At 69.8% G+C, this 115,343-nt stretch carries 97 protein-coding genes and 1 riboswitch (1 of these 98 cut by a window edge); of the genes, 30 read left to right on the plus strand and 67 right to left on the minus strand.

The window, feature by feature from the left end; translation table 11 throughout:
- Positions 1-166 precede the first annotated feature (166 nt).
- The 8 genes from cimA to ACFYPC_RS32050 all read right to left on the minus strand — a co-directional run bounded on the left by cimA (position 167) and on the right by ACFYPC_RS32050 (position 10,164).
- The gene (gene cimA / locus ACFYPC_RS32015; protein ID WP_391889775.1) at positions 167-1,771 is read right to left on the minus strand and encodes a citramalate synthase; all 1,605 of its coding nucleotides are present in this window, start codon (positions 1,769-1,771) and stop codon (positions 167-169) included.
- Positions 1,772-2,079: 308 nt separating this feature from the next.
- Positions 2,080-3,288 (minus strand): TolB family protein, encoded by a 1,209-nt coding sequence (locus tag ACFYPC_RS32020; protein ID WP_391889778.1) that lies wholly within the window; start codon positions 3,286-3,288, stop codon positions 2,080-2,082.
- A gap of 173 nt (positions 3,289-3,461) precedes the next feature.
- A complete protein-coding gene (locus ACFYPC_RS32025; RefSeq protein ID WP_391889781.1) occupies positions 3,462-4,061 on the minus strand; it encodes a TetR/AcrR family transcriptional regulator in 600 nt (199 codons plus the stop codon).
- Positions 4,062-4,072: 11 nt separating this feature from the next.
- Positions 4,073-5,113: an agmatine/peptidylarginine deiminase gene (locus tag ACFYPC_RS32030; protein WP_391889784.1), complete on the minus strand. Its 1,041-nt coding sequence runs from the start codon at positions 5,111-5,113 to the stop codon at positions 4,073-4,075.
- An 8-nt stretch (positions 5,114-5,121) separates the two neighbouring features.
- A complete protein-coding gene (locus ACFYPC_RS32035) occupies positions 5,122-6,792 on the minus strand; it encodes an urease subunit alpha (RefSeq protein ID WP_391890077.1) in 1,671 nt (556 codons plus the stop codon).
- Positions 6,789-7,481: an urease subunit gamma gene (ureA, locus tag ACFYPC_RS32040; RefSeq protein ID WP_391889787.1), complete on the minus strand. Its 693-nt coding sequence runs from the start codon at positions 7,479-7,481 to the stop codon at positions 6,789-6,791. The genes ACFYPC_RS32035 and ureA overlap by 4 nt, the downstream gene beginning before the upstream one ends.
- Positions 7,482-7,763: 282 nt before the next feature.
- On the minus strand, positions 7,764-8,852 hold the full coding sequence (locus ACFYPC_RS32045) for a branched-chain amino acid aminotransferase (RefSeq protein ID WP_391889797.1): 1,089 nt from the start codon (positions 8,850-8,852) through the stop codon (positions 7,764-7,766).
- Positions 8,853-9,120: 268 nt separating this feature from the next.
- Complete coding sequence (locus ACFYPC_RS32050) at positions 9,121-10,164, minus strand: 3-isopropylmalate dehydrogenase (protein ID WP_391889800.1); 1,044 nt, start codon at positions 10,162-10,164, stop codon at positions 9,121-9,123.
- Positions 10,165-10,307: 143 nt separating this feature from the next.
- On the opposite strand from ACFYPC_RS32050, the gene ACFYPC_RS32055 reads away from it, so the two are divergent.
- A complete protein-coding gene (locus ACFYPC_RS32055; protein ID WP_391889803.1) occupies positions 10,308-11,891 on the plus strand; it encodes a purple acid phosphatase family protein in 1,584 nt (527 codons plus the stop codon).
- Between the two features lie 147 nt (positions 11,892-12,038).
- Here the strand turns inward: ACFYPC_RS32055 and ACFYPC_RS32060 are convergent, their stop codons facing one another.
- The 4 genes from ACFYPC_RS32060 to ACFYPC_RS32075 all read right to left on the minus strand — a co-directional run bounded on the left by ACFYPC_RS32060 (position 12,039) and on the right by ACFYPC_RS32075 (position 15,698).
- Entirely contained in the window at positions 12,039-12,182 is a 144-nt protein-coding gene (locus tag ACFYPC_RS32060) for a hypothetical protein (protein WP_391889806.1), read from the minus strand.
- 272 nt (positions 12,183-12,454) lie between these two features.
- On the minus strand, positions 12,455-12,991 hold the full coding sequence (locus tag ACFYPC_RS32065) for a GNAT family N-acetyltransferase (RefSeq protein ID WP_391889808.1): 537 nt from the start codon (positions 12,989-12,991) through the stop codon (positions 12,455-12,457).
- 100 nt (positions 12,992-13,091) lie between these two features.
- Positions 13,092-14,723 (minus strand): L-glutamate gamma-semialdehyde dehydrogenase, encoded by a 1,632-nt coding sequence (pruA, locus tag ACFYPC_RS32070; RefSeq protein WP_391889810.1) that lies wholly within the window; start codon positions 14,721-14,723, stop codon positions 13,092-13,094.
- Positions 14,724-14,771: 48 nt separating this feature from the next.
- Positions 14,772-15,698: a proline dehydrogenase family protein gene (locus ACFYPC_RS32075; protein WP_391889813.1), complete on the minus strand. Its 927-nt coding sequence runs from the start codon at positions 15,696-15,698 to the stop codon at positions 14,772-14,774.
- A 163-nt stretch (positions 15,699-15,861) separates the two neighbouring features.
- On the opposite strand from ACFYPC_RS32075, the gene ACFYPC_RS32080 reads away from it, so the two are divergent.
- Positions 15,862-17,049: a PucR family transcriptional regulator gene (locus ACFYPC_RS32080; protein WP_391889816.1), complete on the plus strand. Its 1,188-nt coding sequence runs from the start codon at positions 15,862-15,864 to the stop codon at positions 17,047-17,049.
- A 39-nt stretch (positions 17,050-17,088) separates the two neighbouring features.
- On the opposite strand, the gene ACFYPC_RS32085 is transcribed toward ACFYPC_RS32080, so the two are convergent.
- The 7 genes from ACFYPC_RS32085 to ACFYPC_RS32115 all read right to left on the minus strand — a co-directional run bounded on the left by ACFYPC_RS32085 (position 17,089) and on the right by ACFYPC_RS32115 (position 26,924).
- The gene (locus tag ACFYPC_RS32085; protein ID WP_391889818.1) at positions 17,089-18,000 is read right to left on the minus strand and encodes an alpha/beta hydrolase fold domain-containing protein; all 912 of its coding nucleotides are present in this window, start codon (positions 17,998-18,000) and stop codon (positions 17,089-17,091) included.
- A 67-nt stretch (positions 18,001-18,067) separates the two neighbouring features.
- A complete protein-coding gene (locus ACFYPC_RS32090) occupies positions 18,068-18,910 on the minus strand; it encodes a carbohydrate ABC transporter permease (RefSeq protein WP_391890081.1) in 843 nt (280 codons plus the stop codon).
- A 113-nt stretch (positions 18,911-19,023) separates the two neighbouring features.
- The gene (locus tag ACFYPC_RS32095) at positions 19,024-19,956 is read right to left on the minus strand and encodes a carbohydrate ABC transporter permease (RefSeq protein ID WP_391889821.1); all 933 of its coding nucleotides are present in this window, start codon (positions 19,954-19,956) and stop codon (positions 19,024-19,026) included.
- A complete protein-coding gene (locus ACFYPC_RS32100) occupies positions 19,953-21,380 on the minus strand; it encodes an extracellular solute-binding protein (protein WP_391889824.1) in 1,428 nt (475 codons plus the stop codon). Before ACFYPC_RS32100 ends, ACFYPC_RS32095 begins: the two co-directional genes overlap by 4 nt.
- 102 nt (positions 21,381-21,482) lie before the next feature.
- On the minus strand, positions 21,483-22,580 hold the full coding sequence (locus ACFYPC_RS32105; protein ID WP_391889827.1) for an enolase C-terminal domain-like protein: 1,098 nt from the start codon (positions 22,578-22,580) through the stop codon (positions 21,483-21,485).
- Positions 22,581-22,635: 55 nt separating this feature from the next.
- On the minus strand, positions 22,636-25,980 hold the full coding sequence (locus ACFYPC_RS32110) for a discoidin domain-containing protein (protein WP_391889829.1): 3,345 nt from the start codon (positions 25,978-25,980) through the stop codon (positions 22,636-22,638).
- Positions 25,981-26,075: 95 nt separating this feature from the next.
- Complete coding sequence (locus tag ACFYPC_RS32115) at positions 26,076-26,924, minus strand: FadR/GntR family transcriptional regulator (protein WP_391889832.1); 849 nt, start codon at positions 26,922-26,924, stop codon at positions 26,076-26,078.
- Positions 26,925-27,200: 276 nt separating this feature from the next.
- Between ACFYPC_RS32115 and ACFYPC_RS32120 the strand changes: the two genes are divergently transcribed.
- The 4 genes from ACFYPC_RS32120 (at position 27,201) to ACFYPC_RS32135 (ending at position 30,234) form a co-directional block, all read left to right on the plus strand.
- Entirely contained in the window at positions 27,201-27,965 is a 765-nt protein-coding gene (locus ACFYPC_RS32120; RefSeq protein ID WP_391889835.1) for an SDR family NAD(P)-dependent oxidoreductase, read from the plus strand.
- Positions 27,965-28,294, plus strand: coding sequence for an L-rhamnose mutarotase (locus ACFYPC_RS32125; RefSeq protein ID WP_391890083.1), 330 nt, complete (start codon positions 27,965-27,967; stop codon positions 28,292-28,294). Before ACFYPC_RS32120 ends, ACFYPC_RS32125 begins: the two co-directional genes overlap by 1 nt.
- Before the next feature lie 111 nt (positions 28,295-28,405).
- A complete protein-coding gene (locus ACFYPC_RS32130) occupies positions 28,406-29,272 on the plus strand; it encodes an amidohydrolase family protein (protein ID WP_391889838.1) in 867 nt (288 codons plus the stop codon).
- Positions 29,269-30,234 carry an aldo/keto reductase gene (locus ACFYPC_RS32135; protein ID WP_391889841.1) on the plus strand — a complete coding sequence of 322 codons (966 nt, stop codon included), beginning with the start codon at positions 29,269-29,271 and terminating at the stop codon, positions 30,232-30,234. Before ACFYPC_RS32130 ends, ACFYPC_RS32135 begins: the two co-directional genes overlap by 4 nt.
- 42 nt (positions 30,235-30,276) lie before the next feature.
- On the opposite strand, the gene ACFYPC_RS32140 is transcribed toward ACFYPC_RS32135, so the two are convergent.
- Complete coding sequence (locus tag ACFYPC_RS32140; RefSeq protein WP_391889844.1) at positions 30,277-30,870, minus strand: TetR/AcrR family transcriptional regulator; 594 nt, start codon at positions 30,868-30,870, stop codon at positions 30,277-30,279.
- A 96-nt stretch (positions 30,871-30,966) separates the two neighbouring features.
- Here ACFYPC_RS32140 and ACFYPC_RS32145 point away from each other — a divergent pair, with 96 nt between their 5' ends.
- Both ACFYPC_RS32145 and ACFYPC_RS32150 read left to right on the plus strand, forming a co-directional pair.
- Positions 30,967-32,514: an MFS transporter gene (locus ACFYPC_RS32145; RefSeq protein WP_391889847.1), complete on the plus strand. Its 1,548-nt coding sequence runs from the start codon at positions 30,967-30,969 to the stop codon at positions 32,512-32,514.
- 222 nt (positions 32,515-32,736) lie between these two features.
- On the plus strand, positions 32,737-35,712 hold the full coding sequence (locus ACFYPC_RS32150) for an AAA family ATPase (protein WP_391889850.1): 2,976 nt from the start codon (positions 32,737-32,739) through the stop codon (positions 35,710-35,712).
- Between the two features lie 206 nt (positions 35,713-35,918).
- Here ACFYPC_RS32150 and serA read toward each other — a convergent pair whose 3' ends face one another.
- The 6 genes from serA to ACFYPC_RS32180 all read right to left on the minus strand — a co-directional run bounded on the left by serA (position 35,919) and on the right by ACFYPC_RS32180 (position 45,947).
- Positions 35,919-37,517 carry a phosphoglycerate dehydrogenase gene (gene serA, locus ACFYPC_RS32155; RefSeq protein WP_391889853.1) on the minus strand — a complete coding sequence of 533 codons (1,599 nt, stop codon included), beginning with the start codon at positions 37,515-37,517 and terminating at the stop codon, positions 35,919-35,921.
- 306 nt (positions 37,518-37,823) lie between these two features.
- Positions 37,824-38,825, minus strand: a complete 1,002-nt coding sequence (gene ilvC, locus ACFYPC_RS32160; RefSeq protein WP_391889856.1) for a ketol-acid reductoisomerase — start codon at positions 38,823-38,825, stop codon at positions 37,824-37,826.
- Between the two features lie 115 nt (positions 38,826-38,940).
- Entirely contained in the window at positions 38,941-39,468 is a 528-nt protein-coding gene (gene ilvN, locus ACFYPC_RS32165; RefSeq protein ID WP_266832976.1) for an acetolactate synthase small subunit, read from the minus strand.
- Between the two features lie 20 nt (positions 39,469-39,488).
- The gene (locus tag ACFYPC_RS32170) at positions 39,489-41,345 is read right to left on the minus strand and encodes an acetolactate synthase large subunit (RefSeq protein ID WP_391889877.1); all 1,857 of its coding nucleotides are present in this window, start codon (positions 41,343-41,345) and stop codon (positions 39,489-39,491) included.
- A 228-nt stretch (positions 41,346-41,573) separates the two neighbouring features.
- On the minus strand, positions 41,574-44,561 hold the full coding sequence (locus ACFYPC_RS32175) for a putative bifunctional diguanylate cyclase/phosphodiesterase (protein WP_391889880.1): 2,988 nt from the start codon (positions 44,559-44,561) through the stop codon (positions 41,574-41,576).
- 435 nt (positions 44,562-44,996) lie between these two features.
- Positions 44,997-45,947, minus strand: coding sequence for a 2-hydroxyacid dehydrogenase (locus tag ACFYPC_RS32180; RefSeq protein ID WP_391889883.1), 951 nt, complete (start codon positions 45,945-45,947; stop codon positions 44,997-44,999).
- A gap of 76 nt (positions 45,948-46,023) precedes the next feature.
- On the opposite strand from ACFYPC_RS32180, the gene ACFYPC_RS32185 reads away from it, so the two are divergent.
- Together ACFYPC_RS32185 and ACFYPC_RS32190 are read left to right on the plus strand one after the other, a co-directional pair.
- On the plus strand, positions 46,024-47,031 hold the full coding sequence (locus ACFYPC_RS32185) for an aldo/keto reductase (RefSeq protein WP_391889886.1): 1,008 nt from the start codon (positions 46,024-46,026) through the stop codon (positions 47,029-47,031).
- Positions 47,032-47,189: 158 nt separating this feature from the next.
- On the plus strand, positions 47,190-48,377 hold the full coding sequence (locus tag ACFYPC_RS32190) for a PQQ-dependent sugar dehydrogenase (protein ID WP_391889889.1): 1,188 nt from the start codon (positions 47,190-47,192) through the stop codon (positions 48,375-48,377).
- 43 nt (positions 48,378-48,420) lie between these two features.
- Here the strand turns inward: ACFYPC_RS32190 and ACFYPC_RS32195 are convergent, their stop codons facing one another.
- The 15 genes from ACFYPC_RS32195 to ACFYPC_RS32265 form a co-directional block, all read right to left on the minus strand.
- Positions 48,421-48,825 (minus strand): DUF6191 domain-containing protein, encoded by a 405-nt coding sequence (locus ACFYPC_RS32195; RefSeq protein WP_391890086.1) that lies wholly within the window; start codon positions 48,823-48,825, stop codon positions 48,421-48,423.
- Between the two features lie 47 nt (positions 48,826-48,872).
- Positions 48,873-51,956: an AAA family ATPase gene (locus ACFYPC_RS32200; RefSeq protein WP_391889892.1), complete on the minus strand. Its 3,084-nt coding sequence runs from the start codon at positions 51,954-51,956 to the stop codon at positions 48,873-48,875.
- Between the two features lie 215 nt (positions 51,957-52,171).
- The gene (locus tag ACFYPC_RS32205; RefSeq protein WP_391889895.1) at positions 52,172-52,366 is read right to left on the minus strand and encodes a hypothetical protein; all 195 of its coding nucleotides are present in this window, start codon (positions 52,364-52,366) and stop codon (positions 52,172-52,174) included.
- A 194-nt stretch (positions 52,367-52,560) separates the two neighbouring features.
- Positions 52,561-53,178, minus strand: a complete 618-nt coding sequence (locus tag ACFYPC_RS32210; RefSeq protein WP_391889898.1) for a hypothetical protein — start codon at positions 53,176-53,178, stop codon at positions 52,561-52,563.
- Between the two features lie 64 nt (positions 53,179-53,242).
- On the minus strand, positions 53,243-53,809 hold the full coding sequence (locus ACFYPC_RS32215) for a GNAT family N-acetyltransferase (protein ID WP_391889900.1): 567 nt from the start codon (positions 53,807-53,809) through the stop codon (positions 53,243-53,245).
- Positions 53,787-56,066, minus strand: a complete 2,280-nt coding sequence (locus ACFYPC_RS32220; protein WP_391889903.1) for an MMPL family transporter — start codon at positions 56,064-56,066, stop codon at positions 53,787-53,789. Before ACFYPC_RS32220 ends, ACFYPC_RS32215 begins: the two co-directional genes overlap by 23 nt.
- Before the next feature lie 316 nt (positions 56,067-56,382).
- The gene (gene gatB, locus ACFYPC_RS32225) at positions 56,383-57,900 is read right to left on the minus strand and encodes an Asp-tRNA(Asn)/Glu-tRNA(Gln) amidotransferase subunit GatB (RefSeq protein WP_391889905.1); all 1,518 of its coding nucleotides are present in this window, start codon (positions 57,898-57,900) and stop codon (positions 56,383-56,385) included.
- Positions 57,901-57,916: 16 nt separating this feature from the next.
- Positions 57,917-58,150, minus strand: coding sequence for a hypothetical protein (locus ACFYPC_RS32230; RefSeq protein WP_185146129.1), 234 nt, complete (start codon positions 58,148-58,150; stop codon positions 57,917-57,919).
- 5 nt (positions 58,151-58,155) lie between these two features.
- Positions 58,156-59,661, minus strand: a complete 1,506-nt coding sequence (gene gatA / locus ACFYPC_RS32235) for an Asp-tRNA(Asn)/Glu-tRNA(Gln) amidotransferase subunit GatA (protein WP_391889908.1) — start codon at positions 59,659-59,661, stop codon at positions 58,156-58,158.
- A gap of 5 nt (positions 59,662-59,666) precedes the next feature.
- Positions 59,667-59,963 carry an Asp-tRNA(Asn)/Glu-tRNA(Gln) amidotransferase subunit GatC gene (gatC, locus tag ACFYPC_RS32240; RefSeq protein WP_015036350.1) on the minus strand — a complete coding sequence of 99 codons (297 nt, stop codon included), beginning with the start codon at positions 59,961-59,963 and terminating at the stop codon, positions 59,667-59,669.
- A gap of 249 nt (positions 59,964-60,212) precedes the next feature.
- Positions 60,213-62,429: a putative bifunctional diguanylate cyclase/phosphodiesterase gene (locus ACFYPC_RS32245; protein ID WP_391889911.1), complete on the minus strand. Its 2,217-nt coding sequence runs from the start codon at positions 62,427-62,429 to the stop codon at positions 60,213-60,215.
- Positions 62,430-62,690: 261 nt separating this feature from the next.
- Positions 62,691-64,883 carry an NAD-dependent DNA ligase LigA gene (gene ligA / locus ACFYPC_RS32250; RefSeq protein ID WP_391889914.1) on the minus strand — a complete coding sequence of 731 codons (2,193 nt, stop codon included), beginning with the start codon at positions 64,881-64,883 and terminating at the stop codon, positions 62,691-62,693.
- Positions 64,884-64,898: 15 nt separating this feature from the next.
- Positions 64,899-65,906 (minus strand): methionine synthase, encoded by a 1,008-nt coding sequence (locus ACFYPC_RS32255; protein WP_391889917.1) that lies wholly within the window; start codon positions 65,904-65,906, stop codon positions 64,899-64,901.
- A 68-nt stretch (positions 65,907-65,974) separates the two neighbouring features.
- Positions 65,975-66,673 (minus strand): SDR family oxidoreductase, encoded by a 699-nt coding sequence (locus ACFYPC_RS32260; protein ID WP_391889920.1) that lies wholly within the window; start codon positions 66,671-66,673, stop codon positions 65,975-65,977.
- Positions 66,674-66,680: 7 nt separating this feature from the next.
- Complete coding sequence (locus tag ACFYPC_RS32265; protein ID WP_391889923.1) at positions 66,681-67,220, minus strand: TIGR00730 family Rossman fold protein; 540 nt, start codon at positions 67,218-67,220, stop codon at positions 66,681-66,683.
- A 50-nt stretch (positions 67,221-67,270) separates the two neighbouring features.
- On the opposite strand from ACFYPC_RS32265, the gene ACFYPC_RS32270 reads away from it, so the two are divergent.
- Positions 67,271-67,594, plus strand: a complete 324-nt coding sequence (locus ACFYPC_RS32270; RefSeq protein WP_391889926.1) for a DUF427 domain-containing protein — start codon at positions 67,271-67,273, stop codon at positions 67,592-67,594.
- A 113-nt stretch (positions 67,595-67,707) separates the two neighbouring features.
- Here ACFYPC_RS32270 and mnmA read toward each other — a convergent pair whose 3' ends face one another.
- Positions 67,708-68,835, minus strand: coding sequence for a tRNA 2-thiouridine(34) synthase MnmA (mnmA, locus tag ACFYPC_RS32275; RefSeq protein WP_391889929.1), 1,128 nt, complete (start codon positions 68,833-68,835; stop codon positions 67,708-67,710).
- A gap of 60 nt (positions 68,836-68,895) precedes the next feature.
- Here mnmA and ACFYPC_RS32280 point away from each other — a divergent pair, with 60 nt between their 5' ends.
- Positions 68,896-69,627, plus strand: coding sequence for an N-acetylmuramoyl-L-alanine amidase (locus ACFYPC_RS32280; protein ID WP_391889931.1), 732 nt, complete (start codon positions 68,896-68,898; stop codon positions 69,625-69,627).
- Here the strand turns inward: ACFYPC_RS32280 and ACFYPC_RS32285 are convergent.
- The 3 genes from ACFYPC_RS32285 to ACFYPC_RS32295 form a co-directional block, all read right to left on the minus strand.
- The gene (locus ACFYPC_RS32285; protein ID WP_391889934.1) at positions 69,620-70,789 is read right to left on the minus strand and encodes a cysteine desulfurase family protein; all 1,170 of its coding nucleotides are present in this window, start codon (positions 70,787-70,789) and stop codon (positions 69,620-69,622) included. The two genes, ACFYPC_RS32280 and ACFYPC_RS32285, sit on opposite strands and share 8 nt — an antisense overlap.
- Positions 70,790-70,908: 119 nt before the next feature.
- Positions 70,909-71,121 (minus strand): DUF4190 domain-containing protein, encoded by a 213-nt coding sequence (locus tag ACFYPC_RS32290; protein WP_391890089.1) that lies wholly within the window; start codon positions 71,119-71,121, stop codon positions 70,909-70,911.
- A 175-nt stretch (positions 71,122-71,296) separates the two neighbouring features.
- Entirely contained in the window at positions 71,297-71,488 is a 192-nt protein-coding gene (locus tag ACFYPC_RS32295; RefSeq protein ID WP_391889936.1) for a hypothetical protein, read from the minus strand.
- A 124-nt stretch (positions 71,489-71,612) separates the two neighbouring features.
- Here ACFYPC_RS32295 and ACFYPC_RS32300 point away from each other — a divergent pair, with 124 nt between their 5' ends.
- A complete protein-coding gene (locus tag ACFYPC_RS32300; RefSeq protein ID WP_391889939.1) occupies positions 71,613-72,239 on the plus strand; it encodes a TetR family transcriptional regulator in 627 nt (208 codons plus the stop codon).
- 172 nt (positions 72,240-72,411) lie between these two features.
- Here ACFYPC_RS32300 and ACFYPC_RS32305 read toward each other — a convergent pair whose 3' ends face one another.
- From ACFYPC_RS32305 to ACFYPC_RS32355, 11 genes are all read right to left on the minus strand, one after another.
- Positions 72,412-72,738: a hypothetical protein gene (locus ACFYPC_RS32305; RefSeq protein WP_391889942.1), complete on the minus strand. Its 327-nt coding sequence runs from the start codon at positions 72,736-72,738 to the stop codon at positions 72,412-72,414.
- A 325-nt stretch (positions 72,739-73,063) separates the two neighbouring features.
- A complete protein-coding gene (locus ACFYPC_RS32310) occupies positions 73,064-73,924 on the minus strand; it encodes a thioesterase family protein (RefSeq protein WP_391889945.1) in 861 nt (286 codons plus the stop codon).
- 88 nt (positions 73,925-74,012) lie between these two features.
- Positions 74,013-74,678, minus strand: coding sequence for a trimeric intracellular cation channel family protein (locus ACFYPC_RS32315; RefSeq protein WP_385731547.1), 666 nt, complete (start codon positions 74,676-74,678; stop codon positions 74,013-74,015).
- 98 nt (positions 74,679-74,776) lie between these two features.
- Positions 74,777-76,099, minus strand: coding sequence for a dipeptide ABC transporter ATP-binding protein (locus tag ACFYPC_RS32320; RefSeq protein WP_391889949.1), 1,323 nt, complete (start codon positions 76,097-76,099; stop codon positions 74,777-74,779).
- Positions 76,096-77,193: an ABC transporter ATP-binding protein gene (locus ACFYPC_RS32325; RefSeq protein ID WP_391890091.1), complete on the minus strand. Its 1,098-nt coding sequence runs from the start codon at positions 77,191-77,193 to the stop codon at positions 76,096-76,098. The genes ACFYPC_RS32320 and ACFYPC_RS32325 overlap by 4 nt, the downstream gene beginning before the upstream one ends.
- 5 nt (positions 77,194-77,198) lie before the next feature.
- Positions 77,199-78,206 (minus strand): ABC transporter permease, encoded by a 1,008-nt coding sequence (locus tag ACFYPC_RS32330; RefSeq protein WP_391889952.1) that lies wholly within the window; start codon positions 78,204-78,206, stop codon positions 77,199-77,201.
- Between the two features lie 69 nt (positions 78,207-78,275).
- Positions 78,276-80,024 (minus strand): ABC transporter substrate-binding protein, encoded by a 1,749-nt coding sequence (locus tag ACFYPC_RS32335; RefSeq protein ID WP_391889955.1) that lies wholly within the window; start codon positions 80,022-80,024, stop codon positions 78,276-78,278.
- Between the two features lie 58 nt (positions 80,025-80,082).
- Positions 80,083-81,081 (minus strand): ABC transporter permease, encoded by a 999-nt coding sequence (locus ACFYPC_RS32340; RefSeq protein WP_391889958.1) that lies wholly within the window; start codon positions 81,079-81,081, stop codon positions 80,083-80,085.
- Between the two features lie 448 nt (positions 81,082-81,529).
- Positions 81,530-82,324 carry an enhanced serine sensitivity protein SseB C-terminal domain-containing protein gene (locus ACFYPC_RS32345; RefSeq protein ID WP_391889961.1) on the minus strand — a complete coding sequence of 265 codons (795 nt, stop codon included), beginning with the start codon at positions 82,322-82,324 and terminating at the stop codon, positions 81,530-81,532.
- A gap of 168 nt (positions 82,325-82,492) precedes the next feature.
- Positions 82,493-83,296 carry an enhanced serine sensitivity protein SseB gene (locus tag ACFYPC_RS32350; RefSeq protein WP_391889964.1) on the minus strand — a complete coding sequence of 268 codons (804 nt, stop codon included), beginning with the start codon at positions 83,294-83,296 and terminating at the stop codon, positions 82,493-82,495.
- A gap of 135 nt (positions 83,297-83,431) precedes the next feature.
- Complete coding sequence (locus ACFYPC_RS32355) at positions 83,432-84,106, minus strand: AAA family ATPase (protein ID WP_391890093.1); 675 nt, start codon at positions 84,104-84,106, stop codon at positions 83,432-83,434.
- A gap of 220 nt (positions 84,107-84,326) precedes the next feature.
- A riboswitch (glycine riboswitch) is annotated at positions 84,327-84,423 on the plus strand.
- A 147-nt stretch (positions 84,424-84,570) separates the two neighbouring features.
- Between ACFYPC_RS32355 and gcvT the strand changes: the two genes are divergently transcribed.
- From gcvT to ACFYPC_RS32430, 15 genes are all read left to right on the plus strand, one after another.
- Positions 84,571-85,689: a glycine cleavage system aminomethyltransferase GcvT gene (gcvT, locus tag ACFYPC_RS32360; protein ID WP_391889967.1), complete on the plus strand. Its 1,119-nt coding sequence runs from the start codon at positions 84,571-84,573 to the stop codon at positions 85,687-85,689.
- Positions 85,690-85,812: 123 nt separating this feature from the next.
- Entirely contained in the window at positions 85,813-86,190 is a 378-nt protein-coding gene (gene gcvH / locus ACFYPC_RS32365) for a glycine cleavage system protein GcvH (protein WP_391889970.1), read from the plus strand.
- Between the two features lie 14 nt (positions 86,191-86,204).
- On the plus strand, positions 86,205-87,464 hold the full coding sequence (gene glyA, locus ACFYPC_RS32370) for a serine hydroxymethyltransferase (RefSeq protein WP_391889973.1): 1,260 nt from the start codon (positions 86,205-86,207) through the stop codon (positions 87,462-87,464).
- Between the two features lie 152 nt (positions 87,465-87,616).
- On the plus strand, positions 87,617-88,984 hold the full coding sequence (locus ACFYPC_RS32375; RefSeq protein ID WP_391889976.1) for an L-serine ammonia-lyase: 1,368 nt from the start codon (positions 87,617-87,619) through the stop codon (positions 88,982-88,984).
- Between the two features lie 936 nt (positions 88,985-89,920).
- Positions 89,921-90,490, plus strand: coding sequence for a hypothetical protein (locus tag ACFYPC_RS32380; RefSeq protein WP_391889978.1), 570 nt, complete (start codon positions 89,921-89,923; stop codon positions 90,488-90,490).
- Positions 90,487-91,446 carry an ABC transporter substrate-binding protein gene (locus tag ACFYPC_RS32385; protein ID WP_391889981.1) on the plus strand — a complete coding sequence of 320 codons (960 nt, stop codon included), beginning with the start codon at positions 90,487-90,489 and terminating at the stop codon, positions 91,444-91,446. The genes ACFYPC_RS32380 and ACFYPC_RS32385 overlap by 4 nt, the downstream gene beginning before the upstream one ends.
- Positions 91,443-92,525 carry an ABC transporter substrate-binding protein gene (locus ACFYPC_RS32390; RefSeq protein WP_391889984.1) on the plus strand — a complete coding sequence of 361 codons (1,083 nt, stop codon included), beginning with the start codon at positions 91,443-91,445 and terminating at the stop codon, positions 92,523-92,525. Before ACFYPC_RS32385 ends, ACFYPC_RS32390 begins: the two co-directional genes overlap by 4 nt.
- The gene (locus ACFYPC_RS32395) at positions 92,522-93,409 is read left to right on the plus strand and encodes an ABC transporter permease (RefSeq protein WP_391889986.1); all 888 of its coding nucleotides are present in this window, start codon (positions 92,522-92,524) and stop codon (positions 93,407-93,409) included. Before ACFYPC_RS32390 ends, ACFYPC_RS32395 begins: the two co-directional genes overlap by 4 nt.
- Positions 93,410-93,413: 4 nt before the next feature.
- Positions 93,414-94,217, plus strand: coding sequence for an ABC transporter ATP-binding protein (locus ACFYPC_RS32400; RefSeq protein WP_391889989.1), 804 nt, complete (start codon positions 93,414-93,416; stop codon positions 94,215-94,217).
- The gene (locus tag ACFYPC_RS32405; RefSeq protein ID WP_391889992.1) at positions 94,214-95,119 is read left to right on the plus strand and encodes a carbon-nitrogen hydrolase family protein; all 906 of its coding nucleotides are present in this window, start codon (positions 94,214-94,216) and stop codon (positions 95,117-95,119) included. The genes ACFYPC_RS32400 and ACFYPC_RS32405 overlap by 4 nt, the downstream gene beginning before the upstream one ends.
- Entirely contained in the window at positions 95,116-96,660 is a 1,545-nt protein-coding gene (locus ACFYPC_RS32410) for an amidohydrolase family protein (protein WP_391889995.1), read from the plus strand. Before ACFYPC_RS32405 ends, ACFYPC_RS32410 begins: the two co-directional genes overlap by 4 nt.
- Positions 96,657-98,042 (plus strand): dihydropyrimidinase, encoded by a 1,386-nt coding sequence (hydA, locus tag ACFYPC_RS32415; RefSeq protein ID WP_391889998.1) that lies wholly within the window; start codon positions 96,657-96,659, stop codon positions 98,040-98,042. Before ACFYPC_RS32410 ends, hydA begins: the two co-directional genes overlap by 4 nt.
- Positions 98,043-98,083: 41 nt before the next feature.
- Positions 98,084-98,806: a GntR family transcriptional regulator gene (locus ACFYPC_RS32420; protein WP_391890001.1), complete on the plus strand. Its 723-nt coding sequence runs from the start codon at positions 98,084-98,086 to the stop codon at positions 98,804-98,806.
- 179 nt (positions 98,807-98,985) lie between these two features.
- Positions 98,986-99,402 carry a gamma-glutamylcyclotransferase gene (locus ACFYPC_RS32425; RefSeq protein ID WP_391890004.1) on the plus strand — a complete coding sequence of 139 codons (417 nt, stop codon included), beginning with the start codon at positions 98,986-98,988 and terminating at the stop codon, positions 99,400-99,402.
- A 10-nt stretch (positions 99,403-99,412) separates the two neighbouring features.
- Positions 99,413-100,669 carry a Zn-dependent hydrolase gene (locus ACFYPC_RS32430; protein WP_391890007.1) on the plus strand — a complete coding sequence of 419 codons (1,257 nt, stop codon included), beginning with the start codon at positions 99,413-99,415 and terminating at the stop codon, positions 100,667-100,669.
- Positions 100,670-100,911: 242 nt separating this feature from the next.
- On the opposite strand, the gene ACFYPC_RS32435 is transcribed toward ACFYPC_RS32430, so the two are convergent.
- From ACFYPC_RS32435 to ACFYPC_RS32455, 5 genes are all read right to left on the minus strand, one after another.
- Complete coding sequence (locus ACFYPC_RS32435) at positions 100,912-101,721, minus strand: creatininase (protein ID WP_391890010.1); 810 nt, start codon at positions 101,719-101,721, stop codon at positions 100,912-100,914.
- A gap of 88 nt (positions 101,722-101,809) precedes the next feature.
- Positions 101,810-103,369: an amidohydrolase family protein gene (locus ACFYPC_RS32440; protein ID WP_391890013.1), complete on the minus strand. Its 1,560-nt coding sequence runs from the start codon at positions 103,367-103,369 to the stop codon at positions 101,810-101,812.
- Between the two features lie 627 nt (positions 103,370-103,996).
- Positions 103,997-104,659 carry an NADPH-dependent F420 reductase gene (locus ACFYPC_RS32445; RefSeq protein ID WP_391890016.1) on the minus strand — a complete coding sequence of 221 codons (663 nt, stop codon included), beginning with the start codon at positions 104,657-104,659 and terminating at the stop codon, positions 103,997-103,999.
- Positions 104,660-104,828: 169 nt separating this feature from the next.
- Positions 104,829-105,041 (minus strand): EF-hand domain-containing protein, encoded by a 213-nt coding sequence (locus ACFYPC_RS32450; RefSeq protein WP_391890096.1) that lies wholly within the window; start codon positions 105,039-105,041, stop codon positions 104,829-104,831.
- Positions 105,042-105,090: 49 nt separating this feature from the next.
- On the minus strand, positions 105,091-106,005 hold the full coding sequence (locus ACFYPC_RS32455) for a MerR family transcriptional regulator (RefSeq protein WP_391890019.1): 915 nt from the start codon (positions 106,003-106,005) through the stop codon (positions 105,091-105,093).
- 57 nt (positions 106,006-106,062) lie between these two features.
- Between ACFYPC_RS32455 and ACFYPC_RS32460 the strand changes: the two genes are divergently transcribed.
- Complete coding sequence (locus tag ACFYPC_RS32460; RefSeq protein WP_391890022.1) at positions 106,063-106,701, plus strand: GNAT family N-acetyltransferase; 639 nt, start codon at positions 106,063-106,065, stop codon at positions 106,699-106,701.
- Positions 106,702-106,723: 22 nt separating this feature from the next.
- Here the strand turns inward: ACFYPC_RS32460 and ACFYPC_RS32465 are convergent, their stop codons facing one another.
- The 6 genes from ACFYPC_RS32465 to ACFYPC_RS32490 form a co-directional block, all read right to left on the minus strand.
- Positions 106,724-107,908 (minus strand): hypothetical protein, encoded by a 1,185-nt coding sequence (locus ACFYPC_RS32465; protein WP_391890025.1) that lies wholly within the window; start codon positions 107,906-107,908, stop codon positions 106,724-106,726.
- Positions 107,908-108,849: a polysaccharide deacetylase family protein gene (locus ACFYPC_RS32470; protein WP_391890027.1), complete on the minus strand. Its 942-nt coding sequence runs from the start codon at positions 108,847-108,849 to the stop codon at positions 107,908-107,910. Before ACFYPC_RS32470 ends, ACFYPC_RS32465 begins: the two co-directional genes overlap by 1 nt.
- Positions 108,850-109,031: 182 nt before the next feature.
- Positions 109,032-109,640 (minus strand): ATP-binding protein, encoded by a 609-nt coding sequence (locus tag ACFYPC_RS32475; protein WP_391890098.1) that lies wholly within the window; start codon positions 109,638-109,640, stop codon positions 109,032-109,034.
- 273 nt (positions 109,641-109,913) lie between these two features.
- Positions 109,914-110,681 (minus strand): enoyl-CoA hydratase/isomerase family protein, encoded by a 768-nt coding sequence (locus tag ACFYPC_RS32480; protein ID WP_391890030.1) that lies wholly within the window; start codon positions 110,679-110,681, stop codon positions 109,914-109,916.
- Between the two features lie 79 nt (positions 110,682-110,760).
- A complete protein-coding gene (locus tag ACFYPC_RS32485) occupies positions 110,761-112,011 on the minus strand; it encodes an Ig-like domain-containing protein (RefSeq protein ID WP_391890033.1) in 1,251 nt (416 codons plus the stop codon).
- Between the two features lie 178 nt (positions 112,012-112,189).
- On the minus strand, positions 112,190-113,422 hold the full coding sequence (locus tag ACFYPC_RS32490) for an Ig-like domain-containing protein (RefSeq protein WP_391890035.1): 1,233 nt from the start codon (positions 113,420-113,422) through the stop codon (positions 112,190-112,192).
- A gap of 153 nt (positions 113,423-113,575) precedes the next feature.
- Between ACFYPC_RS32490 and glgX the strand changes: the two genes are divergently transcribed.
- Positions 113,576-115,343 carry the 5' portion of a glycogen debranching protein GlgX gene (glgX, locus tag ACFYPC_RS32495; RefSeq protein ID WP_391890038.1) on the plus strand. The gene runs 488 nt beyond the window's last position, so only the first 1,768 of its 2,256 coding nucleotides appear in the window; the start codon lies at positions 113,576-113,578; the stop codon falls past the right edge of the window.

A 115,343-nucleotide genomic window follows, 5' to 3' on the forward strand; every position in this document is an offset into this window, starting at 1 on the left:
CCCCGCCCGGGGGGCCCCCCCCCCCCCGGGCCCGGGGCGGGGGGGGGGGGGGGGGCCGGGCGGGGGGGGGGGGGGGATTCTTTCGCCCCCTCCGCCCCTGCCCGCCCTTGTTCCTGGGGCTCCGCCCCAGACCCCGCTCCTCAAACGCCGGAGGGGCTGAAACTACTCACTCGGCCGGTTCCACACCGGCCCGCAGCAGGCCATACGTGTACGCGTCCTCCAGGGCCTGCCAGGACGCCGCGATCACGTTCTCCGCGACGCCGACCGTCGACCACTCCCCCGCGCCGTCCGAGGTGGAGATGAGGACGCGGGTCGTGGACTGGGTGCCGTGTTTGCCCTCCAGGATGCGGACCTTGTAGTCGACGAGCTCCAGCTTGGCGAGCTGGGGGTAGAGCTTTTCGAGGGCTACGCGCAGGGCGCGGTCGAGGGCGTTGACCGGGCCGTTGCCCTCGGCGGTGGCGACGATGCGCTCGCCCTTGGCGAAGAGCTTGACCGTGGCCTCGTTGGCGTGGCTGCCGTCGGGGCGGTCCTCGACGATCGCGCGCCAGGACTCGACGCGGAAGTACTTGCGGGCGCGGCCCTCGGCCTCCTCACGGAGCAGCAGCTCGAAGGAGGCGTCGGCGGCCTCGTAGGTGTACCCCTGGAGCTCGCGCTCCTTGACTCGGGCGACGACCCGGCCGACCAGTTCGCGGTCGCCGCTGATGTCGACGCCGAGCTCCTTGCCCTTGAGCTCGACGGAGGCGCGGCCCGCCATGTCGGAGACGAGCATCCGCATGGTGTTGCCGACCAGTTCGGGGTCGATGTGCTGGTACAGGTCCGGGTCGACCTTGATCGCGGAGGCGTGCAGGCCGGCCTTGTGCGCGAAGGCGGAGACACCGACGTACGGCTGATGCGTGGACGGGGTCAGGTTCACCACCTCGGCGATGGCGTGCGAGATGCGCGTCATCTCGCGCAGGGCGCCTTCGGGGAGCACCTTCTTGCCGTACTTCAGCTCCAGGGCCGCCACCACCGGGAACAGGTTGGAGTTGCCGACCCGCTCGCCGTAGCCGTTCGCCGTGCACTGGACGTGCGTGGCGCCCGCGTCGACGGCGGCCAGCGTGTTGGCGACCGCGCAGCCGGTGTCGTCCTGGGCGTGCATACCGAGCCGGGCACCGGTGTCGGCGAGGACGGTGGCGACGACCGCCTGGACCTGGGCCGGGAGCATGCCGCCGTTGGTGTCGCAGAGGACGACCACGTCGGCGCCCGCCTCGGAGGCGGCGCGGACGACGGCCTTGGCGTACTCGGGGTTCGCGCGGTAGCCGTCGAAGAAGTGCTCGCAGTCGACGAAGACCCGGCGGCCCTGGGAGCACAGGTGGGAGACGGTGTCGCGGACCATCTCCAGGTTCTCGTCCAGAGTGGTACGGAGGGCGAGCTCGACATGGCGGTCGTGGGACTTCGCGACCAGGGTGATCACCTGGGCACCGGAGTCGAGGAGCGCCTTGACCTGCGGGTCCTCGGAAGCCTTGGCTCCAGGGCGGCGTGTCGCGCCGAAAGCGACCAGCTGGGCGTGCTGAAAGTCGATCTCCTGCTGGGCGCGGGCGAAGAACTCGGTGTCGCGCGGGTTGGCGCCGGGCCAGCCGCCCTCGATGAAGCCCACCCCGAAGTCGTCCAGGTGCCGAGTGATGACCAGCTTGTCCGCCACGGTGAGGTTGATGCCCTCACGCTGCGCGCCGTCGCGCAGGGTCGTATCGAAGACGTGGAACGAATCGTCGAGTTCGCCGGTGTCCGTCATGGTGTCTGGCTCCTGAGGTTTGGATCTCGGTCTGTACCGGAATGACCGGCTCCACCGTCCTCCAATGATCCCTCGCGCTCCTTTCCCGGCTTGGGGTGGGCCAGGAAAACGAAAAACCCCTCGCGGGTGCGAGAGGTCTGCGCGCGGGTCGAAGACGACGGTGCCCGCCCGTACGTGGTGGTACGTGGCGGTCACTGCGGACCGGCGCGCCTGCTGCCAATAATCGTGGCGAACGAGAGCACGGAGGCAGTCTGGCACAAACCGCCCCCGTGCTCACCGTCCGTCTCAGGATGCGAACACGCTGCTGGTCATCCCAGGTGGCGTACGAAGGCGTCGAGGCCCTCGTTGCTGTCGCCGGCCGGGATCAGCGTCGGGTCGTACGACAGGAAGAGGATGTTGCGGGCGCCGTCGGCGATCCCGCCCGGCAGGACGTTGGCCGTCGTGGTGCCGCCGGTCGTGTCGGGCGTGACCAGGGTGGTGGTGCCCTTCCTGAGGTCCCGAAGGTAGACGGGGTGTTCGTCGCCCCACTGACTGCCGGGTTCGGTCACCTTGGACATGAAGGTGAGGTACCGGCCGTCGGCGCTGATCGCGGCTGCGCGGGTGTAGGCCTCGCCGGGACCGCCCTGGGCGCCATGGATGCGCTGATTGGTGCCGGAGGCGATGTCGTGCACGAACACGTTCCAGCTGACGTCGTCGTCATCGGGGACGAGGTGGGTGTCGCGGGACTCGAAGACGACCGTACGTCCGTTGCCGCTGATGGACGGGTCCAGGGACTCCTTCTCGGTACTCGAACCGTCGTAGGAGCGGTCGATCTGGGTGCGCTCGCCCGTGGTGCGGTCGTACATCCACACGTCGCCCCAGTCGTCGCCGCGCGGGCCGTTGGCGTAGTTGTACTGGTAGACCACGCGGCTCCCGTCGTCGCTGACCGTCGGCCGGTAGGCGTCGCGCGGCTCCCAGGTCGGTTTGGGATGGCTGATCCGCTCGGTGGTGCGGGCGACTCGGTCGCGCAGGAAGACGACGCTGCCCTCGCCGGTCCCCCGGAGCGTGTAGACGGCGTAACGGCCGTTGGGGCTCACGGAGACCGCGGCCGGCGGACCGGTGAAGCCCTCGGGGATCTCGATGCCGAACCCCACCCGCTTCCCCGTGTCGATGTTGTGGATCCACACGTCTGAGGACGCGGTGGGCTCGGTGTAGGCATGGCGGCCGTCGTTCAGGACCGCCGCCAGGTCCCCGAACCCCGCGAAGCGGAGCTTGCCGGTGTCCGGGTCGCGCAGATACATGCCGCCGTGCGGCACGTTCGGGTCCAGGTCCCCGGCGTCCGAAGTGAGGCCGACGTGGCGGCCGTTGCGGCTGATGACGGCGGCCTGTGTGCCACCGTTGCCGGCCTTCCCCTCCGGCGTGACGCTGATCGGTTCGGTGTGCGGACCCTGGGGCGCGGCGCCCGCCGAGGTGCCCGTCAACGCCACGGTGGCGGCGACGAGGGCAGCGGCAAGCGCGACGCGTGTGCTGGCGTACAAGATGTGTTCCCCCTGAGATGGCGATCGGTCAGTGCGCGTGCTCTGTGATTTCCCCCTGAAATCCTGTCGGCCCCGGCCCCGGCCCCGGCCCCGAGCCAAGGGCACTCCTGGATGCAAACGCATCACCCACTACATGGTCAATCCCCCGTATTACGTACAACCCGGACGGTTGATCAGTCGTCCGGGAGGAGTCCCTCGTCCAGGAACTCCCGTACGTGGCCGAGGATCTGCCCCCGGTCGGTACCGCGGAGCCCGATCGCCACATGAATGGAGAAGCCGTCGAGGAGGGCGCGCAGTCGGGCGGCGAAGCGGTCCGGGTCGACGGGGCGGAACTCGCCGTGCGAGACGCCTTCGGCGAGCAGGGCCACCAGGTCCCGGTGCCAGGCGCCCTCGATGGCGACCTGCCGCTCGCGGGCGTCGTCGTCGGCGTTCTGCGAGCGGTTCCAGACCTCCAGCCAGAGGGTCCAGTGCGGGTCGCGGTGGCCGCCGGGGACGTACAGGTCGACGTACGTGTCGAGGCGTTCGCGGGCAGTGGCCGGCTGGGTCAGCAGTCGGCTCCGCTCGGACCCGAGGCGTCCTTCGCTCCATTCGAGGGTCCGCAGCAGCAGTTCGTCCTTGGAGCGGAAGTAGTAGAGCAGGTGGCCGCTGCTCATCCCGACCTCACGGCCGAGCGCCGCCATGGTGAGCTTCTCCAGACCGCGCTCGGCGATCATGTCCATGGCCGCGGCGAGCACGTCCTCACGCGGGGGCGCGTTCCTGCGCGTACCGGCCATCTCCCGACCCCCTAGATTTTCGGCTGCTGCTGAGTGATGCAGTGGATGCCTCCGCCTCCGGCGAAGATCGTACGTGCGTCCACCAGCGTGACCCTCCGCTCGGGGAACAGCCGGCGGAAGATGCCGGCCGCGATCTCGTCACGCGGGTCGCCGAAGCCGCAGAGAACCACACCGCCGTTGCAGAGGTAGTGGTTGATGTAGGAGTAGTCGGCCCAGTGGCCGTCGGCCTCCAGGACCGTCGGGGCGGGGACCTCGACGACCTCCAACCTGCCGCCCCGCGCGTCGGTCTGCGCCCGGAGCAGGCCGACGATCTCCTCGCCGACCTCGTGGTCGGGGTGCGCCGGGTCCGGCTGGGAGTGCGCGACGACGACTCCCGGGCGCGCGAACGCGGCGACGATGTCGACATGGCCGAGCGTGCCGAAACCGTGCGGGGGATAGTCGCCGGTCAGCCCGCGCGGCAGCCAGATCGCCTTGCGGGTGCCGAGATGGGCGTGGATCTCCGCCTCGACCTGCTCGCGGGTCCAGTCCGGGTTCCGCTCGGGGCCGAGCTGCACGGTCTCGGTGAGCAGCACGGTCCCCTCGCCGTCGACATGGATCGCGCCGCCCTCGTTGACCAGCTTCGAGGCGTACGTCCGTGCCCCCGCGAGGTCCGAGACATGGCCCCCGATCTTCGCGTCGTGCTCCCAGCGGGCCCAGTGCTGGGCACCCCAGCCGTTGAACGTCCAGTCCACAGCGGCGAGTTCGCCCTTGCCGTCGGTCAGGAAGGTGGGACCGATGTCACGCATCCAGGCGTCGTCGAGGTCGCGTTCGACGGTGTCGATGTCCGTGCCGAGGAGCTCCTGGGCCGCCGCCGACTGCCCGGGGCCGCACACCACGGTCACCGGCTCGAAGCGGCGGACCGCACGGGCCACCGCTGCCCACGCCGCACGCGACTCGGCGAGGTCGTCCGGGTCCTCGAAGGTGGGGTTGGGGCCCGGCCACGCCATCCAGGTGCGCTCGTGCGGAGCCCACTCGGCGGGCATCCAAAAGCCGTCGGCGGCAGGGGTGTTCATGGTGGGCCTCACAGGAAGTACAGGCGGTTGAGGGAGACCGAGTCGGCCGGCTCGGAGCGGATCGGCTCGCCGTCGAGGGTGACGAGTCCGGTGCGCTGGTCGACGTCGACAGCGCCGGTACGGGAGTTGAGGCGCAGGTCGGCCGGGCCGATGCCGCGTGTGCCGCGGACGGCGACGCGACGGCGCCGGGTGGGCATCAGGTCGTTGCCCTGATCGAGGGCCGCCTGCGCGACGAAGGCCACCGAGATGTCGGCGGGCGTCGATCCGTGCGCTCCGAACTGCGGTCCCAGGACGAGGGGCTCGCAGGTGTCCGTCGCCGCGTTCGGGTCGCCGACCACGCCGTACGCCGGGAAGCCCGACTTCAGGACGAGCTGCGGCTTGGCGCCGAAGTACTCGGGCCGCCAGAGCACGATGTCGGCGAGCTTGCCGACCTCCAGGGAGCCGACCTCGTGCGAAAGACCGTGGGCGATCGCCGGGTTGATCGTCAGCTTGGCCATGTAGCGCAGGACGCGTTCGTTGTCGTGGTCCTCGGGGGCGCCGAACTCGGCCTTCATCTTCCCGGCCATCGCGAACGTCCGGCGTACCGTCTCGCCCGCACGGCCCATGCCCTGCGCGTCCGAGGAGGTGATGCCGATCGCGCCCAGGTCGTGCAGCACGTCCTCCGCGCCCATCGTGCCGGCCCGGATCCGGTCGCGGGCCATGGCCGCGTCGCCGGGCAGGTCGGTCTTCAGGTCGTGGACGGAAACGATCATTCCGTAGTGCTCGGCGACCGCGTCCCGGCCGAAGGGCAGGGTGGGGTTGGTGGAGGAGCCGATGACGTTCGCGACTCCCGCCATTTTCAGCACGTTCGGCACGTGCCCGCCGCCGCACCCTTCGATGTGGAAGGCGTGGATGGTGCGCCCTTCGAGGACCCGGAGGGTGTCCTCGACCGACAGGCATTCGTTCAGTCCGTCGCTGTGCAGGGCGACTTGGACGTCGTACTCCTCGGCGACCCGCAGCGCGGTGTCCAGCGCGCGGGTGTGGGCACCCATGTCCTCGTGCACCTTGAAGCCGGACGCGCCGCCTTCGGCCAGTGCCTCGATCAGCGGGGCGTCCGAGGACGAGGAACCCCGGCCCAGGAAGCCGATGTTGACCGGCCAGGCGTCGAAGGCGTTGAAGGCGTGGCGCAGCGCCCAGGGCGAGTTGACGCCGACGCCCCACACGGGGCCGAACTCCTGGCCGATGACCGTGGTCACCCCGGAGGCGAGCGAGGCCTCCATGATGCGCGGCGACAGCAGGTGGACGTGGGTGTCGACGGCGCCGGCGGTGGCGATGAGCCCTTCGCCGGACACGATGGAGGTCCCCGTGCCGACCACGACGTCGACGCCGTCGAGGGTGTCGGGGTTCCCGGCCCGTCCGATGGAGTGGATCCGCCCCTCGCGGATGCCGATGGAGACCTTCCGGATCCCCTGCGCCGCGTCGATCACCACCACGTTGCTGACGACGATGTCGCAGGTCTCGCGGACGGCGGCGGCCTTGAGGTGCAGCCCGTCGCGGGCGGTCTTGCCGAAGCCGGCGAGGAACTCGTCACCGTACTGCTGGGCGTCGGACTCGACGCGGATCGTGAGCCCCGAGTCGCCCAGGCGGACGCGGTCGCCGGCTCGCGGGCCGTGGGTGGCGGCGTACTCGTACGGATTCATCGTTGCCAAGCCCCGTCGGTTCCGAGATACCCGCAGGCGGCGGCCCTGCGCAGCGCCTCTTCCTGCGCTCCCGGCGCATCCAGCGGCCCGTCGACCAGACCGGCGAACCCGATCGCGATCCGCTCGCCGCCGATGGGCAGCAGCCCGACCTCGACGCTCTCGCCGGGGCCGAAACGCACGGACGATCCGGCCGGGACGGACAGCCGCATCCCGTAGGCCGCCGCACGCGGGAAGTCGAGCCGCGGGTTGGCCTCGAAGAAGTGGAAGTGGGAGGTGACGGAGACGGGCACGGTCGCGGTGTTCGTGACGAGCAGCCGCAGCACGGCGGCCGGTTCGGCGTGCGTCGGCCCCGGCAGCAGCGCGCCCGGTGCCTGATCCCCGAGTCCGCCGCCGATGGGGGCGCTGACGACCGCCAGCCGCGAACCGTCGTCGAAGACCGCCTCGACGTGCACCTCGGTGACGACGTCGGCGACGCCCGGCAGCACGTCGCCCGGACCGAGCACCGACCGGGCCGCCTCGATGGCCTCCGCGAGCCGCCGGCCGTCGCGGGCCGCCTCGCACACGGTGTCCGCGATGAGCGCGGTGGCCTCCGGCACGTTCAGCCGCAGGCCCCTGGACCGGCGGGCGCGGGCCAGCTCGGCGGCCCCGAAGAGCAGCAGCCGGTCACGTTCGGTGGGGGTCAGCCTCACGGCTCGCCATCTCCTCGCCAGGAACACTTAGATCAGCACTCTAAAGCACTGTAACCGCGGGATCCCTGAAACTGAAGCTTTGAGAGGTGAGCTGGGGCACGCAGATTGAACATCACTCAAAGCGGGCGTCGAGTGCTTCGCCGGGGGGCCAGTGCATTGTCTGCGGGTCCGTCGTGGCTGGTCGCGCCCACGCCGCGGAGCCGCGTCTGTCACGGCCCCGCGGGCCATGGGTGCGCTTCCCGGCTCCCCTTCTTCGAGGGGACCGGGGTCAGGACAACACCGTCAGCCCAGCCGGTGCATCCAGCCGTGCGCGTCCTCGCTGACACCGCGCTGGATGTCCAGGAGCGCCTCGCGCAGCTTCAGGGTGACCGGGCCGGGCTCGCCGCCCGACTGCTGCCACTCGGCGCCGGTGCGCTTGACCGTGCCGACGGGGGTGATGACGGCGGCGGTGCCGCAGGCGAACACCTCCGTGAGGGTGCCGTTCTCGGAGTCGCGCTGCCACTGCTCGATGGAGATACGGCCTTCCTCGGACGCGTAGCCGAGGTCGCGGGCGACGGTGAGTAGCGAGTCGCGGGTGACACCGGCGAGGAGCGAGCCGGTCAGCTCGGGGGTGACGATCCGGTCGCCGTACACGAAGTACAGGTTCATGCCGCCGAGTTCCTCGACCCACTTGTGCTCGACGGCGTCGAGGTAGGCGACCTGGGCGCAGCCCTTGGCGGCGGCCTCGGCCTGGGCGAGCAGGGAGGCCGCGTAGTTACCGCCGGTCTTGGCGTCACCCATGCCACCCGGGACGGCGCGGACGCGGTCCTCGGAGAGCCAGATGGACACGGGCCGCACCCCGCCCGGGAAGTAGGCGCCCGCGGGGGACGCGATGACGAGGAACAGGTACTCGTTGGCGGGCTTCACGCCCAGGCCGACCTCGGTCGCGATCATGAACGGGCGGAGGTAGAGGGACTCCTCCCCGCCGTGCGCCGGGACCCAGCCCCTGTCCTGCTGGACGAGCACGTCGCACGCCTCGATGAACGTCTCGACCGGCAGCTCCGGCATGCCCAGGCGGCGGGCCGAGGACTGGAAGCGCTTGGCGTTCATGTCGGGGCGGAAGGTGGCGACGGAGCCGTCCGGCTGCCGGTACGCCTTGAGACCCTCGAAGATCTCCTGCGCGTAGTGCAGGGTCATGTTCGCCGGGTCGAGGGAGAGCGGGCCGTACGGGACGAGCTGGCCGTCGTGCCAGCCGCGGCCCTCGGTCCACTTGATCGTCACCATGTGGTCGGTGAAGTAGCGGCCGAACCCGGGGCTGGCGAGGATCGCCGCGCGCTCCGCGGCGGAGCGGGGCTGCGAAGAGGGCTTGAGTTCGATCGTGGGCGTCGTCATGAGTGGGTGTCCTTCACCGGATGATGTGTGTGACGGGCCGCGCTCACGCCAGTACTGCCAGTGGCCAGTGCTAGGACGTCCGAGCATTCCCTCATTCCGCGGCTCCTTGTTCGAGTATCGCAAGAGCGGAACCGTGGACGAAAACGGTGTGAATGCGGCCCATGGGATTGCCCAGGGGTAGATGGTGGCACCCGGCGAGGGCATAGCGAAAGCCGCCGGGTGCGGATGCGACCCGGCGGCTACTACGAAACGTAAGTGAGCGGCGGGGTCAGCCGGCTACTCGTACGGAGAGCGCGTCGCCGATTTCCTCGGTGGAGCGGGCGGGCTTGCCCACGCGCTCGGCGAGGTCGGTGGCGACGGCGTCCTCGATGCGGGCGGCCTCGGTCTCGTAGCCGAGGTGACGCAGCAGGAGGGCGACGGAGAGGACCGTGGCGCTGGGGTCGGCCTTGCCCTGGCCCGCGATGTCGGGCGCCGAGCCGTGCACGGGCTCGAACATCGAGGGGAACTCGCCGCTCGGGTTGATGTTGCCGGAGGCGGCGACGCCGATGCCGCCGGAGACGGCCGCGGCGAGGTCGGTGATGATGTCGCCGAAGAGGTTGTCGGTGACGATCACGTCGAAGCGGGCGGGGTCGGTGACGAGGTAGATCGTCGCGGCGTCCACGTGGATGTAGTCCGTGGTCACCTCGGGGAACTCCTCGGCCACCTTGTTGAAGACGTTCGTCCAGAGGTGGCCCGCGAAGGTCAGCACGTTGTTCTTGTGGACCAGCGTCAGCTTCTTGCGCGGGCGGGCCTGGGCGCGGGCGAAGGCGTCGCGGACGACGCGCTCGACGCCGAAGGCCGTGTTCACGGAGACCTCGGTGGCGACCTCGTGCGGGGTGCCCTTGCGGATGGTGCCGCCGTTGCCGGTGTAGGGGCCCTCGGTGCCCTCACGGACCACGACGAAGTCGATCTCCGGCTGTCCGGCGAGCGGGGTGGCCACACCCGGGAGGAGCTTCGACGGACGCAGGTTGACGTGGTGGTCGAAGAGGAAGCGGAGCTTCAGCAGGAAGCCCCGCTCCAGGACGCCGGAGGGGACCGACGGGTCTCCGATCGCGCCGAGCAGAATCGCGTCGTGCTGCTTGAGGGCCTCGGCATCGGCGTCGGTGAGGGTCTCACCGGTCGCGTGATAACGCTTGGCGCCGAAGTCGAACTCCTTCGTCTCCAGCTTCACATCCTGCGGAAGGACGGCGGAGAGGACCTTGAGCCCCTGGGCCACGACCTCCTGGCCGATGCCGTCACCGGGAATCACTGCGAGATTGATGCTGCGAGACATGACGGCACCGTACTCCCTTGTCCCATGGGATGACACGCGACGTCCGCGATACGGACATCCGGCCCCGCGACCGCACCGACCCTTCGACCGCCGTTCACCCCTGCGTATGGCCCCCGTTGGGGCTCGCTGGGAAGTTCAGCAGCATGGACCCCCGCGCGGACACCGGCTCGCACCTTCCCGACTTCGGCATCCCGCCGCGGCTCGCCCGCCGTATGACCATGGCGGAGCAGCACGAGTACCTGCGGACGAAGCTCACACGGCGCCGCGCGCTGGTGACCGCGGGCGCGCTGGCGGGCGGCGGGCTGCTGGCCGGCTGCGCGTCCGGTACCCCGTCGGAGTCGAAGAACCCCCTGGCCACCGCCACCGGCCTGGTGCACGGTTCCGCCGTCACGCCCTTCGGCCGCCATCTCGCCTTCGGCGCGGACCCGAAGACCCAGATGCGGATCTCCTGGCAGGTGCCGCTCGCGGTCAGGAAGCCGTACATCCGCGTGGGCCTGGCACCCTGGGACCTCAGCAGGAAGGTCGACGCCGAGCTCCGCGACCTGCACACACCGGGGCTGACCGGTGTGCGGCTCGCGCTGGACCAGTACTACCTGCACGCGGCGCTCGACGGTCTGCGCCCCGGCACGACGTACTACTACGGCGTCGGCCACGAGGGATTCGACCCCGCGGCCAAGGAGCGCCGTGGCGCGGTCGGGTCCTTCCGCACGGCGCCTGCCACCAGCCCCGGGAAGTTCGTCTTCACCGCCTTCGGCGACCAGGGCGTCACCCCCGACGCGCTCGCCAACGACAAGCTGATCCTCGGCCGCCGCCCGGCCTTCCATCTGCACGCGGGCGACATCTGCTACGCGGACGTCACCGGCCACGGCGGGAAGTCGGACTCCTACGACCCCGGCGCCTGGGACCTGTTCCTCAAGCAGACCGAGTCGGTGGCGAAGTCGGTGCCGTGGATGGTGACGACCGGCAACCACGACATGGAGGCCTGGTACTCGCCGAACGGATACGGCGGACAGTCGGCACGCTGGACCCTCCCCGGCAACGGCTTCGACGCACGGAACGCGCCGGGCGTCTACTCCTTCACCTACGGCAACGTCGGGATCGTCGCGCTGGACGCGAACGACGTCTCCTACGAGATTCCCGCCAACAAGGGCTACAGCGGCGGCAGGCAGACGGCCTGGCTGGACAAGCGGCTCGGTGAACTGCGCGGGAGCGTCGACTTCATCGTGGTCTTCTTCCACCACTGCACCTACTCCACGTCGTCCCACGCCTCCGACGGGGGTGTACGGGACGCCTGGCTGCCGCTGTTCACCAAGCACCAGGTGGACCTGGTGATCAACGGGCACAACCACGTGTACGAGCGGACCGACGCCATCAAGGGCGGGAAGGTGGGCAGGCGGGTGCCGGTCGGCGGGTCCACGGATCCGACGCGCGACGGGATCGTGTACGTCACGGCGGGCGGGGCGGGCAAGAGCCTCTACAGCTTCCCCGTCGGCGTGCGGGACAGCTACGAGGGGAAGGTCGCCGACCGCGAGTCCGTGGACACCTTCCACTGGACGAAGTCGCAGGACCAGCGGGCCGAGACCGTGGAGTGGTCGCGCGTGCGGTACACCGGCTACTCCTTCCTCTCGGTGGAGGCGGAGTCGGGCGCGGCGCCCCGGCTCAAGGTGTCGGCGCTGGCGCAGAGCGGCAGACGCATCGACTACTTCGAGGTGCGGCGCGGGGCGTGAGCACTCCGAGGTGCGGGGCGTGAGTAACCCGGGATGCGGCGCGGGAACACTCCGGGACGCAACACGTGAGTACTCCGGGATGCGGCGCGGGGCACAGGCCCCGCACCGCATCCCGTGCGGGCGCGGCTCCCGGTATGAGTGCGGGCCTCAGTGGCCCGTCGCGCCGCCGTTGTCCCTGCGGTCGAGGGCACGCTGGAGGGCGGCGGCGGCGTTCTTGCGGTCGGACTCGCTCGTACGGGATGCGCTCGTACGAGAAACGCGACGGACTCGGCGGGCGGTCGTCTCGGCCATGATGCATCGACTCCTTGCCTCCGGACGCGAGCGGCCGGAAGTGCGGTGTGGGGTTTCGAGACGCCGGGTGGGGCGGGGAGCGGTGCCGCAGGGGTTGCCTGCCAAAGGCTCCGGCTCACGACCGCCATTCGCTTGGTCGAGCGAGACGTTCGGCTCCTACAAAGCTAGGCGAGGAGCACGCGACTGTCTCTACAATTACTCGGACTTCCTACTATCTGAGACGGCGGATCGAGTCACACCGCTCTGACCTGGGGCGACAGTCCGGGCGCCGTTCAGAGCACATCTCCGTCCCGCCAGTCGAAGACCAGCTCGTGCGCGGGATCGAGGCCGGTGGCGACAGGTCGTAGGTAGGTCGAACCCTCCTCTTCCGGCAGCCGCACGACACCGTCCGGCCCGAGGGCGCAGATGCGGCCGGGCCAGCGCTGCCAGCCGCGGGCGACGTAGAGCGCCACCCCCTCGTCGCTCGCGGACAGTGCCCCCAGCCCGTATGCCCTGTCCACCACGCGCTCCAGTTCCGCCATCACCAGGCCGCCCAGTCCGGTACGCCGGACATCGGAGCGCACCCCCACGGCCTCCACATACCCGACCCGCAGCGAGCGCCCCCGGTGCAGCACCCGGCGCTGGATCACCGAGCCGTGCGCGGCGAGTCCCCGCTCGTCCCGCACGAGCGCGTGGACGCCGCCGAGGCCGTGATCCCAGTCCTCGTCGCTGAAGTTCCCTTCGAAGGCGTCGTCCAGGAGCGCGCGAACGGCATCGAGTTCGGCGGGGGTGAGGTCCGCGGTATGGGCGGTGCGCAGTCTGGGGGTCATGGGCTCAGTATTCCCAGCGTTCACGCACGCGGGCCGGGCAACCGCCGTCGTCGTCGGCTGCCCGGCCCGAAACCTCAAGGACCCAGAAGGACCCAGAAGGTCAGCCCATGTGCGGGTACGTGTAGTCGGTCGGCGCGACCAGCGTCTCCTTGATGGCGCGGGTCAGGGTCCAGCGCTGGAGGTTCTGCGGGGCACCGGCCTTGTCGTTGGTACCGGAGGCGCGGCCGCCGCCGAAGGGCTGCTGGCCGACGACGGCGCCGGTCGACTTGTCGTTGATGTAGAAGTTGCCGGCCGCGTAGCGGAGCTTGTCCATCGTGTACGCGGCGGCCTCGCGGTCGTTGGAGACGACCGCGCCGGTGAGCGCGTAGTCGGAGGCCGACTCCATCTGCGTGAGCATCTCCTCGTAACTGTCGTCCTCGTAGACGTACACGCCCAGGAACGGGCCGAAGTACTCCGTCTTGAAGACCTCGTTCTCCGGGTCCGAGCACTCGACGACGGTCGGGCGCACGAAGTAGCCGACCGAGTCGTCGTAGGAGCCGCCCGCGACGATCGTGCAGGACGGGTCCGACTTGGCGCGGTCGATGGCGGCCTTGTTCTTGGCGAAGGCGCGCTCGTCGATGACCGCGCCGACGAAGTTCGCCAGGTCCGTGACGTCACCCATGGTCAGGTAGTCGACCTCGGCCGCGAACTCCTCCTTGAAGCCGGAGTTCCAGATGGAGGCCGGGATGTAGGCGCGGGAGGTCGCGGAGCACTTCTGGCCCTGGTACTCGAAGGCGCCGCGGGTCAGCGCGGTCTTGAGCACCGCGCGGTCCGCCGAGGGGTGGGCGACCAGGAAGTCCTTGCCGCCCGTCTCGCCGACCAGCCGCGGGTACGTGCGGTACTTCGCGATGTTCTGGCCGACCGTCTTCCACAGGTGCTGGAAGGTCTTCGTGGAGCCGGTGAAGTGGATGCCGGCGAGGTCGCGGTGGTTGAGGGCGACCTCGGAGACCGCGATGCCGTCACCGGTGACGAGGTTGATGACGCCCTTGGGGAGGCCGGCCTCCTCGAGGAGCTGCATCAGCAGCACGGCGGCGTGCGTCTGGGTCGGCGACGGCTTCCAGACGACGACATTGCCCATGAGCGCGGGCGCGGTGGGCAGGTTGCCCGCGATCGCCGAGAAGTTGAACGGCGTGATCGCGTAGACGAAGCCTTCGAGCGGGCGGTGGTCCAGGCGGTTCCAGACGCCCGGGGAGTTCGCCGGGGGCTGCTCGGCGAGCAGGTCACGGGCGTACTTGACGTTGAAGCGCCAGAAGTCGACCAGCTCGCAGGGACAGTCGATCTCGGCCTGCTGGGCGGTCTTGGACTGACCGAGCATGGTGGAGGCGGCGAGGGTCTCGCGCCAGGGGCCCGACAGCAGCTCGGCCGCGCGCAGGATGATCGCGGCGCGGTCGTCGAAGGACATCGCGCGCCAGGCCGGGGCGGCGGCGAGGGCGGCGTCGATCGCGTCCTGGGCGTCGGCCTGCGTGGCACCCCGGCCGGTGCCGAGCACGGCCTTGTGGTTGTGCGGCTGGACGACCTGGAAGGCCTCGCCGCCGCCGAGGCGCTTCTCGCCGCCGATGGTCATCGGGAGGTCGATGGGGTTCTCGGCAAGCTCCTTGAGCTTGGCCTCCAGGCGGGCGCGCTCGGGCGAACCGGGGGCGTAGCCGTGCACCGGCTCGTTGACGGGGGTGGGGACCTGGGTTACAGCGTCCATGGTTTCCGTGACTCCTTAACTGAGCGGTGGGTCAGCCCTGGTGGTGGTTCAGCCCTTGGTGAGGACGGAGCGTGCGAAGAACAGCAGGTTGGCCGGCTTCTCCGCGAGGCGGCGCATGAAGTAGCCGTACCAGTCGGTGCCGTACGCGGTGTACACGCGCATCCGGTGGCCCTCGGCGGCGAGCCGCAGGTGCTCCTCGCCGCGGATGCCGTACAGCATCTGGAACTCGTACTCGTCGAGCTTGCGGCCGGCCCTGCGGGCCAGCTCCTGGGCGATGGAGATGAGGCGCGGGTCGTGGGACCCGATCATCGGGTACCCGTCGCCCTCCATCAGGATGCGCAGGACGCGGACGTACGCCTTGTCGACCTCGGCCTTCTGCTGGTAGGCGACCTCTGCGGGCTCCTTGTAGGCGCCCTTCACGAGCCGTACCCGGCTGCCGCTCCCGGCGAGGCGGCGGGCGTCGGCCTCGGTGCGGAACAGGTAGGCCTGGATGACGCAGCCGGTCTCCGGGAAGTCCTTCCGCAGCTCCTCGTGGATGGCGAACATCGAGTCGAGGGTGGTGTGGTCCTCGGCGTCCAGCGTGACGGTGGTGCCGATCGCGGCGGCGGCCTCGACGACCGGGCGGACGTTGGCGAGGGCCAGCTCGTGCCCGTCCTGAAGCGCCTGCCCGAACATCGACAGCTTGACGGACATCTCGGCCCGGGCGCCGAGGTCCAGCGCCTTCAGGTGCTCGACGAGTTCCAGATACGCGTCCCGGGCGGCGCAGGCCTGCTCGCGGGTGGTGATGTCCTCGCCGACCACGTCGAGAGTGACCGCCAGACCCTTCGCGACGGTGTCCTGGACGACCGGAATCACCTGGTCGACCGACTCGCCGGCGATGAAGCGGGCGACCACCTGTTTGGTGCCGGGGGCCGCCGACACGAAGCGGCGCGTCCTGTCGCTGCGCGACGCGGCGAGAATCACGGGACCCAGCACGGGGCACCTCCACAACAAAGCCAGCAGGAGGCCGAATCCCGACGATTCGGGTACGGCACGGGCAACCACCGTGAAACCTAAGGATCCCCCCGATCGTCTGCCATCGACAGCTGTCACGCATCCGTGCCCCGGATCTCAGACAGATGTATGAAGGCTCGGGGAAATGCGGGAGAATGCCCGAGTGACGGCTGAATACCGGGGTGACTACCAGGAGCTGGTCGACGAGATCTCGGCGCTCCTCGGCATGCCGGCGACCCTGGAGAACCGGGACTTCGAGCTGATCGCCTTCGCCGCCTACGACAGCGAGGGCGAGCTCGACCCCTCCGCCCTCGACCCCGTGCGCACCCGCTCGATCCTCACGCGCCGCTCCACCGCTGCCGTCCGCACCTGGTTCGAGGGCTTCGGCATCACCCGGGCCACCGCCCCGGTCCGCATTCCGCCCACCCCGGAGGCGGGGGTGTACCGGGGCCGGATCTGTCTCCCGGTACGTCATCGGGGCGTCGTCCGGGGCTACGTCTGGCTGCTCGACGACGACCCGGGGCCGACGCCGGACCAGCTGACCGCCGCCATGGAGGTCGCCTCCCGCATCGGCGCCGTACTCGCCGACGAGGCCCAGGCCGGCGCCGACCTCACCCGCGAACTCCGCGCCGTCCTCACCGCCGAGCGCGGCTGGCAGCGTGACATGGCCGTCGCCGAACTGCGGACGGCCCTCGGCGCCCGCGGCGACGGCCTGCACACGGTGGTGTGCGTGGCCCCCTGGCCCTCCGCGGACCCGGACGAGGCCCCTTCGGTCCGTACGGTGCCGGGGGCGACCGCGCTGTGCACGGTGCCGTGGGGTGCGACGGGGCAGAGTCTGGCGCTGCTCGTACGCCTGCGGTCGCCCGAGGTGATGACCCCGGCGCTGACCGCTGCCTCGCGGTTCGTGCGGGAGGCCGCGGCGGACGCGGCGGCCGGTGTCGCCGGCGCCCGGACCGGTCTCGCCGAGCTGGGGGCCGCCTGGCAGGAGGCGTCGGCCGCCGCGCGCGCCGTACTGGCCGAGCCGCGTCTGGGCCCGGTCGCCGAGTGGGCGTCGATCGGGCCCTTCCGGCTCCTGACGTCCCTTCCCCCGGACGCGGCCCACGATCCCGTCGTACGCACCCTGTTGGAGCCCGCCCACCGCGAACTCGCCCGCACCGCGGAGGTGTTCCTCGACTGCGCGGGCCAGGCCGGGCGCACCGCAGCCGAGTTGGGCATCCACCGGCAGACGCTGTACTACCGCCTGTCCCGCGTCGAACAGCTCACCGGCCTCGACCTGGACGACGGAGAGGACCGGCTGTTGCTGCACATGGCGTTGAAGAGCGCGCGGCTCTGACGGCGCCCGGAGCGACAGGGCTGATCGGAACACGGCGGTTCACGGACGCAGGTGGTGCTCCAGGAAGGCGACGCTGCGGGCGACCAGCGGGCCGACGTCGGCGTTGAGGAAGATGTGCTCGGCGCCCGGTACGGCGACGAGTTCCGCGTGGTTTCCGGCGGCCCGCAGGAGCTCCGCCAGGCGCTCGCTGTGCTCGATGGGGACGAGGGTGTCGTGGGTGCCGTGCATCAGGAGGAAGGGCGGTGCCGGTGCGCCGCCGTGGTTGAGCGGGCTGGCGGCCGCGGCGAGGCTCGTGCGGTCCGCCGGTTCGCCGCCCAGGAGGGTCACGAAGGGGTCGTCGGGACCGGGCCTGTCCGGCAGCAGCGCCCCCACATCGGTGATCCCGTACCAGTCCACGACCGCGGCAACCGTGGTGTCGCCCTCCGCGATCCCCTCGGCGCCTTCGAGCGAGGGGTGAGCCGCGCCGGTCAGCCCCGCCAGCGCGGCGAGGTGGCCGCCGGCCGACTCGCCCCACACGCCGATCCGGGTGCCGTCGATTGCGAGCTGCCCGGCGTAGTGGCGCAGGTAGCGGATGGCCGCCTTGACGTCGTGCAGTTGGGCGGGGAACGGAGCCTCGCGGGCGTGGCGGTAGTCGATGGTGGCGACCGCCAGGCCGGCCCGCAGCAGGGAGCCGAAGAGGAGGTCCGCGCTCACGGTCGGCGGTGGGTGACGCCGGTCCCCCTCCATCCAGGCGCCGCCGTGAATCCACACCACCACGCCGGGCGGTTCGGCCGCCGGGGGCACGGAGAGGTCCAGCAGCCGCGCGCGGTAACCGGAGTTGGTGGCGTAGCTCAGTCCGTCGTACCGGCGGACGTCGTCGCTCCCGGTGACGGGTTCGGTCGGCGGCAGCTGTACCGGTGGCACGGCGAGCTCGGGCGGCGGCCAGGTGATGTGGCCGGGTCCGGGTGTCAACGCTGCTCCAGGTGTCGTCGGGCTCACGTCTCGGTTCTGCAGGGGAACGGGTTCCGGCACGCCTCGTTCATTCCTTGGTCGCGCCCGCGAGCATCCCGGAGACCAGCGTGCGCTGGGAGAAGAGGAAGAGCACCAGAACGGGCAGGATCGCGACCACGATCGCCAGGGCCAGTTCCGGGATGGTGATGTTCAGGCCCGCACCGGCCACCGGGTTGAACGACGGGGTGGAGGTGAGCAGTTGGTTCAGGCCCACCTGGATCGGGAACTGCTCGCTCTTCGGCAGCACGAGGTAGGGCAGGAAGAAGTTGTTCCAGTTGCCCACGAAGCTGAAGAAGGCGACCAGACCGACCACCGGTTTGGCCAGCGGCAGCGCGATGCGGGTGAAGAGCTGCCATTCGTTGCAGCCGTCGATCCGCGCGGCCGACAGCAGGTCCCTGGGCAGGCTGCTGCCGAAGTAGATGTAGACCAGGTACACACCGAACGGATAGAAGGAGAAGGGCAGGATCACCGACCAGACGGTGCCGATCAGATGGAACTTGTTGAGCTCCAGGAAGACCGGCAGGACCAGGGTGGCCTGCGGCATGATCATCGTGACCAGGGTGATGGTCAGCAGTGTCTTGCGTCCCCGGAAGTTGGTCAGGGCCAGCGCGTAGCCGGCCGGGATGCTGACGGCCAGCGTCAGGATCAGCGAACCCCCGGAGTAGACCGCCGAGTTGCGCAGCCAGGTGACCATCGCGCCGTCCTGGAAGCTGAACAGGTGCTGCCAGGCGTCGCCGATCTGCTGGAACGACCCGAAGGAGAGCGGGTTGTCCTGCACCACCTGGCCCGCGGTCTTCGACGGAGCGAGCAGCAGCCAGACCACCGGCAGCACGAAGAACACCAGCAGCAGGGCCAGCAGCAGGCCGACGATCAGGAAGGAGACGACCCGGGAGGGCTGAAAACGCCGGCCCGCCGCCGAGGTCACCGTCTGCGTCGTCGTATCCGTCGGCGTCGGCCTCGGCGTCGAGGAGAGAGTGGATTGCGTCATTTCTCATCCAACTTGAACAGGTTCGAGCGGGCGACCAGCAATCCCGCGGCCAGAAGTCCCAGCACCAGCAGGAAGACGGAGATGGCGGCGGCACCGTTGAAGTCGCCCTGCTGGAAGGCGTAGACGTAGGCCAGCTGGTTGGGCGACCAGGTGGGGCTCACCCGGCCGAGGCTGGCGACCTGGAGCAGCTGGGGCTCGACGAAGAGCTGGGTGCCGGTCGCGAACGCCATGATGGTCATGTAGACGATCCACTGCCGGATCATCGGGATCTGGATGTGCCAGGCGGTGCGCCAGGGACCCGCGCCGTCCATCCGGGCGGCTTCCAGCACCTCGTCGGGGATGTTGTTGAGCGCCCCGTACATCACGACCATCCAGCCGCCGGCGCCGGTCCAGAAGGCGATCAGCATGAGGATCAGCGGCAGGTTGCCGGGGGTGAGCACGGCCGCGAAGCTGTGCATGCCCATGCTGTTGAGCAGCCAGGACACCGGGCTGACGTCCGGGTCCAGCATGAACAGCCAGACCAGGACGCTGGCGACCCCGGCGAGGGCGCCGGGGATGTAGTAGAGGAAGCGGAAGAGCGCCGACGTACCCGGCCGCACCCGGCTGCGCAGTACCACCGCGACCAGTACGACCAGGACGACGAGGACCACCAGCCACATGACCAGGTAGATCAGCATGTGGGTGAAGGCCGGGACGAAGCGGTAGTCCTGGGCGACCTTGACGAACTGGTTGAGCCCGGTGAACTGGCCCTGGTCGTTGGTGAGCGCCAGGTAGAACGAATAACCGGTGGGGAAGACGCCGAAGGCGAGCAGCAGCACCGCGTACCCGGCGACGAAGAAGTAGCCCGTGAGGCCGGGGCCCCTCCGCCGCGGCTTGGCGCCGCGGCGGAGGGGGGAGACGGCTACACGCTCGGTCTCCAGCAAGGTCATTGGTTGGTCACCTTGTATCCCTCGGCCTTCGCCTCGTTACTGATCTCCGTCTGCCAGGCGTCCAGGGTCTCGGTGAGGCTCTTGCCGGCGGTCAGGGCGGGCAGGACGATGCTGGACCAGGCGGTGGCGTCCGAGAACTTGGTGTTCGACCAGCCGGTCCACACCTCGTTCGCGGCCTCCTTGAAGGGCCCGCTCACGTCGTTGGCGAAGTAGTCGCTGTTGGTCGGGTTGGCCAGCCACGCCTCGGCGGCCTTGGTGTAGGCCGGGTAGGTGGGCGCGGTCGCCTGGTTCTCGTCGGAGGTGGTCAGCCAGGTGACCAGATCCGTGGACGCCTTGAGGTTGGCACTGTGCGAGGACACCATCCACACACCGCCGCCGACGTTGCCGGTCGCGGTGGTGGTCTCTCCGTCCCACTTCAGCGGGGGCGCCGCGGCTATCTGCTTGGCCGGGGTCTCGAAGGCGGTCTTGAACAGGTACTGGCCGTACCAGGACGGGCCGTACGCCATCAGGACCTTGCTGCCGCTGTCCTTGGCGAAGCCCTGGCTGAAGAAGCCCTTGGTGGTGACGGCCTTGGCGTCGATCAGCCCGTCCAGCAGGCTCGCCATCTTGGTGCAGTTCGGGTCCTGGAGATCGGTGCGCAGGGTGTCGGGCTTCGTCAGCTCGAACGCCGGGCACTGGCCGGACCAGAAGTACGACTCATGGGAGTTGGTGTCGCCGACCGAGCCGACGAGGTAGCCGGGGTGGTCCTTGGCGACCTGCTTGCCGAGGGCCTCGTACTGCTCCCAGGTGGTGGGGACGTCGTAACCCCACTTGTCCATGAGGTCCTTGTTGTACCAGAGGACGACCTGGGCGATGTCGTTGCGCAGGCAGTAGGTGTGGTCGTTGAACTGGCAGGGGCTGAGTGAGCCCTTGGCGAAGCCGTCCAGCGTGCTCTGCGGGACGAGGTCGCTGTCCAGGGGCGCGGCGAACGGCTGCGCGTCGGCCGTCGTGGGCTCGGACGCCCACGTCACGTCGGTGGGTGAGCCGAACACCACGTCCGGCCAGCCGCTGCCGGTCCGGTCGAAGAGCTGCACCTTCGACTGGAGATACGTGGAACCGTCGGCGCCGCCGTCGTACGTGACGATGTCCATCTTCACGTCCGGGTGCGCCTTCTGGTACGCCTCCACCGACGGCAGCCGGGTCGAGTCGGCCCACACCGTGATCTGCGAACCCTCCTTCTGGGTGGCCGGCTTGAAAGCCGCCGCCGAGGGAGAGGAACCGGTGGACGTGTCGGCGCTCGCGCAGCCGGTCAGGACGGCCGCGGTGGCCAGGGAGAGCACGGCGGCAGCGGTGCGCAGCACCGTGCGGCGACGGCCGGCTGTGGAACCGACTACCGAAGCGGCGGCTGTCGAAGAGCCGACTCTCGGAGATCCGGAAGACCTCATTGTCTTGCCTTTCTGGTTTCTTGCATGGGACGGGTAACGCGCCTGATGGGGGGCGCCGGCTGCGGTGACGGCTCCCATGGAGGGGGAACCGTCACCGCCCGGTCAGCGCGGCTGCTCGACGAACGGCAGCAGTTCGCTGCCGTAGCCGAAGTCGAGCGGAAGGGCTATGCCAGGCCCCGTGGGGGCGTGCACCAGGCCCTGTTCATCCACATGGCGCTCGCGGACGACGGTCGTCGCGGTCACCAGGGACTCGTAGTAGGTGGTGTTGGAGATGGCCATGCACAGGTGGTGGTTCGGGATGTCCGAACCGTGCACCTCGGCCCGCAGCCGGTAGGCGTCGGCGAGGTGCGCGGTGCGCATGGCTCCGGTGATACCGCCCCGGAGGGTGGTACCGGCCCGTACGCCGAAGGTGGCGGCACCGGCCTTGATGAAGTCCGCGGAGTTCATATGGGCTCCGTCGGAGGTCTCGGCCACCAGCAGCGGTACGTCCACGGCCGCCGCCAGCGCCTGGTACGCGGAGATGCTGAACTCGCGCATCGGCTCCTCGTACCAGAGGTAGTCGGCTTCCGAGAGCGCCCGCCCCAGGCGGATCGCGTCGGGCAGGTCGAATCCGGCCGACCCGTCGTACATGAGGGGGATCGAAGGCCCGACGTGGTCGCGCAGTGCCAGGCACAGCTCGGCGTCACGGCGGGCGTCGCCCCAGGCGTGCAGTTTGATGCCGACGTAACCCAGCTCCAGGCACTGGTCCGCCACGTCGAGGAACTCCGCGATGCTGGAGAACGTCGAGGTGGAGGCGTACGCCGGGATCGACTCCCGGAAGCCGCCGAGCAGTTGCCAGACCGGCTGGCCGTAGTACCGGCCGGCCAGGTCCCACAGAGCGGTGTCGATGAGGCCCAGGGTGGGGAGCGGGAGCTCGTGGATACGGTCCAGCTCCCACACCCGGTGCCACAGCCACTCCCGCTGGAACGGGTCGGCTCCGACCAGTTCGTCACGGAAGACCACGTCGACCAGGTTCCGCAGGGTGTCGAAGGCGCCTGGCCGTTGGAACACGGCCACTCCCTCGGCTCCCTCGTCGGTGCCGATGTGCAGGACCGCGCCGTCGCCGACCGGAGCGCTTCCGCTCAGTCCGTCCCGCCACTTGAAGGGAGGGCTGGCCGCCGGAACGTCGATCCGGTGTACTTCGACATGGGTGATCTTCATCGTGGCTTTCGTTTTCTGTGGGAACGCGGAGTCCCGGGGAGGGGGGCTCGTACGGTCAGAACTCGCCGTACGCCTGGATCTCGTAGATGGAGCCGCCGTTGCCGCTGGATCCGGTGACGGTCAGCCGCAGGTAGCGGGCGGTGACGGGCTGGTCGGGGAGTGAGTAGTTGGTCGCCGAGACGGTGTTCTCGGAGGTGTGGTCGTCGAGCGTCGACCACGTGGTGCCGTCGGTCGAGTACTCCAGGCGGTACTTGTAGCCGCGGGGCAGCTCGAAGGTGGTCACCACTCCGGAGACGCTGGTGTCCTTGCCCAGGTCCACCTGGATCCAGGACGGGTCGGGCAGGCCGAGACCCTGCGCCCAGCGGGTGGTCAGGTCACCGTCCACCGCCTTCTGCGGGAAGTTCTGCTCCGAGTCCGACGACGCGGTGACCGCCTTGTTCAGCGCCAGGTCGTTGTCGGCCGGAGTGGTGAAGACGGCCGCCTCACTCGGCTGCGAGGTGTTGAGTACGGCGTCACGGGCCACGACGGTGAAGGAGTACTCCTTCTCCGAAGTCAGGCCGGAGACCCGCAGCGTGGTGTCGCCGGTGACGGCGATCCGCTCACCGTCCTGGTAGACGACATAGCTGGTCACACCGGTGTCATCGGTCGCGGCCGGCCAGTTGAGGTCCACCACGGTGGGCAGCACCGGCGTGACGTCGGGCTGTCCGGGGGCGGCGGGCGCCGTGTGGTCGGAGCCGGCGGCGGGCGTGCCGTAGACCTGGAAGTCGTAGACGCTGCCGCCGTTACCGCTGGTTCCGGTGACCGTCAGTCGCACGAAGCGGCCGGTGACCGGCTCGTCGGTGTGGGAGTAGTTGGTCGACGCCGTGGTGTTCGCGGAGGTGTGGTCCTCCAGCGTCTTCCAGTTGACCTCGTCCGAGGAGACCTCGACGCGGTACTTGTAGCCGCTCGCCTTCTCGAAGGTGGTGATCGCGCCGCTCACGTCGTACTGGGCGCCGAGGTCCACCTGGATCCAGGACGGGTCGGGCAGGCCGAGACCCTGGGCCCAGCGGGTGGACAGGTCGCCGTCCACCGCCTTCTCGGGGAAGTTCTGCTCCGAGTCCGAGGACGCGGTGACCGGCTTCTTCAGTGCCAGGTCGCTGCCGGAGGGCATGGTGACCTGCCGTTCGGCACTCGGCGCGGACTGGTTGCCTGCCGCGTCACGGGCGGTGATCTTGAAGGTGTAGGTCTGTCCCGCGGTCAGGCCGGAGAGCCGCACCGAGGTCCTGCCGGTGGCGCTGACGAGCTTGCCGTCGCGGTAGACGGAGTAGCCGGTGACGGCCGTGTTGTCGGTGGACGCCGTCCAGTTGAGGTCCGCCACCGTCGGGAAGTCGGTGGTCGCGGCCGGGGTGCCGGGAGCGGTGGGCGCCTGGGTGTCGGTGACGGCCGGGCCCGGGTCGAGGTGCTCGTAGGCCGGCTGGAGACCGGCGTTGTTCACGATCGAGGCCGGCAGCTGGGCGCAGGAGTCGACGGTGACGTTGCCGCTGATGTTGCTGTTCGTGCTGTTGAACTGGGTGGTGTAGGCGGGCTGGGTGGTGAAGTTACCGGTGGCGTTGATGTCCATGCCGTGGTTCAACAGCAGCCACTGGTACGCCACATCACAGAAGGCGTTGCCCGTGTTCTGCCAGTAGCGGCTGCCCTCGTCGTGGTAGACGGCACCGTAGGCGTGCGTCGGAACGCCGCGGATGTAGTTGCCGGACACCGTGCCGCCGGGGTTCGAGCTGAGGGTGTAGATGGCACCGCCGTCGGCCTGCGACTTCATGATGTCGTAGATCTCGTTGTCGGTGACGATGTTGTCCCGGCTGGTCGTCGGGGTGTCCCAGACCGGTACGCCCAGGTTGTCGTCCGGGTAGTTGGTGTCGCCGCCCGCGTCGGTCAGACCCCAGCCCCAGCCCACGGAGATACCGCTGTAGGGCAGGTCGTAGACCTTGTTGTGGGTGATCACCGTGTGGTCGGTGTAGCCGGCCAGGATGCCCAGCGAGCCGTTGTACTGGTCGGCGACCTTGGTGACGACGTTGTTGTCCACCAGGGTGTCCTTGGTGATGTCCCGCGTGTCGTCGGGGTGGGCGTCGATCACCTCGACGCCGCCGATCTGGATGCCGGTGGCGGCGATCTGGCGGAAGACGTTGCCCGTGATGTCGGTGCCCTGGGTACCGGTGTTCAGGTTCAGGCCGACCGCGCCGAGGTGGGTGAAGGTGTTGCCCTCGAAGCTGATGTCGTGGCCGTAGCTCACGTTGACGGCGCCGGGCGTCTTCTGCCACTCCAGCCGGGTGGAGTTGAAGTCGGGGTTGTCCTCGCCGACCATCCGGAAGCCCGCCTGGCCCTCGATCAGGCCGTCGGGCGAACTCGGGGCGAGCCAGGTCGAGTAGGAGAAGGTGATGCCCTCGAAGGACACGCCGGTGACGGGCGCGGCCCTGGTGCCGTTCAGGTCGACCAGGTCCTGTACGACCGGGACCGTGACGGTCGCCGTGGACAGGTTCTGGCCGTCCTTGGGCATGTAGTAGATCTCGTCCTGGCTCTGGTCCAGGTACCACTCACCCGGGGTGTCGAGCAGCTCGCGGGCGTTCTCCAGCCAGGTGGGGTTCTGGATCTCCTGGCCCTGCTGCAGGTTGGCGTTGTGCCAGCAGGGCTGTTCCATCGTCATCGTGTTGCCGGAGATCGACTCCACACCGCAGCGCTGCAGCTTCCAGCCCCAACTGCTGACGACCTCCAGGTCCTTGGGCTGCTTGTAGGCGCTGATGGCACTGTCGGTGAACGTGTAGCCGGTGGACGTCTTGCTGAAGCCCGAGGGGTCCTTCGTGCTGCGCGCCCGGGTCTCCAGCTCCCCGTTCACATACAGCTGGCGGGTGTCGAGGTCGCCCACCTTGGCCTTGTAGACCTTGCCGGTGGAGTCGGCCGGGGTCCAGCCGGTGATCTGCTTGCCGCCGCTGATCACGGGCGTGGCGCCGGGGGCGGCCTCGTAGATGATCCGCGAGCCGTCCTTGCCCGAGTCCTGGGCGGTGAGGCTGAAGGTGCGGCTCAGCTGGTACGTGCCGGACTTCAGCAGCACATGGACATCGCCGCTGACCTTCTTCTTGGCCTCACGCACATAGTCCCGTGCGTGTTCCAGCGTCTTGAACGGGTGCGCGGAGGTGCCGGTGCCGGAGTCCTTGCCGGTCGGCGAGACATAGACGTTCAGGCCCTGCGAAGGGGCTGCCTGGGCCGACGTGGCGGCCAGCGGCGCCGTGATCGTGGCCAGTGACAGGGCGGCTACCAGCGCTCTTCGGAGCGGCACAGTTATTCTTCCGCGGGCAGCCGGTGAAGGCCGCCCGGGCAGTGCAGACGGTGCAGACACGGAAATCCAATCGCCTGAATGACATGACATCTGGGGAGACCCGGTCGTCCTCCGGGTTCCTCCGGCGTTGGCGGCTCGCGTGGGCGGGTCGCCCGGTTCACGAACCGTGACGGCGTGGTGCGGCCTTACGACGCGGACGCGTCCGGCGACCGCGGTTCGTCCGCGGTACCGGTACTCCTCGACGGCTGCACCGGCGTGCCGGAAGCGCCTCGACTGTCCAGGTTGAACAGCCGGTCGCGGATCTTTCTTTCGAACTGGCTCTGCGTGGTGGCGATGTGCGCCACCATCAGCTCCGCCGCGAGATCGGCCTCCCCCGCGGCGACCGCCTCAGCTATGGCGAGGTGCTGGCCTGCCGCCACTTCCAGCGACCCTGGTGCGTCGCCGTGGAACAGCAGGACGTCGGACTGTGAGGCAAGGCGCCGTACTCCGGCGACACTCGATCTCAGGAACACGTTGTGCGAGGCGGCGCCGACGGCGTCGTGGAAGGCGGTGTCGGCCTCGGCGAAGGCGTAGCCGTCGGCGGCCTTACCCGCCACCATCGACGTCTCGGCACACTCCCGGATGGTCCGGACCTCGATCGGCGTGGCGAGGGAGGCGGCCCGGCGCGCCGTCTCCGACTCGATCACCGTCCGGTAGTCCAGGAGCATCAGGACGTCTTCCATGCTCGTCGGCCGGAAGTGCGAGAGCTGGTCGTCCACCAGCCCGCCGGCCGAGTCGGCGACGAAGATTCCGGCGCCACGGCGGACACTCAGCCGACCGATGGCGGCCAGTACCTTCACCGCCTCGCGGGTGACGTTGCGGGTGGCGCCCAGGATCTGCGCCAGGCCCTGTTCGGTGGGCAGTCGGTCCCCGGAACGCAGGTTCTGCTCGGCGATGTAGTTCAGCAGCTGCTCGGCGACCAGTTCGTAACCGGGCCGGTAGCGGCCTGACGAATCGTCATTCCCCCCACCTGGCACCTGCGTTGGAACTCCCACTGCCTCGTCCCCCTCAAGCACGCTCGGATTAATCAGGTTCATCGGTGGGGGCAACTATGACATCGGTGTTACGTGATGAGAAGAGTGAAGAAGAAGTTCGTTCAATCGTCCTAAACAAAGCGGACTTAACGCCTCAACTGCCGCATCTCTTCGTAGGTATTGCGTAACAAGGGATCGCATCTTTATGGTCCTGGATGCCAGATGAAGCAGATCCTTCTTCCCGGGGTCGTTCATTCTTCGCGGGGATCGTTCCTACGCACAGCACGAGAGGTCACGATGAGACTGGGCGCTTTCGCAGGACTCGGTGCCCTGGTCACCGGCGGTGCTTCCGGCATCGGCCTGGCCACTGCCCGGCTGCTCGCCGCCGAGGGCGCGCGGGTGGCCGTACTCGACCTGACCGAGGCGACGACGCCCCGCTTCGCCGCCCACGTCCGGGCCGACATCGGCGACGACGCGTCGGTCGTGGCCGCCGTCGCGGAGGCCGTTTCGGTCCTCGGCGGTCTTGACGTGCTGGTCAACAACGCCGGGATCGGCGCGCAGGGCGGCATCGAGGACAACGCCGACGACGAGTGGCACCGCGTGCTGAACATCAACGTCCTCGGGCTGGTGCGGGTCAGCCGGGCCGCGCTGCCCGCCCTGCGCGCGTCCGACCACGCGTCGATCGTCAACATCAGCTCGATCGCCGCGACCGCAGGCCTGCCCCAGCGGGCCCTGTACTCGGCGAGCAAGGGCGCGGTGCTCTCGCTGACCCGGGCGATGGCCGCCGACCTACTGCCGGAGGGCATCCGGGTCAACGCCGTCAACCCCGGCACCGCGGACACGCCCTGGGTCAACCGGCTGCTGGACCGGGCGGAGGACCCGGAGGCCGAACACGCGGCGCTCGCGGCCCGACAGCCGCACGGCCGTCTGGTCAGCGCCGACGAAGTCGCCGCCGCCGTGGCCTACTTGGCCTCCCCGGCGGCCGCCTCCACCACGGGCACCTCGCTGGCCGTGGACGGCGGCATGGACGGACTGCGGCTCCGGCCGCGGAAGGAGGACTGATCGCCGTGCAGCGCTTCGCCGCCGTGGTCCGGCTGCGGCCCGAGAAGGAATCGGAGTACCGCGCCCTGCACGCCGCCGCGTGGCCCGGCGTACTCGCAGCCCTCAAGCAGGCCAACATCGGCAACTACTCCATCTTCCTGCGGGACGGCCTGCTGTTCAGCTACCTGGAGTACACAGGGACCGACTACGCCGCCGACACCGCGCTGATCGCCGCCGACCCGGTCAGCCGGGAGTGGTGGACGCGGACCGACCCGTGCCAACAGCCGGTGGACAGCGCGGCCGAGGGGCAGTTGTGGGCCCCGGCCGAGGAGATCTTCCACCTCGACTGATGGTCGCGACTGAGGGCCTCGATCGAGGGCCTCGGCTGAGGGCCCGGCCCACGTCACCGTCCGTCCGTCCGTACGTCCGTCCGTCCGTCCACCGACCCTAGGAACCGAACGGTGCGCATCGACGCCCATCACCACCTGTGGGACCTCGCGGTCCGCGACCAGCCCTGGACCCGCGACCTGCCCACCCTGCGCCGGACCTTCTCCCCCGCAGATCTGCGCCCGGCCCTCGACCGGAACGACATCGACGCCACGGTCGTCGTACAGACCATCGCCGTACCGGAGGAGACACCGGAGCTCCTCGCGCTGGCAGCGCGGGATTCGCACATCCGGGCGGTCGTCGGCTGGGCGAGCCTCACCGACCCGGGTATCGCCGACCGGCTCGCGGAACTGCGCGAGGGTCCCGGCGGCTCCGCGCTCGTCGGCATCCGGCACGGCATCCAGGACGAGGCCGACCCGGACTGGACGGCGCGTCCCGAGGTCCGTCGCGGCATCGCGGCGGTCGGCGCCGCGGGCCTGGTGTACGACCTGCTGGTACGCCCGGACCAACTCGCCACGGCCGTCCGGACCGTACGCGAACTTCCCGACGTCCGCTTCGTCCTGGACCACGCCGGCAACCCGGTCATCGGCACGGACACCCTGGAGCCGTGGACCGCCCTGCTGACCGAGCTGGCCGACTGCCCGAACGTCGCCGTGAAACTGTCGGGCCTGGTCACCCGTACCGGCCCCACTCCCGCGGACGACCTACGCCCCTACGCGGACGTCCTGCTCGCCACCATCGGCCCCCACCACCTCATGTACGGCTCGGACTGGCCGGTCTGCCTGCTCGCGGCCGGCTACGACGACGTCCTGGCCGTCGCCGAGGCCCTCACCGACCAACTGAGCGCCGCCGAACGGGAGTCGGTCTTCGGCACGACGGCCGCGCGCTGGTACGGCATCGAGACCGCTACCGCTGCCGAAACCCCCGGGACCACGGCATGAGGGCCGCCGGCCGCCTCGGTCGTACGAGTGTCCGCGTCAGCCCCCTGGGGTTCGGCGCCGCCCCCATCGGCAACCTCTACACCCCCCTCGACGAGCACCAGGCACGGGCCGCGGTCGACGCCGCCTGGGACGCCGGCGTGCGCTACTACGACACCGCCCCGCACTACGGCCTCGGCCTCTCCGAACGACGGCTCGGCGCGGCTCTCGCCCACCGGCCGCGCACGGAGTTCACCGTCTCCACCAAGGTCGGCCGCCTCCTGGAACCCCACCCCGCGCCCACCGGTTCCGACCTGGCCGCCGGGGGCTTCGCCGTACCGGACACGCTGATCCGCCGCCCCGACTACTCGCGCGACGGCGTACTGCGCAGCCTGGAGAGCAGCCTGATCCGGCTCGGCCTCGACCGGGTGGACATCGTGTACGTCCATGACCCCGACGACCACCTGGACGCCGCCCTCGGCCAGGCGCTGCCCGCCCTGTCCGCGCTGCGCGACCAGGGCGTCATCGGCGCGGTCGGCGTCGGTATGAACGCGGTCGCCCCGCTGCTGCGGGTCGTCGCCGAGGCGGACGTGGACGCCGTGATGGTGGCCGGCCGGTGGACGCTGGTCGACCGCACCGCCCGCCCGTTGCTTGACGCGTGCAAGGAGCGCGGGGTCTCGGTGGTCTCTGCGGCGCCGTTCAACTCAGGCCTGCTGAGCCGCCCGAGCCCGCCCGACGACGCCTTCTTCGACTACGGTCCCGCCCCCGAGGCGATGCTGCGCCGCGCCCGGCAGCTCGCCGAGGTATGCGCCCACCACGGCACGGTCCTTCCGCACGCCGCCGTCCGCTTCCCGCTCCGGGACCAGGTCGTGGCCGGTGTGGTGGCGGGCTTCCGCTCCCCCGCGGAGGTCGAGTCCGCCGCGGGGTGGGCCGCCACGGACCTGCCCGAGGCCACGTGGCGGGAGCTGGACGCGGTCATCGGCTGAAGTGCCGCCCTGGTCCTGCTGGTCCTGCTGGTCCTACTGGTCCTACTGGTCCGCCGACTTCGCCGATGCCTCGATGACGCGGCGCAGCCCCGTGGTGAGCTGCTCGGCGTCGGTGGCCGTCTCGGGGTCGAAGGTCCACTGCGCGATGAGCCCCATCATCAGGGTCGTATAGAACTGCCCGACCGTGTCGACCTCCTCCTCGGTGACGTCCTCCTCCAGGCCGCCCAGGAACAGCGGGACCAGCCCCCGTGATCCCTCACGCTGAGCACGCGCCAAGTGGTCGCGGACCTCGGGCAGTTGGTCACCCATGGCCACGATCTCCATGCTCAGCCGCCACATCGAGTGGGGCTCACGCATGGTGCTGATGATGTTCGACCAGACCTCCTGGAACCGTTCGAGGGAGCCCGGCGCGGCACCGCTGCTGACGCCCTCGCCGGGGTCGAAGGCGTCGGACAGGCCCTCCACCAGGGAGACGTACGCGTCCGCGAGGAGCTTGTCCTTCGACCCGTAGTGGTAGCCGATCGAGGCGAGGTTCGTCCCCGACTCCTTCACGATGTCGCGCGCGGTCGTGCGCACGAAACCCTTCTCCAGCAGGCAGCGCTTGGCGCCTTCGAGCAGATCCTCACGATGTCCCATGCGGGCCAGCGTACCCCGATCCATACATTCGTCCCATATGCCTGTCTTATACGCTCGTACTAGACAAGTGTTTAAGACGCTCGTACAGTCCCTGTCATGACGACCTCGGAGTGCACGACCAACACGCCCCCTTCCCTTGCGGGGCGCCGCGAATGGACCGCTCTCGGTGTGCTGATGCTGCCGCTGCTGCTGGTCTCGATGGACGTCTCGGTCCTCTATTTCGCGATCCCCTCGATCAGCGCGGACCTGGAGCCGAGCGGCACCCAGCAACTGTGGATCTTCGACATCTACGCGTTCGTGCTGGCCGGCCTGCTGATGACGATGGGCTCGCTCGGCGACCGCGTCGGCAGCCGCAGGCTCCTGCTGTTCGGCGCCGCCGCCTTCGGTACGGCCTCGCTGGTGGCCGCGTACGCGAACAGCGCCGAGACCCTGATCGCGGCCCGCGCGGTTCTCGGCATCGGCGGCGCGACGCTGATGCCGTCGACGATGGCGTTGGTCCGCACGATGTTCACGGACCCCGGCCAGCGGGCGAAGGCGATCGGACTGTGGTCCGGCGTCATGACCGGCGGAGTCGCGCTGGGCTCGGTGATGAGCGGCGTCCTCGTCGAGTACTTCTGGTGGGGCTCGGTCTTCCTGGTGAACCTGCCCGCGATGGCGTTGCTGCTGGTCCTCGGCCCGATCCTGCTGCCCGAGTCCAGGAACCCCGAGCCGGGTCGCTTCGACCTCCTCAGCGTCCCCCTCTCGATGGCCGCCGTGCTGCCCGTGATCTACGGCCTGAAGGAACTCACGGCCGAGGGCTGGCACGCCCAGTACGTCCTCTCGGTCACCGTCGGCCTGTTCTTCGGCTACCTCTTCGTCCAGCGCCAGCGCACCGCGAAGTCCCCACTGATCTCCCCGGCCCTGTTCCGCGGGCCCGGATTCACCCCCGCTGTCGTCCTCAACCTCGTCTCGGCGTTCGCCATGATGGGTTCGGCGTACTTCACGACTCAGTACATCCAGTCGGTGCTCGACAAGAGCGCACTGGAGGCCGCGCTCTGGGCGCTGCTCCCCTCGGTACTCATCGGCGTCGCGGCACCGGTCTCCGGCCGGCTCGTGCAGAACGGCGTCGACCGTGCCCATGTCGTCACGGCGGGCTTCGTCCTCGCCGCGTGCGGCTACGGTCTGCTGGCCCTCGCCGGTACCGACTCGATGTGGCTGGTGCTCGCCGGCGCCGGCGTCCTCGCGTCCGGAATCGTCACCGTGATGTCCCAGATGATGGATCTCGCCCTCGGCACCGTCCCCGTCGGCAACGCGGGCGCCGCCTCCTCCCTCCTGGAGACGGGCGCGGAGTTCGGCGGCGCGCTCGGCATGGCGGTCCTCGGCTCCATCGGCACGGCGTTCTACCGCGACGAGATCCCGTCCGACGCACCGGCCGCCGCCCACGAGACCCTGGGCAGCGCCCTCGCAGTCGCCCGGCAACTGCCCGCCGACACGGGCCAGGCTCTGGCGAGCGCCGCCCGTGAGGCGTTCACCAGCGGCATGCAGGCGGCTGCGATCGCGGGGGCGGTGCTGCTGCTGGGGGCGGCGGCGCTGGCCGCGGCAACGCTGCGGGGGATACGGGTACGGGAGGCCGAGGAGGCGCTCTACAGCCCGACCGGCGTTTGAGGACGAGCGCGTTCAGCGCAACGGCGGGGGTCTGGGGGCGGCAGCCCCCAGGTACGAGAGCCGAGGAAGCGCTCTACAGCCCGACCGGCGTTTGAGGACGAGCGCGTTCAGCGCGACAGCGGGGGTCTGGGGGCGGCAGCCCCCAGGTACGGGACGGGCAGGGGCGGAGGGGGCGAGAAAACCCGACCGCCCGCTGTCAGTCCCCCGTGCCAGGATGGTCCCGTGGCACAGACTTTCGGTACGCCGTTCATCGGCCGGGCAGACGAACTCGCCCGGCTCACCGACGTGCTGACCCGCGCCAGGAACGGCGACCCCCACGCCGTACTGGTGGCGGGCGACGCCGGCGTCGGCAAAACCCGCACGGTGACAGAAGCCGCCACCCACGCCGCCGACACCGGCATGACGGTCCTCACCGGTCACTGCGTGGACCTCGGCGACGTCGGCCTGCCGTACCTGCCGTTCACGGAGATCCTCGGCGCACTGGCGGCCGACGAGCGGTTCACCGGGGCGCTGGCCGCACACCCCGCGGTCAACCCCCTGCTGGGTACCGGAAGCGACGGCGCCCACGACACCGGCAACCGGCTCCGCCTCTTCGAGGGCATGGCCTCCCTGCTCTCCGACGCCGCCGACATCACCCCCCTCCTGCTGATCCTCGAAGACCTCCACTGGGCGGACCAGTCCTCGCGCGACCTGCTGCGCTTCCTGCTCAGCCGCGGCCTCCTCCAGAGCCCGGCCTCAGGCGCCCCTCCGCATCCACTGGCGATCTTCGCCTCGTACCGTGCGGACGACCTGCACCGCCGCCACCCCCTGCGCCCGCTGCTCGCCGAGCTGGTCCGGCTGCCCGCCGTCGACCGGCTGGAACTGCGTCCGCTGGCCGACGCCGACGTGGCCCGGCTGGTACGGGAACTGCGGACGGGCCCGCTGTCCGACACGACCGTCCGCCGTATCGTCGACCGCGCCGAGGGCAACGCCTTCTACGCGGAGGAGCTGCTCGCCGCCACCGCCGACCCGCTCCCCGGCGACACCGGCCCGGTGTCCGGCGCCATGCCGAGCGGCCTGGCCGACCTGCTCCTGATCCGTATCGAGCAACTCTCCGACACCGCACAGCAGGTGCTGCGCACGGCGGCCGTCGCCGGCCGTCGCGTCGAGCACGAGCTGCTGCGTGACGCCGTACAACTACCCGAGGACGAGCTGGAGTCGGCGCTGCGCGAGGCCGTCGGCCGGCAGCTGCTGGTCCCGGGCGAGGACGCCACCTACTCCTTCCGGCACGCCCTGACCCGCGAGGCGGTGTACGCCGATCTGTTGCCCGGGGAGCGAGTCCGGCTGCACCGCACGTTCGCCAAACTCCTTGCGGGGCAAGGGCATTCGGCCAAGAGCGCGGCAGAGCGGGCTCATCACTCGCGGGAGAGCCACGACCTGGCCGACGCCCTCGTCGCCTCCCTCGAAGCCGCCGATCACGCCCAGCGGGTCGGCGCGCCCGCCGAAGAGCTGCGCCATCTGGAGACCGCGCTCGAACTGTGGCCCGCGGTGGACCCCGCGGCCCGCCCCGAGGCCGCCGCCGGCCCGGTGGCCCTCACTTTGCGTGCCTCCGCGGCCGCCGCGCACGCCGGGGAGTCGCACCGTGCGGTCTCCCTCAGCCGCTCCGCTCTCGCCAGGGCCGGTTCGGACGCCGATTCCGAACTGGCCGCACGCGTCCGCTACACCCTGGCGGGCAATCTGATGCGCGTCGACAGCCTGAAGGCGGCGTTCACGTACAGCAGCGAGGCGCTCGCCATGATCCCCGCCGAGCCTCCGTCGCACACCTGGGTGTGGGCGGCGGCCACCCATGTCATGGCAGCGCGCTATATGGGGCAGGACCAGGACGCCGAGCGCGTCGCACGCCAGGCGCTGCGCATCGCCGAGGAGCTCCAACTGGCAGACGCTCAGGCCGACTTGATCATCTCAATGGTCGGTCTGGAGGGGCACAATCGGCGCACCGCCGAAGGCCGGGACCGGCTGCGACTGGCGCGCGACCTGGCCCGCCGCGCGGGCAATGTCACGATCGAGATGCGCGCGTACTTCAACCTCGCCATCGGCTGCTACGAATCCGGTGACCTGGACGAATGCCTCGGCCGGCTCTCCGAAGGACTGGAGCGCGCGAACCGCTCCGGGCTCATCTCCGCGCCGTACGCCCTGGAGCTGCGCTACCTCCAGTCGCTCGTCCTCTACACCCTGGGCCGCTGGGACGAGTGCGCCCGAGCTGCAGCCGCCGACTCCGAACGGCTGCCCGCGGCGGGCGGTTTCGCGGTCGGTCCCGCGCTGTACGTCGCCCTTGCCCGCGGCGAGGAGCACGCCACCGAGCGTGCCCGCGCCCTGCTCGACGGGCCGTTCGACTGGATGGCCACGCTCGTCGCGGCCATCGTGCTGACCGATGCGGCGGCACTGCGGGGTGACGCCGAGGGAGCCGTCGCCTGCGTCCGCGACAACCTCGTCAGGCTCGCCGACGGCTCGGGGTCCGAGCGGCCCGACATCGGTGTGCGGCTCGCCGCGCTGGCCCTGTCCGCCGTCGCGGACGCGGCCGTCGAGCTGCGTCTCACCGGCGACGAGGCGGGGACCCGGCGCTGGACCGACACCGCCACCGAGCTGGTGGAGGTGGCCAGGGCCACGGCCGCCAAGGGTGAGGACGGCTCCGAGCAGGGACCCGAGGGGCTGGCCTGGCTGGCCCGCGCCGAGGCGGAGTGGCTGCGCGCGCACTCCGGTCCCGACGTCGCCGCGTGGGAGAAGGCGGTCGCCGCGTTCGGCTACGGCGACCCGTACGAACTGGCCCGCTGCGAACGACGCCTGGCCGAGGTCCTGCTGTCGGCGGACCGCCGCGAGGAAGCCGCGGAGCACGCGCGCGCGGCCCGCGACACGGCCGTCGGCCTCGGCGCCCTGCCGCTTCGCGAGGCCGTGGACACCCTCATCCGGCGCGGTCGCCTGGCCGAATCACCGTCCGCCGCCGACCGCATCGCCGTACTGACGGCCAGGGAGAGCGACGTCCTGCGCCTCCTCGCCCTCGGCCGCACCAACCGCCAGATCGGCGAGGAACTGTTCATCAGCGGCAAGACGGCAAGCGTCCACGTCTCGAACATCCTCGCCAAGCTGGGCGCCGCCGGCCGCACGGAGGCGGTGGCGATCGCTTACCGGGAGGGCATGATCGTGTCCGAGCCGACCGGTTGAACGAGGCGGGCGGCAGCGCCCCAAAGGGGCGCGGGGAACTGCGCGCCCAGCCACGATGCACCCGCAGCCGGCGCACCGGAATTCCGGCGGAGCGCTTACACGAAACGCCGGACAGGCTGAGTTTTCAGCCTGTCCGGCGTTTGAGGACGAGCGCGTTCAGCGCGATACGGGGGCCGGGGGCGGAGCCCCCAGCGGGACGGGCAGCCTCAGACGAGGTTGACCGACCGAGCCGACGTCGCACCGATCTCGTCGGCGACCTCCGTCAGCACGTTCTGCGGGACCGTGTCGTCCACGGTGAGGACCGCGAGGGCCTCCCCGCCGGCGACCGCGCGCGCGACCTGCATGCCGGCGATGTTGATGCCCGCCTCGCCGAAGATCCGGCCGACGGTGCCGACGACACCGGGGCGGTCCTCGTAGCCGAGCACGACCATGTGGTCGGCGAGCGCGAGGTCCACGTCGTACTCACCGACGGCGACGATCTTCTGCAGGTGCTTGGGACCGGCCAGCGTGCCGGAGACCGAGACCTCCTGGCCGTCGCCGAGCGTGCCGCGCACGGTGACGACGTTGCGGTGGTCCGGGGACTCCGAGCTCGTGGTCAGACGGACCTCGACGCCGCGTTCCTGCGCGAACAGCGGGGCGTTGACGTACGACACGGTCTCGTCGACCACGTCCTCGAACACGCCCTTCAGCGCGCTGAGTTCGAGCACCTTGACGTCGTGCTGGGTGATCTCGCCGTACACCTCGACGTCGAGGCGGACCGCGACCTCGCCCGCGAGGGCGGTGAAGATGCGGCCGAGGTTCTCGGCGAGCGGCAGGCCCGGCTTGACGTCCTCGGCGATGACGCCGCCCTGGACGTTCACCGCGTCCGGGACGAGTTCACCGGCGAGCGCGAGGCGCACCGAGCGGGCGACGGAGACACCGGCCTTCTCCTGCGCCTCGTCCGTGGAGGCACCGAGGTGCGGGGTGCAGACGACCTCGTCGAGTTCGAAGAGCGGGGAGTCCGTACAGGGCTCCTTCGAGTACACATCGAGGCCGGCGCCCGCGACGCGGCCCTCCTTGAGCGCCGAGTACAGCGCGACCTCGTCGACGATCCCGCCACGGGCGGCGTTGACGATCCGCACCGACGGCTTGACCTTGTGCAGCGCCTCGTCGCCGATGAGACCGAGGGTCTCGGGGGTCTTGGGCAGGTGCACGGTGATGAAGTCGGAGACTTCGAGCAGCTCGTCCAGCGTCAGGACCTTCACACCCATCTGCGCGGCCCGGGCGGGCTGGACGTAGGGGTCGTAGGCGACGACCTTCATGCCGAAGGCCGACATGCGCTGTGCGACGAGGGCACCGATGCGGCCGAGGCCGACGACACCGAGGGTCTTCTCGGCGAGCTCGACACCCGTGTACTTGCTGCGCTTCCACTCGCCGTTCTTCAGGGCCGTGTTGGCCTGCGGAATGTGGCGCGCGGTGGCAAGGAGCAGGCCGCAGGCGAGCTCGGCGGCGGTCACGATGTTCGAGGTGGGAGCGTTGACCACCATCACGCCGGCCTTGGTGGCGGCGGAGACGTCGACGTTGTCCAGGCCGACACCGGCTCGTGCGACGACCCTCAGCTTCTTCGCGGCGGCGACGGCCTCCGCGTCGACCTTCGTGGCCGAACGGATCAGGATCGCGTCGACATCGGCGATGGCGGGCAGCAGCTCGGCGCGGTCCGCACCGTTGCACTGCCGGATCTCGAAGTCGGGGCCCAGCGCGTCGACGGTCGCGGGCGACAGCTCTTCGGCGATGAGTACGACGGGTTTCGATGACGCAGTGCTCACGTGAGTCCTCACAGGTCCAATGCGGACGGCCGTCCCGACGGCCGCATGCGGTGGAGGGTTGTCAGCGGATCCGGGGAAGTGCACTTCCCCGGCATCGCTTGGCCGCGTGGAAGACGCACGACGCTGTGGGCCTGACGCGTTGTTGATGTGCAGCAGTGTAGTGGCGCCGACCGGGCCGCCTCACGCCCCTGCGGAAGGATCACCCGTCCGTGGCTGGACGGGATGGACAAGGCCGTGTTTCCAAGCGTTACCGGGGGTTCGCGGAAGGGGCCGGAGCAGTTGGCCACGACCCCTTCCGCGTACGGCTTACGCCTCGTCGTCGTTGACCCACGACATGAGCTTGCGGAGCTCCTTGCCGGTGGTCTCCAGGAGGGAGTTCTCGTCCTTGGTCTTGTACTCGTTGTACTTCTTCAGACCGCCGTGGTACTCGGCCATCCACTCACGGGCGAAGGTCCCGTCCTGGATCTCGGCGAGAACCTTCTTCATCTCGGCCTTGGTGGCGTCCGTGATGATCCGCGGGCCGGTGACGTAGTCGCCCCACTCAGCGGTCTCGGAGACGGACCAGCGCATCTTCTCCAGGCCACCCTCGTACATGAGGTCGACGATGAGCTTCAGCTCGTGGAGGCACTCGAAGTACGCGATCTCCGGCTGGTAGCCGGCCTCGGTCAGCGTCTCGAAGCCGGCCTTGACCAGCGCCGCCGTACCACCGCAGAGGACGGCCTGCTCACCGAACAGGTCGGTCTCGGTCTCCTCGGTGAAGGTCGTCTTGATGACGCCGGCACGGGTGCCGCCGATGCCCTTCGCGTACGACAGCGTCAGCGGGAAGGCCTTGCCGGTGGCGTCCTGCTCGACGGCCGCGATACACGGAACGCCGCGGCCCTCCTCGTACTGGCGGCGGACCAGGTGGCCCGGGCCCTTCGGGGCGACCATGCAGACGTCGATGCCGGCCGGCGGCTTGATGAAGTCGAAGCGGATGTTCAGGCCGTGGCCGAAGAACAGCGCGTCGCCCTCCTTGAGGTTGTCCTTGATGGACTCCTCGTAGACCTGCGCCTGGATCGGGTCCGGCACCAGGATCATGATGACGTCGGCCTCAGCGGCCGCCTCGGCCGGAGTCACCACGCGCAGGCCCTGCTCCTCGGCCTTCGCCTTGGACTTGGAGCCCTCGTGCAGACCGACGCGGACGTCGACACCCGAGTCGCGCAGCGACAGCGCGTGGGCGTGGCCCTGGCTGCCGTAGCCGATGACCGCGACCTTGCGGCCCTGGATGATGGACAGGTCGGCGTCGTCGTCGTAGAACAGCTCGGCCACTGGGGTTCTCCTTGGTGTGCGGTGTTGCGTCCCACCGTACGGCGGGCGGGGGAAGGGAAGTTCTCGGGTCTCGCTATACGGGCGGCCGACGAGTGCCGGCCGCCCGTTTCAAGCCTCAGGCAGATCGGTCAAGGGCGCGCAGCGAACGGTCGGTGATCGAGCGCGCGCCGCGGCCGATCGCGATCGTGCCGGACTGGACGAGCTCCTTGATGCCGAACGGCTCCAGCATCTTGAGCATGGCCTCCAGCTTGTCGCTGCCGCCGGTGGCCTCGATGGTGACGGCCTCCGGGGAGACATCGACGGTCTTGGCGCGGAACAGCTGGACGATCTCGACGATCTGGGAGCGCGTCTCGTTGTCGGCGCGCACCTTCACCAGAACGAGTTCGCGCTGAACGGCGGAGGCGGGCTCCAGCTCGACGATCTTCAGGACGTTGACGAGCTTGTTGAGCTGCTTGGTGACCTGTTCGAGGGGCAGTGCCTCGATCACGTTCACCACGATCGTGATGCGGGAGATCTCCGGGTGCTCGGTGACGCCGACGGCGAGCGAGTCGATGTTGAACCCGCGGCGCGAGAACAGGGCGGTGATCCTGGCGAGGACACCGGGCTTGTTCTCGACGAGGACGGAGAGGGTGTGCTTGCTCATGGGTCTGACTCGGCTCTCTCTCAGTCGTCTTCGTTGTCGCCGAAGTCGGGGCGGACGTCCCGGGCGAACATGACCTCGTCGTTGGATGTGCCGGCGGCGACCATCGGCCACACCATCGCGTCCTCGTGGACGATGAAGTCGACCACGACCGGGCGGTCGTTGATCGAGTTCGCCTCCTCGATGCACTTGTCGAGGTCGTCCGGGGACTCGCAGCGGATCGCGTAGCAGCCCATCGCCTCCGACAGCTTCACGAAGTCGGGCACGCGGGTGCCTGCGCTCGGCTGCTTGCCGTCCGCCTCCGGGCCGCTGTGCAGCACGGTGTTGGAGTAGCGCTGGTTGTAGAAGAGGGTCTGCCACTGGCGGACCATCCCGAGGGCGCCGTTGTTGATGATGGCGACCTTGATCGGGATGTTGTTCAGGGCGCAGGTGGTGAGCTCCTGGTTGGTCATCTGGAAGCAGCCGTCGCCGTCGATCGCCCAGACCGTACGGTCCGGCCGGCCGGCCTTGGCGCCCATCGCGGCCGGGACCGCGTAGCCCATCGTGCCGGCGCCGCCGGAGTTCAGCCAGGTCGCGGGCTTCTCGTACTGGACGTAGTGCGCGGCCCACATCTGGTGCTGGCCGACGCCCGCGGCAAAGATCGTGCCCTCCGGGGCGAGCTGCCCGATGCGCTCGATGACCTGCTGCGGGGCGAGCGAGCCGTTGTCGGGCTGCTCATAGCCGAGCGGGTACGTCTCGCGCCAGCGGTTGAGGTCCTTCCACCAAGCGCTGTAGTCGCCGGTGTGGCCCTCGCTGTGTTCCTTCTGCACGGCCTGGATCAGGTCGGCGACGACCTCGCGGGCGTCACCGACGATCGGCACGTCGGCGGCGCGGTTCTTGCCGATCTCCGCGGGGTCGATGTCGGCGTGAACGATCTTGGCGTACGGGGCGAAGCTGTCCAGCTTGCCGGTGACGCGGTCGTCGAAGCGGGCTCCGAGGGCGACGATCAGGTCGGCCTTCTGCAGCGCGGTGACGGCGGTGACCGCACCGTGCATGCCCGGCATTCCCACGTGCAGCGGGTGGCTGTCGGGGAATGCGCCGAGCGCCATCAGTGTGGTGGTGACGGGCGCTCCGGTGAGTTCTGCGAGGACCTTCAGCTCGGCGGTGGCGTTCGCCTTGAGGACGCCGCCGCCGACGTAGAGGACCGGCCGCTTCGCGGCGGTGATCAGTTTCGCGGCCTCGCGGATCTGCTTGGCGTGCGGCTTGGTCACCGGGCGGTAGCCGGGCAGGTCCATGACCGGCGGCCAGGAGAAGGTGGTCCTGGCCTGGAGGATGTCCTTGGGGATGTCGACCAGGACCGGCCCCGGGCGGCCGCTGGAGGCGATGTGGAACGCCTGCGCGATCGCCTGCGGGATGTCCTCAGCCTTGGTGACCAGGAAACTGTGCTTGGTGATCGGCATGGTGATGCCGACGATGTCCGCCTCCTGGAAGGCGTCCGTGCCGATCGCCTTGGACACGACCTGCCCGGTGATCGCGACCAGCGGCACGGAGTCCATATGGGCGTCCGCGATCGGGGTGACCAGGTTGGTGGCGCCCGGCCCGGACGTCGCCATGCACACTCCGACCTTGCCGGTGGCCTGCGCGTACCCGGTGGCCGCGTGACCCGCGCCCTGCTCGTGGCGGACCAACACGTGCCGCACCCGGGTGGAGTCCATCAGGGGGTCGTACGCCGGGAGGATGGTGCCGCCGGGAATGCCGAATACCGTGTCGGCCCCGACCTCCTCAAGAGAACGGACGAGGGACTGCGCTCCCGTCACCTGCTCGGGGGCGGACTGCTGTCCTCCGGAACGGGGCCGCGGCTGCGGGTGATGGGCCCCGGTGGCCTGCTCGGTCATCGGCATTCTCTTCTCGATGCTGAGGGTTTTTGCGAAGTTTGTGCGGTGTACGACTGGTGCCAGTGCAACAAAAAACCCCTCGTGCCGTGAGGCAAGCGAGGGGAGCGCGCCGGTGCGATCGCTGGGTATTCCGGTTCAATCGATCCGGTGGGTCCCAGCTCAGCCGACGCGCTTTCCAAGTACGAGAATTCGGGTGCGCATGGCATTGACCCTCCCCCCGGCACGCACCGACTGTCAAGTGGGTGGGACGGGAGTCTCATTATGTGAGCGGAGGACCGTACCGCCCCCATAGACAGCGGCCACCCCTCCGGTGTACACCCCCGCACCTCCACCCGCGAACACGGGTTCGACGGGCCCGTGCGGTACCGGGTAGTGGCCCATGGACAGCGCCCTGCGCAGCCGGTATTCGTCCAGCGGCGCGGAGAACGCCATTCCCTGACCATGGGTGCAGCCCATCGCGCGCAGGGCGACGACCTGCTCCGGAAGGTCCACGCCGTCGGCCACGGACTGCAGCCCGAGGTCGGTGGCGATCCGCAGCAGCCCGCTGGTGATCTTGTGCAGCCGCGCGGACTCGACGACACCCTCGACGAGGTCCCTGTCCAGTTTCAGTACGTCGACGGGGAGCCGTCTCAGCGCGGTGATCGCGGCATGGCCGCTGCCGAAGCCGTCCAGGGCGATCCGGACCCCGAGCCGCCGCAGCGCGTTCAGCCGGCGCTCCAGCTCGTCCAGGGAGACCCGCGGGTCGGTGTCGGCCAGCTCGATGATCAGGGCGCCGGAGGGGAGCTCGTACCGGGTCAGCAGGGCCTCCACGGAGCCGAGGGGCCCCGAGCGGTCCAGCAGGCGCCGGGCGTTCATCCGGACAGCGACGGGCAGCATGACGCCGGTGGCGGCGCGCTCGGCGGCCTGCTCGACAGCCTCCTGCAGCATCCAGCGTCCCAGCTCGGCGGTCCTGTCGCTGTCCTCGGCGACGCGCAGGAACTCCGCGGGCGTGAACAGGACGCCCTGGGAGGAACGCCAGCGGGCCTGGGCGGCGACCGTCGTGATCCGGCCGTTGTCGAGCGACACCACGGGCTGGTGCAGCAGCGTGAACTCGCCGTCCTGCAAGGCGGAGCGCAGCCTTGTCGCCAGCTCCGCCTTGCGTACGACGTCCTGCTGCATCTGGGGCGCATACAGCTCGACGCGGCCCTTGCCCGCCGCCTTGGCGCGATACATGGCGAGGTCGGCGTTTCGCAGCAATTCGCCCGCGCCCAGCCCCGGTTCGGCGAAGCCGACGCCGATGGACGCGGCGACGCGGACATCGTTGCCGTCGATGATGTACGGCTGCGAGAGCGTGATTCTGAGGCGGTCGGCCAGCTCGAGGATCTGGTGCTCGCGGGCGGTGCCGTCACAGGTGCCGTCGCCGACGATGAGCGCCGCGAACTCGTCGCCGCCGAGGCGGGCGGCGGTGTCGCCGTGCCGCACGGAGTCCTGGAGTCTGCGGGCGGCATGGACGAGGAGTTCGTCGCCGGCCTGGTGCCCGATCGTGTCGTTGACCGCTTTGAAGCCGTCGAGGTCGATGAAGAGGACGGCGGTGCCGCGGTCGGAGGAGCGACGGCCGGAGAGCGCCTGCTGGACGCGCCGGGTGAAAAGGGCGCGGTTGGGCAGGTCGGTGAGTGGGTCGTGCTCGGCGTTGTGCTGCAACTGCGCCTGCAGACGCACCCGTTCGGTCACGTCTCGGCTGTTGAAGATGAGGCCGCCGTGGTGCCGGTTGACCGTGGACTCCACGTTCAGCCAGCCGCCGTCGCCGGACCGGAAGCGGCACTCGATGCGGGTCGTGGGCTCCTCGATGTGACTCGCGGCCAGGAAGCGGCGCACTTCGTGGACCACACAGCCGAGGTCCTCGGGGTGGATGAGCGAGGCGAGTTCACAACCCACGAGATCGTCGGCGTCCCGGCCGTAGACCCCGGCCGCGGCCGGACTGACGTACCTGAGAATGCCGTTCGGCGCTGCGATCATGATGACGTCGCTGGAGCCCTGCACCAGGGAGCGGAAGTGGTTCTCCTTCTGGGCCAGTTCCTGGGTGAGGGTGATGTTGTCGAGGAGCATGATGCCCTGGCGGACGACGAGGGCGAGCACGACAAGGCCGGCGGTGATGAGCACCACACGGTCCACGTTGCGACCGTTCAGAACGTTGTAGAGGATCCCCAGGGTGCAGACGGCGGCGGCCAGGTAGGGCGTGAGGGCGGCCAGCGATCCGGCGATGGGACGGGTGGCCTGGTATCGACTGTGCCCGGTGCTCTGGCCCTCGTCGTGGACCGCGCCGTGGAGGGGCACGTGCAGCTGTCCTCCCATGTGCCCCGACCGTCCCTCCTGCCGCTGTCCCAGAATGTGTTCGTGCACCACGCGCGCGTGCCCGTCGATGTCATACCGGTCGGCGTCCGGCTGACCGTGCCGGGGGGTGACCCAGGGGGCGTACGCGAGGAGCAGTGAGCCGGCGAACCAGCCCGCGTCGAGGAGCTGTCCCGAGCGGTAGTCGTTGTGCAGCAGGGGTGAGGTGAACAGGGCGTCGCACATCACGGTCAGGGCGAGCGCGCCGACCGCGGTGTTCACCGCGGAGCGGTTCACCGACGAGCGCCTGAAGTGCAGCGCGAGCACCATGCTGACCAGCGCGATGTCCAGCAGCGGGTACGCCAGTGAGAGCGCGGTGTGCGCGACGCTCGGCCCGTCGAACTTCGCCGCCTGGGCGAGCGCGAGACTCCAGGACAGCGTGAGCAACGAGCCGCCGATCAGCCAGGAGTCGAGCGCCAGACAGACCCAACCCGCTTTGGTCACGGGCCTCTTGGCGAGCACGAGCAGTCCCACGATGGCGGGCGGCGCGAAGCAGAGGAAGAACACGTCGGCGAAACTCGGGCTGGGCATGGGGCGGTCGAGGACGACCTCGTACCATCCCCAGACGGCGTTGCCCAGGCATGCCATGACCGAGGAGAGCGCGAACAGCAGCCAGGCGGGTCGAAAACGGCTGCGGCGGCTCTGGGCATAGCGGAAGCAGGAGACCGCTGCGGCGCCCGCGGCGGCACTCAGTCCGAAGTCGCCCATGAAGAGTGCGAGGCTCGCGGAGCCCCAGCCGAGCGCGGAACCGACGGCGTATCCCGCGCACACCAGGGCCAGTACGAGTTGCGAGACCAGGCCTTTCCCGCCACCGAGCACCGGCCGACGGGTCAGGAGCGCTCCGGGGGAACTCACCGGGCCCACCCGGTCCGCACCCCGGCATCCCGCTGGTCCGCGTGGGCGTGCCTCCGGCGGCCGTTGGGCCTGTGGTGGTGATGGCCACCCCGGCAGCCGTGGCCGCACTGCCCGCGTCTCCGCGTGGCCGCGCGCCAGGGTCGTCGGCGGCGGCCCCGCCGCGTCGGATCGTTGGTCCATAGGCCGTGCATCGCCCGTCGCCCCCCTCGCAGTCCGAATGTCCATCCCCGGCGCCGACGGTGCACGGCGCAGCCCCAGTCGGGACGATACACCAGTCTCGTCACTCAGGGACATAGTTCCTCTACGCTCCGTGACGACCAGGGAGTTTGTCGGTACTGCCCGCATTCAGGGGACTGCGGAGGGTGTAAAAAGCGGACGGGGAGCGAACGGGACATGGCCCGCGCGCCCTTGACGAGCCCGCCACGCGCCCCGTCATCAGGTGGCCCCCGTGCCCGTCGTAAGCACCACGTTCCGCAGCGGCTCCCGGTTCACGAAACGGTTCAACTGCGCGACCAGGAGCCGCTTGGCACGCGGCAGGAACGCGGACGTGGGCCCGCCGACGTGGGGGCTGATGAGCACGCCGGGCGCCTGCCACAACGGGTGCCCCTGGGGCAGCGGTTCGGGGTCGGTGACATCGAGGGCCGCGGTGATGCGGCCGCTCTCCAGCTCGGCGAGGAGCGCTTTGGTGTCGACGACGGGGCCGCGGGCGACGTTCACCAGGAGGGAGCCGTCCTTCATGTGGGCGAGGAAGTCCGCGTTCACCAGGCCTCGGGTGGTGTCGTCGAGGGGCGTGGACAGGACGACGACGTCGGCCTCGGGCAGCAGGGCGGGCAGTTCGGCGAGTGCGTGCACCGGACCGCGCTCCGTGGTGCGCGCGGAGCGCGCGACGCGCGCCACCCGCGCGAGCTCGAAGGGAGTGAGCCGGTCCTCGATGGCGGACCCGATCGACCCGTAGCCCACGATGAGGACGGACTTGTCGGCCAGTGCCGGGTGGAACCCCGACTTCCACTCCCCCTTGTCCTGTGCTCGTACGAAGTCGGGGATGCCCCTCAGCGAGGCGAGGATCAGCGCCAGGGCCAGTTCACCGGTGCTCGCCTCGTGCACTCCTCGCGCGTTGCACAACTGCACGCCGACGGGCAGGACTTCGAGGCCCGGCAGGACGTGGTCGACGCCGGCGGAGAGCGTCTGCAGGACCCGTACCGAGGTCATCGCGGACATCGGCCGCCGCGAGACGGCCGGCGGCTTCATATAGGGCACGACATAGAACGCGCAATCGGCCGGATCCGCGGGAAACTCCTGGTCACCATTCCAGTAGCGGTAGTTGAGACCCGCTGGAAGCCCGTCGATGTCCTCGGCCCGAAAGGGAAGCCATACGTCTGAAGTCATGCTCAGGAGGCTATGTCAGGCACCGTGACGTGCAGAGGTTAGGTTGGGGAGCCGGAAGAGGGAGGGTTACGGCCAGGTGGAGCGCAGGACGGTCGGGGCGGCGGCGCTCGAAGTGGGAGCGGTCGGGCTCGGGTGCATGCCGATGAGCTGGGCGTACACCGGCTCGCGGCAGCACGGTGAGGAGTCGCTCCGTGCGGTGCACGCGGCACTCGACCGGGGTTCGACACTGCTCGACACGGCCGACATGTACGGCCCCTTCACCAACGAGCTCCTGGTGGGGCGGGTGTTGAAGGAGCGGCGCTCGGAGGCCTTCGTGTCGACCAAGGTCGGCCTCCTGGTGGGCGAGCAGCACATCGTGGCCAACGGCAGGCCGGGCTATGTGAAGCGGGCGTGCGACGCGTCGCTGCGCCGCCTCCAGACGGACGTGATCGATCTCTACCAGCTCCACCGCGCCGACCCGGAGGTTCCGGTCGAGGAGACCTGGGGTGCGATGGCGGACCTGGTGACAGCCGGGAAGGTGCGCTCGCTCGGACTGTGCGCGGTGGGCGCCCGCTCCGCCCGCCGCTCGGGGGCACGGCTGCACGACGGAACGATCAGGCAGCTCGAGCGGGTGCAGCAGGTCTTCCCCGTGAGCGCCGTGGAGGCCGAGCTGTCGGTGTGGTCCACGGAGGCGCTGGACGCGCTGCTGCCGTGGTGCGCGGCCCACGGGGTCGGCTTCCTGGCGGCGATGCCCCTCGGCAACGGTTTCCTGACCGGCACACTGACCCCCGGCGAGGGCTTCGAGCCCGACGACGTACGTGCCCGGCACCCCCGCTTCACCGCCGAGATGATGGCCGCGAACCAGCCGATCGTCGTCGGCCTGCGACGCGTCGCCCGGCGGCACGGATCCCACGAGAGCGCCGTCCCGCCCGCGCAGGTGGCGCTGGCCTGGGTGCTGGCCCAGGGCCGGCACGTGGTGCCGGTGCCGGGGGCCAAGCGGGAGCGGTGGGTCGCGGAGAACGCGGGGGCGGCCGCGCTGCAACTGACGGCTGAGGACCTGGCGGAGGTGGCGGGGTTGCCGGAGGCGCAGGGATCCTGGGAGTAGGCCGCACCGCCGGCGTAACCGGCGGACAGCCGGAGCGACCGGCGAGCCGTACGCGCCCGGGTCCAGGAGTCACGTCGCTTGATTGTTTGTCCGTGATCGGGAACTCGTGGGACGCGAGCGGTGTATGAACAGTAGGACCGCCGCGTCGAAGGGACCCCATGATCGTGCAACGACGAGTGGTGACGGCCGTCTTGGCCACGGCCGCGCTTCTGGTGACGGCCGGCTGTTCCTCCGACGACGGAGGGACGACAGCCGGCGGCGGAGGCACGTCGCCGAGCAGCAGCAGTGCCGGCGGCAGTACGGAGCCGGGGGCCTCGTCCTCCGCTGAGGCCTCCGAGGAGACACCGCCCGCCAAGGGCTCGGTGAAGGTCGTGCGCACCGTCACCGAGGGCCTCGACTCCCCCTGGGGCCTGGCACCGCTGCCCGAGGGCGACCTGCTGGTGTCCTCGCGCGACGAGGGGACGATCACGCGGGTCGACGGGGAGAGCGGCAAGAAGACGGAGCTGGGCGAGGTGTCAGGGGTGGCCCCCGAGGGAGAGGGCGGCCTCCTGGGGATCGCACTCTCCCCGGACTACGCCTCGGACCACCTGGTCTACGCGTACTTCACCACGGTCTCGGACAACCGCATCGTCCGCATGCTGTACGACGAGAACAAACCGTCCGGGGAGCAGCTCGGCTCACCGGACACGATCTTCAGGAGTATCCCCAAGGGATACATCCACAACGGCGGCCGGATCGCCTTCGGCCCGGACAAGATGCTGTACGCGGGGGCGGGTGAGACGGGCCAGACGGGTCTGGCCCAGGACACCAAGTCACTGGGCGGCAAGATCCTGCGGATGACTCCCGAGGGCGAGCCGGCGCCGGGCAATCCCTTCGACGACTCGGTCGTCTACTCGTACGGGCATCGCAACGTCCAGGGTCTCGCCTGGGACGACAAGCAGCGGTTGTGGGCCGCCGAGTTCGGCCAGGACACCTGGGACGAGCTGAACCAGATCAAACCGGGCGGGAACTACGGCTGGCCGGTGGTCGAGGGCGAGAGCGACAACTCCAAGTATCTGAACCCGGTCGCCCAGTGGCACACGGACGACGCCTCCCCGAGCGGCATCGCCTACGCGCAGGGCTCCATCTGGATGGCGGGCCTCAGGGGCGAACGCCTGTGGCGCATCCCCTTGAACGGCACCGAGACCTCAGCCGAACCGCAGGCCTTCCTGGAAGGTGACTACGGCCGCCTGCGGACGGTGGTGTCGGCGGGCGGCGACAAGCTCTGGCTGGTGACGAGTGAGACGGACGGGCGGGGCAGCCCCGGGGAGGGGGACGACAGGATTCTGGAGCTTGAGGTGACGTGATTGCGGAACTGAGGATGTAGGGGCGTAGCGGTGGGCTGCTCGCTCAGTCCCTGTCGGGCCTCTCGATTTCCGTCGTGTTCCCCTCGGGCTCCGTCCCGTTCCCCTCGGGCACCCCGGTCCCGGTCGCGTCCCTGTCGGGCTCCACGGCGCCCGTCGCGTCCCCATCGGGCACCCCGGTCCCGTCCCCGTCGGGCTCCCCGGCCCCCGTCGCGTCCCCATCTGGCTCCGTCGCGTCCCCATCGGGCTCCTCGGCCTCCGTCACGTCCGCGGCCGGGCTTCGCGGAGTCGCCGGTTCGGGCGCCGGTGCTCGTACGACCACCTTGCCCGAGGACAGGTCTATGGGGCCGTGGCCGGGGTCACCGTCGTCCAGGTCCACGCGGCTCAGTTCCAGGCGCTTGCGTTCGTCGTTGGTGTGCTTGCGGCCCGGTGAGAACAGCTCCTCGAACATGTTGAACACGGCGCCTCCCTCGGCCCGGATCCTTTACAGCGTAAACCTCAGCCCAGGGCTTGGGCGGCAGGGGTCTCGGGCGGGAACAACCGCAGGCGGTGGGCCATGGCCGCCGCCTCACCTCGGCCGGATACGCCGAGCTTCGCGAGGATGTTCGACACATGGACGCTGGCCGTCTTGGGGGAGATGAAGAGTTCCTCGGCGATCTGGCGGTTGCTGCGGCCGGCGGCGACGAGGCGCAGGACATCGCGCTCACGGCTGGTGAGGCCGAGGGCGACCGCGGGGTCGACGGGGGCCAGGGCGGACCGCCCGGGGGCTCGGCCCAGGACGAGACGGGCCCGCTGGGCGAGCAGCGCGACGGCGTCGGCGAGGGGGCGCGCGCCGAGGTGGCCGGCAGCGGCCCCGGCCAGGCGGAGGAGTTCCGTGGCGCGCTCCCGGTCGTCGCCGTCCGCGCCCGAGGCCAGCAGGGCGTCGGCGAGGCGATGGCGTACACGCGCGAGGTCGTAGGGGCGCTCCAGGGGTTCGAAGGCGGCGACCACCCCGCACCAGTCGCTCGGGATGGTCACGCCCTCGGCACGGTGGAGCTCGGCGTGCACCCACTTCTCGTACGCGAGCCAGAGGGGCGCGCCGGTTGCCAGGGACTTGGCGGCGGAGCGGAGCTGATCCACCGTCTCGGCGCGGCCCGCTTCGGCGACCGGCAGCCCGCGAGCGTCGGCCTCCGCGGTGGCGGCGGCGAGCAGCAGTGGCCAGCCGTAACGCTGGGTGCCGGGCGGGAAGCCCGCGCTCAGGGCCTCGTCCAGGGCGGCGCGGGCGTCGAGGATGCGGCCCTCGGCGGTGGCGATACCGATCGCGGTGCTGAGCAACGGGAGAGAGTGCTGGGGCATGGGGTCATGGGTGCCGAAGCGGGCGCGGGCGGCAGCCAGTTGGCGTCCCGACTCGGCGAGATCACCGCGAGCCAGCGCGACTTGGGAGAGTCGGATGCCGGCGAACCCGGAAGCCTTGCCGTTGAGCCCGATACGCAGCGCCTTTCCCGCGGCCTCGACGGCCTCGTCCCAGCGCCCGAGCGAGTCGAGCGACTCCGAGAAATTGCCCCAGATATAGGTCTCGGTGTCCAACAGGCCCTTCCGCTTGGCGAGTTCAACGCCTTCGCCCAGGACTGAGACGGCCTCGCGAGAGCGGCCGAGCGACTCCAGATGGGAGGGCAGGTTGATGTGGACGCGGCCCACGACGAGGGAGGCGCCGTGTCGGTTCACCAGATCCTTGACCTTGTACAGCTCCGCGAGACCCGCCTCGATGTCGCCGGCGTCGACCATGAGGCCGCCGAGCGTGAGCCGGGCGTTCAGCTCGATGTCCCGGGCGCCGACCATGCGCGCGTACTCCACGGCGCGCTCGGCGGCCGAGAAGGCGCCGGGGCCCGGTTCGTGCAGCATGCACCAGGCGGCGACGTTCGACAGGACGTCGGCGTGCACCTCCGACGGGGGCAGGCCGCGGACCAGCTCCTGGGCGGTGCCGAGTTCCTGCCAGCCGTCGCCGCGTGCCTGGGCCTGGACCAGGCGGGAGCGCTGGCACCAGAACCAGGCGGCGCGCAGCGGATCGCCGTCGTCCTCCAGGAGGTGCAGCGCCCGCTTGGTGATCTTCAGGGCGCGCTCGCGCTCACCGCACAGCCGGCCCGCGACGGCGGCCTCCGCCATCAGGTCGAGATAGCGCAGCGGCGTGGTCGCCGTATCGCAGCCACTGGGGGTCCCCGCACGCCCTTCAGGCGGTTGGGGAGGATAGACCTCCACGTGGTCGACGGGGCGCAGCTCGGCCCGTACGTCCTCGGAGGCGACGTCCCACAGCTCCATCGCCCGCTCCAGGAGCCGCAGTTGCTCGGCGTGGGCGTGACGGCAACGGGCCTCGACGGAGGCGTCGAGGACGGCGGGGAGGGCCTTGTCCGCGTCATGGGCGTGGTACCAGTAACTGGCCAGCCGGGTGAGGCGCTCGCCGGCCGGGACGAGCGTCGGGTCGGCCTCCAGGGCTTCGGCGTAGCGCCGGTTGAAGCGGGAGCGCTCGCCGGGAAGCAGGTCGTCGCTGACGGCCTCGCGGACCAGGGAGTGGCGGAAGCGGTAGCCGTCGCCGCCGGGTGAGGCCAGCAGGATGTTGGCGCCGACGGCGGCCCGCAGCGCCTCGATGAGGTCGTCCTCGGCGAGCCGGGCCACGGCGGCGAGCAATGGGTACTCGACGGTGGAGCCGCCCTCGGCGGCGATCCGGGCGACCCGCTGGGCGCTCTCGGGCAGGCCTTCGACGCGGACGAGGAGCAGGTCGCGGAGGGTGTCCGTGAGCGTCGTGCGGCAGCCCTGGTCGGAGGCGACGGCGAGTTCCTCGACGAAGAACGCGTTGCCGTCGGAGCGTTCGAAGATCTCGTCGACCTGACCCGGGTCGGGTTCGTGGGCGAGGATCCCGGCGATCTGGCGGCCTACCTCGGCTCGGCTGAAGCGGCCCAGTTCGATACGGCGGACCGTGCGGAGCCTGTCCAGCTCGGCCAGCAGGGGGCGGAGCGGGTGACGGCGGTGGATGTCGTCGGCGCGGTAGGTGGCGACGACGACGAGCCGACCGCTGCGCAGTGTGCGGAAGAGGTAGGCGAGGAGGTGGCGGGTGGAGGCGTCGGACCAGTGCAGGTCTTCGAGCGCGACGACGACCGTGCGGTTCGCGGCGACGCGCTCCAGGAGGCGGGCGGTGAGCTCGAAGAGGCGGGCCACGCCCTCCTCCTCGTACCGCCGCCCCTGGGCGGCCTCGCCCAGTTCCGGCAGCAACCGGGCCAGTTCGTCCTCCTGTCCGGCCGCAGCGGCGGTGACCTCGTCCGGAAGGAGGCGGCGCAGGGCACGCAGGGCCGTGGAGAAGGGGGCGAAGGGCAGTCCGTCGGCGCCGATCTCGACGCAGCCGCCGCACACCACGACGGCACCCTCACGTCCGGCCGAGGTGGCGAACTCCTCGATCAGGCGGGTCTTTCCGACCCCGGCCTCGCCGCCGAGCAGCAATGCCTGCGGCTCGCCCGCGGCGGCACGGGCGAGCGCGTCGTGCAGCACGCCCAGCTCCTGGGCGCGTCCGACGAACACCGGGCTGACGGACCTGGTCTCCATTGGCCCGAGCATCGCACAGGGGTCTGACAGTGCGGCACTGGTTATCGGGAGGGCGGCGGTTGTCCCGGTCGCCGACCCAGCGGCGAGTGATGCACGTGCCGACCCTGCGGCCGGTGATGCGCTTACCGGGACGGTGACCGGTGATGCGGCCGCCGGGACGGTGCCCCGCGGCCGGGGAGAACGGCCGACCCCCGTGCGGCCGTCCTCCCGTGGCCCGGCGCCGGTGTTCACGCGGCGCGGGCGAACCGGTGCCGGCGGGGACGGCGGCTATGCGCCTGCCCCTCCGGGTCGTTCTGTGCCGCATCGCGCGCGGCGCGGCGGGCGGCACGGCGTCCGCGGAGAGCCTCGCGAGCCAGCCGGTGGTTCTGTGCCTCGCGGATCAGCTCTGCGGAACGGATCTGCTGGAGCTCGTACTCGAACATCTCGTACCCCTCGTGAAGAGTCGGTTTCGGGCTTCGCTTGTTGCGATGCCTCAACCTTCGTCTCCAAGGGGGGTGCGCCACATCGGGAGAGTTCCGCATCTTGAGCGCACGAAGGGCCTTAGAGCCGCCGCACGTGACGTAAGGCGGGCCCTAAGGCCCCTCAGGAAAAGCCGGGTGGCTCGGGGAGCGAGTGCTCAGCCGGCCGGCGCGGTCGGCGTGGTCAGAAGGAGGACGTCGGTGTACTTGAGCACGGCCAGCAGCAGGCCGATGACCGCGAGCGTGACACCCGCCCAGGCGACGGACGTGACCCACGTCGGCTGCAGCACCCGCTCGGGGTCCCCGAACGCCGGGCGGACCAGGACGACGACACCGACGATCAGGGCGATCAGGGCGAAGATGCCCGCGACCAGCGCGGTGGCCTCCCACGAGTTGCCGTAGACCTGGTCGATCTGGGTCTGGACGGTCGCGGTCGACGCGGTCTCCAGCTGCCCTTGCAGCGAGTCGCGCGCCTGGGCGACGGTACCGACCCAGCCGCCGGTCAGCGAGACGAGAGCCAGTACGGCCGAGACCACAGCGGCGGCACCCAGGCCGACCCCTGAGGGTGCCTTTTCGGCGACCACCTCGGTCGGCTCCTCGCCGTCCTCGAAGCCGTCCTCGTCCTCGTCCGGGGTGCCGGCCGTGGCCTCCCCGTCGGTGTCCGTGGCCTCGTCGGCCTCGGCGGCGTCGCTCTTGGTGACGTCCACCTTCTCCTCTTCGCTCTTCGCCTCGGCGCCGGTCTCGACCCCGGCCTCGTCAACAGTCTTGGTTCCCATACCTCGCACCGTACGGATGCTGTCTGAGAGGTCTCTTAATGTTCGCGGGAATGGAAGTCGATCGTTATCGATCGTGACCCGCGCGTGCCGCCCGCCACTCGGGCGCGAGCACCGACCAGACCTCCATGTCGCTCCGTACGCCCCGGTAAAGGTAGCTTTCGCGAAGTACGCCCTCTTGCGTCATGCCCAGCCGCCGCGCCACGTTCAGGCTCGGTTCGTTCGCCGGTGAGGCGATCCACTCGACGCGGTACATACCGCGCTCCTCGACCGCCCAGTCGATGATGATCCGCGCCCCGCGGGTGACGAGGCCGCGCCCGGCGGCCGCCGGTTCCAGCCAGCACCCGGCCTCGCAGGACTGCTGCGCGGTGTCGAAGATCCTGAAGAGCAGCCCGCCGACGAGCTTCCCCGTCAGCCAGATCCCGTACAGGTAACCCTCGTCGGCGGCACGCTTGTCGGCGTACGCCTGGAGGAAGGCCCGCGCCGACGGGAGGTCCTTCACCGCGTCGGGCAGGGCGATGTGGCGGCCGATGAACTCGCGTCCCCGCTCCATGTGCGCCAGGAGTTCCTCGGCGTGCCAGGGCTCCAGGGGCCGCAGTTCCGCTCCGTCGTCACCCAGGGATATCGCGTACATCCTGCCGCCGCTCCTTCTCCAGTACGTCCGCCACCTCGGCGTCCGTCGCGCCGGCCAGCCTCTCATGGGCGGCGCGGCACTCGGGCGGCTCGATGCTGATGCGCGGCAGGCGCTGCTCGAGCCAGCGGGGCAGCCACCAGTTGGCGCCGCCGAGCAGGTGCATGAGGGCGGGCACCAGGAGCGTGCGCAGGACGAAGGCGTCCAGGGCGACGGCCGCGGCCAGCGCGATGCCGAACATCGCGATGACGCGGTCACCGCTGAGCACGAAGGCCAGGAAGACCGAGATCATGATGACGGCGGCGGAGTTGATCACGCGGCTCGTCTCGGCGAGGCCGACCCGGACGGCCCGCCGGTTGTCGCCGGTCTCCAGCCACTCCTCGTACATCCGGCTGACCAGGAAGACCTGGTAGTCCATGGAGAGCCCGAAGAGCACCGAGACCATGATCACCGGCAGGAAGGGCTCGATCGGGCCCGCGCGGCCGAGGCCGAGCAGCTCGCTCCCCCAGCCCCACTGGAAGATCGCGACGACGACTCCGAAGGCGGCGGCAACGGCGGCGACGTTCATCACGGCGGCCTTCAGTGGGATGCCGATCGAACGGAAGGCGAGCAGCAGCAGTACGCAGCCCAGGCCTATGACGACGCCTATGAAGAGGGGCAGTTTGCCGATGATGACGTCCGCGAAGTCGTCGTAGCTCGCCGTCACACCGCCGACCTCTACGTCGAGCGAGGTGTCGGCCTCGGCACGCGGCAGCACCTCGGTGCGCAGCCTGTCGACGAGGGCGCTGGTCTGCTGCGACTGCGGCGCGGAGTCCGGGACGACGGTGAGGTACGTGGTGTCGCCGGCGGAGTTGTACGTCACCGGGGTCACCGACGCGACGCCCTCGGTCGCCCGGAGCGTGGCGTCCAGGTTGTCGAGCGCCAGCTTGTCCTCGGCCCCGCCGACCCGCGTGACCAGCGTCAGCGGCCCGTTCACCCCGGGCCCGAAGCCTCCCCCGGTCTCGGCCACTCCCGAGGGGGTGGTGCCCTCGGCTATCAGGTCGTACGCCTGCCGCGTGGTCGTCCGTTCCGGGTCGTTGCCCTGGTCCGAGGTGCCCAGGTGGAGCGAGAGCGTGGGCAGGGCGAGCAACGCCATGACGGCCAGGGCGACAGAGCCGAGCACCTTGGGGTGCCGCTCCACGAAGACGGACCAGCGGGCGGCGAGCCCGGTCGGGATCTCCGGCTGGGGGCCGTGCTCGTACAGTCGGCGCCGCTCACGGCGGCTCAACGCGCGTGGACCGATGAAGGAGAGCAGCGCCGGTAGCAGCGTCACTGAGGCGGCGACCGTGAGGATCACGGTCAGCGAAGCCGCGATCGCGACGCCGTTGAGGAAGCCGAGCCGCAGGATGAGCATGCCGAGCAGGGCGACACAGACGGTGGCGCCGGCGAAGACGACCGCCCGGCCCGTGGTGGCGACGGCGTTCCGCGCGGCCTCGGCGACCGGGAGTCCGCGTTTGAGGCCGCGCCGGTGCCGGGTCACGATGAACAGCGCGTAGTCGATGCCGACGCCGAGTCCGATCAGCAGGCCGAGCATCGGCGCGAAGTCGGCGACAGTCATCGCGTGCCCCAGGAGCACGATCGCGGCGTACGCCGTTCCGACACCGACCAGGGCCGTGGCGATGGGCAGCAGGGAGGCGGCGAGCGAGCCGAAGGCGAGGAAGAGGACCACAGCGGCGACGACCACACCGACGATCTCGGCGAGGTGCCCGCCCGAGGACTGCGTGAGCGCGATGGCGCCGCCGCCCAGCTCCACCTGGAGGCCGTCGGCCGCGGCGGCCTTGGCGGTGCTCACGACGGCCTGGGCCTCGCCCTTGTCGATGGTCTCGGCCGGGTTGTCGAAGGTGACCGTGGCGTAGGCCGTACGTCCGTCGCCGCTGATCCTGCCCGAGCCCTGCCCCTCGTACGGGCTGACCACGGAGGCCACCCCGGGCAGGCCCGCGATCCTGTCCAGGGCACGGGTCATCGTCTGCTGGACGTCGGCGGAGCGCACGCTGCCCGCGGTGGTGTGCCAGACGACGGTGTCGCTGTCGCCGCCGAGGCCGGGGAAGCCCTCCCGCAGGAGCTGGGTGGCGCGGCCCGACTCGGTGCCGGGTGCTTCGTAGTCGTTCGAGTAGGCGGAGCCCGCGACGGCCGCGGCGGCCCAGACACCGCCGAGCGCCAGGAGCCACAGCAGGACGACGACGAGGCGGCGTCGGACACACCAGCGTGCGAGGGCTGCCACGGGCCTGCTCCCTGGGGATGATTCGAGGGTCTTTGACCGGGAACAGCCGCTACAGAACGGAAACAGCCTCTATAGAAGTGAACAGCCCGCAAAGAACGCATGAGCAATGTCCAGCCACTCTTACAGCCGGAAGTGATCGTCCGTCGCATTCGTGGGCTTATTCACAGGAGTGGGACCCAACTCACAGGACGTTCCTGGGGACTCTGTCGTCCCGGGCCATATGACACGCGGGACTCTGTCGCCCCGGCCATATGACACGCCCAGGGGGATGCATCGGAATCGATGCATCCCCCTGGGGCGCAGAAAAACGCGGACCTCAGCCCTCGCTGACGCCCAGCCTCTCCAGGATCAGTTCCTTGACGCGGGCCGCGTCGGCCTGGCCGCGGGTGGCCTTCATGACCGCGCCGACCAGCGCGCCGACGGCCTGGAGCTTGCCGCCGCGGATCTTGTCGGCGATGCCCGGGTTGCCGGCGATGGCCTCGTCGACGGCGGCGGTCAGCGCGCCCTCGTCGGAGACGACCTTCAGACCGCGCTTGTCGACGACCTCGTCCGGGGTGCCTTCTCCCGCGAGGACGCCTTCGATGACCTGGCGGGCCAGCTTGTCGTTGAGGGAACCCTCGGCCACCAGGGCGGTGACGCGGGCGACCTGCGCCGGGGTGATGGGCAGGTCCTCGAGGGCCTTGCCCAACTCGTTGGCACTGCGGGCCAGTTCGCCCATCCACCACTTGCGGGCGGACGCCGAGTCGGCGCCCTCCTCGGTGGTGGCGACGATCAGGTCGATGGCACCGGCGTTGAGGATCGACTGCATGTCGTGGGCGCCGACGCCCCACTCCGCACGCAGCCGGTTGCGGCGGGCCAGCGGCTGCTCGGGCAGACCGCCGCGCAGCTCCTCGACCCACTCACGGGACGGGGCGACGGGGACGAGGTCGGGCTCCGGGAAGTACCGGTAGTCCTCGGCCTCCTCCTTCACCCGGCCGGAGGTCGTGGACCCGGTGTCCTCGTGGAAGTGGCGGGTCTCCTGGATGATCGTGCCGCCGGAGTTCAGCACCGCGGCATGGCGCTGGATCTCGAAGCGGGCCGCACGCTCCACGGAGCGAAGCGAGTTGACGTTCTTGGTCTCGCTCCGGGTGCCGAACTTCTCCCGGCCGTACGGGCGCAGCGACAGGTTCACGTCACAGCGCATCTGGCCCTGCTCCATGCGGGCCTCGGAGACACCGAGCGCCTTGATGAGCTCGCGCAGCTCGGCGACGTACGCCTTGGCGACCTCGGGAGCGCGCTCACCCGCACCCTCGATCGGCTTGGTGACGATCTCGATGAGCGGGATGCCGGCGCGGTTGTAGTCGAGGAGCGAGTGCGAGGCGCCGTGGATTCGGCCGGTGGCGCCGCCGACGTGCAGCGACTTGCCGGTGTCCTCCTCCATGTGGGCGCGCTCGATCTCCACGCGGAAGACCTCGCCATCCTCCAGCTGGACGTCCAGATAGCCGTTGAAGGCGATCGGCTCGTCGTACTGGGAGGTCTGGAAGTTCTTCGGCATGTCCGGGTAGAAGTAGTTCTTCCGGGCGAAGCGGCACCACTCGGCGATCTCGCAGTGCAGCGCGAGGCCGATCTTGATGGCGGACTCGATGCCGATCGCGTTGACGACCGGGAGCGCGCCGGGCATGCCGAGGCAGGTCGGGCAGGTCTGCGAGTTGGGCTCGGCGCCCAGCTCGGTGGAACACCCGCAGAACATCTTGGTCTTGGTGCCGAGTTCGACATGGACTTCGAGGCCCATGACGGGGTCGTACGTCGCCAGGGCGTCCTCGTACGACACCAGTTCGTCGGTCGTGGTGGTCACGGTGAAAACTTCCCTCTCAGCCCAGCAGGACGTCGTCGTCGCCCAGGCGCTTGAGCTCCCGGTAGAGGATGGCGAGGCCGGTGACGATGGCGGCGGCGGATACGGCGGCGTCGACGAGCCGCAGGAAGTCGCCGTCCTCGCGGGCGAGCTTGGCCTGCTTGGCGACGCTGAGCGCACCGAAGGCGGTGCTCGCGAGCGAGACGTACACCCCGGTCTTGGACTTCTTGAAGTTCTTGGCCTTCTTTGCCATGGCACTCACAGCGACGGAGCCTCCTCGATCAGCGGGTGCCCCCACCTTTCCACGAAGGCGGCCTCGACGGCGGCGCCGACCTTGTACAGCCGGTCGTCCTTCATCGCGGGGGCGATGATCTGCAGGCCGACCGGAAGGTTGTCCTCCGGTGCGAGACCGCAGGGCAGCGACATGGCGGCGTTGCCCGCCAGGTTGGTCGGGATGGTGCACAGGTCCGCGAGGTACATCGCCATCGGGTCGTCGGCGCGCTCGCCGATCGGGAAGGCGGTGGTCGGCGTCGTGGGCGACACGATCACGTCGACCTGCTCGAACGCCTTCTCGAAGTCGCGCGTGATGAGCGTACGGACCTTCTGGGCGCTTCCGTAGTACGCGTCGTAGTAGCCGCTGGACAGGGCGTACGTGCCGAGCATGATGCGGCGCTTGACCTCGTCGCCGAAGCCCTCCTCACGGGTGAGGGCGGTGACCTGCTCGGCGGAGTGGGTGCCGTCGTCGCCGACGCGCAGGCCGTAGCGCATGGCGTCGAAGCGGGCGAGGTTCGAGGAACACTCGGACGGCGCGATCAGGTAGTACGCGGAGAGCGCCAGGTCGAAGGACGGGCAGTCCAGCTCGACGATCTCGGCGCCCAGCTCCTTGAGGAGGGCGACGGACTCGTTGAAACGCTGGACGACTCCGGCCTGGTAGCCCTCGCCCGCGAACTGCTTGACGACGCCGACGCGCATGCCGGTGACGGAGCCGTTGCGCGCGGCCTCGACGACCGGCGGGACCGGGGCGTCGACGGAGGTCGAGTCGAGCGGGTCGTGCCCGGCGATGACCTCGTGGAGGAGGGCCGCGTCCAGGACCGTACGGGCGCAGGGGCCGCCCTGGTCGAGGGAGGACGAGAAGGCCACCATGCCGTAGCGGGAGACGCCGCCGTACGTGGGCTTGACGCCGACCGTGCCGGTGACGGCCGCGGGCTGGCGGATCGAGCCGCCGGTGTCCGTGCCGATGGCGAGGGGAGCCTGGAAGGAGGCGAGCGCGGCGCTCGAACCGCCGCCGGAGCCGCCGGGGATCCTGCTCAGGTCCCAGGGGTTGCCGGTGGGCCCGTACGCGCTGTTCTCGGTGCTGGACCCCATGGCGAACTCGTCCATGTTGGTCTTGCCGAGGATGACGACGTCGGCGGCCTTCAGCCTCTTGGTGACGGTCGCGTCGTACGGCGGGATCCACCCTTCGAGGATCTTCGACCCGACGGTGGTCGGGATGCCCTCGGTGGTGAAGATGTCCTTGAGCGCGAGCGGTACGCCGGCCAGCGGGCCGAGCTTCTCGCCGTTGGCCCGCTTCTGGTCCACGGCACGGGCCTGCGCGAGGGCGCCTTCCCGGTCCACGTGAAGGAAGGCGTGCACCTTCTCGTCGACGGCCTCGATACGGGCGAGGTGCGCCTCGGTGACCTCGACGGCGGTGAGTTCGCCTTCGGTGATCTTCTGGGCGATCTCGGCGGCGGTCAGCCGGATGATGTTGACGTTGGTGTCCGTCATGGTGATTAGTCCTCCCCCAGGATCTGCGGCACCTTGAAACGCTGCTGCTCCTGGGCCGGGGCGCCGGAGAGCGCCTGCTCGGGGGTGAGCGACGGACGGACCTCGTCCGCGCGCATGACGTTCGTCAGCGGCAGCGGATGTGAGGTCGGCGGTACGTCTTGGTCGGCGACCTCGCTGACGCGGGCGACCGCGCCGATGATGTCGTCGAGCTGGCCGGCGAAGTGATCGAGCTCTTCGCCCTTCAGCTCCAGACGCGCCAGCCGTGCGAGGTGGGCGACCTCCTCGCGCGTGATGCCAGGCATGCGGCGTTCCTCTGGGGGTGAGTGTGTGTGGTTTGGCCCAATCCTATGGGTCGGGGGACGGTGCCTGCGCCCGGGTTTCCCCGGAGGGCTCGCACACCCACGCCCGCCCGTGACCGACAAGGGCGCCAGGCCCCGGACGGACAGGCGCCGACGGCGCTGAACCCGCACGGCAGAGGTCCACTTGTCAACGAGCCGTAAACGGGCGGTGCGCGGGCGGGCGAGCAAAGCCGCCCCCACCGGCCGGCGGGACTACTCCGCCGCCGGCAACGCGGCCCGCGGCCGCTGCCACCCCCGCGACCCGCGGGCCAGCAGCCACGCGGTGGTGTCCTGCGGAGGCATCGCCGCGGCGACCAGCCACCCCTGCACCGCGTCACACCCGAGATCGCGCAGCCGTTCCCACGTCTCGTCGTCCTCCACGCCCTCGGCGACGACGAGCAGTCCGAGCGAGTGCGCGAGATCGATGGTGCAGCGCACGATCTCCGCGTCCTCGTTGTCCACGGCGAGCCTCGCGACGAAGGACCGGTCGATCTTCAGCTCGCTGACCGGCAGCCGGCGCAGATGAACGAGCGAGGAGTAGCCCGTACCGAAGTCGTCGAGGGACATCTTCACTCCGTGCCCGGTCAGCCCGGCCAGGGTGTCCGCGGCCCGCTGCGGATCCTCGAGGAGCACATGCTCCGTTATCTCCAGCTGGAGCGACCCCGCCGGAACCCCGTGCCGGGCCAGCCGCGCCGCCACCGAGCCCGCGAACCCGGGGGTGTGCACATCACGCGGCGACACGTTCACCGCGACCGGCACGTACAGTCCCTGCGCCCGCCAGCGTGCGACCTGCGCGAGTGCCGTCTCCAGGACGTACTCCGTGAGGTGCGGCATCAGCCCGGACGACTCGGCGATGGCGATGAACTCGTCCGGCGCCACCCTCCCCCGCTCGGGGTGCACCCACCGTACGAGCGCCTCGAGTCCGGCGACCTGACCGTCGAACCGGACCTTCGGCTGGTAGTGCAGTTCGACGTCACCGGCGTCCAGGGCGCGGCGCAGATCCCCCAGCAGGCCCAGCCGGTCCGGTGTGTTCGAGTCCCGCTTGGACTCGTACACCTCCACGCCCGTCCGGTCCCGCTTCGCCTGGTACATGGCGACGTCCGCCCGCCGGAGCAACCCCTCGGCGTCGAGCGCGTGGTCGGGGAAGACGGCGAGCCCGGCACTGGCCTCCAGGACGAGCGAGAGGCCGTCCAGGTCGAGCGACGAACCGAGCGCGGCGACGAGATTGCGGGCGATGCGCGTGGCCGACGTCGTGGAGTCAGCGATGGGCAGCAGTACGGCGAACTCGTCGCCGCCCAGCCGCGCGGCCTCCGCCCCGCGCGGCAGGTTGAGCCGCAGCCGATCGGCTATCTGAAGGAGCAGCCGGTCGCCGGCGAGATGCCCGAGTGTGTCATTGACCGAACGAAAACGGTCCAGGTCGATCAACATCAGGGCAGAACGCGCACCCATGCGTTCGGCTTCATCCAGAGCCGTCCACGTACGTTCAAGGAGCCACTGCCGGTTCGGCAGCCCGGTCAGCGGGTCGCGCAACTGCTCCTCGGCCCGCGCACGGGCTATCCACAGCGTGGAGTCGAGAGCGATCAGCGGGATCGAGAACAGCGGCAGCAGCATGGGCCGCGCGATCGCGACCACGCAGATCAGCGGTGTGATGCCGAGCAGCGCGACCGCGACGAGCCCCTGTCTGGCCAGGGCCGTACGGGCGACGGTCGGCAGGCCGCCGGTGCGCGGCGTGTGGACGAACCAGAGCAGGGTGCGAGTGGCCGCGAGATAGGCGGCGGCGACCAGGACCACTTCGGGCACGGCGGAGAGGGTCCAGGTCTCCGGGCTCCAGGGCGTCTCGACGGACGGGAACCGCTCCCACGCGGCCAGGACCAGCGCCCCGGCTCCGATGCCGAGGATGTCGACCGCGCCGTGCAGGATGCCCTGGCGCCACCGGTTGCGGCGCGCGATGCCGACCAGGACGACGACGGTCAGGCTGACCATTCCGGCGGGCACCCAGCCGTACAGCAACAGGACCGCGAGGGTGAGGGCGGCGCCGGAGCCCGTGCCGCCCCACCAGCGGGAGCGGCCGAGGGCGACGAGGTGGCCGACGATGATGCCGGTCAGCACGGCGAGCGACCAGCCGACGGCACCGGAGGGGAAGAGCGCGTGATCATCGCTGAACGCCCGGTAGAAACCGGCCCCCAGGACGAGCGCGGCCGCCACGACGACCGCCGTCGGCAGTGCGGGCCAGGATATGGGCCGTTCGGGTTCGTGCCCGGCCATGCCGGGGCCGGGAGCAAGACCGCCGACTCCCGCGCCGCCACCGGCCGAGCGAGGCGGAACTCCGGGGCGGTCCGATGTCCGCGCTGTCCCGCCCCAGCCCCCGCCCCATGCGCCGGCCATCCGGCGCAGCCATGAGTCAGGGGCGGCGCTCTCGGTCGGTTCCATTCCCGTCCCTCTCACAGCCGGCGGTGCCCACGCCACGCGGCCCGAGCCCGAAGACAACTCGCCACGGCCGCCGCGTCCGAAAACCAATCCCCCAACTCCCGAGGAGCAGGGGATGCCCCGACCGCAGCTGGGCACGGCAGGCGCACATCTCAACAGTAGGCCGCAGAAGGCTTCCACGGGCAGCGGTCGTAGACGGTTGCCCGAATGCGACCCGGCCACCCGTATGCATCTGATATGCGCCGAACGGGTGGCCTTCAACCGCTACTCCTCGATCGGAAGTGCGGCTTCCGCCGCCGCGGCCGATCCCTGTTCGAGCAGGACGGCGAAGCCGTCCTCGTTCAGAACCGGAACTTTCAGCTGCATGGCCTTGTCGTACTTGGAACCGGGATTGTCTCCCACAACGACGAAAGATGTCTTCTTCGAAACAGAACCGGTCACTTTCGCTCCCCGGCTCTGCAAGGCCTCCTTCGCGCCATCCCGTGTGTGGTGTTCCAGCGTTCCGGTGACGACAACGGTGAGGCCTTCCAGCGGACGCGGCCCCTCGTCCTCGCCGGAGCTCTCCTCCTCCATGCGGACCCCGGCCGCCCGCCACTTGCGCAGGATCTCGCGGTGCCAGTCCTCCGCGAACCACTGTTTGAGGGAGGTGGCGATGATCGCGCCGACGCCCTCGGTGGCGGCGAGCTCCTCCTCGGTGGCCGCCTCGATCCGGTCGATCGAGCGGAACTCGCGGGCCAGCGCCTCGGCGGCGACCGGCCCGACATGACGGATCGACAGCCCGGTCAGCACGCGGGCCAGCGGGCGCTCCTTGGCCGCCGCGATGGTGTCCAGCATCGCGATCGCGTTCTTCTTCGGCTCGCCCTGCTGGTTGGCGAAGACTGTGGCGATCTTCTCCTCGCCCGTCTTCGGATCGCGCTTGGGCAGTCCGCTGTCCTGGTCGAGGACGTACGCCTTGATGGGCAGCAGTTGCTCGATGGTGAGGTCGAAGAGGTCGCCCTCGTCCACGAGCGGCGGCTCGGCCGGCTCCAGCGGCTTGGTGAGCGCCGCGGCGGCGACGTACCCGAAGTGCTCGATGTCCAGCGCCTTGCGGCCCGCCAGGTAGAAGAGCCGCTCGCGCAACTGGGCCGGGCAGGTGCGGGCGTTCGGGCAGCGCAGGTCGATGTCGCCTTCCTTCATCGGGCGCAGCGGCGTCCCGCACTCCGGGCATTCGGCGGGCATCACGAACTCCCGCTCACTGCCGTCGCGCAGGTCGACCACCGGTCCGAGGATCTCCGGGATGACGTCACCGGCCTTGCGCAGCACGACCGTGTCCCCGATGAGGACGCCCTTGGCCTTGACCACGTCCTGGTTGTGCAGGGTCGCGAACTCGACCTCGGAACCGGCCACCGTGACCGGTTCGACCTGCGCGTACGGCGTGACGCGGCCGGTACGTCCGACGCCCACCCGAATGTTGATCAGCTTGGTGTTGACCTCCTCGGGCGCGTACTTCCAGGCGATCGCCCAGCGCGGGGCACGGGCCGTGGAGCCCAGCCGGCCCTGCAGGCGGATCTCGTCGAGCTTGACGACCACGCCGTCGATCTCGTGCTGCACGGAGTGGCGGTTCTCCCCGTAGTACGCGATGAACTCCCGTACGCCGTCGAGGTCGTCGACGACCTTCGCGTACGGCGTGGTCGGCAGGCCCCATTCCTGGAGCAGCTCGTAGGCCCCCGAGAGGCGATCGATGTCGAAGCCCTCGCGGGCGCCGATGCCGTGCACCACCATGTGCAGCGGGCGGCTCGCGGTGACGCGCGGGTCCTTCTGGCGCAGCGAACCCGCCGCCGCGTTGCGCGGGTTGGCGAAGGGCTTGTCGCCGGCCTCCACCAGGCGGGCGTTGAGCTCCTCGAACTTCTCCATCGGGAAGTAGACCTCGCCGCGGATCTCCACGAGGTCCGGGACGCGGTCGCCGTGCAGCCGGTCGGGGATCTCCGCGATCGTACGGACGTTGGGCGTGATGTCCTCGCCCGTGCGGCCGTCGCCGCGGGTCGCCGCGCGCGTGAGGCGGCCGTGCTCGTAGGTGAGGTTGACCGCGAGGCCGTCGACCTTCAGCTCGCACAGCAGGTGGTAGCCGGTCGTGCCGACGTCTCTTGCGACGCGCTCGGCCCAGGCCGCGAGCTCCAGGTCGTCGAAGGCGTTGTCGAGCGAGAGCATCCGCTCGCGGTGCTGGACCGACGTGAACTCGGTCTCGTACGCGCCCGCGACCTTCTGGGTCGGGGAGTCGGGGGTGCGCAGCTCGGGGTACTCGTCCTCCAGGGCCTCCACCGAGCGCAGGAGTTTGTCGAAGTCCGCGTCACTGATGACCGGCTGGTCCTTCACGTAGTACCGGAAGCGGTGCTCCTCGATCTGCTCAGCGAGCAGCGCGTGCTTCTCCCGTGCCTCGGCGGGTACCGATGTGGGCTCTGCGTGCGTTTCGCCGGCCACCGTGTTGTCCTCCCGTTACTCAGGGTTGTCCGCGAGGGATCTCGCCGCCCGGACGCAGTGGGCGAGTGCCCTGCGGGCATGGTCGGGGGAAGCCCCCGCGAGCCCGCACGACGGAGTGACCGTGACCGCCTCCGCGAGAAGCCCCGGATGCAGCCCCAGCCTGCGCCACAACGTCCTGACACCCATGACGCTACCGGCAGGGTCGGACAATGGGCCGTCCACGCCCGGGACGACACCGACGAGGAGCTGCGTCCCGCCTTCCACTGCTTCTCCGATCACGTCGTCGTCACGCTCGGTGAGAAGCGAGAAGTCGAAGGAGACCGCCGCGGCGCCGGCCCTGCGCAGTAGTGCGAACGGCACGTCGGGTGCGCACGAGTGCACCACGACCGGGCCCTCGCCGTGCACCCCGATGACATCGCGCAGGGTCGCCTCGGCCAACTGCCGGTCCACGGGCCGGTGGGCGCGGTAGCCGCTCGCGCTCTTCACGTGCCCACGCAGTACGGCGATGAGGGAGGGTTCGTCGAGCTGGAGGACGAGCTGCGCCCCGGGAACGCGCCGCTGTACGTCCTCGAGGTGGACGCGCAGTCCCTCGGCGAGCGACCCGGCGAGATCCCGGCAGGCGCCGAGGTCGGACAGCGCAACCTCGCCGTTCCTCAGCTCCAGCGCGGCGGCCAGCGTCCAGGGCCCCACCGCCTGTACCTTCAGCGGCCCTTCGAACCCCTGCAGGAACTCCTCGATCGCGTCGAGGTCCTCCCCCAGCCACGACCGCGCCCTCTTGGTGTCCCGCCCCGGGCGGTCCCCGAGCCGCCACCCGCTGGGCTCCACGCGCGCGTACAGCTCGACGAGCATCCCGGCGGTCCGCCCGATCATGTCGGCGCCGGGCCCCCGCGCGGGCAACTCGGGCAGATAGGGGAACTCGTCGACGGACCCGGTGACGGTCTTCGCGGCTTCCCGCGCGTCCCCTCCGGGCATGGATCCGATCCCTGTCGCGGGACCGAACCTGAACCTGCTGTTTTCGCTCACGCGGGAAGCCTACGGAATGGTTCGCACGAGGTCAGCGGCCCGGTCGTTCGGTCAGGTTGCCGACGAGGTCAGCGGCCCGGTCGTACCGTCAGGTTGCTGACCTCCGCGTCGCTCGGCAGGTCGAGGGCCATCAGGATCGTCGTCGCGACGGACTCGGGGTCGATCCACTTCGACGCGTCGTACTCCTTGCCCTCCTGCTGGTGGACCTTGATCTGCATGGGCCCGGCTGTGCGGCCGGGGTACACGGAGGTGACACGGACGCCGTTCCCGTGCTCCTCCTGGCGCAGGGAGTCCGCGAGGGCCTTCAGACCGTGCTTGGAGGCGGCGTACGCGGACCAGTCGGCGTGTGCGTTGAGGCCGGAGCCGGAGTTGACGAACAGCACGTGCCCGTGGGACAGGCGCAGTTGGGGCAGGAAGTGGCGGGTCAGCTCCGCGGGGGAGATCAGGTTGACGTTGAGCTGGTGGTGCCAGGACTTGGGGGTCAGCTCGCCGACCGGGCCGAGATCGACCACGCCCGCGATGTGCAGCAGCGAGTCGACCCGGTCGGGCAGCGTCTGGTGGGAGAACGCCCAGGAGAGCCTGTCCGGATCCGCGAGGTCACCGACCAGCGTCCGCGCTCCGGGATATTCGGCGGCGAGTTCCTTCGCGCGGCCCGCGTCGCGCGCGTGCAGCACGAGTTCGTCCCCGCGCGCGTGCAGGCGGCGGGCGACGGCCGCGCCGATGCCGGAACCGGCTCCGGTGATCACATGGGTAGCCATGCCCGCCATGCTCGCATCACTGCTGACCCAGGCTCTCCTCCAGGTAGGCCAGGGCGCCCACGGCCTCCTCGGCGAAGAACACCAGATCAGTAAGGGGAATCGGCAGGAACCCCTCCTCCTCCATTCGCCGGAACTGCTCCTTGAGGCCGTCGTAGAAGCCCGCCGTGTTGAGCAGCACCACCGGCTTCTGCGTCTTCCCGTGCTTCTTCAGCTCCAGGATCTCGGTCGCCTCGTCCAGCGTCCCCGTTCCCCCGACCATGATCACCACAGCGTCGGCCTTCTCGAGGAGCAGCGCCTTGCGCTCGGCCAGGTCACGCGCGATGACCATCTCGTCGGCGTCCGGCCGGGCCATCTCCGCCAGGAAGTCCACGGAGACGCCCAACAGCCGCCCGCCCGCCTCCTGCACACCGTCGGCGACGACCTTCATGAGACCGACGTCCGAACCGCCCCACACCAGTGTGTGGCCGCCCTTGCCGAGCAGTTCGGCGAACTCGCGCGCGGGGCGCGTGTAGCGGTCGTCGAGGTCGGCGGCGGAGAGAAAGACGCAGATATTCATGCGTCCACGGTACGGGGGAAGAACTACGGTCCTGCCGGTGCTTTCCAGGTATGGCTGAAGGACACACGATCACCATCGAGCAGGGCACGGAGCACGTACGCGTCGTGCACGGCGACCAGATCCTGGCGGAGAGCGACCGCCCCCTGTTGCTGCGCGAGACCGGCTGTCCCGTGCGCTACTACATCCCCCCGGAGGATGTCCGCCTCGATCTGCTGGCGGCCTCCGCGACCCACACCTTCTGCCCCTTCAAGGGCACCGCGTCCTACTGGTCCCTCCCCGACGCGGCCGACCTGGTCTGGGCTTACCCCGACCCCAACCCCGAAGTCACCCAGATCAAGGACCACTTGTGCTTCTACGACGTGGAAGTGCTGTGACGCTCAAGCGATGCGACGCCTGGACGATATGACGCTCGACTGCTGTGACGCCCGGGTGCCGTGACCGCCGAGTTCTGGGTGCCGCTTCTGAACGAGTTCTTCGGGAGCGGCGGTCAGACAGCCGCCGTCGCGCGCGTGGTCGTCGCGATCGTCGCCGAGCCCACCACGCGCGTGCCGTCGTACAGGACGACCGCCTGGCCGGGGGCGACACCGCGGACCGGCTCGGTGAAGGTGACCTCGAGAGTGCCGTCGACGAGTTCCGCCGTGACCGTCGTCTCGCCGCCGTGGGCGCGGAGTTGGGCCGTGTAGGTGCCGGGGCCGGTCGGGGCGGTGCCGCACCAGCGGGGCTTGATGGCCGTGAGGCCGTTGACGTCCAGTGCGGCCGCCGGGCCGACCGTCACGGTGTTGTCGACGGGCGAGATGTCCAGGACGTAGCGCGGCTTGCCGTCGGGGGCCGGGGTGCCGATGCGGAGCCCCTTGCGCTGGCCGATCGTGTAGCCGTACGCGCCCTCGTGGGTGCCCAGTTTGGTGCCGGACTCGTCGACGATGTCGCCCTCGGCCTTGCCCAGACGGTTCGCCAGGAAGCCCTGGGTGTCGCCGTCGGCGATGAAGCAGATGTCGTGGGAGTCCGGCTTCTTGGCGACGGCGAGGCCCCGCCGCTCGGCCTCCGCGCGGATCTCGTCCTTCGTGGTGAGGGTGTCGCCGAGCGGGAACAGGGCGTGCGCGAGCTGGCGGTCGTCGAGCACTCCGAGGACGTACGACTGGTCCTTGGCCATGTCGGAGGCGCGGTGCAGTTCGCGCGAGCCGTCCTCGCCGACGATCACCTTCGCGTAGTGGCCCGTGCAGACCGCGTCGAAGCCGAGCGCGAGCGCCTTGTCGAGCAGCGCGGCGAACTTGATCTTCTCGTTGCAGCGCAGGCACGGGTTCGGTGTGCGCCCCGCCTCGTACTCGGCGACGAAGTCCTCGACCACGTCCTCGCGGAAGCGCTCGGCGAGGTCCCACACGTAGAAGGGGATGCCGATGACATCGGCGGCGCGGCGGGCGTCGCGCGAGTCCTCGATGGTGCAACAGCCACGCGCGCCCGTGCGGAACGACTGCGGGTTGGCGGAGAGCGCGAGGTGCACGCCCGTCACGTCGTGTCCGGCTTCCGCCGCGCGGGCGGCGGCTACGGCGGAGTCCACTCCGCCCGACATGGCGGCGAGTACGCGAAGGGTGCGGGGGCGCTGCGAGGTCTCAGTCATAACCCCTCCAGGGTACGGGGCCGTGGGAACCGAAGCCCGCGAGTATCCGTTGAAGATCGCATGGGGGAGAAAAAGGCGGACGCAGAGGCCCGGACGAAGGGCCACCGTGCCAAGGACGGCGACCGACGGGTCGGGCGCCGGGCACTGCTGATCGGCGGCGCGGCGGCGGCCGTGGGCAGCGTCGTACTGGCGCGGGACGAGCTCGGGCGACTGTGGTGGCGGCTGCCGAGCGTGCAGAAGCCGCGCAAGGAGGGCGAGGTCGACTTCACGGGCGCCCAGTGGGTGGCCGCGTCCTCGGCGAACTGGCGGATGGCGGACCGGCCCGACGACTACGGAATAGACCGGGTGATCATCCATGTCACCCAGGGCAGCTTCGCCAGTGCGGTGAAGGTCTTCCAGGACCCGGGGCACGGCGCCGCCGCGCACTACATCGTCGGCCAGGACGGCCGCGTCACCCAGATGATCCGCGAGCTGGACGTGGCGTACCACGCGGGGAACCGGGAGTACAACGAACGCAGTGTCGGCATCGAGCACGAGGGCTTCGTGGACCGCCCTGAGGACCTCACCGACGCGATGTACGAGGCCTCGGCGCGGCTGACGGCCCGGATATGCGGGCGGTACGACATTCCCGTCGACCGGGAGCACATCATCGGGCACGTCGAGGTGCCGGGCACGGATCACACGGACCCGGGTCCGCACTGGGACTGGGACCGTTACATACCGCTCGTACGGCAGGCACTCGCCACCCAGGAACAGACCCAGGCGGCCGGAACAGGGGCGTCCGCTAGCTGAGCCCCGCAGTGCGCGCCCGTTCCACCGCCGGACCGATCGCGCGGGCCACCGCCTGGACGTCCGCCTCAGTGGAGGTGTGGCCGAGGGAGAAGCGGAGGGTGCCGCGGGCCAGGTCGGGGTCGGTGCCGGTGGCGAGGAGGACGTGGCTCGGCTGGGCCACCCCCGCCGTGCACGCGGACCCGGTGGAGCACTCGATGCCCTGCGCGTCCAGGAGGAGGAGCAGGGAATCGCCTTCGCAGCCGGGGAAGGTGAAGTGCGCGTTGGCCGGCAGCCGCCCCCCGTCGGCCGGATCGCCGCCGAGGATCGCGTCGGGCACGGCCTTGCGTACGGCGTCGACCAGGTCGTCGCGCAGGGCACCGATCTCGCGGGCGAACCACTCGCGCTGCTCGGCGGCGAGCCGCCCGGCGACGGCGAACGAAGCGATCGCGGGCACGTCGAGGGTGCCGGAGCGGACGTGGCGTTCCTGGCCGCCACCGTGCAGGACGGGCACCGGGCTGTACTCGCGGCCCAGGAGCAGCGCGCCGATGCCGTAGGGGCCGCCGATCTTGTGGCCGGACACCGTCATGGCGGCAAGGCCCGAGGCACCGAAGTCGACCGGGATCTGACCGAAGGCCTGGACGGCGTCGGCGTGCAGCGGGATGCCGAACTCGGCGGCCGCGTCGGCCAGTTCGCGTACCGGCATGACGGTACCGATCTCGTTGTTGGCCCACATGACCGTGGCGAGGGCGACGTCGTCGGGGTTACGGGCGACGGCCTCCCGCAGGACGTCCGGGTGCACCCGGCCGTACGAGTCCACCGGGAGGTACTCGACGGTGGCGCCCTCGTGTTCGCCGAGCCAGTGCACCGCGTCGAGGACGGCATGGTGTTCGACAGGACTCGCGAGGACGCGGGTGCGGGCGGGGTCGGCGTCGCGGCGCGCCCAGTACAGGCCCTTGACCGCGAGATTGTCGGCCTCGGTGCCACCGGAGGTGAAAACCACCTCGCTGGGACGTGCGGCGAGGGCGTCCGCCAGGCTCTCGCGGGCTTCCTCGACGGTACGTCTGGCGCGGCGGCCGGCGGCATGGAGGGAGGAGGCGTTGCCCGTGACGCTCAGCTGGGCGGTCAGTGCCTCTACCGCCTCGGGAAGCATCGGGGTGGTCGCGGCGTGGTCGAGGTAAGCCATGGTGAGCCCGATTCTACGGGCCCGTTCCCCGCCGCCTCCGCCGGTACCCGGCGGTGGGATCCGGCGCGGCGCCACCCGGGGTCGTATCGCGCCCCCAGAGGCTCCAGGACACCGTGCTGTTAGAAGCTCCAGGACACCGTGCTGTCGAACTGCATGAGTGCCACGAGCACGACCAGGTCGGCGACACCCAGGCCGAGTCCCAGGAAGGCGCGGCCCCGGCGGGCCGTGCCGCGGTGCAGGGCGATGGACGCGAGAACGATGGCGGTGGGGCCCAGGAAGACGTTGAGGACCAGGAGGCCGACGAGGCCGAGAATGAAGGAGGCGACGGCCATACCGTCGGCGTCCCGCCCGTCGGTCCTGCCCTGCGGCGCGGCCGTGCGCTCGACAGGTTCTTCGCGGTCGGCGCGTTCGGCGAGTTGGGCCAGCTCGGTACGTTCGGCGCGCTCAGTACGTTCGGTGAGTTCGGTTTGTTCGGTGAGTTCCATGGTGTGAGTCCGCTCCCGACATTCAGTTGGTGGAGGTGTGGCGCAGTCGGTTGACGGGGGTGTGGCGCCGGCGTGCGGTCCGCTCGCGTACCGCGAAGACGGCCAGCCAGATGGCGATGAGGACGGCGGCGGCGAGGCTGACGGGCACCGGCGCGTGGGCCACGGAGCCCATGACCACGCCCATCAGCAGGAGGGCGGCGACGAGGAACAGCATGAGATGCCTCTCGTGGAAGTCCGACGACTCAGTGAACGGATGTAGTAACAGTTGTTCACTGACTCCCGAGTCTAGCGCGGCACCCGGCTTTCCAATTACAGAGAACAGTTGTTAACTGCATGGTATGAGTCACACCCTCGGCATCCGGCAGGCCCAGAAGCAGAAGACCCGACAGGCCCTATTGGACGCGGCGTTGGGGCTGCTGGAGGAGCAGAGTCTGAGCAGTCTGGGTCTGCGCGAGGTCACCCGTGCCGTCGGTGTCGCTCCGACCGCCTTCTACCGGCACTTCCGCTCGACGGCGGACCTCGGTGTGGCGCTCGTCGAGGAGGCCCTGGGCAGTCTGCACCCGATGATCGGGGAGACCGTGTCCGCGGCCGACGAAAGCGACGAACGCATCACGCGCGCCGTCGATCTGATCGCCCACCACGTGGCGACCCACCCCGCGCACGTCCGCTTCATCGCGCGCGAGCGGCACGGCGGCGTACAGCCGGTGCGGGAGGAGATCCGCGAGCAACTGGCCCGGTTCGCCGAGGAAGTGAAGACCGAGCTGGCCAAGCAGCCGGAGTCGCAAGGCTGGAGCGACGACGACCTGCTGATGCTCGCGGGCCTGTACGTCGACCAGATGCTGATGACGGCGTCGCTCCTCCTGGAGGCGCTGGAGGCCTCGGCGGAGGAGCGGGGCCGGGTGACTCGCGTGGCGGCCCGCCAGATGCGGCTGATCAGCATCGGCCGCCGCAACTGGCTGGGCTGAACGCCCCACCAGAGGCGGCCGCTGCCGGCTGAGGCGAAGGCCCGGCCGCAACCGACGGGAGTGAAAGCCCCGCCCGACGGGAGTGAACGCCCCGCCGCAACTGACTGGGGTGACGCACTCGTTCACCGAGTACGTCACCCGCAGAGCCGTCGAACCGACGAGACGGAAACGGTCAGCCCGTCTGCTGCGCCTGAGCCCCCTGCCCACCGCCGAAGCCGCCACAGCCGCCGCCGGCCCCACCGCTCGGCATTCCGGACGGCCGGCCCGAGCGGGCCGCACCCGAGGGCATCCCGGACGGAGCACCGGAGGGCCTGCCGGACCGCTCGGCGCCACTGGGCCGCCCGGACGGGCCCCCGCTCGGCATAGCCGACGGCCGGGCACACTCCGTCTGGCCCGTGGTGCCGCTGTCCGAGGACGAGTCGCCCGAGCCACAGGCCGCCAGCAGAGGCGCGAGTGCGAGCAGTGCGACGGCGGGGACGAGTCGTACACGACGGTTCATGAGGCTAACTCCCAGTCAGGTCCCGAGCCCGGTTTATGAGTACCGGATGAGTACGGGATGAGTGGGGGCCAGAGCACCAGATCCAGGTAGGACCGCGCTGTGCCGGAGCTATGGCTTGCTGTGGATCACGTGAAGCCCTGGGAAAGAGAACAGGTCCAGGTGAGAGCGCTGTTCCCGAACCGTGACATCGGGACCGCGAGGATCCCCCCGCCTGCCGCACATCAGCACCGCGAGAATTCCGCCGCCTGCCGGCCGGCACCCCAACACGCCCCGGGGGTCGATGAGTTCGGCGCCCGGTCGGCGGACCGGCAGCGCGACCGGCCGGTCAGCTGATCCGTGCCCTCGCGAGCTGCCGGGACTGGGCGACCAGCCGGTCCGCGCTGTCCCACACCTCGGCGTCCTCCTCCAGGAAGCCGCCGGCGAGGTTGCGCGTGGTGATGGACACCCGAAGCGGGCCCGGGGCCGGGCGGGAGCGGACGTGCACCGTCAGCTCGACGGTCGGCACCCAGCCGGACAGGCCGAGTTCGAATGCGGTCGGGGGCAGCGCGTCGACAGCGAGGAGCAGCGAGAGGGGGTCCGGGTCGCGGCCGTCGGCCAGGCCGAACCAGGAGCGCATCTCACCCTTCCCGGAGGGCGCTCCGAGCGCCCAGCCCAGGGTCGCCGGGTCGAGCTTGAGCATCAGCCGGTCGGTGATCGCCGAGCTGCCGGGCACCGGGGCAGGCGCGTCCTCGGGGCCGAAACACTGGTCCATGGGCGGCATCGCGGGCGGCTTCGCCGTCGTACGGACGTCTTCGGGCAGGGTGTCGAGATCGCCGTACGAGGCGAGGACGCGGATCCGTTCGACCTCGCGGCCCTCGTCGTCGTACTGGAAGAGGGAGGCCTGGCCGGTGGAGAGGGTCCGGCCGGTGCGGGCGACCTCCGTGCGGACGACCGCCGGTCCCGGCTGGGACGCGGTCAGGTAGTGCGCGGAGATCGTGAACGGGTCGGCGTGCGGCAGGGCGTCCGCGAGGGCGCGGCCCAGGACGGCAAGCAGATAGCCGCCGTTGACCGCGCTGACGATCGTCCACCCGGCGGACAGATCGATGTCGTAGACGCCGGGTTCGCGAAGGGTGACCGCCGTGTCGCGGTCGAACTCGCTGTCGCCGATCGTGGCCCGTACGGCCTGTACCGAAGCTGCATCTGGCATGCCTGAACGGTACAACAGGGAATTACTAAGCGGTAGCTTTTACTGTTCTCGGGCGCATGACGTCAGTCCTCGGCCGGCCAGGGATGGATCACTGGGCCTCCTGCTCGGTCGCCGTCGAACGCCGGTGCCATGCGCGCGGTGCCCGCCAGTGGTACCGCATCGCGAGCAGCCGCAGTACGAAGGCGGTGACGACCGCGAGCCCGCTGGTGAACGTGGTGAGCATGTCGTAGCGGATGCACACGACGACCATCGCGGCACCGACCATCGCCGGCACCGCGTACAGGTCGCGGTCCCAACGCAGCAACGAGGGCACCTCGTTGGCGAGGACGTCACGCAGTACGCCGCCGCCGACCGCCGTGGCGAGACCGAGGGCCGCGGACTGGGTGAGGCCCAGCCCGTACTCGTACGCCTTCGTGGTGCCCGCGACGCAGAAGAGGCCGAGCCCGGCCGCGTCGAAGACGTTGACGGCGACCTGGGTCCGTTCCACCTCCGGATGGAGGAAAAAGACGAGCAGGGCGGCGAGCAGCGGGGTGCTGAAGTAGCCGAGGTCGGTGAACGCTGCCGGCGGCACGGCCCCGATGATCAGGTCGCGGAACAGTCCTCCGCCCAGCGCGGTGACCTCGGCGAGTACGGCGATGCCGAAGACGTCGAAGTTCTTGCGGACGGCCAGCAGGGCCCCGGAGATCGCGAAGACGAAGATCCCCACGAGGTCGAGGACATGCTGGACGGAGGGGGTGAACAGTTCCTGGAGCACCCGCCATTTTTACCTACGCGAACGGGAGAGCGCGCGTGCGCTCTCCCGTTCGCGGTGGTTCTGCCCTGCCTGAGTGCTCCGCCGGCAGGACCGGTGTCTCAGTCCTTCGCCGGGTTGTCCTCGGGGACGGCTTCCGTGGACGCCTCGTCCGAAGCCGCGGTCCCAGCCGGAACATCCGTCACTTCGTCCGAAGCCGCGGTCCCAGCCGGAGCATCTTCCGAAGCCGCGGCGGTCTCAGCCGGAGCATCCGACATCTCGGCCGGAGCCTCCCCCGACACCTCGGCGGCGTCCACCGCGGGCACCAGCTCGACCGTCTCCATGGCCGCCTTGGCCGCCGACAGCAGCACGGTGTCCTGCGGCGCCTGGTCCTCCGCGTTCTCCGGGTGGTGGCAGGCCACCTGCTGGCCGGGCTTCAGCTCCAGGAGCGGCGGCTCGGTCGTCCTGCAGATCTCCGTGGCCTTCCAGCACCGCGTGTGGAAGCGGCAGCCGCTCGGCGGCGAGATCGGCGAGGGCACATCGCCCTTGAGCAGGATGCGCTCGCTCTTGGTGCCCCGGCGCTTGGGGTCCGGAACCGGCACCGCGGACATCAGGGCCTTGGTGTACGGGTGCATCGGCGCCTCGTACAGCGAGGTGCGGTCGGCGAGTTCGACGATCTTGCCGAGGTACATCACCGCGATGCGGTCCGAGACATGGCGTACGACGGAGAGGTCGTGCGCGATGATCACGTACGTCAGGCCCAGCTCGGCCTGCAGGTCGTCCATCAGGTTCACGACCTGCGCCTGGATCGACACGTCGAGGGCCGAGACCGGCTCGTCCGCCACGACCAGCTTCGGCTTCAGGGCGAGCGCACGGGCGATGCCGATGCGCTGACGCTGACCGCCGGAGAACTCGTGCGGGTAGCGGTTGAAGTGCTCGGGGCTCAGGCCCACCAGCTCAAGAAGGCGCTGGACCTCCTTCTTCACACCGCCTTCGGGCTCCACGCCCTGGAGCCGGAAGGGCGCCGAGACGATGGAGCCGATGGTGTGCCGCGGGTTCAGCGAACCGTACGGGTCCTGGAAGATCATCTGGATGTCCCGGCGCAGCGGGCGCATCCCTCCCGCGCCGAGCCGGGTGATGTCCTTGCCCTCGAACTCGATGGTGCCGGCGGTCGGGTCCTGGAGCCGGGTGATGACCCGGCCCATGGTCGACTTGCCGCAGCCGGACTCGCCGACCACGCCCAGCGTCTCGCCCTTGCGCACCTCGAAGTCGATGCCGTCGACCGCCTTGACGGCCGCGACCTGGCGCTGGAGAACACCCTTCCGGATGGGGAAGTGCTTCTTCAGCCCCTGGACCCTGAGCAGCACCTCGCGGTCATCGGAACCCGCTGCCTGCGGCGGTGTCACCGGCGCGTCGACGGCGTCCGTCTTCTTCGTCTCACTCACAGCTTCGGCGCAATCTCTTCGGTCCAGATCCGCGTGCGGTCCTCCGGCGAGAGGTGACAGGCGGAGTAGTGCCCGCTGCCGACCAGTTGCAGTTCGGGGCGCACGGTACGGGTGACATCGCCCTTGGGAAGGTCGGCGTACGGGCAACGCGGGTGGAAGGCGCAGCCCGAGGGGATGTTGATGAGGCTCGGCGGCTGACCCTTGACGGGGATGAGCCGCTCGGACGTCTCCCGGTCGATACGCGGCATCGAGCCGAGCAGACCCCAGGTGTAGGGGTGCTGCGGCTGCTCGAAGATCGTGTCGACGGGACCGCGTTCCGCGCACCGGCCGCCGTACATCACCAGGACCTCGTCGGCGATCTCGGCGACCACACCCAGGTCGTGGGTGATGAGGACGACCGCGGAGCCGAACTCCTTCTGGAGATCGCGGATGAGGTCGAGGATCTGCGCCTGGACGGTCACGTCGAGGGCGGTCGTCGGCTCGTCCGCGATGAGCAGTTCGGGGTTGTTGACCAGCGCCATGGCGATCATCGCGCGCTGGCGCATACCGCCGGAGAACTCGTGCGGGTAGCTGTCGACGCGCTTGCCGGGCTCGGGGATGCCGACCCGGTCGAGCATCTCGATGGCCCGCCTGCGCGCGGTCTTCTTGTCGACCTTGTGGTGGACGCGGTGCGCCTCCACGATCTGGCTGCCGATCGTGTAGTACGGGTGCATCGCCGAGAGCGGGTCCTGGAAGATCATCGACATCTCGCGGCCGCGGAGCTTGCGCACCTCGTCCGGGTCGGCGCCGACCAGTTCCTTGCCGTCGAGCCAGATCTCGCCGGACATCTGGACGTGCTTGCCGCCCGCGCCCAGCCGGTGCAGGCCCATGATCGCCAGCGAGGTGACGGACTTCCCGGAGCCGGACTCGCCCACGATGGAGAGGGTCTTGCCCTTCTCCAGCGAGAAGCTGAGCCCGTCGACGGACTTGACCACGCCGTCGTCGGTCGGGAAGTGCACCTTGAGGTCGCGTACTTCGAGGAAGGCGCTCGGCGCCTCGGAGCGCGCGGTGACGGGCTCGCCCACTGCGGCGCCAGTCGCAGACAATGGAGTCAGTTCGGTCACGAGAGCCTCACCCGAGGGTCGGCGGCCGCGTAGAGCAGGTCCACCAGAAGATTTGCGATCACGACGAAGAATGCGGCGACCAGGGTGACACCGAGGATCTTGGGCAGGTCGTTGTCGGTGATGCCCTGTACTGCGTACTGGCCGATGCCGGGCAGCGAGAACACGTACTCGGTGATCACGGCTCCGCCGAGCAGCAGACCGAGGTCCATGCCGAAGATGGTGATGATCGGCGTCAGCGCGGCCCGCAGCCCGTGCCGCACCACGACCTTGCTCTCACGCAGGCCCTTGGCGCGGGCCGTACGGATGTAGTCCTCGTTCATCGTCTCCAGCATGCCCGAGCGGGTGAGCCGCGCGTAGATGGCGGAGTAGAGGAGTGCGAGCGAGCACCACGCGGGGAAGAGCGTGTTGGCCCACTGCGCGGGATTCTGGGTGAACGGGACGTACGTCTGGCCGAAGATCGGCCACTGGAAGGTGAAGAGCAGCAGCGCCAGGTTGCCCGTGAAGAACATGGGCAGCGAGACACCGGCGAGGGCGATGCCCATGAAGGTGCGGTCGAGGAACGAGCGCGGCTTGAGCGCGGAGACCACACCGGCCGTGACACCGGACACCAGCCAGATCACGGCGGCACCGAAGGCCAGCGAGGCCGTCACCGGAATGCGGGATGTCAGCTCCGGCCAGACCGCCTGGTGGTTCTTGAAGGAGTAGCCGAAGCAGGGCGCGTCGCAGTGCGCCGTGGTGGGGCCGAGGTCATAGGTGGCTCCGACCACGATCCCCTTGATGAAGTGCCAGAACTGTACGTAAAGGGGCTGGTCCAGTCCGAGGTTTTGCTTGACCGCGGCGATATCGGCCGCCGTCGGGCTCTTCCCGATGTACTGCTGGGCAAGCGAGTCGGCGGTCTGGCCGGCGAACCGCGGCAGTACGAAGAAGATGGCGAAGGTGACCGCGGTGACGACCAGCAGCAGGATCACTGCCGCGGCCATCCGGCGGAGGATGTACGAGATCACGGGGATCGGCGCTGGTGCCCGCGGGCCGCTAAGCCCGCGGGCACCAATGCCTTCACCTGCCTTCCGGGGCTACTTCTTGGTCGTACCGATGTTGAGGTAGTCGTACTGGCCGCTGAAGGCCGCCGTGGAGACCAGGTTGGTGAAGTTGGCCGGGCGGTACAGCAGGACCTTGAAGTAGGTCAGCGGAACGAGGGCCGCCTGCTCCATGGTCTTCTTGTCGACCTCGGTGTACATGGCGTCACGAGCGGCCTTGTCCTCCGTGCCGATCGCCTTCACGAGCAGCGCGTCGATCTCCGCGTTGTCGAGTTGCGAGAGGTTGGTGTTACCCGACTGGCTGATCGCCTTGCCGTTCAGGATCTGCTGCAGGAAGCCGTAGCCGGACGGCCAGTCGGAACCCCACTGCATCATCATCAGACCGATGTTGTTCTTCTTGTCGAACTCGGGGACACCCGCGTTGTCGGTGAAGTACTTGCCCGACGGGTACTGCTTCAGGCTGGCGTTGATCCCGACGGCCTTCAGCGAGTTGATGATCGCGGTGGCCGCGTCGATCTCCTGCGGGCGGTCGCTGCGCGCGGAGATGTTCGTGTTGATCGTCGTCTTGCCGCAGGCCGTCAGCTGCTCCTTGGCCTTGGCCACGTCGCCCTTGTTGCCGGCGGAGGCGTAGATGTCCGACTTCTCGTAGCCCGGGATGTCCGGCGGGAGGACGGTGGTGGCGATGTCACCGCGGATCGGGCCGCCCTCGGCGGTCTGCACCGAGACCTTGTCGATCGCGTACTCGACGGCCTTGCGGCAGGCGACGTTGTCGAACGGCGCGAGCTTGGTGTTGATCGCCATGTAGACGAGACGGCCACCGTAGGTGTTGTCGGTGTTGGCCTTCAGGTCGGCGGAGTTGACCACCTTCGCCTGCGTCGCGGCCTGGACACCCGTACCGCCCAGGTCGATGGCGTTACCGGCCATGACGTCCTGGTCGATCGTCTCGGGGTTGACCTTCAGCTTGACGACGATCTTGTCCGGGTACTGCTTGCGCAGCGGGTCGGTCGACGCGTCCCAGTTCTCGTTGCGGACGAGGGTGACCTGCTTGCCCTCCTCGTAGCTCTCGAACTTGTACGAGCCCGAGGACACGATGTTCTTGACGTAGTCGACGCCGGTGTCCTTGGCCTGCGGCACCGGAGCCGTCTGCGGCGTCGCGACCAGGTAGTCGAACTCCTGGAAGGCGGTGTTCAGGTGGAAGACGACCGTGGTGTCGTCCGGCGTCTCGATCGACGACAGACCCTCGGCGCTCTTGTCCTTGTAGGGACCCTTGTACTTGTCGCCGCCCTCGAGGAACTGCTGGAAGTAGTTCGGGCCGAGGGAGAGCACGTCACGCGCGAAGTTGGAGCGCTCCACGGCGTACTTCACGTCCTTCGACGTGATCGCCGTGCCGTCCTCGTACTTCAGGCCCGAGCGCAGCTTGTACGTCCAGGTCTTGCCGCCGTCGCTCGGCACACCCGCGCTCTCGGCGAGGTCCGGGACCAGCTCGTTGCCCTTCTCGCCCGGAGCGGGCTTGAAGGTCATCAGCGGGCGGGCGTACAGCCGGCTGAGGTTGTACATGTACGCGTAGTACGTGTTGCCCGGGTCGAACGAGTCCGGGACGTCGGCGTACTCGTACGTGACCGTCCCACCCTTCTGGGTGGAGGCGTTGACGACGTCCTTGGTCGCTGCGTTGGCCCCAGCTGAATTCGTGTCGTCGTTCGTGTTGTCATCGGCCTTGCTGCAGCCTGCGAGAAGCAGACTCACACTGCCGATGGCCGCAACTGCGGCCAGCGCTGACCTTCGCATGATGTTCGGGTCCCCTCCATTGTCGGAAACTTGATGGACACTCGGCGCTGCCGCAGGGTCAGCGGCTGCGCGGGTCGAGAGCGTCGCGGAGACCGTCGCCGAGCAGGTTGAATGCCAGCACGGTGACGAAGATCGCTAGGCCGGGAACGATCAGGAACTGCGGATCGACCTGGTAATAGGTGACCGCCTCGCTGATCATCCCGCCCCATGACGCCTGTGGGGGCTGGATGCCGACGCCGAGGAAGCTCAGGCTCGCCTCGAAGAGGATGTTGGTCGGGATGAGCAGCGTCGAGTAGACGATGATCGGGCCGACCAAGTTCGGGAGCAGCTCTCGGAAGAGGATGTACGGCCCCCTCGCGCCCATCCCCCGGGAGGCGTCGACGAACTCGCGCTCGCGCAGGGCCAGGGTCTGGCCGCGGACGATGCGGCCCAGGTAGGGCCAGTTGAAGAAGCCGATGATGAAGATCAGCACGCTGATGTGCAGCGGCAGCCCTTCGAGGCCGAACGCGCCGCCCTGCAGCGTCGCGGAGATCGCGATCGCGAAGAGCAGCAGCGGGAAGGCCAGGAAGGTGTCCATCAGCCGGCTGATGATCGTGTCGACCCGTCCGCCGTAGTACCCGGCGACCACCCCGAGGATCGTGCCGATCACGTTCGAAAGGATCGTGGCGCCGAAGGCGACGACCAGCGAGACCCAGGAGCCTTCCAGGATGCGGGTGGCGATGTCGCGCCCGAACTTCGGCTCCACACCGAGCGGGTGCGCCCAGCTCATCCCGCCGAAGTCACCCAGGGGCAGAGAGGTGTTGGGGTCGATCAGGTCCTGGTTGAAGGCGTTCGGGTCGAGTCCGAACACCGCCTGGATGGGGCGCGAGAGCGCCGCCAGCAGGACGAGCAGTACGACGATGACACCGCCGACGACCGCCACCTTGTCGCGCTTGAAGCGCGTCCAGGCGATCTGCCCCAGGGAACGACCCTCGATCTGCCCCTTGTCGACACCGGCCAGCACAGCCTCCGGCTGTACGCCCGTTTCCGACCCGGTGGTCTCGATCGGTGCGGTCACAATGACCCGACCCCTCTGACCGGTGGTGACCGGCCTACGCCTGCCGCTGTCTGCGGCTTGGTTCACTTGCATGCCGGAAGCGGCCACAGATGATGCGGCCTGGAATCCCGGGCTGTTCCGAAGACTTGCACTCACTCACAGGGTCGAGGACCCCATGCCTGACACGGGAGTCTTCATGGCCGCCACGATCACGTGCCAGGCCTGACGGAGAAAGTATGCGCAACCGTGATGCGGTTAAGTGGATTCCGTTATCCGAACAGTGGGTAACAGGGGGCGGACAGGGGGCAGTTGTGGTGAAAGGGGCCATGGGGCGCCCTTTCGGCCGGTGTCAGCCTCAAAGGGGACATCCAACCCTTACGCCTGCCGCCCCGCAGGTCAGACACGAAGTCACGGCACGCGGAGATCAGGACATGGCGGGGCCAGGACCGGTTTCGTGGTGGAACAGAGATCAGTATGACCGGGACTGCGGATAGCCGTAGCCACCGGCCACCGGTGCCTGCGCCGGGGCGGCATGCGCCTCTCGGTCGTAGAAGGGCCGCGCGTTGGACCGCAGCCACATCGCCACCGGGTCGTACTCGTCGGACATCGCGACGGTCGAGACGGGCAGCCCGTCCGGCACCGCGCCGATGGACTGCTGCATCATCGCCCGCACCGAGTCGACGGCCGGCGGCGAGGTGTCGTACACATCAAGGCCGATGGCCAGGTAGGGCGCGCCGAGCGCGGGCTGTACCCAGGCCCGGCGCAGCGAGCGCACGGCGGACGTGCGGTGCGCGTTCTGCGTGAGCAGGGCGTAGAACTGGGGGATCTCGATGCCCGGCTCGGAGAGCCTGAGGGGGCCCGCGGGCTGGCGCTCCAGGCCCGTGGCGATACGGCGCAGATCGAGCCAGGGGACGCCGACGCCACCGCCGGGGGCGTGCGGGTTCAGCCAGAGACCGAACTGGTCGGGGTACAGGGTGCGGGCCACGTCCAGGCCGTCGACGACCTCGTACGAACGGTTCCAGCCGCTGGCCGAGAGCTCCTGGGCGGAGGTCACACAAGGCGCGTACCCGAAGCCGTCCACCTGCATGTTTCCGTACTGCGCGTCCGGGGAGCCGGACTGGCCGTGCCAGAGCAGCATCCAGACCTGGCCTGCCGACGGGGCCGCGAGCGCGCGCAGCAGCGCCTCGTAGGCGTCGTAACGCCCGGGCGTCACCTGGCGCAGCATGTGCTCGACCTGCCCGGCCGCGGTGCCGCTGGCGCTCACCTGTACCGCCCCTTCGCGAAGTTGCCCCGGATATGAAACCAGCTTATGCGGCGACCCTGACACCGGTGCGGGACGCTCCGCCGGAAAGCCGCATGAGAGCTGGGGACTTGCTGCCGTCCCGCGTCCGCGGGCCGGTCGTGGTCGCTCGGTCGCCTCTCGGCGGCGACTTCAGTGCCCGTGCTGGTAGAAGGGCCGCACCCGCTCGCGCATCCAGTCGCCCACCGGGTCCTGGGTGATGTCCAGGAGGACGAGGTTCACGGGGCGGTCGACCGGGACCCGGCCCAGCGCACGGCCCAGCGCGTCCAGCGGGAGCGTGCGGGCCTCGCCCTCCCACAGGGAGAGTTCGACGCCGATGAACATCACGGGCGAGCCGCCCTCGATGCTGGCCAGGCAGCGGCGGGCGGTCAGCACCACGCCGGTCCCGGCGAACTCGGCGGAGGCCGCCGACAGGAAGTCCACCGGGTCGTCCTGCCAGTCGGGCTCGAAGAGCCGCACCCGGCCGCCGCTCGCGGATCCGTCCAGCGGCGTGTGCCCGGCGCGGCACAGCTCGGCGACCGCGAGGGGCGGCAGCGGCAGGCCGACCACACCATCCGGGTTGATCACGATGCCGGCCTGCGGGGGCAGCCCGCGGGCGAACTCGACGGCGGGCGCGATCGTGTACGACATGTGCCCGCCGGTGACCTGGCGGAACTGCTCCTCCGAGCTGAAGACAGGGACGTACGCCTGACCCGCGATCTCCAGCGTGGGCAGGTCGAGCGGGCCGCTGTGCGGGCCGCCGCCGTTCGGCAGCGGGACCCAGACGAAGCTGCGGCCCAGCACCTCGACGATGCGGGCACCCGACGAGGGCCCGGCGGGCACGCCGAGGGATGCGGCGAGCACCTCCTCCAGCTCATTGCCCGGCCATCCGCCGTGCGGATGGGGGTGCGCCTGCGCCGGGAGGCCGGGGAAGTCGGGGAATTGCGGGAAGTCCATCTGTCTACCGCCTGCTGTGACCACTGTTCGGGTGTTCGGGTGTTCGAGCGTTCCGGCTGGCAAGGTTAGTGGGCCTGTACGTAATCTCAGCCGCTTCGGCGGTTCCCAGCCCCCTCGGGCCCCCTGCGACCGGCCTCAGCCGCCGAAATCGATCCGGCGCAGCACGTCCGCCGCGTCCCGGTCGATGAGCACCGCGGAACCGCAGCCCTCGGGCAGATCGCCCTTCTCGACGGAACGCAGCAGCCGGGCGACCGCGCCGCGATGACGCCCGAACGCGTACCGCGAAACGCCACGGCCGCGCTCGCGCTGGCCGTCGAGCGCCGTGCCCGGTGTGACGTCGAGCAGCAGCAGGTGCAGCGCGCCGCCGCGACGGCGGGCCTCGCGGGCGAGCCAGCGGCGGACCCAGGCCTGCGTACCGCAGTCGTGTACGACGACTCCGGCGCCGGAGCGCAACGCGCGGTGCAGGCCCGTGTAGTGGGCGAGGCGGACGAGGGGACGGTAGACCGCGTACGGGAGCCAGCGGGACATCCGTCCGTCCCAGCGGTCCCGGGTGTCCTGCGAGTCGACGCGCGGGCCCGAGACGGCGCGTCGCATCAGGGTCGACTTGCCGCTGCCGGGGAGTCCGGTGACCACGACGACGTCGGAGCTGCCGAAGTGCAGGCCGTGCGGGCTGTGTCCGGCACGGTCCCTCAGGTCGCGGACGACAGCCGTCGGGAGCGGGTGGTACGCCTCCCGGGCCGGGGCGCCGGGCTGCTTGGGCAGCGCTAGTCCCGCCGTCGTCGCGTACGCCGTGGTCCTGTTCACCGTGATCGTCCTCCCCATGGGTCTGGAGTCCCATCCCCGCCGAGTGTAAAGAGAAGGTAATGCGCGGTGCTTCCTGTTTCCGTAATCGGACCGCCACAGGCTGGTTACAGGTCACTGTATGACGCTGTGAATGACTGCGGGTCGCTGTTTCGGGTGTGCGAAGGTGCCCCTCCCGTGTCTGGGGGATGCGTGCAATGATGTGCGCGCCAACTGCATACCGGCCGCTTGAATCCGCGCGGGAGAGTTCCGGGACACGTCGTCCTGGGCGCCGAAGGAGCAAGTCCCTCCCTTGAATCTCTCAGGCCCCGTACCGCGCGGGCGAGGCACATCTGAAAAGCGGGCCGCCGACCAGGGGCCCCACCCAAGGTGCAAGTCATGACCACCGTTTCGCGGGGTCGTGATGAACCTCTCAGGTTCCGATGACAGATGGGGAGGAACGACCTCGCCGTCATGCCTTGGGAGCCCCACCGATGAGCAGTAACGCACCCCGTCACACCGCGCTCGATGCCCTCCATCGCTCGCTCGGCGCGACGATGACCGACTTCGCGGGCTGGGACATGCCCCTGCGCTACGGCTCCGAACGCGACGAGCACCTCGCCGTCCGTACGAAGGCCGGCCTTTTCGACCTCTCCCACATGGGGGAGATCACGGTCAGCGGGCCCCGGGCCGCCGCACTCCTCAACTACGCGCTGGTCGGCAACATCGGCTCGGTCGGCGTCGGCCGCGCCCGCTACACGATGATCTGCCGGGCGGACGGCGGCATCCTCGACGACCTGATCGTGTACCGGCTCCAGGAGCACGAGTACATGGTCGTCGCCAATGCCTCCAACGCCCAGGTGGTGCTGGACGCGCTCTTGGAGCGTGCGGCGGGCTTCGACGCCGTCGTGCGCGACGACCGTGACGCGTACGCGCTGATCGCCGTCCAGGGCCCGGAGTCCCCCGGCATCCTCAAGTCCCTCACCGACGCCGACCTCGACGGCCTGAAGTACTACGCGGGGCTGCCCGGCACGGTCGCGGGCGTTGCTGCGCTCATCGCCCGCACCGGCTACACCGGCGAGGACGGCTTCGAGCTGTTCGTCTCCCCCGGCGACGCCGAGAAGGTGTGGCAGGCGCTGACCGAGGCGGGCGCCCCGGCCGGGCTCGTGCCGTGCGGTCTGTCCTGCCGTGACACCCTGCGCCTGGAGGCGGGCATGCCGCTGTACGGGCATGAACTGAGCACCTCGCTCACCCCCTTCGACGCCGGCCTCGGCCGGGTCGTGAAGTTCGAGAAGGAGGGCGACTTCGTGGGGCGCGAGGCGCTTTCCGAGGCCGCCGCGGCGGCCCTGGAAATCCCCCCGCGGGTGCTCGTCGGCCTGATCGCCGAGGGCCGTCGTGTCCCGCGCGCGGGGTACGCCGTCGTCGCCGACGGCAAGGTCGTCGGCGAGGTCACCTCGGGCGCCCCGTCCCCGACGCTGGGCAAGCCGATCGCGATGGCCTACGTCGACGCCGCCCACTCCGCTCCGGGTACCGCCGGAGTCGGTGTGGACATCCGGGGCAGCCACGAGCCGTACGAGGTCGTGGCGCTGCCTTTCTACAAGCGCCAGAAGTGACACTGGCGCACGTGTCGGCCGAACCCGGCCGGGCGTGCCAGACATGACACCGGGCACATCCGCCCAGCTCATCACCCCTCCCCCCGTCATCAGCAGTCCCCCGCGTACAGGAGAATTCAGGCCATGAGCAACCCCCAGCAGCTGCGCTACAGCAAGGAGCACGAGTGGCTGTCGGTCGCCGAGGACGGCGTCTCGACGGTCGGCATCACCGAGTTCGCGGCCAACGCGCTCGGCGATGTCGTCTACGCCCAGCTTCCGGAGGTCGGTGACACGGTGACCGCGGGCGAGTCCTGCGGAGAGCTGGAGTCGACCAAGTCGGTGAGCGACCTGTACGCGCCGGTCACCGGCGAGGTCGTGGAGATCAACCAGGACGTGGTGGACGACCCCGCGCTGGTGAACTCGGCCCCCTTCGAGGGCGGCTGGCTGTTCAAGGTGCGTATCGCGGACGAGCCGGACGACCTGCTCTCCGCCGACGAGTACATCGCTTTCACCGCCGGCTGAGGAGTCGTACGAACATGTCTGTGCTGAACACCCCCCTCCACGAACTCGACCCCGACGTCGCCGCCGCCGTCGACGCCGAGCTGCTCCGCCAGCAGTCCACCCTCGAGATGATCGCCTCGGAGAACTTCGCTCCGGTCGCGGTCATGGAGGCCCAGGGCTCGGTCCTGACCAACAAGTACGCCGAGGGCTACCCCGGCCGCCGCTACTACGGCGGCTGTGAGCACGTCGACGTCATCGAGCAGATCGCCATCGACCGCGTCAAGGCACTCTTCGGCGCCGAACACGCCAACGTGCAGCCCCACTCGGGCGCCCAGGCCAACGCGGCGGCGATGTTCGCGCTGCTCAAGCCGGGCGACACGATCATGGGCCTGAACCTCGCGCACGGCGGGCATCTGACCCACGGCATGAAGATCAACTTCTCCGGCAAGCTCTACAACGTGGTCGCCTACCACGTGGACGACGCCACCGGCCAGGTCGACATGGCCGAGGTCGAGAAGCTCGCCAGGGAGTCCAGGCCGCAGCTGATCGTGGCGGGCTGGTCGGCGTACCCGCGTCAGCTCGACTTCGCCGAGTTCCGCCGGATCGCGGACGAGGTCGGCGCGTACCTGATGGTCGACATGGCGCACTTCGCCGGTCTGGTGGCGGCGGGCCTGCACCCCAACCCCGTGCCGCACGCCCACGTCGTCACGACCACCACCCACAAGACGCTGGGCGGCCCGCGCGGTGGCGTGATCCTTTCCACGGCCGAGCTCGCCAAGAAGATCAACTCGGCGGTCTTCCCGGGCCAGCAGGGCGGCCCGCTGGAGCACGTGATCGCCGCCAAGGCCGTCTCCTTCAAGGTCGCCGCGACGGACGACTTCAAGGAACGCCAGCAGCGGACCCTTGACGGTGCGCGGATCCTGGCGGAGCGGCTGGTCCAGGACGACGTGACGTCGGTCGGCGTCTCGGTGCTCTCCGGCGGCACCGACGTGCACCTGGTCCTGGTCGACCTGCGCAACTCCGAGCTGGACGGACAGCAGGCCGAGGACCGTCTCCACGAGGTCGGCATCACGGTCAACCGCAACGCCGTCCCGAACGACCCGCGCCCGCCGATGGTGACCTCGGGTCTCCGTATCGGTACGCCGGCCCTGGCGACCCGCGGCTTCACGACCGAGGACTTCACCGAGGTCGCGGACATCATCGCGGAAGCGCTGAAGCCGGCGTACGACGCGGACTCGCTGAAGGCCCGGGTGGCGGCCCTGACCGACAGGCACCCGCTGTACCCCGGCCTGTAGCGGTTCCCGCGTTTCCCGGGCCTCACTTTTCGATTCGCACCTTCGATTCGCCCGGAACGTACGTTTCTTCGGGCGCCGCGCACACTGGATGACAGCTGTGGGCGGCGCCCGCCCCTTGCACCACCCTGTTCTGCCTGCTTTGAGGAGTTCCCGTGGCCATCTCGGTCTTCGACCTGTTCTCGATCGGCATCGGCCCGTCCAGCTCCCACACGGTGGGCCCGATGCGCGCGGCACGCATGTTCGCCCGACGACTGCGCAACGAGGCCGTGCTGGACTCGGTGGTGTCGATACGCGCCGAGCTGTACGGCTCCCTGGGCGCGACCGGCCACGGGCACGGCACCCCCAAGGCGGTGCTGCTCGGCCTGGAGGGCGCCTCACCGCGGACGGTGGACGTGGAGGGGGCCGACGCCCGGGTCGAGGAGATCAAATCGGCGGGCCGCATCAGGCTGCTGGGCGAGCACGAGATCGACTTCTCCTTCTCCGACGACCTGATCCTGCACCGCCGCAAAACGCTGCCGTACCACGCGAACGGCATGACGGTCTTCGCGTACGGCGCCGCGGGCGAACTCGTACTGGAGAAGACGTACTACTCGGTCGGCGGCGGCTTCGTGGTCGACGACGACGCGGTGGGCGAGGACCGCATCAAGCTGGACGACACCGTCCTGAAGTACCCCTTCCGCACGGGCGACGAGCTGCTGCGACTGACCCGCGAGACGGGTCTCTCGATCTCCGCGCTGATGCTGGAGAACGAACGCGCCTGGCGGACGGAGGAGGAGATCCGCGAAGGCCTCCTCGCGATCTGGCGCGTCATGCAGGCCTGCACGGCACGCGGCATGTCCCGCGAGGGCATCCTGCCCGGCGGCCTGAAGGTCCGCCGCCGCGCCGCCGTCTCGGCCCGCCAACTTCGCGCCGAGGGCGACCCGTTGGCCCACGCGATGGAGTGGATCACCCTCTACGCGATGGCGGTGAACGAGGAGAACGCGGCGGGCGGCCGGGTCGTCACGGCCCCGACGAACGGCGCGGCCGGCATCATCCCGGCGGTCCTGCACTACTACATCAACTTCGTACCGGGCGCCGACGAGGAGGGAGTCGTACGATTCCTGCTCGCAGCCGGGGCCATCGGCATGCTCTTCAAGGAGAACGCGTCCATCTCCGGCGCCGAGGTCGGCTGCCAGGGCGAGGTCGGCTCGGCCTGCTCGATGGCCGCCGGCGCCTTCGCCGAGGTCCTCGGCGGCAGCCCCGAACAGGTGGAGAACGCCGCCGAGATCGGCATGGAGCACAACCTCGGCCTCACCTGCGACCCGGTCGGCGGCCTCGTCCAGATCCCCTGCATCGAGCGCAACGGCATGGCCGCGGTCAAGGCGGTGACCGCCGCGAAAATGGCCATGCGGGGCGACGGCTCCCACAAGGTCTCCCTCGACAAGGTCATCAAGACCATGAAGGAGACGGGCGCGGACATGAGCGTCAAGTACAAGGAGACGGCGCGGGGTGGGCTTGCGGTGAACATCATCGAGTGTTGAGGGGGTGGGGCCTGACCAGCGCGTTCGTGTCTTTCAGTGCTGTCGGGGCCTTCCCTGCTTACGCGGCGGAAATTCCCCGAAGAGTCCCCAGGAAATCCCACAGGACGGGTGCCTGACCTGGAGGTTCGCGACATCTGCGATCCCTGTTCGGCTCCGCAAGAGAGGCCACCCAGGTTGTGGGCCGTCGCGCCCGTCGGCTAACCAGTTCAACTGCCGTGGGCTCTGCTCGAACGAGTTCTCGTGACGCCTGGCTCGGGCGAGGGATTCCTCCCCCGGCCCCGACCGGAGACACACGCGGTGCCTGTTCTCGTCCCCCTCGTGACGGGCTGAACATCCGCGCTCCCCCGATCTCGTGACTGCTGGAGGGAGGGACAGCCTCCTGGGCGACGGCAGGCCCTTGTCACCGTGCGCGATGACTAGGCCGGCGGGGTGCACCGCCCCAAGGCAGGCGGTCCCTCTTTGTCTGGAATACCCCTGTGGCCGTTTCGATTACTTCCCTTGCCGCTCATCCAGATGCGGCAGCAACTTGCCGAGCTGTGCCGACAACGCTGCCTCAGTCCCCTCCGTCATACCGGATCCTGCGACCCCAACCGCCCTGTCGGACAAAGGGGTTACTGATCGACAGCTCCCCGGGTGACAAGCGCGGGTAACGCCAGACCAGGGCCCGTGATCTCGCCGCGGCGACCACCGTGGCGCGGTCTCGTCGCAGCCCCCCATGTCCGCGTTGCCCACCCCCTCGCCCACCTCCATTGTCCGGAGCGGGGCGATCGCTGTCGCGGCGGCAGTGACCATCACAAGTGCCGCTACACCGGGCACTGAAGCCCTGGTGTCGCAATGGCGGACATGCGCACACCTGTAACCGTTCGCCCCAATGATTAACGGACGACCCACAAGTAGGAAATCAGCCGTTAATGCGCTGGCTGTCTCATCCTCTCCATGCGATGTATACAGGACACAATGCGAGCGGCGGGGGTGTTCACCGCCCTCGAACGGGATGGGCTGGCTGGGGACGACGAAGTCGCCGCGCTCCCCGGCGTCGTGGGCCTGCGCCTGCGCATCGCGGCTGGTGAAGCCGGATCGCGCTGCTGCGGCTCCGCGTCCGTGGCGCTGGTCGCTGCCGCGCCCACCGACCCGTCATTGCCCGGGGCCGTGGTCGCGGCTCTGGACGGGCTGGCCGCAGGCAGCGCGGTGGCCGCCACCGCACTGGACGAACTGGTCGGCGGATGGATCGCGATGCCGGGCCGGGACGTCAAGGTGGCCGCCAGCGCCGACCTGGGGCATGACGCCGTGGTGGCCGTCGCCTTCGACGACGCCGCGGCGTTCCTGATGGCCGACCACGACGACCGCCTGGTCGTCCACACCACGGCGGTGCTCGCCGCAAGCCCGGATGCGGCAGGCGAGTCGGCAGGCCCGCCGGCCGGCTGGCAGGTCGTGGCACACCAGGTTCCTTCCGTGCCGCTGCTGATCGCAGCGCCGCACGCACACGACGGGAGCTGCGCGGCATGAGCGAGCGACTGGTACTCACCCACGGCTGTTCCCTGTCGAACCTGCCGCTGTTCGTCGCGGTGGGGGAGGGGTTGTTCGCCGACGAGGGTCTGGAGGTCCACGCCCCCTACTTCAACGACATCAACTCCACTGCGGAGTTGCTGGCCACCGGGGTGGCCGACCTGGGCACCGCGGCCTTCACCCAGCCACTCATCGACGCCTTCCGCGACGACCCGCCGGTCCTGGTGGGCGGCAGCGGCCTGATGGGTGTCGCGGTGCTGGCCCAGCCGCATGTCGATGACGTCGCCTCGCTGGCCGGGCAGCCGGTCGGCACCTTCCGCGCGGACCCGATGGAGGTGCTGCTGCACGACGTGCTGGCCGCCGCCGGGCTGGGCATGCAGGACGTGGGACTGCGCTATTTCGACGTCCTGGACGAGGCCATCGACGCATGGCGGTCCGGCGAACTGACCGCCCTGACCCTGGCCGAGCCGTACGCCAACCGGCTGCGCGGCGAAGGCGCGCGGACCCTGTCCTACGGCACCGAATTGTGGGGCGACCCCTTCCCCGACACCGTCCTGGTCGCCTCCGCCAAGTTCCTGCGCGAACGCCCCGATCAGGTGCGCTCGGCACTGCGCGCCATGCTCACGGCGGAGCGGCTCATCATCGCCGATCCGGTTGCCGCCCTGGAGCACGCGCTCCCCTTCTATCCCGGCTTCGGCGTCGAGGAACTGGCCGAGGCCGCCCGCCTGCAACCCGCCTGGGTGGACATCCGGCCGCTGCGCTCGGCCGTGCTCGGCCGGTGGGACAGCCTGCGATCCCTCGACCTCGTACCCCGTGACGCCGAGACACCCACCGGTGCCATCGCCCTGGACCTGCTCGACGCCGAAATCGGCGCCGCGCCTGCCTCCCCCGCCCCTCTGGCCATCCCCTCCGTCCCCGTCCCGACCCCCGCCACCTCTGTCAAGGAGAAGCCATGACCGACAACCGCCCCAGCATCACCGGGACTTCCCTGGACCGCAGACAACTCTTCCGCCGTACCGCGGCCGCCGGCGCCGCCGTGGCCATACCGTCCTGGCTGCTCACCGCATGCGGCGGTGCCCAGTCCGGCTCCTCGACGGGCTCTGGCAGCGCTTCCGGCGCCAAGGTCACCCTGAAGGCGACGCACGGCACCGGCCTGTGCAACCTGAGCATGTTCCTGCTCAAGGAACGCGGACTGGCCAAGCCCGACGTCGACGTGCAATTCGTGGTGACGCCGACGAACGCCGACATCGTCACCCTCTTCGGTGCGGGTCAGGTCGACATGTCCCTCATCCCGTACACCCAGTTCATGACGCTGCACGACGCCGGTGCTCCGGTGACGATCGTGGCGGGAGGCGGTGTCCAGGGCTGTGTGATCGCGGCCCAGCCGGGCATCGAGACCGCGCAGGACCTGCGCGGCAAGACGCTGGGCACCTTCCAGGCCGACACGCTGGAGATGCTGCCGTACGACTACCTGAAGAAGGCCGGGATGTCCTTCAAGGACGTCAAGGTGCGCTACTTCGGCACCTCGCCCGAACTCGCCCAGGCTTTTACCAGCGGCTCGATCGACGCCATCTGCCACATCGAGCCCTACGCGACCCAGGCGCTCAAGGGGCGGCCCGGCTCCGTCAAGCTCTCCGACGGCACCGATGTCTACGGAACCGGCTACACCGACTGTGTGCTGGCGGTGCGCAACCCACTGCTCCAGGAGAACCCGGATGCGGTCAAGGCCGTCATCAAGGGTCTGTTCAAGGGACAGCAGCAGACCGAACAGGACCGTGAGAGCGCGGTGAAGGCCACCACCGGTACCTATTTCAAGGCGAGCCTGGCCGACGTGCTGCTCGCCTCCACCAAGCAGCCCAACGTCACCGACCAGCGCGACAAGGCGCAGTTCATGCTGGACCGGGCCCAGAACATGATGGAGCTCGGCTACCTGAAGAAGCTTCCTGACGAGAAGATCTTCGACTGGACCCTCCTGGAGCAGGTCATCAAGGAGAACCCCGACCTGTACACCTCACTGAAGTTGAAGACCGCGTGACGCCGCCGACCGAGGGCGCTCTGACCAGCGCGTCCGCGCCGGCCACAGCGGTGCAACAGCTGCCCGCCGTGTTGCGCCGCCGCGCTGTGTCCGCCGCCTGGTGGGTCGCGTCCGTCGGGCTGTTCGCCTGCCTGTGGGAGCTGGCCTGGGCCGTGGGATGGGCTCCGGAACTGCTCCTCCCGCCGCCGCACATCTTCCTGCGCCACTTCTCCGCCCAGGCCAAGTTCTTCCAGTCGGACACCATCGGCCAGGCGCAGGCGGCGCCGCTGGTAGCGGTGGGCAGCACGGTGCTGGCCACCGTCGCCCGGGTACTGGCCGGGCTGGCGATCGGGTTCGTGGCGAGCCTGGCGACCGGCATCCTGGTCACCCGGTTCACGATCTTCAACAGGCTTTCGATCCCCATGCTGACGCTGCTGGCTCCGATCTCACCGGTGGCCTGGCTGCCGGTTGCGATCTTCCTGTTCGGCATCGGCAACGGACCGGCCGTCTTCATGGTGTTCGTCGGCGTCTATTTCGTCATGACCCTCGCGACCGTCAGCGAGATCGAATCGGTGAGCGGGACGTATCTCGACGTGGCACGCACGCTGGGTGCCACCCGCAAGCAAATGCTGTTCCAGGTGGTGCTGCCGGCGGTCCTGCCCGGGCTGCTGCGCACGCTGCGGATGAATCTGTTCGCCGCGTGGATGGTGGTGCTCATCGCCGAGGCGGTGGGTGTGGGCAGCGGCCTGGGCCAGGTCGTCGTACTGTCCCGCAACACCTTCAACGCCAGCCTGGTGTTCTTCACCATGGCCCTGATCGGGGCCACCGGGTACGTCATGGACGTGCTCTTCCGCCAGTTGCAGAAGCGGCTGCTGTGGTGGGCACCAGCCGGTCAGGGAAGGTGACGCGGTGACACGGCACAATAGCGGCGCGGTGCGCTGCCGTTCGGTACGCAAGGTCTGGGCCGAGGGCACCGGCAAGGAGACCGTCGCCCTTGAGGGCATCGATCTGGATGTGGCTCCCGGCGAGTTCGTGGTGATGCTCGGCCCCAGCGGCTGCGGCAAGTCCACCATGCTGTCGCTGATCGCGGGCCTGGAGCAGGCCACCGGCGGCTCGATCGAAGCCGACGGCGAACCGGTCGTCGAACCGGGACCCGACCGCTGCATGATCTTCCAGCAGTCGTCGCTGTATCCGTGGCTGTCGGTGGCGGAGAACGTCGGCTTCGGCCTGAAACTCCGCGGCCGGCCTCGCGCCGAACGCCGTCGGGTGGCACAGGAATTGCTGCGCACCATGGGGCTCGGCGACGTACTGGACAAGCACCCCGACGAACTCTCCGGCGGCATGCGGCAACGAGCGGCGATCGCACGCGCGCTGGCGATGGAGCCGAAGGTCCTGCTGATGGACGAGCCGTTCGCGGCCCTCGACGTGCAGACACGCGCCAAACTGCAGGACTTCATCGGACAGGTGTGGCGGGACAGCGGCGCGTCGGTGCTGTTCGTCACGCACAGTATCGACGAGGCGGTGTCGCTCGCCGACCGGATCGTGGTGTTCACCGCCCGCCCGGGAAGGATCAAGGCGGTCATCCCCGTGGAGCTGGACCGCCCCCGGGACCCGCGCTCGCCGGAGTACCACCAGCTGCACGACCGCCTCATCGACTTGCTTGCCGATGAGGTGGACAGGGCCTTCGCGCAACAGGAACAGGCGGCGTCATGAGTACGGTGCGGATCGCCGCGGCGCAACTGCCCGCCTGCGCCGAGGACCCCTCGGCGAACCTGGCCGCCGTCCATGCCGCGCTGCACGGCGCGGCCCGGGCGGGCGCCGCCGTGGTGGTGCTCCCCGAGCTGGCGACCGTGCCGTACTTCGCCGCCGAGCCGGCCGGGGCGTACGACCACTGGGCGCAGCCGGTGCCGGGCCGGCTGACCGACGAGATCGGGGCCCTCGGCGCATCTTTGGGGATCACCGTGATCCTCCCGCTGTTCGAGTACGACCCGTCCACCGGCACCCGGCACAACGCGGCCGTGGTCCTGCGAGGAGGCCGGATCGTCCCGGCCGTCGACCGCGGGGGCAAGGCCCACCACGTCGCCCGCAAACTGCATCTGCCCGTCGGTGACGACCCCCCGCCGGGGTTCGACGAACCGGCACACTTCACTCCCGGTGACTGGCTGGGCGTGCACGACCTGGGCACTCTGCGGCTGTCCACCCTGATCTGCTACGACCGCCGCTTCCCCGAGTGCTGGCGCGAGGCCCGCTCGCTGGGCGCGGATCTAGTGGCCGTGCCGGTGGCCGGCAGCGGCGGGGACAGCAGCGCCTTCTTCCTGGGGGAGCTGTGCACCCACGCCCGGGAGAACGGCCTGTTCGCGGTGGCAGCCAACAAGGTCGGCACCGAATGGGTCGCAGGCAAGGCGGTGGACAACTTCGGGGAGTCCGCCATCGTCGGCCCCGACGGGGAGCTGCTGGCCCACCGCCGCGAGGACGAGGGCCCCGGGCTGGTGATCGCCGACCTCGACCTCGATCTGCTGGCCCTTACCCGTGAGCGGCTGCGCTATTTCGAGCACCGCCGAACCGACCTGTTCCCCGGCCCCCCGGCCCCCTCTCTTGGAAGGTCCTGTTCGTGACAACCCTTTTCCGCAACGCACTTGTGGTCGCCATGGACGACACACGCCGTGCCGAGCCCTTCCGCGCCGACGTGCTGGTCGAGAACGACCGCTTCAGCGCGGTGGGGAAGGACCTTCCGGTGCCCGACGGTGCCACCGTCGTGGACGCCACCGACCGACTGCTGATGCCGGGCCTGGTCAATGCCCATGTGCACTCGTGGGAGGCGCTGTTCAAGGGACGCTACGACAACCTGCCGCTGGAACTGTGGATGCTGCTCGCCTACCCGATCCTCGGCCTGGAGCCGATGCCGGAACGGCTGGTGTATCTGCGGACCCTGCTGGTCGGTATGGAGTCGCTGCGCAGCGGCACGACCTGTCTGCTCGACGACGTGATCGAAATGCCGACACAGAGCATGGACGCGCTCGACGCGGTCTTCCGCGGCTACGAGGACATCGGCATCCGCGCCAACTGTTCCGGAAACATCGTCAACCGCCGTTACATCGACACCCTCCCCTTCGTCGACGAGGTGCTCCCGCCCGACCTGCTGGCCGCGGCGCGGGGGACGACGCCGCGAACCACCGACGAATACCTGGAATTCAGCAAGGAGGCGCTGGCCCGCTACGACGGCCGCGCCGGACGGCTGCGGTACGTGATCGCGCCCAGCGGGCCGCAGCGCTGTACCGACGACCTGCTCGTCGCCGCCGACGAACTGTCCAAGCAGCACGACACCACGCTCCACATCCATGTACTGGAAACCAAGATGCAGGCGGTGACCGGAAGGGAGTTCTACGGCTCCACCCTGGTCGCCCACCTGGACCGGCTCGGAGTGCTCAGCGACCGCGCCACCCTGGCGCACGGCATCTGGCTCACCGACGACGACATCGCCCGCCTCGGCGAGAGCGGCGCATCGGTGGCGCACAATCCCCTCTCCAACCTGAAACTCGGGTCCGGTATCGCGGCCTGGCGTGCCCTGCTCGACGCCGGCGTCAACATCGGCCTGGGCAGCGACGGACTGTCCACCAACGACAGCGCCCGCATGCTGGACGTGGTCAAGTCCGCCGCACTGCTGCACAAGGTCAGCCACCCCGACTACCGGACCTGGCCCACCGCCGACGAGGTCCTGTGGGCGGCCACCCGGGGCGGCGCCCGCTCGGCCCGCCTGACCGACGAGGTCGGGGCAATCGAGCCGGGCCGCAAGGCGGACTTCGTCGTGTTCGACCTGCGGTCGGTCAACTTCACGCCGCTCAACGACGTCCCCTCGCAGCTGGTCTACGTCGAGAACGGCGACTCGATCCGCGAGGTGTGGGTCAATGGTGACGTCGTAGTACGCGACGGCCGCTGCCTGCTGATCGACGAAGAGGCGGTGCTGGCCGAACTGCGGGAGCTGGCCGCCGAGTACATGGAGCGCTTCGCCACCGTCGAGCAGGCCAACCAGGTCTTCGAGCCCTACGTCGCGCAGATCTACCAGCGCTGCTGCGCCGAGCCCATGGGCATCAACCACTGGAGCGGCGACGAGCGGACATGGCTCGGCGGCCAGGCGGCAGGGGAGAGCGGAGCATGAGCAGCCTCCTGATCACCGGCGCACGGGTGGTCACAGCGGCCGACGACTACGTCGCCGACGTCCTCGTCGAGAACGGCAGGGTGACCACCATCGGCGCGTCGCTGCCGGCCGTCGCCGACAAGGTCATCGACGCCTCGGGCTGCTACCTGCTCCCCGGCGGCGTCGACCCACACACCCACCTGGCCTCCCGCCTGGGCAGCGGCACCACGACCGCCGACGACTACGAGTCCGGCACCATCGCCGCCGCCTTCGGCGGCACCACCACGATCGTCAACTTCGCCCAGCAGCGGCCCGGGCAGCACCTGCGCGCGGCCATCGAGGACGGCATGGCCGCGGCCGAGGGCAAAGCGGTCATCGACTACGGCCAGCACATCGTGATCACTCAGCTCGACGAGGGCTCGCTCGGCCAGATCGACGAACTCGCCGACGAGGGCGTCACCAGTGTCAAGCTCTTCATGGCCTATCCGGGCGAGCTCATGGTCGATGACGCCGTCCTGTTCCAGGTCCTGGAGCGGGCCGGCCAGGTGGGATCGCTGGTGTGCGTCCACGCCGAGAACGGACCGGTCATCGACGTGCTGGTGCGCCGCGCCCTGGCCGCGGGACGCACCGGGCCGTCCTGGCACGGCCGCACCCGGCCCGTACTCGCCGAGGCCGAGGCCACCCATCGCGCCATCGCCGTCGCCGAGATGGCGGACGCACCGGTGTACTTCGTGCATCTGTCGTGCACCGAGGCGCTGGCCGAGGTCACCGCGGCCCGGGACCGGGGACGTCCGGTGTTCGCCGAGACCTGCCCGCACTACCTGTTCCTGGACTCCGGCGTCTACGACGACGAGAGCTTCGACACCGCCAAGTACGTGCTCACCCCACCCCTGCGGGATGCCTCCCATCACGAGGCCCTGTGGCGCGGCCTGCGCGGCGGCGACGTGCAGGTGGTCTCCACCGACCACTGTCCGTTCTGCCTGAACGGACAGAAGACCCTCGGCCGCGGCGACTTCTCGAAGATCCCCAACGGAGGGCCCGGTATCGAGCACCGGCTGGCCCTGCTGTACTCCGGCGTCGTGGCCGGGAATCTGTCGCTGCGCAGGATGGTGGAGGTGTTCGCCGCGGCCCCGGCCCGCCTGTTCGGCCTGTACCCGCGCAAGGGTACGATCGCGGTGGGTTCCGATGCGGACCTGGTCGTCTTCGACCCTGCCGCCCGGACCACGATCAGCGCGGCGACGCACCACATGAACGTCGACTACAGCCTCTACGAGGGATGGGAGTTGACCGGCGCCGTCCGCACCGTCATCGCCGCCGGAGCGCCGGTCGTGGAGAACGGCCTGTTCGTCGGCACCCCCGGCGCCGGCCGACACCTTTCACGCCAGGCGAGTGGACAGAGTTGACGATCGTGTCCGACCCCCGATCCCAGAAGGTTGAACCGACCATGGACAGCAGGCCGAGCGACTCCGGCCTCAGCGAGGTGGACGCCCTGCCGACCGAGGTCCGGCGGATGCACACCTACGACCACGTCTACCGGCGCCTGCGCAAGGCCCTGGCCACCGGCAACATCCCCGCGGGCACCCGCCTGCTGGAGACTGAGCTGGCCGCGCGGCTGGGCGTCAGCCGGACCCCGGTGCGCGACGCGCTGCGCCGCCTGCAGAGCGACGGGTTCGCCGAGCGCGGCGTCGGCGGAGGTCTGTGGTCCCGCCCGCTCGACCCGGAGGACGTCGAGAATCTGTTCCTGGTGCGTGCCGAACTCGACGAGCTCGCGGCCCGGCTGGCCTGCGAACGAGCCAAGCCGGAACAGTGGCAGGAAGCCAGGGGCTTACTCACCGCCATGGACGAGGCCGTCACCGCGCACGGCCCGGCCTCGAACGCGTTCAGCGAGGCACACCTGGCCTTCCACACCGCCATCTACCGCGTCGCGTTCGGGGCCAGGTTCGCCGGCTTCCTCGACAACCACCTACTGCAGTACCTGGAGATCGCCGCCGACCTGAGCTACCGGCAGCCCGCGCACACCCAGCCCCCGGTCCACCAGCACGAACTGCTGCTGAAGGAACTGGCCAGTGGTGACACCGCGCGTGCGGTCGCCGCCGCCGAAGCCCACGTACGGCGCAGCGAGGCGGACGCCCGGCAGGCAGCGGCCGAACCCGAGACGACCGCCTAGGCCGTGCTCCGGAAGTCGCGCCGGCGGCGGGACTTCCGGAGCGCAGCCAGTCCCACGAACACCCCACACCAGTACATCCCTTCCACTCCGTTCCACGGGGCGGACGCGCGATGACGCATGCGCGCCACCGGCACAGGGTCAAAGCGGCCTGCCCCGCCCTCCCACGAAAGGTGCTTCCCATGAGACGCATGTTCCTCAACGGCACGGCCATGTCGGGCCAGAAGGACCATGGAGCCGTCATCGGTGCCACGTTCCTCGGTCCGGCCCGCACCGCCGCCGGCTACCGCTTCTTCGCCGTGCGCGATTCCTTCCCCGGCCTGCTGCCCGTCGAGTCCGGCGGTCTGTCGATCAACGGCGAACTGTACGAGATGCCCGACGAGATGCTCTTCGACCAGCTGCTGCCCGAGGAGCCCCAGGAACTCGAACTCGGCTCGATCCAGCTCGAGGACGGATCCACCGTGCACGCGATGATCCTGCAGCCGGAGCGGATTGCCGCCCCTGACAAGGTCGTCGACATCGCGGACCTCGGCGGATGGCGGGCCTACCAGGCTCACCTGGCAGCGAACGAGCGTGCCGGTGACCTCCTCGGCCGCTGAGCAGGAACCCGTGACCGCCCCGTCCGGGCCCCGCATCGACGGCGAACGGCTGCTGGCGCGAATCCGGCGGCTCGCTGCTATCACGGACGGCAGACACGGCGGGGTGACCCGCCCGGCCTACTCCCCGCAGGATGCCGAGGCCCGTGACGTGGTCGCCCGTTGGCTGACCGAGGCAGGGCTGGCCGTACGGACCGACCAGGCGGGCAACCTGTTCGGCCGACTGCCCGGTTCAAGCGGCCGCCGGGCAGCACTCGTCACGGGCAGCCATCTGGACACCGTCATGGAAGCCGGGCCCCTGGACGGCGCCTACGGCGTCCTGGCGGCCGTCGAGGCGGCGGACGCGTTGCGTTCCGCCGGCATCCGCCTCGGCCACGACCTGGTCGTCGCGGCGTTCAGCAACGAGGAAGGCGCCTGGGGGACGCCCGGAATGACCGGGTCCAAAGCGGTCGCAGGGCTGATCACCGCCGCGGACCTGTCCAGGGCGGACGACGAGGGAATGACGCTCGCGGCCCGGATCGCGGCGGGCGGCGGCGATCCCGGCCGCCTCGTCGAAGCAGTCTGGGACGCGGCCGACGTCGCCGCTTTCCTCGAACTGCACATCGAGCAAGGGCCAGTCCTGGAGGGCCTGGGCCGGAGGATCGGGGTGGTCACCGCGATCACCGGGCAGGCCAAGGCCGACATCACCATCACCGGCCAGGCCAACCACGCGGGCACCACCCCCATGGGCGAACGGCAGGACGCCGCCGTCGCCGCCGCCCACCTTGTTCTCGCCGTCCAGTCCCTGGCCGCGGACGGTCACGTGCAGAGGGCCACCACCGGCGTCGTACGGACCGGACCAGGTGTCCGCAACATCGTCCCGGGCCGGGCGGTACTCGGCGTCGACGTCAGGGACACCGAACCGCACCGGATCACCGACGCCCTGGAACGGCTGGCGGACGCCGCTCGCGCTGTCGCCCGGCTGACCGGCACAACCATCGAGCTGCGCTCCGGCCCGGTCGTCACCCCGGTGCCGGCCGACCGCTGGCTGGCTGGATGCGTAGCGGCGGCGGCCGGCGAACTCGGTGTGCCCCCTCACAGTCTGCACAGCGGCGCCGGACACGACGCTCAGATCATGGCGCGGCTCGCGCCGACCGCGATGATCTTCATCCCGAGCACGGGCGGCCTGAGCCACTGCCCTCAGGAGGCCAGCACCCCCGACGACCTCGTCCTGGGCGCCGACACCCTGCTGCGCGCCCTGATCCGAGCCGACCGCACCGCCCCGGCGTAGGACCACGCCCTTCCCCCCGGCGGCTTCCGTCCCCGTCTGGGGAGGGGGGAAGGCGGCCCGTTCCACAGTCGCCTTGCCCTCCGGCCGGGAGGCGGCCGCGAGCACGGCCTCGACGCCTCCGTCCGCCGCCGTGGTGGCGTGCGACGGGATCGCGCCCTCCCTGCGTCCAACGGTGACTTGGGCGGCCTGGCTCGGCGGCTTCGGCTCAGTCGGCTGTGGCGGCCCGCCCCCGTGCCTTGGTCCTACGCGCCGGCCGCGCTCGATGCCGGGAATTCCGTTTCGATGATGTCCAGGATGTGCTCGCTGATCCGCTTGGCCAACAGCTTTCCCTTCTCCGCACTCGCCTTGGTGGGCGAGGCAAGGACGCCACTGGCGGTGGACATCGTCGTGTCGATCGGCACCACGTCATAGGGCGGATGCCGAAGCGGCGCGTCGTCGCGGATCCGGTCTTCCCGGATGGCACCGGGCCGCAGATAGGCGAACAGCGAGGTCTCGATGAGCGAAGCATGTTCCAGTTCGAGACCGGGGAAGCCATCCGGGAACAGCTCCGCCAGATCCTCTTCGGAGAACTGCGGCAAGCCCTGCTCCACCACCACAATCTTGACCTGCGGGTGGCGTTCAGAGACCAGGAAGGCCGGCTCGTACACGAATCCGGCATTCTCGAAGTGCCAGTTGTAGACAACGATGCGAGTGAAGCCCACGCGCACGAGTTCGTTGAGCACGTCCTCCAACACCGCCATCAATGTGGTGGCGCGTAGCGAAAGCGTGCCAGGAAAGTGCTGGCCGCCTCCGCTGCCGGGACGGGAGCGGTAGCCCAGCCGGAGCGCCGGACCCACGACGAAGTGCCGTTCGGCCGCGGCGAGCCGCAACAGCGCCTGTGGAATCGCCCAGTCCGCGGACACCGGTAGGTGCGGGCCGTGCTGCTCGGTTGCCCCCACCGAGATGACCACGGGAGTATCCCGCCGGGCCTCCTCGTCGATCTCCTGCCATGTCATCCACTCGTACTCAGCGGTCCCTGCGCCGATCTGTGGACACATCAGGTCGTCGATCACTTCGACCCCTTCCTCGTCGTCACGCGCGACGCGCCCGGCGCTGTCGCATCGGTAATGAGCGGGTGGTTCCGGCCCCGTTTCACGGCGGTCAGAGGTTGTTCCATGACGCCCTCTGCTGCGTGAATTCCCGCCATTTCCGCCACGGGGGGCCGGTGTAGAAGCGGGCCACAGCGGCCTCGAGCGCCGCGGCAGCGGATTGGCGGTCCTGTTGTTCAGGGCCTTGCCGACCGGCCATGAATCGGCGTAGTTCGGTCCGCATCGCGGAGCTGTCGACCTTGGTCGTACGGCCTTCGGCGAAGACGAGTTCGCCGTTGACGTACACCTGCCGCAACGCAGCGGGTCGTGTCCGTCGTACGACGGCATCGATCTGTTCGGCCGACGGGTCGAGGTAGGCGCCGGTGACCGATTCCCAGTCCAGCACCAGGAAGTCCGCGGCATAGCCCGGCTCCAGGCGGCCGATGCGGCCGGCGAACGGTGTGGTGGCCGCCGAGCCCTCCAGCGCCATGTCCAGTACTTGGGCCGCAGTGGTACGCGCGGTGGTGTCCTGACCGGGTGCCTGTGCCAGCGCCCACGCCAACCGGATCTCGTTGAACATGTCTCTGTCGTCGGCAAGACCTGCCTCGTCGATCCCGAGTGCCAGCCGGACGCCATTCGCCCGTAGCAGCGCCGTTGGTGCCAGGCCGCTGCGGAGCCGCAGGTTGCTGCTGGGGTTGTGGCAGACGAGCGTGCCACTGGCAGCCAGCAGCTCGATGTCGGATTCGTCGATCCACACGGCGTGGCCGAGGGTCAGCCGAGAGGACAGCAGTCCGCGTTCGTGCAGGTACCGCACTGCGGTGCGGCCGCCGGGGAGCTGGGCGGCGTAGACCTCTTGGTAGGGCGTTTCGGAGAGGTGCATGTGCATACCGATGTCGTCGCGCGCGGAGATCTCGGCGGCGGCCAGCAGCAGTTCCTCGCTGCACCAGTGCAGGTTCGCGGGCGCGAGCTGGATGGCGATGCGGCCGTCGGCGGCCCCATGCCACTTTTCGCGCAGGCGCGTGTAACTCGACGCCAGTTGCTCTTCGGGGGGTTCGTAGCAGGCGGGCTTCAGCATGCGCACTGCCGCCTGCTCGGCCGGCGAGAGCGAAGCGATGAACTGCTCGTCGTCGGAGTACACGAAACGGTTCTGGTCCGTCAGTCCCCGGGAATAGGACACCCTCATGCCGACGTCGGCGTACGCCCGCAGCACGGCCGTGTCCTCCGCCCCATACTCCTCCGGGTCGCCGCGCAGGCGCCCGTTGAGGTGTTGGACTGTGGTCACGCCGCCGGCGAGAAGGTCCTCGGCACCGCACACGGTGTCGAGGTAGGGATCCACCGCCGGTGGCCCGTGCCTGCGGGCGATCCACAGTTCGAGCGAGTCGTCGGGCACCCCGAGCTGGGTGGGGGTGAGTCCGACATGGTGGTGAGCGTTGACCAGTCCGGGCATGATCAGAGAAGTGGTGGCGTCGATCTCGACCCCGTCACCGTCGAGGTCGGGCAGGTCCGCACGCGGTCCTGCGTACCGCACCGTCCCGTCCTGGATGACGAGTGCGGCGTCGCGGATCACGTGTGCGGTGCCCTGGTGTGAACCGGTGAGCAGGCGCCCCACAAGAATCACTGTCGTGGTTGTCATCGAACGCCACCGCCCCTGAGCTGTGAAAGAGCTTCGTCACGAAGCCTCCCTGCAGGGCCACACTTCAGCGGTCATTCATAACGTTCTCGTTAAGCCGCATGACGCACCCGTTAAGGAGTTGACGGGAGGCCTGTTACCGCCAGCCTCCCAAAGGCGTTCCCGACCTGTTCGAAGTGCCGTAATGTCTGATTCATTCCGATCTCGGGTCGCTGGAGTTGACGGTCCGCCAGGGCCCCGACCGAGAACGAACCGAGTACTGAACTGCCAAAAGGCCCCGCCGGCGGCATGTGCGCCCGGCAGTGAAGAGTGGCTCACGAAATGGACATCGGCGTGTCACTCAGGCGAAACAGGCTTCCTTAATTTCTGTCGCGCGACAGGAACGCACCTGGGTGTTCCCGGTTGCAGCGATCTACGCCCGGGTCTCCTCGGCCCGGGTCGTCGGGCGCGGCGAGGACGACGCCGTCGCCTACAGGGCCGGTACCAAGTGCCGTCTGTGTCGTACGGACAGCGCTACGGTGCGGCCCGGGACTCGGTGAGGACCGAGCCACCGGACGGGCCGCACCAGACCCTGGGACCGAGGATCACACGGACCCGTGTCAGCCCCTCCCCCATGCCGGCCAAGCCCCGTCAGGCGCGGAAGCCCGCCGGACGCTCCGGCGACGCCTCGGCCAGGGCCTTCGTCACTGCGGCGGTGTCCTCCGCGAGGCCGTACACGGGGGTGTCGGGCTGCTGACGCCAGGAGTCGTCGAGACCGCCGGCGTCCACGGTGTCGAAGCCGAGTTCGTCGATGAGGGTGCGGACGACGCGCTTGGCGGCCTCGTCGTCGCCGGCTACCGGGAGGGCGATGCGGTCGGGGGCGCCCGCCGGGCGGGGGAGATCCAGGAGGTTCTGGGCGTAGATGCCGTTGAAGGCCTTGATGACGGGGTGGCCGATCTGCTGCTCCGTCCAGCGGCTCTCGGTGAGGCCGTCGTCCTCGATGGCGGCGATCCTGCCGTCGCGCTGCTGCGGGTAGTAGTTGCCGGTGTCGATGACGGTGACCCCGTCCGCCGCCTCGTCGAGCAGCCCGGAGGGCAGGTCCGGCACCGCCTTCACGGGGATCGTGATCACGACGACCTCGGCTCCGCGCGCCGCGTCCTCGACCTTGACGGCTGTCGCGCCGGTCTCCTCCGCCAGGGCGGCGAGGGTTTCCGGGCCGCGGGAGTTCGCAACGGAGACGTCGTGGCCGAGGGCGGTGAGACGCCGGGTGAGGTTACCGCCGATGTTGCCCGCGCCGATGATGCCGATCTTCATGAGACAGACCCTTCTGGGGTGAATGCTCCTGACATGGATCATCAACCCCGGGGACCGGGCCCGCTATTCCACCGGCCTCGGCGAACAAGTGACCAACGAGTGACCAAGGAGAGCGGCCCATGCCGAAGGGGCGCCCCCGCAGCACGGCAGCGCCCCTTCTCCGCATGGCTCACTTGTTGAGGTGGGACCAGAACTCCTCGAACGACAGGAGCTTGTCGCCGTTGAGGTCGCGGCTGGCGATCACGGCCTCCGCGACCGTCTCGGTGACGTTCCAGTCCCCGCCCTGGGCGAGAGCGGTCTTGAACTCGGCGGCCGTGATGAACCCGTCCCCGTCCGTGTCGATCCGCTCGAAATGCTTGCGTGCTTCCTCGATGTCCGCCACCGGATCCGCCCCTTCGTAGTGCATTACTGCCTCGTCAACGGAGGTCAGATTATCGGGCGCGCCCGGCACGGAGTGCGGCGACCACCCAGGCGAACTCCTCCCGGTGCGCGGACAGCGGCTCCGTGCCACGAACCAGTGCGTTCAACTCCCGGAAGCGGGCCACTTCCACCTGCGCGGCAGACTCCAGGCGTTCCAGTACGGCGGCTCGATCGGCGTTGCCCAGCAGCGCGACCAGCACTTCCTCGGCCTCGGGCGACTCAGGGGCGACGCCGCGTTCCCGTGCCTCGACCGCGAGCTGCACCAGCCGGCTCATGAACCACAGGGAGGTACCGGCCGGCACCTCCGGCCCCCGGTCCGCCGCGTTGAACTCGATCATTTTCCGCATACGTGCACGGAAGCCCAAGTCCTGCAACATTTCTGCCAGTTCGACCCAGGCGTCCACCTGCGCGGGCGTGGGGTCCTCGGGCAGCTCGGCGATGCCGAACCGTATCCGGGTGCGGATGTCGGGGTCCGCGGTGTCCAGGCCCGCGAAGGCCTCCTCCATGAAGTCGTCGGTGATCCGCTTCCGCTCGGCGGCCGACAGCCGCGCCAGCTTGTTCATCAGGGTCGTCTCCTCTGCGGTCGAGCCGCGTCGCGCCACGGTCGACAGCACCGCCCGGGTCACCTTCAACGATCGGATCTGCGCGTCCAGTGCGGCGACATGCGTGGCGGCGACCTCCGCGACCGTGGTCTCGCCTGCCAGGACACGGCGTACGTCGTTCAGTCCGAGGCCCAACTCCCGCAACGTACGGATGAGTTGGAGGCGGGCCACGGACGCGGCGTCGTACAGCCGGTAGCCACCCGTCGAACGGGCCACCGGGGGCAGCGCGCCCTCGTCCGACCAGTAGCGGATGGTGCGCACCGACAGACCCGTGCTCCGGGCGAGCTCGCCGATGGTGAACAGTCCGGTGCCGTCTTCGATCATGTCTGGGAGTCTGGGCCTTCCAGTGGGTGGAGACTCAAGTGCGAGGGACGGGGCGTCATGGCTGACACTCTGCGCGACATTCTGGACGCGGCGGCGCGGGGCGTCTTCCCGCCGGCCGACGGCGGCACGACTGTCGTACGCCAGCACTCCCACCGCGACGCCGGGGTCCTGGCCTTCACCGCGCACTCCGTCGTCTTCACCGACGAGGACGAGGAGTGGGTGCGCGGCACCCTGGACGGGATCGACTGCGACGCGCTCGCCGCGACGATGAACCCGCGGTTCCTCGCGGCGTTCATGGACCGGACGGCGCGCTCGAACGACACGATCGACCTGCTCACCGTCGCCGCGCCGCTCCCGGGGGAGCCGCGGCTCGCGCTGACCGAGATCCACGACCCCGAGCATCACCGGGTCGCTCGGGCGCTCAGGCATCGCGACAAGGTACGGGTGTGGGCCGCCGACGGCGGGGTGCTGATCCTCGGGCGCGGAGTCGCCGGGCGGCTGGAGGCCGCGGTGGAGGTCGACGAGGCCGTACGGCAACGGGGGCTGGGGCGTGCGCTGGCCGCGGCGGCGCGGCAGCTGGGCGGGGGCGAGCCGGTGTGGGCCCAGTTGTCGCCGGGGAACGCCCGCAGTGTGCGGGCGTTCCAGGCGGCCGGTTACGTTCCGGTGGGCGCGGAGGCGCTGCTCACCGCGCACTGAACCTCGTACAAATGCCGTTCGGTCAGCGGAAGATGCCGGTGTGGCCGAGTGAGTAGCGGCCCGGCTGCGGGTACACGGCGAGGCCGTGCGGGCCGCTGCCGACCGGGATGCGGGCGAGCTGGACGCCGGTGCGGGTGTCGATGGCGTACACCTCGGCGTCGTAACGCCCGGACAGCCACAGGACCTTGCCGTCGGCGGAGACGCCGCCCATGTCGGGGCTGCCGCCGTCCGGCAGGTGCCACTTCTTGGTCAGCTTGTTCTGGGCGAAGTCGAAGACGGAGACGGAGCCCTCGCCGCGGTTGGAGACGTACATCTCGCGGGAGTCGCGGCTGACGTACAGGCCGTGGCAGCCCTTGCCGGTGGGGAGGAGGGTGGGCTCGGTGAACCTGTCGCCGTCCAGGACCCACATGCCGTCGGCCATCATGTCGGCGATGTAGAACTTCTTGCCGTCCGGCGAGATCTTGACGTCCTGCGGCATCGCGCCGTCGAACGGGAGCTTCTGCTTTCCGATCACCTTCATCTTCTCGGTGTCGACCTTGAGCAGTTCGCCGCTGAACTCGCAGGAGACGACGAAGTAACGGCCGTCGGCCGAGAAGTCGGCGTGGTTGACGCCGTAGCAGCTGACCGGTTCGGTCTTGATGCGCTTCATGGTGTGCGCGTCGCGGAAGACCAGTTCGCGGTCGAGGGAGGCCATGACGACGGAGTACTTGCCGTTGGGCGTGAAGTAGAGGTTGTACGGGTCGTGCACCTCGACCTCCTTGCCCACCTTCCCCGTCTTCGGGTCGATGGGGGTGAGCGTGTGGCCGCGGTTGTTGTTGACCCAGAGCGTCTTCATGTCCCAGGAGGGGACGACGTGTTGGGGCTGGCGGCCGACGTGGAGGGTGTCGATGACCTTGTACGTCTTCGGGTCGATCACCGAGACGGTGTCGGACCCGGTGTTGGGGACGTAGACGCGGGACGGGAAGTCCTTGACCGCCGGGGAGAGCTTGCCCGGGCGGTCGGCGGCGTAGACGTCCGTCGGGTCGAGCACGGGAGGCATGCCGGGCAGCCCCTGGGCGGCCTGCGGCTTCTTGGGCGGGGCCGGCTCGACGGCACCCTTGGTGCCGAGGGCCTCGTTCGCGTGGTCCCCGGACTCGGTGCCGCAGGCGGCGAGGACGGCCAGGGCGGCGCCCGCGACCAGGGTGCGCTTCGTAAGGTTCCGGTGCATCAGCTCAGCAGCTCCGTGGTGGTGACCGCGCGCAGGCCGCGGCGGTTCAGGTCTTCCAGGACGGCGGGCAGCGCGGCGACGGTGTCCACGTACCCGAAGTGCAGGCTCACCACGGATCCGTTACGGACCGCGCCGGTGATCCTGCGGGTGACGGCGGGGGCGCCCGGCGAGGTGAAGTCGAGCGGGTCGACGTCGTAGGAGAGGACGTGCGGGTAGCCCGCGCCGCGGGCGAGGCGGGCGACGAGCGGGGAGGCGTGGGCGGTACGGGACGGTCTGAACCAGGTACCGATGGAGCCGGTCAGCCGGCGCAGCCGCTGCGCACAGCCCCGGATCTCCGCGTCCGCCTCCGCCTCGGACAGCGCGTTGATGTCGAGGTGCCGGAGGGTGTGGTTGCCGAGGTCGTGGCCGCCGTCGAGGATGCGGCGCGCCAGGTCGGGGTGCTCGTCGAGCCAGCTTCCGACGGCGAGCACGGTGATGTGGGCTCCGCCCTTCTCGGCCTCGTCGAGGACCGCCCTGGCGATGGCGGGGTCGCCCTGGCCGTGGAAGGTGAGGGCGACTCGGGGTCGGGTGCGGGGGCCGTGGACGATCTCCACGGGCTGATGCGGGAAGCGGCGGGGCGCGGCCGCGGGCGCGGCCGGGTGTGCGCTACCGGCGGGGGCGGCGGGGTGTGCGCTACGGGCGGACGCGGCCGGGGATGCTCTGCGAGTGCGGTCGGCCGGGGATGCACTCCGAGCGCGGTCGGCCAGGGGTGCGGCGGCCCCGGGCGCGGAGCATCCGGCGGCGAGCGTCCCGGCCGCGACGACCGCTCCGACCGCTCCGACCGCTCCGACCGCGAGCGCGGCACCCGAACGCAGCGCCGCACGCCGGTCAGGCGCCGTACGCGGAACGCTTCCTTCGGTGGGTGGCCCAGGAGGGCGAGCGGGCGTGGTCACCCGGCCCATTTAAGGGTGAATTGCCAGAAATACTCGCAATTGCACCAATTGGGGGACGGGTCGCGGGAAGCGCACCCTGGGAGCACTGGGGTCTCGAAACCGCGCAGTAGGGGCTTGGCGTCTGCCGCTGGCAGCGGTCAGGGCTTGGCCGTCACGAAACTCCAGCGGCCAGGGTTCCCGTGCATGCGGGATCAGCGGTCGGCGACGCGCATTTCGAACCAGGTGGTCTTGCCGCGGGGCAGTAGGTCGACGCCCCAGCGGTCGGAGAGCTTGTCGACGAGGAAGAGGCCACGGCCGCTCAGGTCCATTTCGTGGACCGGCATCAGACAGGGAAGGCCGCGCGAGGGGTCGCGGACCTCGATACGGATCCATCCGCGCCGACGGCGCATACGGAGCCCGAAGACACGGGCGCCGGTGTGCCGTACCGCGTTGCCGACGAGCTCGGAGACCAATAAGACGGCGTCCTCCGTCATCTTCGGCGAGAGCCCCCAGTGCCGCAGGACGACTACCTGGGTGAGCCGCCGCGCGGTGGCCGCGGACTCCGGGCGGGACGGCAGCGGCACCTCCGCCTCGACCGGGTTGCCGAACAACTCGACCGCCTTGAGCGCCTGTTCGTCTTCGACCGCAGGCGTCCAGCGCGCCGCGGTCGCACTTACGTGCCGCCGCGGCGGTTCGATACCTTCCAGCCCCGCCATGCCCCCATCATGGCCGCCCAGAGGCCCTTTCGGGGCCGTTCCGAAGGAATACGCCCCCCGGAATCTCCCATTCCGCGGCAGCAGGTCGGCATATGCCACAGGCAGTTCGGACCTCACCACAGCCCATCTGACCTGCTAGGACTGCCCACTTGAGGGCAATCCCCGGTCTCCCTCGACAAGGCTGCCTTAAGGTTGCCTTAAGGCTCGCCTAATCCAGCCCTTCGAGGGACACCGGGTAAGACACCTCGTCAACTGCAAGTGGATAAGCGGAACTTACCGTGCGAGTTCTGCCGGACTCACGGTGGACAGTCCAGGGACCCACGAGTGACGATCCGGCGTCCTCACGGTGGGCAGTCCGAGGAACTCACGGTGGACGATCTACCGGAACTTCGCCTTCCCCGGCCCGTCCTCCACGAAGCTCCGCATCCCGCGCTCCCGGTCCTCCGTCGCGAACAGCCCGGCGAACCAGTTGCGTTCGATCGCGAGCCCGGTGTCGATGTCGGTCTCGAGACCCGCGTCGATGGACTCCTTCGCGGCACGCAGCGCGATCGCCGGTCCCTGCGCCAGCCGCGCGGCCCACGCGTGCGCCTGGGCGTACACCTCCTCGGCGGGGACCACCCGGTCCACCAGGCCCAGTGACAGCGCCTCGTCGGCCTTCACCATCCGCCCGGTGAAGATGAGGTCCTTCGCCCGCGACGGGCCGATCAGCCGGGACAGCCGCTGGGTGCCGCCCGCGCCGGGGATCACGCCGAGCAGGATCTCCGGCTGGCCGAGTTTCGCGTTCTCGGCGGCGATGCGGTAGTCCGCGCACAGCGCCAACTCGCAGCCCCCGCCGAGCGCGTACCCGGTGACCGCCGCGACGACGGGCTTGGGGATGCGGGCGACGGCGGTGAAGGAGTCCTGCAGGGCCCGGGACCGTACGACCATCGCCGCGTGGTCCATGGCCTGCATCTCCTTGATGTCCGCGCCCGCCGCGAACACCTTCTCCCCGCCGTACAGCACCACCGCGCGCACGTCGTCCCGGCCCGTGGCCTCCTCGGCGAGCTCCTTGAGCCGGTCCTGCGTGGCGACGTCCAGCGCGTTCATCGGCGGACGGTCGAGCCGGATGGTGCCGACGCCCTCGGCAACTTCAAGATGCACAGTCATGGCAGCAGGTTAGTGGCCGTTAACGACATCGGGCCCGGTGTGCTCAGTCACAGCACACCGGGCCCGTCGTCACCGGGACTCAGGCCTTCCACTTCTCCCAGGACATGTTCCAGCCGTTGAGGCCGTTGTCCGGGTCGACGATCCGGTCGTCGGAGTTCTTCACGACCACCACGTCACCGGTCATCGACTGATTGAAGAACCAGGCCGCGGCCACCTTGCCGTCGTAGCCACCGCGGACGTCCTTCAGGCCGATGCAGCCGTGGCTGGCGTTGTAGTTGCCGAAGGCGTCGCCGCCCCAGTAGTTGCCGTGGATGAACGTGCCGGAGGTGGTCAGACGCTGGGCGTGCGGTACGTCCTTGATGTCGTACTCGCCGGCGTAGCCGACCGTCTCACCGTTCATACGGGTCACTTCGAGGCGATCGGTGATGACCATCTGGCCGTTCCAGGTGTCGTAGCCGGGCTTGCCGGTCGTCACCGGGATGGTCTTGATGGTCTTGCCGTCCCGCTTGACCGTCATCGTCTTGGTCTTGACGTCGACGGTGGAGACCTGGCTGCGGCCGATCGTGAAGGACACGGTCTTGGCCTGGCTGCCGTAGACACCGGGCCGCCCCTCGACACCGTCGAGGTTGAGCTCCACCGTCACCTTCGTACCGGCCTTCCAGTACTCCTCGGGACGGAAGTCGAGGCGGTCGTTGCCGAACCAGTGGCCTTCGACGTCGACGGCCGGCTCGGTCTTGACGGTGATCGCCTTCTCGACGTCCTCCGGCTGCGTGATGCCCCGCGTGAAGTTGACCGAGAAGGGCATTCCCACGCCGACCTCGGAGCCGTCCTCGGGCGTGAAGATGCCGACGAAGGTGTTCTTCGGGGTCAGCGTGGTGAACGCGGACTCCTCGGCGGACTCACGGCCGCCGGAGTCCTCGGCCACCGCGTGGACCTTGTACTTGGTGGCCGAGGCGAGGTGCGTCGAGGGCGTCCAGGTGGTGCCCCCGCCCGTTATCTCACCCTCGACATCATTGCCCTTGGTGTCCTCGACGGTGACCTCGGTCAGCTTGCCCTTGGCCGCGCTCACCTTGAGCGCGCCGCTGGTGGCCACATCGCCCGCACCGTCCTTCGGGGCGATGCTCACGACGGCCTGCGAGACCTTGGTGTCGGCCGTTCCCGAGCTCCCGGTCGCCTGGCCCTTCCCGTCCCCGGACCCGGAGTCCGAGTCCCCTCCCCCGCCGCACGCGGTCACGGCGAGCAAAAGCACCACCGGCAGTACTGCCAGGATCCCCTTGCGTCTGTGTGTCCGCGGTCCAACCGACGGCCCCGATATCGGTCGCCCGTTCACGTTCGTTCTCCCCTCGCACGGCCTGGTCAGGCCCGCACCCCAGCGCGTCCCACGCGCGTATCGCGCTAATTAATCACACGGCCGGAAGCGATGGCCCTCCGGGATTGTCACCGTTCAGTCCCAACTTGGGCCGTGTGGGGGGCGAGCCGGGGCACCGTGCGCGTACCCCTTTGTCGTCCTACTTCACCGCGCCGCCCGCCTTCCACTGCTTCCAGGTCATGTTCCACCCGCCGAGCCCGTTGTCGGGAGCAACCTGTTTGTCCTTGCTGTTGACGACCTCGACGACATCACCGATGAGGCTGCGGTCGAAGAACCAGCCCGCCGGGGTGTCCGAGCCGCCGCCCTTCACATCCTTCAGGCCCACGCAGCCGTGGCTGACGTTGGTGTTGCCGAAGACCCCGTCCGCCCAGTAGTTGCCGTGCAGGAAGGTCCCGGAGTCGGTGAGACGCATCGCGTGGGGGACGTCCGGGATGTCGTACTCGCCCTTGCCGTCGGCCTTCTTGAAGCCGACCGTGGCGCCGTTCATCCGGGTCACCTCCAGCATCTCGGTGACCACCATCTTCCCGTTGTACGTCGTGCTCTTGGGGGCGCCCGCGGTGATCGGCACCGTGGCGAGGAGTTCGCCGTCGCGGCGTACGTCCATGGTGTGGTCGGCGGCGTCGACGAGGCTGACCTGACTGCGGCCGACCGTGAACGAGAAGGTCTTGTACTGCAGCCCGTACACGCCCGGGGCCGCCTCGACATCCCGCAGCCCCAGGGTGACCGTGACCTCCGTGCCCGGCTTCCAGTAGTTCTCGGGCCGGAAGTCCAGGCGGTCCTTGCCGAACCAGTGCGGACGGATCTCCACCGCCGGCTTCGCGTTCACCTGGATCGCGCGCTCGACGGCGGGCCGGTTCTCGATCTCCCGGTTGAACTCCAGGGAGATGATCATTCCGGTGCCGACGGTGGAGCGGTTCTCCGGGGTGACGTATCCGATGAACCGCTCTTCGGGGACGTACGTCGTGAACGTCGTGTGCCGGGCCGAGCGCCGCCCGTACCCGTCGACGGCCACCACGTCGACGGTGTACCTGGCGGCGAGCGCGAGCCCCTCGTCATGGGGAAGCCAGCGCAGTCCGTCCTCGGAGATGCGGCCCGGCACCGAGGCCTCCTGTGCGTCCTGCTCCTTGACGACCCGCACGGACTCCAGGCGCCCGCTGTCCACCCGGACCTCGAGTGTCTCGTCAGGACGCACGGCCTTGCTGTTGTCGTCGGGCGAGACGCGGATGACGTCCTCGGGCGACGGTGGTTTGCCGAGCACCTCGTCCATCCCGTTCGACGTGCAACCGGAAATTCCCGCCAGCAGTCCGGCCCAGGTCAGTGTGGCCGCCAGCGCGGCCCCTGCGCGCCACGCGCGCGTCTGTACGTGCTTCACAGGGGGCCCAACGACTGCGCCCCTCCGGGGAAACGTGAGTGCGAGCCCAGGGCTGGGCAGAACAGTGGGGAGGACGACGCGACGGGGGATGGTGGCCGGGACGCCACACGACCCTTTTTCGCTGCGTTCCATCGAGCCGCGGGAGGCTGACCGGTGTCGAGCGCACCCGAGCAGGAGGCAGTACAGGAAGGGCATGCCACGGGCGTCGTAGTGCCCGCGCAGCCCGCCCCTGTGGTGAACGGCGCTGCGCGCGCGGCGCCCACCGTCTCCGTGTGGCCCGGCGCCCCGACCCCGCTGGGCGCGCGCTTCCGCGTCGGCCCGGACGGCGTCACGGGCACCAACTTCGCGCTGTGGGCGGGCGGTGCGGAGGCCGTCGAGCTGTGCCTCTTCGACGAGGAGGGCGCCGAGATCCGGGTCCGGCTGACCGAGCTCACCCACGAGATCTGGCACGGCTTCGTGCCCGGAGTACTTCCCGGCCGCCGCTACGGCTTCCGTGTGCACGGCCGCTGGGACCCCTGGACCGGCGCCCGCTGGAACCCGGCGAAGCTGCTCCTGGACCCCTACGCCCGCGCCGTGGACGGTGACTTCAGTCTGCCGCCCGAGGTGTACGGGCACGTCCGCGACTGGCCCCAGCAGCAGGTCGCGGACACCGTGCGCGACGACCGGGACTCCGCCCCGTACGTCCCCAAGGGCGTCGTCGTCCATGACGACGAGGACTGGTCGGACGACCGCCGCCCGAAGACCCCGTGGGCGGACTCGGTGATCTACGAGCTGCATGTGCGCGGGTTCACCCGGATGCACCCCGGGATTCCGGAAGAACTCCGGGGCACGTACGCCGGACTGGCGCACCCCGCAGCCATCGACCACCTGGTGCGGCTGGGGGTGACGGCCGTGGAACTGCTTCCGGTGCACCAGTTCGCACACGAGGACCATCTGCTGCGGAAGGGTCTGAAGAACTACTGGGGCTACAACTCGATCGGCTATTTCGCGCCGCACGCCGGTTACGCCGCTTCCGGCACCACCGGTCAGCAGGTCGGCGAGTTCAAACGGATGGTTCGGGCGCTGCACACCGCCGGTATCGAGGTGATCCTCGACGTCGTCTACAACCACACGGCGGAAGCGGGCGAGTTGGGGCCCATGCTGTCGCTGCGCGGTATCGACAACCGCGGGTACTACCGGCTGCAGTCCGATGCACGGCGCTACACCGACTACACGGGCTGCGGCAACACCCTCCATGTGGTGCAGCCGCATGTGCTGAGGCTGATCACGGACTCGCTGCGGTACTGGGTGACCGAGATGGGGGTCGACGGCTTCCGGTTCGACCTCGCCGCGGCTCTCGCGCGGTCCATGCACGACGTCGACATGCTGTCGCCGTTCCTGGCGGTCATCGCGCAGGATCCGGTGCTGCGCCGGGTGAAACTGATCGCGGAGCCCTGGGATGTGGGTTCCGGCGGATATCAGGTGGGCGCCTTCCCACCCCTGTGGACGGAGTGGAACGACCGCTATCGCAACGCCGTACGGGATTTCTGGCGCGGGGCGCTGCCCGACGTACGGGATCTGGGGTACCGGCTCTCGGGGTCGAGCGATCTCTACGCCTGGGGCGGGCGGCGTCCGTACGCCTCGGTGAACTTCGTGACCGCGCACGACGGTTTCACTCTGCGGGACCTCGTCTCCTACGAGCGCAAGCACAACGAGGCGAACGGCGAGGGGAACCGGGACGGTACGGACGACAACCGCGCCTGGAACTGCGGGGTCGAGGGAGAAACGGACGACGAGCGCGTACGGGCCCTGCGGCGCCGCCAGTTGCGGAACCTGCTGACGAGTCTGCTGCTGTCGACCGGGGTCCCGATGCTGGTCGCCGGCGACGAGTTCGGGCGGACCCAGCGGGGCAGCAACAACGCCTACTGCCAGGACAACGAGG

The organism is Streptomyces sp. NPDC005808, assembly GCF_042871385.1.
Taxonomy (GTDB): domain Bacteria; phylum Actinomycetota; class Actinomycetes; order Streptomycetales; family Streptomycetaceae; genus Streptomyces.

Coding starts and splice junctions, on each gene's coding strand:
- ACFYPC_RS32105 (WP_391889827.1), bottom strand. CDS start 22,580: ATGAAGATCACCCATGTCGAAGTACACCGGATCGACGTTCCGGCGGCC.
- ACFYPC_RS32440 (WP_391890013.1), bottom strand. CDS start 103,369: ATGACAACCACGACAGTGATTCTTGTGGGGCGCCTGCTCACCGGTTCA.
- ACFYPC_RS32120 (WP_391889835.1), top strand. CDS start 27,201: ATGAGACTGGGCGCTTTCGCAGGACTCGGTGCCCTGGTCACCGGCGGT.
- ACFYPC_RS32425 (WP_391890004.1), top strand. CDS start 98,986: ATGAGACGCATGTTCCTCAACGGCACGGCCATGTCGGGCCAGAAGGAC.
- ACFYPC_RS32335 (WP_391889955.1), bottom strand. CDS start 80,024: ATGCGAAGGTCAGCGCTGGCCGCAGTTGCGGCCATCGGCAGTGTGAGT.
- ACFYPC_RS32405 (WP_391889992.1), top strand. CDS start 94,214: ATGAGTACGGTGCGGATCGCCGCGGCGCAACTGCCCGCCTGCGCCGAG.
- ACFYPC_RS32045 (WP_391889797.1), bottom strand. CDS start 8,852: ATGACGACGCCCACGATCGAACTCAAGCCCTCTTCGCAGCCCCGCTCC.
- ACFYPC_RS32465 (WP_391890025.1), bottom strand. CDS start 107,908: ATGCACCGGAACCTTACGAAGCGCACCCTGGTCGCGGGCGCCGCCCTG.
- ACFYPC_RS32195 (WP_391890086.1), bottom strand. CDS start 48,825: ATGTTCGAGGAGCTGTTCTCACCGGGCCGCAAGCACACCAACGACGAA.
- ACFYPC_RS32305 (WP_391889942.1), bottom strand. CDS start 72,738: ATGAACCGTCGTGTACGACTCGTCCCCGCCGTCGCACTGCTCGCACTC.
- gatA (WP_391889908.1), bottom strand. CDS start 59,661: ATGACGGACACCAACGTCAACATCATCCGGCTGACCGCCGCCGAGATC.
- ACFYPC_RS32135 (WP_391889841.1), top strand. CDS start 29,269: ATGAGGGCCGCCGGCCGCCTCGGTCGTACGAGTGTCCGCGTCAGCCCC.
- ACFYPC_RS32200 (WP_391889892.1), bottom strand. CDS start 51,956: ATGCTCGGGCCAATGGAGACCAGGTCCGTCAGCCCGGTGTTCGTCGGA.
- ACFYPC_RS32060 (WP_391889806.1), bottom strand. CDS start 12,182: ATGGCCGAGACGACCGCCCGCCGAGTCCGTCGCGTTTCTCGTACGAGC.
- gcvH (WP_391889970.1), top strand. CDS start 85,813: ATGAGCAACCCCCAGCAGCTGCGCTACAGCAAGGAGCACGAGTGGCTG.
- mnmA (WP_391889929.1), bottom strand. CDS start 68,835: ATGACTGAGACCTCGCAGCGCCCCCGCACCCTTCGCGTACTCGCCGCC.
- ACFYPC_RS32390 (WP_391889984.1), top strand. CDS start 91,443: ATGACCGACAACCGCCCCAGCATCACCGGGACTTCCCTGGACCGCAGA.
- ACFYPC_RS32260 (WP_391889920.1), bottom strand. CDS start 66,673: ATGGCGGGCATGGCTACCCATGTGATCACCGGAGCCGGTTCCGGCATC.
- ACFYPC_RS32030 (WP_391889784.1), bottom strand. CDS start 5,113: ATGAACACCCCTGCCGCCGACGGCTTTTGGATGCCCGCCGAGTGGGCT.
- ACFYPC_RS32270 (WP_391889926.1), top strand. CDS start 67,271: ATGGCTGAAGGACACACGATCACCATCGAGCAGGGCACGGAGCACGTA.
- ACFYPC_RS32035 (WP_391890077.1), bottom strand. CDS start 6,792: ATGAATCCGTACGAGTACGCCGCCACCCACGGCCCGCGAGCCGGCGAC.
- ACFYPC_RS32095 (WP_391889821.1), bottom strand. CDS start 19,956: ATGACCTTGCTGGAGACCGAGCGTGTAGCCGTCTCCCCCCTCCGCCGC.
- cimA (WP_391889775.1), bottom strand. CDS start 1,771: ATGACGGACACCGGCGAACTCGACGATTCGTTCCACGTCTTCGATACG.
- ACFYPC_RS32145 (WP_391889847.1), top strand. CDS start 30,967: ATGACGACCTCGGAGTGCACGACCAACACGCCCCCTTCCCTTGCGGGG.
- ACFYPC_RS32295 (WP_391889936.1), bottom strand. CDS start 71,488: ATGCTGTTCCTCGTCGCCGCCCTCCTGCTGATGGGCGTGGTCATGGGC.
- ACFYPC_RS32080 (WP_391889816.1), top strand. CDS start 15,862: ATGCGGGAGAATGCCCGAGTGACGGCTGAATACCGGGGTGACTACCAG.
- ACFYPC_RS32205 (WP_391889895.1), bottom strand. CDS start 52,366: ATGTTCGAGTACGAGCTCCAGCAGATCCGTTCCGCAGAGCTGATCCGC.
- pruA (WP_391889810.1), bottom strand. CDS start 14,723: ATGGACGCTGTAACCCAGGTCCCCACCCCCGTCAACGAGCCGGTGCAC.
- ACFYPC_RS32265 (WP_391889923.1), bottom strand. CDS start 67,220: ATGAATATCTGCGTCTTTCTCTCCGCCGCCGACCTCGACGACCGCTAC.
- ACFYPC_RS32290 (WP_391890089.1), bottom strand. CDS start 71,121: ATGGCCGTCGCCTCCTTCATTCTCGGCCTCGTCGGCCTCCTGGTCCTC.
- ACFYPC_RS32350 (WP_391889964.1), bottom strand. CDS start 83,296: ATGGACTTCCCGCAATTCCCCGACTTCCCCGGCCTCCCGGCGCAGGCG.
- ACFYPC_RS32285 (WP_391889934.1), bottom strand. CDS start 70,789: ATGGCTTACCTCGACCACGCCGCGACCACCCCGATGCTTCCCGAGGCG.
- hydA (WP_391889998.1), top strand. CDS start 96,657: ATGAGCAGCCTCCTGATCACCGGCGCACGGGTGGTCACAGCGGCCGAC.
- ACFYPC_RS32025 (WP_391889781.1), bottom strand. CDS start 4,061: ATGGCCGGTACGCGCAGGAACGCGCCCCCGCGTGAGGACGTGCTCGCC.
- ACFYPC_RS32300 (WP_391889939.1), top strand. CDS start 71,613: ATGAGTCACACCCTCGGCATCCGGCAGGCCCAGAAGCAGAAGACCCGA.
- ACFYPC_RS32380 (WP_391889978.1), top strand. CDS start 89,921: ATGCGATGTATACAGGACACAATGCGAGCGGCGGGGGTGTTCACCGCC.
- ACFYPC_RS32470 (WP_391890027.1), bottom strand. CDS start 108,849: ATGGGCCGGGTGACCACGCCCGCTCGCCCTCCTGGGCCACCCACCGAA.
- ACFYPC_RS32385 (WP_391889981.1), top strand. CDS start 90,487: ATGAGCGAGCGACTGGTACTCACCCACGGCTGTTCCCTGTCGAACCTG.
- ACFYPC_RS32245 (WP_391889911.1), bottom strand. CDS start 62,429: ATGGAACCGACCGAGAGCGCCGCCCCTGACTCATGGCTGCGCCGGATG.
- ACFYPC_RS32140 (WP_391889844.1), bottom strand. CDS start 30,870: ATGGGACATCGTGAGGATCTGCTCGAAGGCGCCAAGCGCTGCCTGCTG.
- gcvT (WP_391889967.1), top strand. CDS start 84,571: ATGAGCAGTAACGCACCCCGTCACACCGCGCTCGATGCCCTCCATCGC.
- ACFYPC_RS32215 (WP_391889900.1), bottom strand. CDS start 53,809: ATGTACGCGATATCCCTGGGTGACGACGGAGCGGAACTGCGGCCCCTG.
- ACFYPC_RS32180 (WP_391889883.1), bottom strand. CDS start 45,947: ATGACTTCAGACGTATGGCTTCCCTTTCGGGCCGAGGACATCGACGGG.
- ACFYPC_RS32055 (WP_391889803.1), top strand. CDS start 10,308: ATGGACCCCCGCGCGGACACCGGCTCGCACCTTCCCGACTTCGGCATC.
- gatC (WP_015036350.1), bottom strand. CDS start 59,963: ATGCCTGGCATCACGCGCGAGGAGGTCGCCCACCTCGCACGGCTGGCG.
- ACFYPC_RS32480 (WP_391890030.1), bottom strand. CDS start 110,681: ATGACTGTGCATCTTGAAGTTGCCGAGGGCGTCGGCACCATCCGGCTC.
- ACFYPC_RS32050 (WP_391889800.1), bottom strand. CDS start 10,164: ATGTCTCGCAGCATCAATCTCGCAGTGATTCCCGGTGACGGCATCGGC.
- ACFYPC_RS32110 (WP_391889829.1), bottom strand. CDS start 25,980: ATGTCATGTCATTCAGGCGATTGGATTTCCGTGTCTGCACCGTCTGCA.
- ACFYPC_RS32230 (WP_185146129.1), bottom strand. CDS start 58,150: ATGGCAAAGAAGGCCAAGAACTTCAAGAAGTCCAAGACCGGGGTGTAC.
- ACFYPC_RS32280 (WP_391889931.1), top strand. CDS start 68,896: ATGGGGGAGAAAAAGGCGGACGCAGAGGCCCGGACGAAGGGCCACCGT.
- ACFYPC_RS32170 (WP_391889877.1), bottom strand. CDS start 41,345: ATGCCGATGACCGAGCAGGCCACCGGGGCCCATCACCCGCAGCCGCGG.
- ACFYPC_RS32065 (WP_391889808.1), bottom strand. CDS start 12,991: ATGACCCCCAGACTGCGCACCGCCCATACCGCGGACCTCACCCCCGCC.
- ACFYPC_RS32100 (WP_391889824.1), bottom strand. CDS start 21,380: ATGAGGTCTTCCGGATCTCCGAGAGTCGGCTCTTCGACAGCCGCCGCT.
- ACFYPC_RS32310 (WP_391889945.1), bottom strand. CDS start 73,924: ATGCCAGATGCAGCTTCGGTACAGGCCGTACGGGCCACGATCGGCGAC.
- ACFYPC_RS32455 (WP_391890019.1), bottom strand. CDS start 106,005: ATGATCGAAGACGGCACCGGACTGTTCACCATCGGCGAGCTCGCCCGG.
- ACFYPC_RS32445 (WP_391890016.1), bottom strand. CDS start 104,659: ATGAAGATCGGCATCATCGGCGCGGGCAACATCGGCGGTAACCTCACC.
- ACFYPC_RS32460 (WP_391890022.1), top strand. CDS start 106,063: ATGGCTGACACTCTGCGCGACATTCTGGACGCGGCGGCGCGGGGCGTC.
- ACFYPC_RS32190 (WP_391889889.1), top strand. CDS start 47,190: ATGATCGTGCAACGACGAGTGGTGACGGCCGTCTTGGCCACGGCCGCG.
- glyA (WP_391889973.1), top strand. CDS start 86,205: ATGTCTGTGCTGAACACCCCCCTCCACGAACTCGACCCCGACGTCGCC.
- ACFYPC_RS32420 (WP_391890001.1), top strand. CDS start 98,084: ATGGACAGCAGGCCGAGCGACTCCGGCCTCAGCGAGGTGGACGCCCTG.
- ACFYPC_RS32210 (WP_391889898.1), bottom strand. CDS start 53,178: ATGGGAACCAAGACTGTTGACGAGGCCGGGGTCGAGACCGGCGCCGAG.
- ilvN (WP_266832976.1), bottom strand. CDS start 39,468: ATGAGCAAGCACACCCTCTCCGTCCTCGTCGAGAACAAGCCCGGTGTC.